Genomic DNA, 115343 nt, shown 5'->3' with positions numbered 1-115343 from the left:
GGGCTCAGGTACTGCTGTGTTCAGAGATTGGATCCGAAGGCCGTAACTTCCAGTTCGCCAGCCGTCTGGTGATGTTTGATTTACCTTTCAACCCCGACCTGCTGGAACAACGTATTGGTCGCCTTGATCGCATTGGTCAGCAGCATGATATTCAGATTCTGGTGCCATGGCTGGAAAATACTGCCCAGGCCGTATTATTACGCTGGTTCCACGAAGGTCTGGATGCATTTGAACACACCTGCCCTACCGGCCGTACCGTGTATGACCGCGTTCATCCGCAATTACTCAAGTATCTGGCTTCTCCGGAAGATACTGCCGGACTGGACGAATTTATTGCCGACAGCCGCCAGCAGCACGATGCCCTGAAATCACAGCTGGAACAAGGCCGTGATCGCCTGCTGGAACTGAACTCTAATGGCGGTGAACAAGCGACAGAGCTGGCCGATGCGATTGCCGCACAGGACAATGATACCGGGCTGGTGAATTTTGCCCTGAACCTGTTTGATATTGTCGGGATCAACCAGGACGACCGCAGCGATAACCTGATTGTCCTTACCCCGTCGGATCATATGCTGGTGCCGGATTTCCCGGGACTGCCGGAAGAAGGTTGTACCATCACTTTTAACCGCGAACAGGCGTTGTCCCGCGAAGATACCCAGTTTATTACCTGGGAACATCCGCTGATCCGCAACGGACTGGACCTGATCCTGTCAGGGGATACGGGCAGTAGTGCTATTTCTTTACTGAAGAATAAAGCATTACCGGTCGGTACCCTGCTGGTAGAGCTGATGTATGTGGTTGAAGCCCAGGCACCGAAACACCTGCAACTGACCCGCTTCCTGCCACCGACACCTGTCCGTTTACTGTTGGATAAAGCCGGTAATAACCTGGCGGCTAAAGTAGAATTTGAAAGCTTTAACCGTCAGTTAACTGCGGTTAACCGTCATACGGGCAGCAAACTGGTGAACGCGGTTCAGCAGGATGTGTATCAGATTCTGACCCGCGGTGAAGAAATGGTTGCCAGCGATGCCAGAGAGATCATTGAACAGGCTCGCCGCCAGGCAGATGAGACGCTGAGCGCCGAACTGGCGCGACTGCGGGCACTGCAGGCGGTTAACCCGAACATTCGCGATGACGAAGTCGAGGCTGTGGAAACAAATCGTCAGGAGGTGATGGACAACCTTGCTGAAGCAAACTGGCGGCTGGATGCATTACGACTGATCGTGGTCACACATCAGTAATCTGTCACCGGTAACGGGAGGCCTGCGGGTCTCCCGATGGATAGCTTATGGAACCTTATAATCCCCCTCTTGAGCCCTGGCTGCATATTCTGTACCAGGACAGCCATATTATCGTGGTCAATAAACCCAGCGGCCTGTTGTCAGTGCCCGGCCGCTTACCTGAGCATCATGACAGTGTCATGCTGAGAATACAGCGTGATTATCCGGACGCACAGTCAGTTCACCGGCTGGATATGGCCACCAGCGGCGTTATCGTCGTGGCCTTAACCAAAGCAGCAGAGCGAGAGCTGAAACGACAGTTTCGGGAACGGGAACCACAGAAAACCTATATTGCCCGTATCTGGGGACATCCGGCGACAGAAAAGGGGCTGGTCGACCTGCCATTGATCTGTGACTGGCCTAACCGGCCCAGGCAAAAAGTCTGCTTTGAAACGGGTAAAGCGGCCCGGACAGAATGGCGGGTAATGGAGTATTGTGATGCCGTCAGTTGCCGGGTCGAGTTAAAACCAATAACCGGGCGCTCGCATCAGCTTCGGGTGCATATGCTGGCACTGGGACATCCGATACTGGGGGATGGCTTTTATGCCCATCCGCAGGCAAAAGCGCTGGCCAGCCGTTTGTTACTGCATGCGGAGTCTCTGACCATCACACATCCGGCTTACGGAACCCCGATGACATTTCGTCAGCCGGCGGATTTCTGAAACGAATAACCGGCAAAACGGGCATGTCCGGTGATCCGGTAATGCCCGTCATTGTGGTTATTTAAAGCCTTTCTCTTTGCGGATAAGGTCATAGGCTGACTGGATTTTTTGCGTTTTCTGTTTTGCCATTTCCATCATTTCCGGCGGCAGACCTTTCGCTACCAGCTTATCGGGGTGATGTTCAGACATCAGTTTACGATAGGCACGTTTTATGGTGGTGCTGTCGTCATCGGGATTAACGCCCAGCACACTACAGGCATCGTCCAGGGTCGGCCCGCGCTGAGCCTGCTGATATCCGCCCTGATAAGAGTATCCACCACCGCTAAACTGTTCGCCGCCGGTCATCATCCGTAAAAACTGATCAAACTGCGGCCGGGAAATGCCCAGTTCTTCAGCTATCACATACAGGACCTGCCGTTCACTGGGATGCAATACTCCGTCGGCAAACGCTGCCTGCACCTGGATTTCCAGAAACATCCTGATTAAATCAAACCGGCCAAAACAGGCACTGCGGAATTCGCGTAATTTCTCCCGCAACGGATACTGGCTGTCTTTACCTTCGCGGAAGGCTTGCTGTGCCGAACGTCTTGAATCGCCATGCAGTTGCAGACGGTCCATAAATGCCGATGCCACCTGAATATCGGCCTCGGTCACCCTGCCTTTCGACTTAGTCAGATGCCCCATGACCTGAAAGGTTGTGCGAAAAAACAGGTTCTGTCGTGACTGGTTATCAGAAAAATAGCCACGGCCTTTACTCATCCGGACTTTATCGAATGCATGGCCGATCATCACCCCGAGGATAATTCCCCAGAAACCTGCACCGGAAAAAATCCCGATAATTAATCCAATTACTTTACCCCAATAGCGCATAAACTCCTCAATTCGCCATGCTTAAGGCCGAAATTTCCATTATCATACCTGTCATTTGGTTAACCGCCTATCGGCAAACAGAAGAGATCAGGATTAACACCAGTGCTATTATGCGGTAAGTTAGTCCCCGTCTGATTGTCGGCATGATGCCAGTTTTAACGGAATCCTTGATACTACGTATGAACAAAAGATTACCAACCCTGCTGGCCACGATGATTGGTGCAGCGCTCTACAGCCAGCATACCTTTGCAGATGACCTGATGTCACAGTGTATGCTGGGCGTACCTTCTTATAATCGTCCATTAACTACCGGTACGCCAAATCAGCAGCCTGTTACTATTCATTCTGATTCCGCCAAAGGGACCTACCCGAACGATTCTGTTTTTTCCGGGAAGGTCAGCGTAAATCAAGGTAACGGACAACTTCAGGCTGATGAAATACAACTTCACCAGCGTCAGCAGCCCGGGCAGAGTATACCGACACGCACCGTCGATGCATTGGGAAATGTGCATTATGATGATAATCAGGTAATTCTTAAGGGGCCTAAAGCCTGGTCTGATCTGAATACCAAAGATACCAACGTCTGGGACGGTGATTATCAGATGGTCGGCCGCCAGGGGCGCGGCAGTGCTGAGCAGATGAAACTGCGCGGTAATAACCGTTATACGATTCTGGAAAATGGTAACTTTACCTCCTGTCTGCCCGGCGACAACAGCTGGAGTGTGGCAGGATCTGAAATTATCGAAGACCGTCAGGAACAGGTTGCTGAAATCTGGAATGCCCGGTTTAAAGTCGGCCCGGTGCCGATTTTTTACAGCCCCTATTTACAACTGCCGATCGGTGATCGGCGTCGTTCAGGCTTTCTGATCCCGAATGCAAAATACGGTAATAATAATGGCTTCGAATTTATGCTGCCTTATTACTGGAATATTGCTCCGCAGATGGATGCCACCATCACCCCGCACTATATGAGCAAACGCGGGATGCAGCTGGAAAATGAATTCCGTTATCTGTCGGTGTTAGGCAGCGGTTTAATGGAACTGGACTACCTGCCCTCGGACCGTCAGTACAATAATGAAAAATCGGCACGCGGTATAGCGGACGGTACCAGCTCTAAACGCTGGCTGTTCTACTGGCGTCATGACGGTGTTTATGATCAGCACTGGCGTTTTAATGTTGATTATACCAAAGTCAGCGACAGCTATTATTTTAACGATCTGGATTCTAAATATTACAGCTCGACCGATGGCTATGCCGACCAGAAATTCAGTATCGGTTACGCGGATACTAACTGGGATGCCACCCTGTCGACCAAAGATTTCCAGACCTTTTCCCACAGCAGCAGCAATATTTATCGGACCCTGCCGCAGCTGGATGTAAACCTTTACCAGAATGATATCGGTCCGTTCGATACTCATGTCTATGGTCAGTTTGCCCGCTTCGTCAATACCAACCCGAATTATCCACGGGCGACACGGCTGCATATTGAACCGACCATCGACCTGCCTCTGTCCAATGGCTGGGCCAGCCTGAACACTGAAGCAAAATTACTGGCAACCCATTATCAGCAGGACAATATCGATGACTACAATGATAATGACAGTAACCTGTACCATCTGAAACATTCAGTCAACCGGACCCTGCCACAGTTTAAAGTGGACGGGAAGATGGTGTTTGACCGTGATATGGACTGGTCGCCGGGTTACACCCAGACACTGGAACCACGGGTACAGTACCTGTACACCCCTTATCGTGATCAGAGCAATATTTATCCTTACGACTCCACATTACTGCAGACGGATTATACCGGGCTGTTCCGTGACCGCACCTACAGTGGTCTGGATCGTATTTCATCTGCTAACCAGGTGGCGACCGGGGTGACTTCACGGATTTATGATAACAATCTGGTTGAACGTTTTAACGTTTCTGTGGGTCAGATATATTCGTTTACCCCTGCACGTACAGGAATTGCGCAAATTGATGACAACGACAGCCGTGGCAGTCTGACGTGGGCCGGAGATACATACTGGAAAATCAGTGACCGCTGGGGTGTCCGCGGGGGTCTGCAATATGACACCAAACTGGATAATATTTCCCAGGGAAATGCGGTTCTGGAATACCGCCGTGATACAGACCGTATGGTACAGCTGAACTATCGCTACAGCAGCCCGGAATACGTCGCACAGGCGCTGGATAATGCATCACTGCTGACTAACCCGATTTATAAAAACGGGATATCACAGGCAGGAGTCACCGCAAGCTGGCCGATCGCCGATGCATGGTCAGTGGTGGGTGCATACTATTACGATACCCGTAATAGAAAGCCGGCAGAACAGCTGTTAGGTCTTCAGTACAGTTCTTGTTGCTACGCGATCCGTGTCGGATATGAGCGTAAAATCAATGGCTGGGAAAATAACACAAGTAAATATGACAACCAGATTTCATTCAACATTGAATTCCGTGGCCTGAGTTCAAACTACGGCCTGGGAACCGACCAGATGCTGCATCAGGGAATTATCCCTTATCAGCCCGCGTTTTGATGTTGTAATGTATGGCCGGTAAACTCCGCAACGCGGTAACAACGATGGATAAAGTATGAAGAACTGGAGAATGCTGATTCTGGGTGCAGCAATGACTGCAACAACTGCGACTGCGATTGCGGCACCACAGATGATTGATAAAGTCGCAGCTGTAGTAAATAACGGTGTTGTTTTAGAAAGCGACATCGACAATATGATGAGTACCGTGAAAACTCAGGCAAAAGAAGCCGGCCAGCAATTACCCGATGATCAGACACTGCATCATCAGATCCTTGAACGGGAAATTATGGACAGCATAATTTCCCAGATGGGACAGCGTGCCGGTATTCAAATCAGCGATCAGGAGCTTGACCAGGCTATCGGCAATATTGCGGCACAGAACCATATGACCCTCGATCAGCTGCGCAGCCGACTGAGCTACGACGGTGTTGATTACAATACCTACCGCAGCCAGATCCGTAAAGAAATGCTGATTTCTACGGTACGCAACAATGAGGTCAGAAGCCGTATCACTATTCTTCCTCAGGAAGTTGATAATCTGGCAAAACAGATTGCTGACCAGAACGTGCCGGGGACTGAACTTAATCTGAGCATGATCCTGCTGCCTCTGCCGGAAAATCCGACTCAGCAACAGGTCGACGATGAAGAAGCACTGGCGAAAAAACTGGTCGGTGAACTGAAGAAAGGGGCTGACTTCGGTAAGATGGCGGTCACCTACTCTGCCGATCCTCAGGCGCTGAAAGGCGGAAATATGGGCTGGGGTAAAATTGAAGAATTGCCAAATCTGTTCAGCCAGGCGCTGAGTACCGCCCGCAAAGGCGATATCGTCGGTCCTATCCGTTCCGGTGTCGGCTTCCATATTCTGAAAGTGAACGACATGCGTGGCGAAACACAAAATGTTTCTGTCACCGAAGTGCATGCCCGCCATATTCTGATCAAAGTATCACCGATCATGAGTGATCAGCAGGCACGTGCAAAAATCCAGCAGCTTTCTGATGAGATCAACAGCGGAAAAATCAGTTTTGCCGATGCCGCGAAACGCTTTTCTGACGATCCCGGTTCAGCGAACCAGGGCGGTGACCTCGGCTGGGCATCACCTAATATTTACGATCCTGCCTTCCGCGATGCGGTAATGAACCTGAAAAAAGGTCAGCTCAGTGCACCGGTCCGTTCTTCTTTTGGCTGGCATCTGATTCAGTTGCTGGATACCCGCAAGGTAGACCGTACTCAGGATGCGGACAAAGACCGCGCCTACCGGATGCTGTTTAACCGTAAATTCGCCGAAGAAGCACAGACCTGGATGCAGGAACAACGTGCTGAAGCGTATGTGAAAGTTCTGGATAACAATGGCTGATATCCCGCGGATAGTGATCACACCCGGTGAACCTGCCGGGATTGGTCCTGATTTAACCGTACAGCTGGCCGCATATGACTGGCCGGCCGAGCTGGTGGTCTGTGCCGACAGACAACTGCTACTGGATCGGGCCGCACAACCTGGTCTGCCTCTGACCCTGTCTGAGTACCGGCCGGATGAACCAGCCCGCCCGCAGAAAGCCGGCAGCTTAACGCTGCTGCAGGTGCCCCTTAATGCTCCGGTAACGGCAGGACATCTGTCGGTGGCTAACAGCGACTATGTGTTACGCAGTTTATCAGCCGCCAGCGATGGCTGCCTGAAGGGAAATTTTTCTGCCCTGGTCACCGGGCCGGTTCATAAAGGGGTTATCAACGATGCCGGTATTCCTTTTACCGGGCATACGGAATTTTTCGCCGACCGCGCAGGTTGCCAGAAAGTAGTGATGATGCTGGCAACCACCGGGTTACGTGTTGCTCTGGCAACCACCCACCTGCCACTGAAAGAGGTGTCGGCGGCGATTACCCGCGATAACCTGCATCAGGTTATTACGATCCTCCATCATGACCTGCAACATAAATTCCATATTCCGCAGCCGCGGATCCTGGTGTGCGGACTGAATCCCCATGCCGGAGAGGGAGGCCATATGGGGCATGAAGAGATCGATGTGATTGAACCAGCCCTCAATGAGCTCCGTCAGCAGGGAATTATGCTGACCGGTCCGCTACCTGCCGATACTCTGTTCCAGCCTAAATATCTGCAAAATGCGGATGCAGTGCTGGCAATGTATCACGATCAGGGATTACCGGTGTTAAAATACCAGGGTTTTGGCCGTGCGGTAAATATTACCCTTGGCCTGCCATTTATCCGGACCTCTGTTGACCATGGCACCGCGCTTGAATTAGCCGGTACCGGGCAGGCAGATCCGGGAAGCTTTATCACGGCGATCAAACTCGCCACTACTATGATTAAGAGCAGTAATGAATAATCGCGTCCACCAGGGGCACTACGCCCGTAAACGTTTCGGGCAAAACTTCCTTAACGACCAGTACATTATCGATAGTATTGTTTCTGCTATCCATCCGCAAAAAAGTGATGCGCTGGTAGAAATCGGCCCGGGTCTCGGGGCACTGACTGAACCTGTCGGTGAAAAACTGGATGCCCTGACCGTGATCGAACTCGATCGTGATCTGGCAGCCCGTTTGCAGACTCATCCGTTCCTCGGTCCGAAGCTGACCCTGTTCCAGCAGGATGCCATGACATTCAACTTCGCAGAACTGGCAGCTGAACGCGGGCAGCCACTGCGGGTGTTTGGTAACCTGCCCTATAATATTTCAACCCCACTGATGTTCCATCTGTTCAGCTACCCGGGTGCTATTAAAGATATGCACTTTATGCTGCAGAAAGAAGTGGTTAACCGACTGGTTGCCGGACCGGGCAGCAAAGCTTACGGACGTCTTACCGTGATGGCGCAATACTATTGTCAGGTGATCCCGGTACTGGAAGTGCCCCCTCATTCCTTTACCCCGCCACCCAAAGTCGACTCCGCGGTGGTGCGTTTGATCCCGCATACGGATTCGCCTTATCCGGCCGTCGATGTGAAAGTCTTAAGCCGTATTACTACCGAAGCCTTTGGCAAGCGCCGTAAAACACTGCGTAACAGCCTCGGCCATTTATTCCCTGAAAGCGTACTGACTGAGCTGGGCATTGATAATAATCTGCGTGCAGAAAACATCAGTATTGCGCAATACTGCCAGCTGGCACACTGGCTGACAGAACATCCGGAACATCCCCGGGAGAGCTGAACCATGAGTGCATCCAGACGCGTTTACGTTAATGTGCAGACATTTTATGTGGCTTCACAGTCACAACCGGAAGCCGGCCGCTATGTTTTTGCCTATACGATTACCATCCGTAATTTAGGCCACAATACGGTCTGTCTGCGTGAGCGCTACTGGCTGATCACCAATGGAGATGGTAACGAAACAGAGGTACGGGGTGAGGGCGTGGTCGGTGAACAACCGGTTATTGCGCCGGGCGAAGAGTACCAGTACACCAGTGGTGCAGTTCTGGAAACCCCGATTGGCACCATGCAAGGGCACTATGTCATGCAGGACGAACAGGGTGAGGAGTTCCATACGCCTGTGCCTGTGTTCCGACTGGCGGTTGCCACCCTCCTCCATTAAACATTTCTGCCGGCCTGTGCTACAGGTCAAATGTTATATGCTGACAGGATTTTCATGAGTACGTATCTGATAGGCGATATTCACGGTTGTTACGCAGAATTCTGCGCGTTACTCGACCAGGTCAGTTTTGACCCGTCTGCCGATGAACTTTGGCTGACCGGGGATCTGGTGGCCCGCGGGCCGGATTCACTGGCGGTGTTACGCAAAGTAAAATCGCTGGGTGATTCTGTTCGTCTGGTGCTCGGTAACCATGATTTGCATATTCTGGCGGTTTACGCCGGAATCAGCCGTAATAAACCCAAAGATAATCTTGCCCCGCTACTGGCGGCGGCTGACTGTGATGAGCTGATTAACTGGCTGCGTCGTCAGCCAGTATTGCAGGTTGATGAAGACAAAAAACTGGTGATGGCTCATGCCGGTATTACCCCTCAATGGGATATCGAGACCGCCAGCAACTGTGCCAGAGAACTGGAAGCCGTTTTAGCCAGCGATACTTATCCGCTATTTCTGGATGCCATGTACGGCGATATGCCAAATAACTGGTCTGAAGAACTGAGCGGTTTGTCTAAGCTCAGGTTCAGCGCCAATGCCCTGACCCGTATGCGCTATTGCTTCCCTAACGGGCAGCTGGATATGATCTGTAAAGATACGCCGGAAAAAGCGATACCGCCGCTCAGGCCCTGGTTTCAGCTGAGCAGTCCGGTACGTGAGAATTACACGATTGTTTTCGGCCACTGGGCATCGCTGGAAGGGAAAGGGACCCCGCAAGGGGTTATTGCACTGGATACCGGCTGCTGCTGGGGCGGCAGCCTGACAATGCTGCGCTGGGAAGATAATCACTATTTCCACCAGCCATCATTCCAGCGTAAAAAGGACTGATGTTTTGTGCTATTGCCCCTTTCCCGTAAAGGGGCAATCAGCACCGGATTTATTTCAATATCGCTCCGCGGCTGGCAATAACTGACTGATACCACCCAAAGCTCTTTTTGCGGTAACGCTGTAAGCTGCCACTGCCATCATCATGGCGATCCACATAAATAAAGCCATAGCGTTTTGACAGTTCACCTTTCGAGGCACTGACTAAATCAATCGGCCCCCAGCTGGTATAACCGAGTATATTCACACCGTCCTCCAGGGCTTCCCTGACCTGCTGTAAATGATCATTCAGGTAGCTTATCCGGTAATCATCGATAACCTGATGATCTTCTGTCAGCTGATCTCTGGCCCCCAACCCGTTTTCAACAATAAACAACGGTTTGTGATAACGATCCCAGAGTAGATTCAGTAATACACGCAGCCCGAGGGGATCGATCTGCCAGCCCCATTCCGATGCAGTCAAATGCGGGTTCGGGATCATATTCAGAATATTTGCCGGACAGGACTGATGCCGGGCAGCATCTGCGCTGGCACACCCGGACATGTAATAGCTGAATGAGACAAAATCCACACTGTGTTTCAGGGCTGTATCATCTTCTTCAGTAATATACAGCCGGATATTATTCTCCCTGAAATAGCGCAGCATATAGCCCGGGTACTCTCCCCTGACCTGAATATCACCAAAAAACAGCCAGTGACGATTTTCCTGCATTGCTACCCACACGTCTGCAGGGCGGCTGGTTAACGGATAGACCAGCCCCCCCAGCAGCATATTACCGATTTTCGCTGCCGGGATAATTTCATGACAGGCTTGTACCGCCAGACCACTGGCCACCAGCTGATGATGAATTGCCTAGTAAATATTGCTCAGGGAGCTGTCTGAAGCAATACCAATACCCGTCACCGGTGCATGAAGTGACATATTGATTTCGTTAAATGTCAGCCATAACTTCACCTGCTCACGGTAGCGTGTAAAAACTACTCTGGCATAATTCATAAAGAAACCAATAAGCTGGCGGTTACCCCATCCCCCGTATTCAGAGACCAGTGCCCAGGGCATCTCGTAATGGGATAAAGTAACCATCGGCTGGATACCGTGCTGCTCTAACTCGGCAAAAATCTTATCGTAATAGGCCAGTCCGGCTTCATTGGGTGTGGTTTCATCGCCACGCGGAAATATACGCGTCCAGGCAATCGACAGGCGCAGACAGCTAAACCCCATTTCGGCAAACAGAGCAATATCCTGCGGATAACGATGATAGAAATCGATCGCAATATCTTTCAGCTGACCGCTGGCCGGCTGGCGCTGATCAATACCGCCAAAAATCCCCTGAGGGTGGACATCCGACGTTGAAAGCCCTTTGCCGTCTTCCTGCCATGCGCCCTCCACCTGGTTTGCCGCAATGGCCCCTCCCCATAAAAATGTTTCCGGAAACAGTTTCATTTATCTCTCCTTAGATAGTCGGTAATCTTTTTCGGGCGCGTTTACTGTCAGGTCAGAGTTATCGCCGCTGCGGGGGCTATTCTGTCACCGGCTTTTCCGTCCCGGACACTGCGAAATCTGTCTGGTATATTATTCCGCAGCACGGATCGCTGAACGTGGGATACCAAACAAAAATGTCAACAGACAGGAAAGGATCAACGCGATCAGGGATCCGGCAATCGCTCCCCATACTGTAAGATCAACCCCTTGCGCCGGGATCATCTGTGCAAAAGAAAATACACTGACTAAACCAAATGACCAGACCTTCACCTGAAACAGGCCGACAATGCCCCCGCCGATACCTCCGGCAATACAGCCAAACAAAAAAGGACGTTTCAGAGGTAAAGTGACACCATAAATAGCAGGTTCGGTGATACCGAAAATCCCCGCAGTCACTGAGGTGCCAGCCAGCATTTTCAGCTGCTTGTCACGGCAGGCAAAGAAAACCCCCAGCGCAGCCCCCGCCTGTCCCAGTACTGCCGGCAGTAATAAAGGGATAATCGTATCGAAGCCCAGAACACTCAGGTTATTAATCGCCACTGGCACCAGCCCCCAGTGCAAACCGAAAATAACGCATACCTGCCAGACTGCACCAAGAAACATTCCTGCAATCCAGGGCGCAATGTCATAGATCCACTGATATCCGCCTGCCAGCAACTGACTGAGCCATGTGGATAATGGGCCAATCACCAGAAATGTCAGCGGAACTATCGCCAGCAAACAAAAAAAAGGCGTGGCAAAATTACGGATGGCGATGGGTAAACGCCGGTGCAGGTGTTTTTCCAGCCAGCAGCAAATCCAGGCTGCAAAAATTATCGGGATCACCGAAGAGCTGTAATTAATAAAGGTCAGCGGGATACCAAAAAAGGTGGCAGCTTCCGTTGATGCACCCGCCTCATTCAGACTCAGGATCAACGGATGTACCAGCGTTCCGCCTGCTGCCATTGTCAGAAACGGTGAACCACCAAACTTTTTACCTGCCGTATAACCTAATACCAGTGGGAAGAAATAAAACAATGCATCACTGGCAGCAAACCATATCTGATAGGTTCCGCTGGCAGGTGATAATATTTCCGTCGCCACGGCCAGCGCCAGAAATCCTTTAAGAATGCCGGAAGCCGCCATAACACTTAATACCGGAGTAAAAATGCCCGAGACCAGATCAATAAATCGTGCCAGCAGATTACCCGCAGGCGGTGTTTTTTCCGTGGCTAATGGTGCCTGTAATACGGGCTCTGCTCTGAGATACTCTTCAATGCACCGGAATACATCACCGACCTGCTGGCCAATTACTACCTGAAACTGACCACCGCTCTCCACCACGGCAATCACCTGCTCAAGGGATTTAATTTTTTCCGCTGCCCCCTGAGGCGGAGTATACAGTTTAAACCGAAGCCGGGTTGCACAATGGACCACTGTATTTATATTTCCCACACCGCCAACAGCTTCAATTATCTGTTCCGCTAATTTCACATATACCGCCATCCTGCTCTCCCTTATTTACTCCGTTATTCCCTTATAAAGCACCTTAATCTGTAATATTCTTATCACTGCATATCGGGTATCCGGCGATGTTTCCCTCCTGAGTTTTGTTTTTTAACTATGAGCTTCCAGTGAATTAATAACCGGAGGTTAATCATAAAAATTAAAATAAATAATAAATAATAAATAATAAATAATAAATAATAAATAATAAATAATAAATAATAATACCAGCAGGGAAAATAAGAACACCTTGCATAATTTTTATGACAAGACTAATTTAACCGCAGGGGAAGTAAACAATTCAGTTTTTTTAATGAAATTATCTTAATCATTGCATGATATTCTGTGGAATGAAAAATAACACTGGTTAAAACTTATTCCACTATTATTTTCAACAGCAATAATTTTTGTGAAGATGATCAAGATATAAAGGCTACAGAGGAGACAACAGCAAACAATAACGACGGGATAACACAGAACTGAACCGGCCGCCTGCGACGCTGATTATCACGGGCGGCCTGATGTGCACAGACTAACGACGGCGCTCGAGGATTTCGAAACAGAAACTGTGGCTATTACTGCTGTCAGCATCATGAAATTCACTGAACACAGATTGCCAGTCGTCCGGGGCATAGTCGGGAAACTGGGTATCTCCCTCAACTTCTGCATCAATATGGGTCAGATACAACCGGTCGGCTTTTTCCAGCATCTGGGCATAAATATTTCCGCCACCAATGATCATGATCTCTGGCACATCCCCCGCCAGTTGTAGCGCTTCATCAGGAGACGCTGCCAGGGTGACCCCCTGTATCTCATCTGCTGAGCGGCTGATCACAATATTCAGTCGTCCGGGTAATGGGCGGCCGATTGACTCAAACGTCCGCCGCCCCATAATTACCGGCTTGTTCAGGGTCTGTTTTTTGAACCAGGCCAGATCTGCCGGCAGGCTCCATGGCATGGTATTGTCCATCCCGATAATACGATCCGCCGCCATGGCAGCAATCAGACTAATCATTACGTTAACCCGCTGGAAAAATTGGCGCCATCATACGGAAAGGTATTCACTTCGTCGATAGGCATCTGAGACTATTTCACTCTGCGCGGTGCGGAGTCGTGATAGCTTATCCATTAATCGCGGAGTCACTTTCGAAAAAGAATGATTAAACAGCAGATTAAGAGAAAATACTCTGCCGCATTGTACTGTGCGGCAGCAGCAGATCAGAAATTATAATAGATACGGACGACGTTCATATTACCCAGATGATCGGTACTGGAGGTTAATACATACTCATAATCGACACGGAATCCATAGTCGAGGTTAAAGGCGACCCCTAAACCATTATCTGTGCGCTGATAGTTGCGGCCGGTGACGAATTGCATCCGGTCGCCCATAAAGTAAGGCTGAACCGACTGTAAGGCATAGCGCTGCACCGGAATATTGTAACCGGCATAATATTCAACGCCCCAGGCATCACCGGCAAAATACCTTTTAACATCAATATTCTGGCTTGGTTCAAAATTCTGATACCAGCCACCTCCCGCTGCCAGCACCCAGTGGCCGGGATGCCAGCTGAACGCTGTACCCAGCAAATTCTGATTATAGTTCTTACTCTGATGTGGCTGCGGATTACGCATTTGTGCTTTGGTATAGTTCCAGGCCATCGCCCAGCTCAGGTCCGGGGTTAACTGATAGTTAAATCCGAGTGACCCACCGCCACGCCGTTTATAACGCAGTCCGTTACCGGGCAGGTAACTGCTGTCTGCAAAAAGATACGCTGCATACAATTCAACGTTACCGATACGGTTTTGATAGCGTAGCTGTTTCCTTGGCCGGTAAGATCCATCATAGTCACCGTTGATACCATTACCCGGCGCCTGACCCAGCATATCGTAATCCCAGATATCTGTTTTTGACCCAATAACATCGTAGTAGATACTGTTGCGCTGGCCGAAAGTCAGTTCGCCCCACTCTTTACTGCGGATCCCTGTGTACATCATTCTGCGGGTAGTGTTTTTATCGTTTTCGGCATAGTGACCACTCCAGTCAAGCAATGCCGGAATATTCACTCCCAGCTCATAGTAGTTAGTCCAGGTCAGATCATTTGTCAGCCGGTAATCTGCGGTAAAACGAAAACGGGTACCGCCATCAAACACATTACGTTTATAGTTTTTTCCTTTACCACTGGTCATATGGTTTAATTGCGGACGGATACTCCCCCCGACCTGAAAGTTTAACCGGCTGAGTAAATCATCTTTCTGCGGATCCGCTTTTAACAGCGTGATTTCGGCATAACTGGTCACAGGCAATGCAGAGGCCAGTACCAGCAGCGTGCCCGGCAGTATAAAATACCAACTGTTATTCATAATTAATCCCGATAATATAAAATATTCTAATTATAAAAATGACGGTTTTTAATAAGTTATCGGGCAGAATGTAGCATGGTTAAATTTTGAGTAATCAGGCAGATAAAACGCATATTTCATCGTTAAATAAGGTAATCGCCGGATAAAAAACAGTAAATCTGTCACAGACCGCAGGATAAAAAAGTGATAGCGGGTAACGTTTCGGAGGGGACGGAGGGAAAGGCCTGTCCGCAGGACAACAGTAAATCTGTTTTACGGACTGGCCATAATACTCAGAAATCGTAACGCAGCCGCACCAGGTTCAGATCACCGATATTATCAGTACTTGAAGTAAAGATATGCTCTGCATCAATACGGAAACCATAAGCCATCTGGAAAGAAATTCCCAGGCCATTATCAATCCGCTGATAATGACGTCCGCTGACAAATTGCAGACGATCCCCCATCACATAAGGCTGGATCGTTTTTATCCCATAGTGTTTGATATGGAATTTATAGCCGGCAAAATATTCAGTGCCCCAGCTACTACCGGCAAAGTAATTCTCGATAGTCACTTTTTTGGTCGGTGCAAAGTTCTGATACCAGCCTCCGCCCATCGCAAATATCCAGTTATCAGGCTTCCAGCTTAAGGCGGTGCCCAGCAGGTTCTGATTGTAGTCGCGACTTTGGCCGGTGGCAGGATTGCGCATCGCCGCTTTGGTATAACTCCAGGCAACCCCCCAGCTCAGCTGCGGGGTAATATGATAGTCAGCCCCTAAAGATCCGCCGCCCTGGCGCTTATAAGCCAGCCCGTTGCCCGGATAATAATTATTGTCGGTAAACAGATAACCTGCATAAACATCCACAGGGCCAACCGATTTTTCATATTTCAACAGCTTACGGGCCCGATGGGTACCATCATAGTCACCATTGATCCCAACCCCCGGTCCCTGGGCCAGCATATCGTCATCCCAGATATCCGTTTTTGCTCCGACCACATCGTAGTAAATGCTGTTTTGCTGCCCGAAAGTCAGACGGCCCCATGTTTTACTTTCCAGCCCCGTATACATCTGTCGGCGGGTGGTATTATGCGCGCCGGGCTGATAATGGTGGTCCCATTTTAATACTGCCGGAATATTAACGCCCGGTTCGTAATAGTTAATCCAGCTCAGATCCGGGTTAATACGGTAACGGGCCCCGAAACGGAACCGGCTGCCGCCATCAAAACCATTGCGCTTATATGACTTATCATCCACCCCTGTCGAGTGATTAAACTGTGGCCGGATACTGCCGCCCACGGTTAAATCGAGCCGGCTCAAAGGATTATCTGCCGGTAGCGGTGGAATTACATGAATATCTGCCTGACCGGCAACCGGTATCATTGAAATAAGTACCAGGCCGCCGCGAACAGACTGACTCAGCCAGTTTTTTCTCATCTGGATTATCCATAAATATAAATAATAATTTAAACGAATTGTTCTCACGGAGATTATCGGGGTAAAGATAAATACCAGATAACTCAATGCTATTTATTGAATATAAAAAACAGGAAAGCAGAAAATGACAGATGATCCTGTCAGAAAGTTAAATTTTTTTAAATGGTATAACGTGCGTTTTGATGATTTTTACTGAAATGATAAGCGACCCTGCAATCAGGGCCGCTTATTTAAGGCAGGTCAGGCATTAATTTCGGCGTGCATTTCCTGAACAGAAATCACCCGTTCGGTCGGATCGGCATTCAGTGCCATTGCTGTGGCAAAACCACCATTCAGGGTCGTGTCGTAATGCACTTTATACTGCAGTGCACTGCGTCTGATCAGGCGTGAATCTTCTATCGCCTGGCGTCCGGCCGTGGTATTAACAATATAGCTGTATTCACCATTTTTCAGACGGTCCTGAATATGCGGTCGCCCTTCATGTACTTTATTCACCAGCCGCGGGTTAATCCCTGCTTCACCCAGGACCACTGCCGTACCGTGTGTCGCATCCAGTTCATAACCATATTTCATTAATTTGGCTGCCAGGTCGACAACCCGCTTTTTGTCGCCTTCACGCACGGATAACAGTGCACGTCCTGACTTTTTCATCATCGACTGTGAACCCAGCATAGCCTTAGAGAAAGCTTCTGCAAAGGTACGACCGACGCCCATAACCTCACCGGTAGAACGCATTTCCGGACCGAGGATCGGGTCAACTCCCGGGAATTTGTTAAACGGTAATACCACTTCTTTTACCGAATAATAAGGAGGGATTATCTCTTTGGTGACACCCTGCGCCGCCAGTGTTTTACCGGCCATAACACGTGCTGCAACTTTGGCTAATGGCACACCGGTGGCTTTAGAAACAAAAGGTACTGTACGGGCTGCACGCGGGTTAACTTCAATCAGATAGACTTCGTTATCCTTAACGGCAAACTGCACATTCATCAGACCGCGAACATTCAGTTCAAATGCCAGATTTTTTACCTGCTCACGCATTACGTCCTGAATCTGCTGGCTTAAGGTATACGCCGGCAGTGAACAGGCTGAGTCACCGGAGTGAACACCGGCCTGCTCAATGTGTTCCATAATTCCGCCAATCAGTACCTGTTCACCATCGCAGATAGCATCGACATCGACTTCGACAGCATCATCCAGGAAGCGATCCAGTAACACAGGCGCATCATTTGACACAGACACGGCGGTCATAAAATAGCGTTTCAGGTCGATTTCGTCATACACAATTTCCATTGCCCGGCCGCCCAGTACATAAGAAGGGCGAACCACTAACGGATAACCAATCGAAACGGCTTTCTCAACGGCCTGTTCCAGGGCTGTGACGGTTGCATTTGCCGGTTGTTTTAATGCCAGACGCTCAACGGCATGCTGGAAACGTTCACGGTCTTCGGCACGGTCGATAGCATCAGGGCTGGTGCCAATGACCGGGACACCGGCGGCTTCCAGAGCACGGGCCAGTTTAAGTGGTGTCTGGCCGCCGTACTGAACAATCACCCCTTTGGGCTGTTCAATACGAACAATCTCCAGCACATCTTCCAGGGTCACAGGCTCAAAGTACAGACGGTCAGAGGTATCGTAATCGGTAGAGACCGTTTCAGGGTTACAGTTAACCATAATGGTTTCGTAACCATCTTCACGTAATGCCAGTGAAGCGTGGACGCAGCAATAGTCGAATTCAATACCCTGACCAATACGGTTCGGACCACCGCCAAGGATCATGATTTTTTCACGATCAGTATTCGGGCTGGCTTCGCACTCTTCTTCATAAGTTGAGTACATGTAAGCCGTGTCCGTCGCGAACTCTGCCGCACAGGTATCCACCCGCTTATAGACCGGATACAGATTATATTGCTGACGAAGTTTACGGACTTCATGTTCCGCTACTCCCGCCAGTTGTGCCAGCCGGAGGTCAGCAAAACCTTTACGCTTCAGCTGACGCAGGAAGTCGTAGTTCAGGCCATTCAGTCCCTGACGGGCAACCTGCTCTTCCAGACGAACCAGTTCTTCAATCTGCACCAGGAACCAGCGGTCGATATTGGTCAGATTAAACACACCATCAACTGACATCCCCAGACGGAACGCATCAGCGATATACCAGATACGGTCACTGCCGGCATCTTTCAGTTCACGGCGAATGCGGGTCAGTGCATCAGCCTCTTCCGGATCCACTTTCGGGTCAAATCCACAGGCACCGACTTCCAGGCCACGTAATGCCTTTTGCATGGATTCCTGGAAGGTACGGCCAATCGCCATGACTTCACCCACTGACTTCATTTGCGTGGTCAGACGGTCATTACTGCCGGCAAATTTTTCGAAGTTAAAGCGAGGGATTTTGGTCACGACATAGTCGATAGAAGGTTCGAATGACGCCGGTGTCAGCCCCCCGGTAATATCATTCATCAGTTCATCGAGGGTATAGCCAACCGCCAGCTTAGCGGCAATTTTAGCAATCGGGAAGCCGGTGGCTTTTGACGCCAGCGCCGAAGAACGTGACACCCTTGGGTTCATTTCGATAACAATCAAACGACCATTTTCCGGGTTTACCGAGAACTGGACGTTAGAACCACCGGTTTCCACACCAATCTCACGCAGTACGGCCATCGAGGCATTACGCATGATCTGATACTCTTTATCGGTCAGGGTCTGAGCCGGCGCAACGGTGATTGAGTCACCCGTATGGATCCCCATGGCATCGAAGTTTTCAATCGAGCAGACAATGATACAGTTATCATTTTTGTCACGAACAACTTCCATTTCATACTCTTTCCAGCCAATCAGCGACTCATCAATCAGCAGCTCATTGGTCGGAGACAGATCCAGTCCGCGTTCACAGATTTCTTCAAACTCTTCGCGGTTATACGCGATACCGCCACCGGTGCCCCCCATCGTAAAGGAAGGACGAATAATGCACGGAAAACCAACCTCAGCAGCCACTTTTAAGGCTTCGTCCATGGTATGGGCAATCCCGGAACGGGCAGTATCCAGTCCGATGCTTTTCATCGCTTTATCAAAACGGCGGCGATCTTCTGCTTTATCAATCGCATCGGCGGTTGCACCAATCATGGTAACGCCAAATTCTTCCAGAACCCCCTGTCTTTCTAGCTCCAGCGCACAGTTCAGTGCGGTCTGGCCACCCATGGTCGGCAGCACAGCATCAGGACGTTCTTTTTCTATGATTTTACGTACCACTTCCCAGTGGATTGGCTCAATATAGGTCGCATCCGCCATTTCCGGGTCAGTCATTATGGTTGCCGGATTCGAGTTCACCAGCACCACACGGTAACCTTCTTCACGCAGGGCTTTACAGGCCTGGGCTCCGGAATAGTCGAACTCACAGGCTTGTCCGATAACAATAGGACCGGCACCAAGGATCAGGATCGATTTTATATCTGTACGTTTTGGCATTTATTAGCTCCTGGATTACCTGTTACCGGAACGGAAAGTATTAATTAATTCAATGAAGTGATCGAACAGCGGTGCCGCATCATGCGGTCCGGGGCTCGCTTCAGGGTGTCCCTGGAAACTGAAAGCTGGCTTATCCGTGCGATGGATACCTTGTACCGTGTGGTCAAACAGGGATTTATGGGTCACCCGTAAACATGACGGAAGATTCTGCTCATCAACGGCAAAACCGTGGTTCTGTGCGGTAATCATCACCACATCACGATCCAGGTCTTTGACCGGGTGGTTACCGCCATGGTGACCCAGTTTCATTTTTACGGTCGCGGCACCACTGGCCAGGGCTAATAACTGGTGTCCGAGGCAAATACCAAACAGCGGGATATCGGTTTCGAGGAATTGTTTAATCGCGCTGATAGCATAGTCACAAGGTTCCGGGTCACCGGGACCATTAGATAAGAAAATACCATCCGGATTCATTTTCAGCACTTCATCTGCCGGGGTCTGCGCCGGAACAACCGTCAGACGCACCCCGCGGTCAGCCAGCATACGCAGAATATTACGCTTAGCACCAAAATCGTAGGCGACTACATGGTAAGGCAGTTCACTGTCAGCCTTAGGGGCCGGTAGTCCATCGTTCAGTGTCCAGCTGCCCTGTGTCCACGGATATGCTTTATCGGTGGTTACTTCTTTCGCTAAATCCATGCCTTTCAGGCCCGGGAAGTTTTTCGCCTGCTGTAGTGCCGCAGCGACATCCGGGTTATCACCGGCAATAATGCAGCCATTCTGTGCGCCCTTTTCCCGCAGTAAACGGGTCAGTTTACGGGTATCAATATCAGCAATAGCGACAATGTTATGACGGGAAAGATAGGCTGAAAGGTCTTCGGTGCTGCGGTAGTTGCTGGCAATCAGGGGCAGGTCGCGAATAACTAATCCCTGCGCATGTACCCGGGATGACTCTTCGTCAGCGGGATTAGTACCAACATTACCGATATGGGGATAAGTAAGAGTGACGATCTGGCGGGAATAGGAAGGATCAGTAAGAATTTCTTGATAACCGGTCATTGACGTATTGAAAACGACCTCTCCCACTGCCGATCCGCTGGCCCCAATGGCCCGACCGTGGAACTCGGTTCCGTCTTCCAGAACCAGGATTGCTGACTTAATCAAAACTTCCTCCGGGGAATAAATAGTCACTATACCTGCATATTAATTCATTATTGATACCTGAATCAATCCAAAAAACACCTGAAAGGTCTAATTTTGGCAAATTGGGCGCATTCTAATGACCAGCCCTGCTTATGTCCAGTCTGAAAGGTAATATTATTAGTTTTTTTAACCCACTGATGGCAAAAATATACTGACAGGGTTAAAAACAGGGGATTGCTGGCCGTTTAAAACGATTGCCTGATAAGAAGCATAGCAGAAAGCGGGAAAACTGGTAATTTCAGACCAAATGGTCCGAAAAATCAGTTGGAGACAATATAAAAACAATAGAAAACAAATAAAAATAAAGGCTACGCAATAAAAACAAACAAAAACAATTATAAAAAAAATAAAGAGGAAGTAAAACAAACAACCTCTTTTACAATCAAATAGTTATCGACTGAAATTCACATCACAACACATTATAAATCATTCAAATAAAGCACATCACGCATATCATAAACACCATTTTCACGCTCAAAAACCCAGCCTGCCGCCTTAACTGCTCCCTTTGCAAAAGTCATCCGGCTGGAAGCTTTATGGGTGATTTCAACCCGCTCGCCTATATCAGCAAACATGGCTGTATGTTCACCGACAATATCGCCGGCACGTACCGTAGCAAAGCCGATAGCGTGTGGCTTGCGCTCTCCCGTATGGCCTTCACGGCTATACACCGCATGTTCTGATAAGTCCCAGTTCATCGCTTCAGCAATGGATTCCCCCATCGCTAATGCCGTACCGGAAGGTGCATCCACTTTATACCGGTGATGCGCTTCCGTGATCTCTATATCACTGTATTCACCCATGACTTTTGCTGCCTTTTCCAGCAGTTTAAGCACCAGGTTAACACCGACACTAAAGTTTGCGGCAAAAACAACCGGTATACTGATACCTGCCCTGCGGATAGCCTGCTTACCGGCCTCATCAAAGCCGGTGGTACCAATCACTATCGCTTTTTGATGAGTTTCACAAAATTTAAGGTACTCGAGGCTGGCTTCAGGACGGGTGAAGTCGATGAGCACATCAAAGTTATCCTTTACCGTCAGCAGGTTATCGGTAATCTGCACACCGGTCTTATGGATCCCCGCCAGTTCACCGGCATCACACCCCGTCAGCGAAGACCCGCGACGCACCACGACGGCACCCAGAGTCATATCTCCGGCCAGTGATACAGCCTCAATTAACTGGCGCCCCATTCTCCCGGAGGCTCCGACAATACCTATTCGGATATTTTTCATAACTATTCATTCCTGTGGGTGTGTATATCCTGCCAGCTCAGATTAACCAGCCACCAGAACAGTCACCAGTAAAATAAAAGCATCATTAAAATTTCAGGTTTGATCTGAGATATTATCAGTAAAATCAATGGGGGGTAAAAATTGTTATCCGCGGGAAAAGTCCGCAAGGGAAGCAATAGCCTGTACCATAAAAAGCCCGCAGTATATTGCATGCTGCGGGCTTCGGAGAATTACCGGACTTCTTTTACATCTACCCGTAACTCTTTAGGCACTTCGAAAACAATATTTTCTTCGCGGCCGATTAACTCGACTGCCGCTTCGCCACCAAACTCCCTCAGGCGGGTAATCACCTGCTGTACCAGAATATCAGGGGCCGATGCTCCGGCAGTCACGCCAACACAACTCACACCCTGCAGCCAGCTTTCACGAATATCCTCCGCAGAGTCAATCAACTGAGCATGCTTACCGGCTCTCCGGGCCAGTTCTGCCAGGCGATTAGAGTTTGACGAGTTTTTTGACCCTACCACCAGGATAACATCAGCACGCTCTGACAGATGGCGGACGGCTTCCTGGCGATTGGTGGTTGCATAGCAAATATCATCTTTCCTCGGACCGATGATTGCCGGGAAACGCTGACGCAGCGCATCAATAATCTCTGAAGTATCGTCAACCGACAATGTCGTCTGGGTCATAAAACTCAGATTCGATTCATCTTTAACATTGAGTCTGAAAACATCTTCAGGAGATTCGACAAGGTACATTCCCCCGGCAGGGTTACTGTACTGGCCCATCGTGCCTTCGACCTCAGGGTGGCCGGCATGACCAATCAATATAGCTTCAACACCTTTACGGCTGGCACGGGCGACTTCCATATGGACTTTGGTGACTAACGGACAGGTCGCATCAAATAACATCGTCAGTGAGCGTGCCCTGGCTTCAGCCCTCACTGCCTGAGACACACCGTGGGCAGAGAAAATCAGAATAGCACCATCCGGGACTTCGCTGATCTGTTCAATAAACACTGCCCCGCGGTCACGTAACCCCGCCACTACATAGCGGTTATGTACCACCTCATGGCGGACATAAATCGGGGCACCATACATCTCCAGCGCCCGCTCAACAATACTGATGGCACGGTCAACACCGGCACAAAAACCACGAGGGTTAGCGAGCAGAATTTGCATTTTCGGCCTCCTGTCGTGGATTAACTTCCAGCACTTCAACATTAAAGGTAATCATTTGCCCCGCCAGAGGGTGATTAAAGTCTACCGTGACAGAATCACCGGAAACATCACGGATCACGCCGGGCATTTCACTGCCATCCGGCGCGCTAAACAACATAATCGCCCCCTGTTCAGGCTCACCGGCCTCAGTAAAATCCCTGCGGGAGAAATACCGGATAAGATCCGGACTGGATACCCCGAACCCGTCTTCAGGTGCGAGAGTAAACTGCCGGGTTTCCCCGGCCGTCAGGCCGTGTAAGGCTGTCCCAAAGGCCGGTGAAAGACTGTCATCACCCAGCCGAAACAATGCCGGTTTACCATTAGCGCGTGTTGATTCGGCCAGGGTTCCATCTTCCAAGGTCAGAGTGAAATGGACCAGTAACGAACTATCATGCTGTACCGAGTTACTCATGCCTTACCCTTTATCCGCCTGTTTCGCTGCAGAAGGCAGAAACCCTTCCAGAATCACCAGTGCAGCTCCGATACAAATGGCGCAGTCTGCAAGATTAAAGGTTGCGAAATGCCAGTCTCCGACATAGAAGTCAATAAAATCGACAACAAAGCCGTGCCACATACGGTCCAGTAAGTTCCCCGCAGCACCGCCGATGATCATGGCATAGGCGATATTGGTCATTTTCTGGCTGGCACGGTTTCGGAACATCATCACCAGCAGCGCTATCACTATGGCCACCGCAATACCGGCAAAGAACCACCGTTGCCATCCCCCTTTGTCAGCGAGGAAGCTGAATGCAGCACCGTAGTTACGGGCGTAAAACAGATTCAGGGAAGGCATAAGTGCACGGCTTTCATGCAATTGCATATCAGCCATGACCCACTGTTTACTGACGAAGTCGACAACCATCACCAGTACCGTTACCCATATCCAGCGTAAGCCGGTAGAACTCAGAGATTTACTCATCAGGCAAACTTACGCTCTTCGCCGGCACCGGAGACATTGCTGTAACAACGGCCACAGATTTCAGCATGCTGCGGGTTCTTGCCAATGTCTTGCGTGTAGTGCCAGCAGCGCGGACATTTTTCGCCAGCCGCTTTTTGCAGGGTGATTTTCAGCCCTTTAAGCTGTTCACTGTGCACCGCTTCTGCCGGTGCAGACTGATAATCCTGAACCTGTACCTCTGAGGTCAGTAACACAAAACGCAGTTCGTCACCCAGTGCATTCAGCTTTTCTGCCAGCGAGTGATCAGCATACAGCACAACCGATGCTTCCAGCGCGCCGCCGATTTTTTTGTCAGCACGGGCCTGTTCAATCACTTTATTTACCTCACCGCGTACTTTCAGTAATTGCTCCCAGTAAGCATCATTCAGCGTTTCATTTTCTGGCAGATCAAACAGTCCCTGGTACCACTCACCGGTAAATACATACTGTTCACGTTGTCCTGCCAGGTGTCCCCAGATTTCGTCAGCCGTGAAGGACATGATCGGTGCCATCCAGCGAACCAGCGCTTCAGCAATATGCCAGAGTGCCGTCTGGCAGCTACGGCGTGCGATGCTGTCAGGTTTAGCCGTATACTGACGGTCTTTAATGATATCCAGATAGAACGAGCCCATTTCCACCGAGCAGAACTGCATCAGACGCTGTACAACTTCATGGAAATCATAACCTTCATATGACGCCAGGATATCCTGTTGTGCAGCCAGCGCACGGCTGACGGCCCAGCGATCCAGTACCACCATATCATCAGCAGCAACCAGGTCAGTTTGCGGGTTAAAACCGTTCAGGTTAGCCAGCAGGAAACGAGCGGTGTTACGGATACGACGGTATGCATCTGCAGAACGTTTCAGAATTTCGTCGGAAACCGCCATTTCACCAGAGTAGTCGGTTGACGCGACCCACAGACGTAAAATATCAGCACCCAGTTTGTTCATCACATCCTGCGGGCTGACCGTGTTACCAATCGACTTAGACATCTTACGGCCCTGACCATCAACGGTGAAACCATGGGTCAGTACCTGACGGTAAGGTGCTTTGCTTTTAATTGCGGTGGAAATCATCAGTGATGACATAAACCAGCCACGGTGCTGGTCAGAACCTTCCAGATAAATATCGGCACTGTGTCCGCCAAACTCAGGACGAACATCCACTACTGAGCAACTGGTAGAACCGGAGTCGAACCATACATCCAGAGTATCAGGAACTTTACTGTAGTGTTCTGCATCCGCACCCAGTAACTCTTTGCTATCCAGATCCCACCATGCCTGAATCCCATCCTGTTCAACACGCAGCGCGACCTGTTCCATCAGTTGCAGTGTGTCAGGGTGCAGCTCTTCCGTCTGATTATGGACAAACAGAGCCATTGGCACTCCCCAGGTACGCTGACGTGAAATACACCAGTCAGGGCGGTTAGCCACCATTGACTCAATACGTGCCTGGCCCCAGTCGGGGATCCACTGAACGTCTTTGATTTCTTTCAGCGACTGGGCGCGCAGTCCTTTTTGATCCATGCTGATAAACCACTGCGGGGTCGCGCGGAAGATGATCGGCGTTTTATGACGCCAGCAGTGCGGGTAGCTGTGATGCAGCTTTTCAACGTGCAGCAGTGCACCTTTGTCACGCAGCAACTCAACAATCAGGTCGTTAGCTTTAAATACGTTGACCCCGTCCAGCCCCGGATAGGTTCCCGGAAGGTAGCAGCCGTCCGGTCCTACCGGGTTCGCTACCTCAATACCGTATTTCTGGCCAATAACATAGTCCTCAGGACCATGACCCGGCGCCGTATGTACCGCTCCGGTACCGGCATCCAGCGTGACGTGATCACCCAGTAATACCGGGACATCAAAACCAAGGAACGGATGACGGAAACGCAATAACTCCAGCGCATCACCACGGCATTCACCCAGTACTGTCCATTCGGAAATACCGGCACGCTGCAGAACACTTTCCGTTAAATCTTTAGCCAGAATCAGGACATGCCCTTCGGCCTGCACCAGTTGATATTCAAACTCAGGGTTGACGGAGATGGCACGGTTAGAAGGCATCGTCCACGGGGTGGTGGTCCAGATAACCAGTGACACCGGTGCCTCAGGCACACTGACAGAAAATGCGGCAGCAACCGCTGCGCTATCCACCGCATTAAACATGACATCGATAGACGGAGAGGTCTTGTCGTAATATTCGACTTCTGCTTCGGCCAGTGCCGAACGACACTCTGTACACCAGTGTACCGGCTTTGCTCCTTTGTGCAGATGTCCGTTACCGATGATCCGTCCCAGTGCACGGATAATATTTGCTTCGGTATTGAAATCCATCGTCAGGTAAGGACGGTCCCAGTCGCCGAGCACGCCCAGCCGGATAAAGTCTTTTTTCTGTCCTTCGATTTGCTCTGCAGCATATTTGCGACAGGCAGCACGAAACTCCGCCGGAGTGACTTTCTCACCCGGTTTACCAATCATTTGTTCAACTTTATGTTCGATAGGTAATCCGTGGCAGTCCCAGCCAGGCACATAAGGCGCATCGAAGCCAGACAGACCTTTAGATTTAATAATAATATCTTTCAGAATCTTGTTAACTGAGTGACCGATATGAATGCTGCCGTTAGCGTAAGGAGGGCCATCGTGCAGAATAAATGTTTTTTTACCTTTTTTTGCTGCACGGATCGCACTGTACAGATTATCGTCGGTCCATCGCTGCAACATTGCAGGTTCCCGTTTGGCTAAATCGCCACGCATCGGGAACCCGGTTTCAGGTAAGTTCAGGGTAGCTTTATAGTCACTCATCAGATTCTCGGTTCCATATTTCGGCCATTATGCCGTTGTTTTTAGCCCAAAAAATTCGCGGGCCGTCACCACATCTTTGGCAATTTGCGCTTTCAGTTGATCAAGCGATGCAAATCGTTGCTCATTACGTATTTTATGCCGCAATACCACAGAGATATGGCGGCCATATAAATTGATATTTACATCCAGTAAATTAACTTCCAGCTGCTGACGCATCCCTTTTACCGTCGGCCGGGTACCAATATTTGCTACCCCGTAGAAAGACTGTTCAGATATTCCCTGAACTTCTACAGCATAAACTCCTGTTACCGGTGATACGGTCCGTCGCAGCGGTATGTTCGCGGTAGGAAAGCCCAGAGTCCTTCCCAGGGCATCACCGTGGATAACCCGTCCGCTAATCGCATAAGGCCGCCCCAGCAGATGTTCAGCCGTCAGAAAGTCATCGGCCGCCAGAGCTTCACGCACTTTAGTACTGCTGACCCGCTCTCCCTGGTGACAGAATGTCCGGGTATTCACCACATCGAAATGATAGCGGCGCGCCGCCTCCTGTAATAACAGGAAATTCCCTTCCCGGCCAGCGCCGAAACAGAAATCATCACCGACCGTCAGGAACCTGACATCCAGCTTTTCCGCCAGAATATCGCGGATGAAATCATCCGCTGTCAGGGCCGAAAATGCGCCGTCGAAACGTACACAAACAACCGTATCGACCCCGGCCTGTTCCAGATATTTTATTTTTTCACGCAGCCGTGTCAGTCTGGCAGGCACCTGCCCGCGGCAAAAAAACTCCTGAGGCTGTGGCTCGAACAGCATGACCACCACCGGCAGATTACGTTGCCGTCCTTCCTCACAAAGTTGCTTCAGCAGCGCCTGATGCCCGCGATGCACACCGTCAAAATTACCAATAGTCAAAACGCAGCCACCATGCTGCTTTGTGAGATTATGTAAACCGCGGATAAACTTCATGGCCGACTCAACTCGCTGGAAATCGCCGGATTATACCCTTTACGGCGTACAAATTTAACCCGTCAGTGAAGCCTTTCGTCGCTTCTTTACTGCTTTTCATCGTGTTTATTCAGGGCCGGGTAAATTCCCTGCAATTTTGTTGTGAAAAGCTGTATTCATAATCAGGAAGCTGGTAGAATCTTGCGCCATCAATTACGTAACCGGGTGTTGTTTTTTAAACGACGCTTATTTGCACAAATCCATTGACAAAAGAAGGCGCAAAAGGCATAGTCCTCGGCCTTTGATTTGTCCATATAGAACATATTTGGGAGTTGGACCTTGGCTAATATCAAATCAGCTAAGAAACGCGCTGTAACATCTGAGAAACGTCGCAAGCACAACGCAAGCCGTCGCTCAATGCTGCGTACTTTCATCAAAAAAGTATACGCTGCAATCGCTACTGGCGATAAAACAGCTGCGCAGAACGCATTTAACGAAATGCAACCAATCGTGGACCGTCAGGCTGCTAAAGGTCTGATCCACAAAAACAAAGCTGCACGTCATAAAGCTAACCTGACTGCACAGATCAACAAACTGGCTTAATCGTCAGCGCGTTGTCGCTTTGAAAAGAACCGGCTCAGGCCGGTTTTTTTATGTCCGCTGATCCTCTGAAAAAAATGCCAGCCCCCCGATGACAGAGTGCTGACATTCCCCGCAGCGGTGCTGACGGCCTTATCTTTGATGCGTAAAACGCCGGCGCAACAGTACATATCCCGCCACCGCAGACAGTACCGAACCACACAGGATCCCCAGCTTCGCCTCATTAATCAGCCGCGTACCGTCCTGACCAAAAGCCAGTGATGCAATAAATATCGACATCGTAAAGCCGATACCACAGAGGATGCCAATAGCAGCAATGTCTTTAATTCCGGTATTTTCCGGTAGCCTGGTCATGCCCAGCCGTGAGCTTATCCAGCATATCAGCGTAATTCCCAGCGGTTTGCCCAACAGTAAACCGGCGATAATACCCAGTGGCAGGGAGGAGATCACATCCTGCATGCTGAGGTTATTCATCACCACGCCGGCATTAGCAAAAGCAAATAACGGCAGGATCAGCCAGCGAACCCAGGGATGCAGGCTGTGTGCCAGTTTCAGGGCTGCAGAGTGCTTCCCCTGCCCTTTAACCGGCATCATCAGGCCCAGTATCACACCGGCAATGGTTGCATGAACACCGGAAGAGAGCACCGCATACCAGAGTGCCACACCGGCCAGCAGGTACAGACTCCGGTAACGCAGCCCGACCCTGTTCATCAGCGCCAGTACTGCCATCACAATAGCCGCTCCCCCTAAAGCAAACCATGACACCTGTCCGCTGTAGAACAGGGCAATAATAATAATTGCCCCGAGATCATCAATCACCGCCAGCGCCATCAGAAAGACTTTAAGTACCGGTGGCACCCGGTTACCGAGCAGCGCCAGAATCCCTAATGCAAAAGCAATATCAGTTGCAGTAGGTATCGCCCAGCCCTGACGAATTTCAGCTAAGCCACCGTTAAATAACAGGAAGATAGCCGCAGGGGCAATCATTCCGCCAATCGCTGCCAGCAGCGGAAATACGGCCTGCTGACGCGTGGCAAGCGCCCCGCTGACCAGCTCCTGTTTAACTTCCAGCCCGACCAGCAGGAAAAATAGTGCCATCAGGGCATCATTTATCCAGAACAGGGTATTCGGAGAGTGCCCGTCGATACTGACGCCAGTCAGCGGCGTAAACTGTAAAAACTGCTGATAGCCCTCAGCACTCCAGCCCATATTAGCCAGAATCAGTGCCAGGCCAGCAGCAACAATTAATACTACGCCTCCGGCTGCTTCACTCCTGAAGATCTTTATCGCTAATGACATCAGAGGATATCCTTTTAATTTGTCACAGGGTTACCGACTGATGATCTCAGTAATTGCTGGTTTTAACAAATATTGCCGGCGAAAGAGCAAAAAAAAACCAGCACCGCAAGGCACTGGTTTTTTCTTCAGCAGGGCACTAACGGGTCAGATCGTCAAAAAACTTCTTCACACCATCAAAGAACGTTTTTGAACGGGGACTGTTATCCTCGCCTGATGGCCCGCCCAGTGTGTCGCCCAGTTCACTGAGTAACGCTTTTTGTTTATCATTCAGATTCACCGGGGTTTCTACCACCACGCGACACAACAGGTCACCAATAGCGCCACCACGGACTGATTTCACGCCCTTGCCACGCACACGGAACAATTTATCAGTTTGCGTACCGGCAGGGACTTTCAGTTTTACCCGTCCGTCAAGGGTAGGTACTTCAATCTCCCCCCCCAGGGCCGCCAGAGTGAAGTTAATCGGAACTTCACAATACAGGTTATTCTCTTCACGCTCGAAGATAGGGTGTTTTTTCACCGAGACCTGTACATAAAGATCACCGGCCGGAGCACCCTGCTCACCCGCTTCACCTTCACCACTCAGGCGAATTCGGTCACCGGTATCCACACCGGCAGGAATTTTCACTGACAGTGTTTTAGTGGTTTCGACACGCCCGTGACCGTGACAGGCGTTACATGGATCTTTAATCACGGAACCACGTCCCTGACAGGTCGGACAGGGTTGCTGAACCGTAAAGAAGCCCTGTCGCATCTGTACCTGGCCTGCACCATGGCAGGTCGAACAGGTTTGTGGTTTTGAGCCGGCTTTAGCGCCGCTGCCATGGCAGGTATCACATTCCTGCAGGGTAGGAATACGAATTTCTTTGCTTACACCACGGACCGCTTCTTCCAGCGTCAGCTCCATGTTGTAACGCAGGTCGGAACCACGGGCTGCACGCTGGCGACGACCGCCACCGAAAATATCACCGAAAACATCACCGAAGATATCACCGAAATCCGCACCGCCGCCAAAGCCGCCGCCGAATCCGCCACCGCCCATACCGCCTTGTTCAAAAGCTGCATGACCGTACTGATCGTAAGCGGCACGCTTTTGATCATCGGTCAGAATTTCATAGGCTTCTTTGACTTCTTTAAACTGCTCTTCAGCCTTGGTATCGCCTGGGTTACGGTCAGGGTGATATTTCATTGCCAGCCGTTTATAGGCCTTTTTGATTTCACGCTCATCCGCTGTTTTGGATACGCCTAAAACCTCGTAGTAATCACTCTTCGCCATTTTTTATTGCCTTTAACATGATCGCACGGGCGTGGATATTCTCCTACGCCCGTGCTGGTTAGCAACGACAGCTTAGCTGCCGCTTAGCCCGGTCATGGGCAATTACTTTTTGTCTTTAACTTCTTCGAATTCAGCATCGACAACATCGTCATCTTTCTGAGCTGAAGCATCAGCACCTGCACCGGCTGCACCGTTTGCCTGAGCACTCTGCTGTGCCAGTTCCATCAGTTTCCCGGAGACTTCAACCAGGGCCTGAATTTTAACGTCAATATCTGCTTTATCTTCTGATTTCAGCGCAGTTTCCAGTGCTGTCAGTGCAGATTCGATTGGCGCTTTATCTTCAGCAGATAACTTATCACCGGCTTCTTCTAACTGCTTACGGGTGCTGTGAACAACCTGGTCACCCTGGTTACGTGCCTGAACCAGCTCTTCGAATTTACGGTCAGATTCTGCATTTTGCTCAGCATCACGGACCATTTTTTCGACTTCTTCTTCGTTCAGACCGGAAGAAGCTTTAATGGTGATCTTCTGCTCTTTACCACTGTTTTTGTCTTTTGCAGACACATGCAGGATACCATCCGCATCGATGTCGAAAGTGACTTCGATCTGTGGCATACCCCGTGGCGCAGCCTGAATACCGTCCAGGTTAAACTGACCCAGTGACTTGTTATCAGAAGAACGTTTACGCTCACCCTGCAGTACATGGATAGTTACCGCAGACTGGTTGTCTTCTGCTGTAGAGAACACCTGGCTGTGTTTGGTCGGGATAGTAGTATTTTTGCTGATCAGGCTGGTCATTACACCACCCATCGTTTCGATACCCAGTGACAGCGGAGTCACATCCAGCAGCAATACGTCTTTCACATCACCCGCCAGTACACCCCCCTGAACTGCCGCACCGACAGCTACAGCTTCGTCCGGGTTAACGTCTTTACGTGGTTCTTTACCAAAGAAATCTTTAACTTTGCTCTGAACCAGTGGCATACGGGTCTGACCACCCACCAGGATAACATCATTGATATCAGACACTGACAGACCGGCATCTTTCAGAGCAACTTTCAGTGGCTCGATAGAGCGTGCAACCAGATCTTCAACCAGTGCTTCCAGTTTCGCACGGGTTACTTTGATGTTCAGGTGCTTAGGACCAGTCGCATCTGCAGTCACGTACGGCAGGTTAACGTCAGTCTGCTGGGCAGAAGACAGTTCAATTTTCGCTTTCTCTGCCGCTTCTTTCAGACGCTGCATTGCCAGCGGGTCGTTACGCAGGTCAATACCCTGCTCTTTCTTGAATTCGTCAACCAGATAGTTAATCAGGCGGCTATCGAAGTCTTCACCACCGAGGTGAGTATCACCATTGGTTGCCAGAACTTCGAAGGTTTTTTCACCATCAACTTCATCGATTTCGATAATTGAGATATCGAAAGTACCACCACCCAGGTCGTATACCGCGATAGTACGGTTACCCTGGCCTTTATCCATACCGTAAGCCAGTGCTGCGGCAGTTGGTTCGTTGATGATACGTTTTACTTCCAGACCTGCGATACGGCCAGCATCTTTAGTCGCCTGACGCTGTGCATCGTTAAAGTAAGCAGGAACGGTGATCACAGCTTCGGTTACCGGCTCACCCAGGTAATCTTCGGCAGTCTTCTTCATTTTCTTCAGCACTTCTGCAGAAATCTGCGGAGGTGCCATTTTCTGGCCTTTCACGTCCAGCCATGCATCACCGTTATCAGAACCGATGATTTTGTATGGCATGATTTTCAGGTCACGCTGTACTTCTTCGTCCTGAAAACGACGACCAATCAGACGCTTAATAGCAAATAAAGTGTTTTGCGGGTTAGTCACGGCCTGGCGTTTAGCAGGCTGGCCTACCAGAGTCTCACCATCCTGAGTGTAAGCGATGATGGAAGGAGTGGTACGATCACCCTCAGCGTTTTCCAGAACGCGTGCTTTACCACCGTCCATAATTGCTACGCATGAATTGGTTGTACCCAGGTCAATACCAATAATTTTACCCATCTCTACACATCTCCCACGTAAATTCTGTTGTCGTTCGGATATGAACCATAAATGCGGTCGCTTGTGATTATTTCAAGTACCGGATTACAAATTTTTTTGATTCACAACTCGCTATGCAAACAAGATGGGGGCAGTTTACCGGCCATCAAGGGCCGGCGTAAAAAAAAGTAAAAAAAACACAGAAATCCCTGACAGTCTCAGCCGGCCGCCTGACCCGGGAGGCGGGCCTGTGAATGCAGATATCCGCCGATCATTGCCCCGGTGACACACAGCGCGGTGATATACCAGCAAGGTGCCAGTGGCGTCAGACGTAACGCCAGGGTCACAAAGACGGGTGTCAGACCGCCGAAAATAGCGTAAGAAAGGTTATAGGACAGGGAAATACCACTAAAGCGAACTGCCGGAGGAAATGCCCTGACCATAATAAAAGGCACAATCCCCACGGTCCCGACACAGAGACCGGTCAGGGCATAAGCAGCAATCAGGTATTGCGGATGGCTGGCTAAGATATGAAAAAACAGCCAGCTGCTGGCCGCCAGCAACAGGCATCCCACCGACAGACAACGTCCGGCGCCAAAGCGGTCAACCAGCCACCCGGCCAGCATACAGCCTGCCAGCAGCATAACTGTCGCAATACTGTTGGCCTGCAGGCTGAGCGCTGCCGGGATCTGATACATTTTTTGCATCAGTGCCGGTGCCATCAGGATAATCACCACGATAGCGGCAGAAAGCAGCCAGGTCAGGAGCACCGAAATCAGCAGGCTTTTACGATGAAAATTCACCACATTTTTCAGGGGCAGTGCTTCAGACAATGTTTTTTGCTGCTGCATTTTCCGGAATACCGGCGTTTCCTGCAGCCAGCGGCGCAGATATAACGCAATAAAACCAAAGACACCGCCCAGCAGAAACGCCACCCGCCAGCCAACCGCAGCGACTTCATCAGGGGTCATATGCCGGTTAATGGCACCGGCCACCAGAGAACCCAGCAGGATGCCGACCGTCAGTCCGGCTGTCAGCGTACCACAGGCAATTCCGGTACGGTTATCCGGCACATGTTCAGCGACAAATACCCAGGCACCCGGCACTTCACCACCGATTGCCGCCCCCTGTAATAATCGCATCAGCAATAATAATAGCGGAGCGGCCAGTCCCAGACTCTGATAAGAGGGCAATAGTCCCATCGCCAGAGTGGGGATAGCCATCAGCAGAATACTCAGACTAAACATTTTCTTACGCCCGAGAATATCGCCAAAATGAGCCATCACCAGCCCGCCTAATGGCCGTGCAAGATACCCCGCAGCAAAAATCCCGAAAGTCTGAAGTTGCCTCAGCCATTCGGGAATATCGGCAGGGAAAAACAGTTCGCCAATCACGGCCGCAAAAAAGACAAAGATAATAAAATCGTAGAATTCCAGCGCCCCGCCGAGCGCTGCCAGTATCAGGGTTTTATAGTCCTGCGCACTCAGGCGCTCCGCGGCATGGTTATCCATAAATTAAGTCTTTATCCCAGAGGTCAGTTAACAGCGTTAGCTGTAAATATTTCATTACTATATCGGCAATAAGCCGATACACCAGAACCTCTGAAGTTTATCCTTAAAAAATATTATCTTTAGTCGTTTATCTCACGCCTTGCACTTTTTGGACGAAAAGCTGCTACCACTTGCGGATCAGTCTCCACATAGGGCCCGTCGAGCAACTGTAAACAATAAGGTACACTTGCAAAGATACCCGCGACGTTTACCTGCCCTGATGGCGCTTTCAATCCTTCCAGTGTCTCTTTAATCGATTTCGGCTGTCCCGGCAAATTCAGGATCAGCGATTGCTTACGGATCACTGCGGTCTGCCGGGACAGAATAGCCGTAGGCACAAAATTAAGGCTGATTTGTCGCATCTGCTCGCCGAAACCAGGCATTACACGGTCAGCTACCGCCAGTGTGGCATCCGGAGTAACATCACGTAATGCCGGCCCAGTACCGCCGGTGGTAAGCACCAGATGGCAATGATGTTCATCGACCAGTTCAGTCAGTGTCTGCTCAATTAACAATTGTTCGTCGGGGATAACCCGGCTTTCGAGGGTAAAAGGACTGGTCAGGGCCAGTGATAACCATTCGGTCAGTGCAGGGATACCTTTATCCTGATAAACCCCCTGCGAGGCCCGGTCAGATACTGAGACCAGTCCGATACGTAAAGTAGTCATGATATTTCACTTCAGATGAGTGCTGTAGATACAGCCGGGACGGGGAACCACAAACAGTGAATTGACGTCCCGCAGCAGCCAGGCTACCGCGGGCGGGGATGATTACAGTAAATCTGCAATCATTTTTTCCAGTTTACCCTGGTCAATGGCAAAGTTACGGATACCCTGAGCCAGTTTATCAATCGCCATCGGATCCTGGTTATGTTCCCACAGGAATTCGGCTTCTGACATTTTTTCCGGACGGGCTTTTACTTCACCGGTAAAGTTCAGCTTACGCTCGACACTGCCTTCCGTTTCTTTCAGCTCTTTCAGCAGGCCCGGAGAGATGGTCAGGCGATCGCAGCCCGCCAGCTCCAGAATTTCGCCGGTATTACGGAAGCTCGCGCCCATGACAACGGTTTCATAACCATGCTGCTTGTAATAGTTATAAATTTCGGCCACAGAAACCACACCCGGATCTTCATGGGGTGCATATTCTTTTTTATCGGTATTCGCTTTGTACCAGTCCAGAATACGGCCAACAAACGGAGAAATCAGGTAAACACCGGCTTCTGCACAGGCACGGGCCTGGGCAAAAGAGAAAAGCAGTGTCAGGTTACAGTTGATACCTTCTTTTTCCAGACGCTCAGCCGCACGGATCCCCTGCCAGGTAGAGGCCAGCTTGATCAGAATACGATCATTGCTGATACCTGCATCGTTATACAGTTTGATCAGGCTGTGGGCTTTGGCGATACTGGCTTCTGTATCGTAGGAAAGTCTGGCATCAACTTCGGTAGAGATACGGCCCGGGACTAATTTCAGAATTTCCAGCCCGATATTTACCGCCAGTTTGTCAGAGGCGAAAGCAATTTGCTGCTGCTTATCATTACTCTGCTTACGCGCCCATTCGATGGCTTCATCAATCAGCTTACGGTATTCAGGGATTTGTGCCGCGTTGAGGATCAGTGAAGGGTTAGTGGTTGCATCCTGTGGCTGATACAGTTTCATTGCTTCAATATCACCGGTATCGGCAACGACTGTTGTTAACTTGCGCAGTGAGCTAAGTTTGTCCGTCATGTTTGCTTCTCTTCTGTTGAACTGTCAGGGGAAAAAAGCCTCTCCGGATAATATCACGCACTTGACGAGGTGCAAGGCCGCGCCGGGTAAACAATCGCGAAATCGCATTGCTGGTCACGTCGCGGGCCCGCGTAATCCGTGGTAATACACCATTAACCATCGTTGCCGGGTATAGCAACGATTGATCATTCCGTATCACTTTTTTGCTACACTGCGCCCTATCAGTGATCGCCTGCGGGCCTGTAATGAGGAATTAAATAATGTTAATGGTGATATCTCCGGCCAAAACCCTGGATTATGAAAGCCCGCTGGCGACCCGGAAGTACAGCCTGCCTGCACTGTTAAATCAGTCTCAGGAATTAATTGATATTGCCCGCCGGCTGACACCGGCACAGATTGCGACCCTGATGAGCATCAGTGATAAACTGGCACACCTTAACGCAGAACGGTTTAATGACTGGCAGCCGGATTTCACCCCGGAGAATGCCAGACAGGCCATTCTGGCGTTTAAAGGGGATGTTTATACCGGCCTGGCCGCAGAAACGCTGACTGACGATGATTTTGACTTCGCCCAGCAACACCTGCGGATGCTGTCCGGACTTTATGGTGTTCTCCGCCCGCTGGATCTCATGCAGCCTTATCGTCTGGAAATGGGCATAAAGCTTTCCAATCCACAAGGTAAAGATCTTTACAGCTTCTGGGGAGATCAGTTAACAACAGTACTGAATGAAGCGCTGGCCAGACAGGGCGATGATGTTCTGATCAATCTGGCGTCTGATGAATATTTTAAAGGGGTAAAACCCAAACTACTGGCGGGAAAAATCATTAAACCGGTGTTCCTTGATGAGAAAAATGGCAAATTCAAGGTGATCAGTTTTTATGCTAAAAAAGCCCGCGGTATGATGTGCCGTTATATTATCCGGCATCGCCTGACGACCCCGCAACAACTCACTGGTTTCAACAGTGACGGCTATTTTTTTGATGAACAAAGCAGTACTGATCAGGAACTGGTGTTTAAACGCCACCAGCAACAGGCCTGAAACAGCGGTCATCAGTTATGGCCCTGCAAAGGTTGTCCCCTGCAGGGCGGCAAAGATTAGCGGTTTGTCAGACCGTTTTTGTCAGCAGGTACTGTTTCAGTTCAGCAAAATCTGCCGGCAGAGTCTCCGACAGTAATGGCAGGTCTGCACGTTCTGCCAGTTCAGCAGGTAACGGCAGATCTGTCTGCAGGATGTCATCGACGCTGTCTTTAAATTTCGCCGGATGTGCAGTACCAAGGAACAGACCATACTCACCGTCACGTAACTGATCACGCAGCACACGCCAGGCAATTGCGGCATGAGGTTCGGAAATATATCCTTCCGCCGCCAGTTCACGCATCGCTGCACGGGTTTGTTCGTCGCTCAGTGCACCGCAACCAAGTTCATTCAGCTGCCAGGTCTTACGGCGGAATAACTCTTCAACCCGTGGCCAGTTATTCGGCTGGCTGACATCCATCGCATTAGACAGGGTAGCAACCGTCTTATGGGGAGTCCATTCGCCGCTGTGCAAAAACCGCGGCACCGTGTCGTTGGCATTAGTTGCAGCGATAAAACGTTTAACCGGCAGTCCCAGGCTTTTCGCCAGTAATCCTGCCGTCAGGTCACCGAAATTACCACTGGGGACAGAAATGACTAACTGATTACGTTTTTCCTGAGGCAGCTGTGCCACCGCTTCAAAGTAATAACATACCTGGGCCAGTAACCGGCTGATATTGATCGAGTTAGCGGAATTCAGACCAATCGCCTGTTTCAGTGCCTGATCATCAAATGCCTGCTTCACCAGTGCCTGACAGGCATCGAAATCGCCGTCCACCGCAATGGTCTGGATATTTCCGCCCAGCGTGCAGAACAGTTTTTCCTGTAACGAACTGATTTTTCCCTGCGGATAAAGGATCACCACACGGATATTTTCCATGCCATAAAACGCGTGGGCAACGGCGGCGCCTGTGTCACCGGATGTCGCAGTCAGAATAGTAATCTTTTCATCGTCGTCGCTGCTCAGAGCCAGCATCTGAGCCATAAAACGGCCGCCAAAGTCTTTAAATGCCAGGGTTGGTCCGTGGAATAATTCCAGACAGGCAACATCTTCAGAGACGGGTTGTACCGGGGCCGGAAAGGTAAATGCCGTTTTTACACGCGCTGTCATTTCCTGCTCAGAGATCTCATCACCGATAAAGGCCGACAGTATTTTGCTGCTGCGGCTGACAAAATCCATCTCCAGCAGGTGATCAATTTCTGTCAGTTCAAAAGCCGGCAATTCATTAGGGAAGAAAAGTCCCTGCTGCGAACCCAGTCCCTGCGTCACCGCCTGAGTAAAACTGACCTGCTCGTTATGGTCTTTCAGATTATATAATTTCATCGCTTACCCCAGTTTACGTGCGCCCGTCGTATCAAGACGGCAAATATGTACGAAGCCTTCATCGTTCTGCAGATAGTGCTGCTGTAACCATGCCCGGGTCTGCTCAGCCACTTCCGGCGTGTCACAGACGGCAAACAGTGTCGGTCCGGAACCGGAAATACCACAGGCCAGAGCCCCGAGTCCGGTCACAGCCTGTCGCGCTTCGGCAAACCCCGGCAGCAGTCCGGTACGGTACGGTTCAGCAATAACATCTTTCATCAGACTGGCCGCCAGCAATGGCTGACGGGTGTGGCAGGCATGAATAAATCCTGACAGCATTCGGCCATGGGTTATACAGTCTGCTTTACTGTAGGTGGCAGGCAGAATAGCCCTGGCTTCTGCGGTGGAAACTTTAATTCCCGGGTAGGCCATCACCCAATACCATTCATCAAACCCCGGTACCGGTTGACAGGTAATACCATGGGCTTCCAGCATTAGCTGGAGACCGCCTAAAAAACAGGGAGCCACGTTATCGAAGTGCACGCTGCCGGAAACCCGCCCTTCCAGTTCACCCATCAGCGCCAGTAACCGGTCGTCATCCAGCGGCTTATGACAGAATTCATTCATTGCCATCAGCCCGGCGACAACTGAACAGGCACTGGATCCCAGCCCTGAGCCGATGGGCATGTTTTTTTCCAGTACCATTCTGACCGGAATATCGCGGCCAACTTCCTGGCAAAAACGCTGCCAGCACTGATAGACTATATTCTCTTTTGGATCTGTCGGCAGTTTTGAGACAAAACGACCACGATTCTCCAGACTGAAGGTTTCTGCCGCTTCTACGGTGACACAATCCCCCAGCAGAGTTCCGTCGGCCGGTGACACTGCGGCCCCCAGCACATCAAACCCGACACTCACATTGCCGATAGAGGCAGGTGCATAAACTTTTACCATAATCAGACTCCCAGCTTCCATGTCAGAGTTCTCAATAAATCTGCAAACACCCCGGCTGCCGTTACATCGTTACCGGCACCATAGCCTCTGAGTACCAGCGGAATTGGCTGATAATAGCGGCTGTAAAAGGCCAGTGCGTTCTCACCATTTTTCACTTTAAATAACGGGTCATTACTGTCGACGGCGGCAATGTTTACACTGCACTGGCCCTGTTCATCAATCGCGCCAACAAAACGTAATACCTTACCTTCTTCACGCGCTTTAGCAGCCCGTACAGAAAATGCCTCATCCAGTTCCGGCAGGCGGCGCATAAACTCATCAGTATCTGCCAGTTCTGTCAGTTCTTTCGGTAAAACCGCTTCGATACTGATATCGCTTAATTCCAGGCTCATACCGGCTTCCCGCGCCAGAATAAGCAGCTTACGCGCTACATCCATCCCCGACAGGTCATCGCGGGGATCAGGTTCGGTAAAGCCCAGCTGGCGTGCCCTGGCCGTCGCTTCAGATAACGAAACACCGTCATCCAGCATGCCAAAAATACAGGACAATGAGCCGGACAGAATGCCATTAAACTTAATTAGCTCATCACCGGCATTTAACAGATTTTGCAGGTTCTCAATGACCGGCAACCCGGCACCTACATTGGTGTCATACAGGAACTTACGCCGTGCTTTCTCCGCCTCAGAACGGATCTGCCGGTAATATGCCATAGAAGACGTATTCGCTTTCTTATTTGGCGTAACGACATGAAAACCTTCGCGCAGAAAATCCGCATACTGATCGGCCAGAGCCTGGCTGGAAGTACAGTCAACAATAACCGGATTGAGTAAGTGGTACTCTTTCACTAGCCGGGTCAGATGGTCCAGGGAAAAAACATCCGTCGCTTCGGACAGCTGATCCTGCCAGTGATCAAGCCCGATTCCGTGAACATTGGTCAGTAATGCCCGTGAATTGGCAATACCACACACCCGCAGGTCAATATGCTTCTTCTTCAGCCATGCCTGCTGGCGGTGCAGCTGGTCGAGTAATGCGCTGCCGACTCCCCCGGTACCAACCACAAATACTTCGATCACCTGATCGGTCGCAAACAGCATCTGATGAACCACCCGCACACCGGTTGTCGCTTCCTGGTTACTGACCACCACCGAAATGGAGCGTTCTGACGAGCCCTGGGCAATGGCGATAATATTAATATTCGCCCGTGCCAGAGCTGAGAAGAATTTGGCCGAAATACCGCGCTGTGTACGCATACCGTCACCCACTACCGAGATAATCGCCAGCTTTTCGATCACTTCCAGCGGGTCCAGCAGGCCATCTTTCAGTTCCAGATAAAACTCCTCTTCCAGCGCACGGCGGGTAGAGAGAGCCTCACTCTGAGGAACGCAGAAGCTGATACTGTATTCAGAAGAAGACTGGGTAATTAACACCACCGAGATGCCTTTGCGTGACATTACGGCAAAGACCCGGGCAGCCATACCGACCATACCTTTCATGCCGGGGCCGGAGACATTAAACATCGCCATATTATTCAGGTTAGTGATGCCTTTCACCGGTGCTGAGTCATCTCCCTGCCCTGCAGAAATCAGAGTGCCGGGTGCTGACGGATTGGCGGTGTTCTTAATCAGGCAGGGGATTTGGAACCGTGCAATCGGGGTAATCGTCCGTGGATGGAGGACTTTGGCGCCAAAATAAGAAAGCTCCATCGCTTCCTGATAAGACATAGATTTCAGTAACCGTGCATCAGGGACCTGACGCGGATCGCAGGTATAAACACCGTCCACATCGGTCCAGATTTCACAACAGTCCGCACGTAAACAGGCGGCCAGCACCGCCGCAGAATAGTCAGAACCATTACGTCCCAGTGCCACTAATTCACCCTGTTCATTACCTGCGGTAAAACCCGCCATCAGGATGTAGTTTTGGGGCGGAATCTGGCTGGCACTGATCCGCCGGGTCGATTCGGTAATATCGACTGTCGATTCCAGATATCCGCCGATCGCCAGCAGCTTCTCTACCGGGTCGATGACCGTCACCCGGTGCCCTCTGGCTTGTAACAGCGCCTGCATAATCGCAATCGAGAGTTTTTCACCGGTACAGATAACGGATGCATTTACACTGTCCGGGCACTGACCGAGTAAATTAATACCGAGAATAACTTGCTGTAAACGTTTGAATTCACTGTCAACACAGGCTGTCATTGCCGCAGTATCAAACCCTGGCTGTGCTGCTGCAAGGCCACTCAGCAACTGGTCGAAAATCTGACGGGCATCGTCCAGGTTAGCGGATGCATCCTGACCTGAAATGGTTTTTTCGATTAAGGCAACTAAATGATTGGTAATTTTTGCCGGGGCTGAGAGGACAGTCGCAACCTGTTCCTGTCGTGCATTATTTTCCAGTATGTCGACAACACGCAGAAAACGCTCTGCATTTGCGACCGATGTTCCGCCAAATTTCAACACGCGCATGGTTCAATAACTCCTGAATTTATGCCGAAAAAAAAGCCCGCACCTGATAAGGGAGCGGGCTTTTTCGTTTTTTCCTGTTATGCGTCAGCCCGCACCGTTACCTGTGGTAATGGTGATGGTGGTAATAATTGTAATGTTCAGGCTGTGGATTCGCATTTATTAACTGTCTGTCTTGTATTTAATCTGTCTGCTTTCAGAAGTAAAACAAAGCGCCTGATAAGTCAATATATTTATCATTACACTCCTGAAAAAACAGATACGCATTGATACTGAAATAACCGCCAGCATCCCCATATCCCGGCAATAAGCGCCGCTTAAACCAAAATCAGACACTGAAATGTGCGGGTTTAACAGCAGATCACTCTGCCAGTTTTTTTTCAATATCATGTAACAGACGGTGCAACATTGCGCTGTCCCGTTGTTCAAGGAGTCCCAGCCGTTGATCCAGCCAGTCAGCCATTTTTACATCATCACTGACCGACAGCTTTTCCAGTAACTGGTGCGTTCTCTGGCGCAGTGCACTGAGTTGCTGTGGATCTGCACTTTTTACGACGTTTGCCTGCACCTGCATTAGTGAAGAAAACTGATAACAAAACACCATTACCGCCTGACCAAGATTCAGTGACGGATATTCAACTGCCATAGGGATCCCTGTCAGCACATCCACCAGCGCCAGTTCTTCGTTAGTCAGACCGCTTTCTTCACAGCCAAACACCAGCGCGAGTCTGTTCAGCCATTGCTGTTTTTCTTTTAGCAGGGATTCAGCCTGTTGCGGCGTCGCATAATAATGGTAACGAGCCCGGCTGCGGGCCGTGGTGGCAACGGAGAAGTCAACATCTGCCAGTGCCGACGCTAAATCAGCAAATTGCTGCACATTATCCAGAATGTCGGTCGCACCATGAGCAACCCGATAAGCCGCAGGATCCTGCCAGACAGTACTATTGACGATTCTCAGCTCACTGAATCCCATCGTTTTCATAGCACGGGCCGCCGCGCCAACATTTTCGGCGCGCGCCGGAGAAACTAAAATAATCGGGAATGACATCTCATCACCTTAAAAATGCGTAAAATCAGGTAAACCCATGGCAAAACTCCCCGATTTCTTTCGGGATTTTAACCGGTTACGCTCCACGGGAGCAGGTCAGGAATAGCTATTAATTACCTGAACAATTAACTTTCTTCTTATACTACATGCAGTTATCTATAAAACACAGTCTGCGGTGTACGGCCATATAACAACTAATAGGGAATAATTTAGCGATTTGTCCTCTGACAGGAATAAAAAAGAGATATTTTTCACACAAGTGTTAACGTGCTACACTCAGTTTTGATATAAGTCAACGAAGCGTTTTTATTTGCTTCCTGAATGTTGTTGGTGCTGTTAGCCCGCTGTTAAAGGGGTTAGGATAAAACGCATAAATTCCAGTTTAGGCGCATACAGACCGGCTGTAGTTACGCTGAATCCGTCAGTGACATAATCTGTGATGCATCAAGAACAAAACGTCGTAAATTGGCAATGCAGACTCATTATACGTCAACCGATATCTCAGACATCAGCACTGTATGCCTTGTATCAATTTTGATGGCAAATTTTAGGTAGCAAACCATGCAGACCCCGCAAATTCTTATCGTCGAAGACGAGCTAGTAACCCGAAATACCCTTAAAAGTATTTTCGAAGCTGAAGGATACGTTGTATTCGAAGCCTCCGATGGTGCTGAAATGCATCAGTTATTGACTGACAATGATGTCAACCTGGTGATTATGGATATCAATCTGCCAGGTAAAAATGGCCTGTTACTGGCACGTGAATTACGTGAGCAAGCCAGTGTTGCCCTGATGTTCCTGACTGGCCGCGATAATGAAGTCGATAAAATCCTCGGCCTGGAAATTGGTGCCGATGACTATATCACCAAGCCTTTTAACCCACGGGAACTGACTATCCGTGCCCGTAACCTGCTGTCACGGACCATGAATCTGGCCGCCAGCAGCGAAGAGCGTAAGCACGTCGAAAACTATCAGTTTAATGGCTGGACTCTGGATATTAACAGCCGTTCGCTGGTCAGCCCGCAGGGTGAACAGTATAAACTGCCACGCAGTGAATTTCGTGCCATGCTGCATTTCTGTGAAAACCCGGGCAAAATCCAGACCCGGGCAGACTTACTGAAAAAGATGACTGGCAGAGACCTGAAACCTCATGACCGTACTGTGGATGTCACTATCCGCCGTATTCGTAAGCATTTTGAGTCCAACAGCGATACACCGGAAATTATTGCCACCATTCATGGTGAAGGCTACCGTTTTTGTGGTGAGTTAGAAAACCACTAACTTTCCCTGCGGACTGTTATAATACAGCCCGTCGGTCTCCATGACCGGCGGGCTTTTTTTGCATTTTGTGCCAGATAATTAATGCCACGGCATTATGGGTACCGCACTTATCGCATTTTTTGGTGAGCCGTCCACCAGCTTGTCTGAATAGCTCAGATATACCAGAGTATTACGGGTTTTATCGTAAAAACGAACGACCTGAAGCTTCTTAAATATCAGAGAAGTACGCTTTTTAAATACCACACTGGCTTCACCCGGTTTCAGGTTATCCGGCACAGTTACCGGCCCGACCTGCTGGCAGGAAATCGCCGCATCAGCCGTATCTTCCGCCAGCCCTAATCCGCCTTTTATACCGCCCGTTTTTGCTCTGCTGATATAACATGTAACATTTTTAACATCCGGATCATCAAAGGCTTCGATTACAATCTTATGATCGGGGCCTAAAAATTTAAAAACCGTATCTACAGAGCCTATCTCTTCGGCATGTACTCCCCCCGAAAGCGTAAAGAATACGCAGCCTGCGGCTGCAAGTTTATTAATAAAATACTGTAGTTTTTTGATTTTCATTAAGTTACCGCTTATTAGGTGATTACTGAATAATCAATATAAGGTTATTATTGATAGCTTCAAGTATTCCTTAGTCGCATGGAATTATTGTAACAACCGGAAACGATACAGTTGTAACTTTCCGGTTATTTTTGCATTAAATGCTATTCTTATATTTATAAATAATGACTGTTCAATTGTGCCAACCAGGACTGTGAGGATGTAATATGGACCAAGCTGGTATCATTCGCGATTTGCTTGTCTGGCTGGAGAGCCACCTGGACCAACCTTTATCTCTGGATAATGTTGCGTTCAAAGCCGGTTACTCCAAATGGCATTTGCAGCGGATGTTTAAAAACGTTACAGGTCATGCTATCGGGGCTTATATCCGCGCCAGGCGTTTATCCAAAGCAGCTGTCGCTCTGAGACTTACCAGTCGTCCAATCCTGGACATTGCTCTGCAATACCGGTTTGATTCTCAGCAGACATTTACCCGCGCGTTTAAGAAACAATTTAATCAGACGCCTGCCGGTTACCGCCGCGCATCTGACTGGAACTCTTGCGGCCTGCGGCCGCCTATTCGTATGGGCGAGTTTTCTATGCCGCAACCGGTCTTTATCAGCTTGCCGGAAACAACGCTGATGGGACAGACGCAAAACTACAGCTGTACGCTGGAGCAGATTTCGGTTTACCGGGCAGAGATGCGCAGCCATTTCTGGCGTCAGTTTCTGCATGATACGGACTCAGCACCACAGATTCTGTATGGTCTGCATCAGGTACGTACCAGCGCCGATAAAGAAGATGAGCAGGACATCCTGTACACCACTGCGGTTGCTGAGAACGATGCCGGAGATAGCCTTCAGTCAGCGCAGAAGATTATTCTCGAAGGCGGAGATTATGTGCAGTTCAGCTATAAAGGGCCGAAGGAACAGCTGCAGGACTTTATTCTGGTCCTGTACAGCACCTGTATGCCGACTCTCGGTCTGACACGGCGTGCCGGTCAGGATATCGAACGTTTTTATACGCCAGGCGGTAAACTCACCAAAGAAAATACCGCCGAGCTGACCTGCGAATATCTGATCCCTATCCGTAACGAAAGCCGACGGGCTGCCTGACCCGTTTATAATTTCCCTGAGCCCCTCTGCGGGAACAGGGAAATTATACCTGGCGTTGCAGTTCATCCAGAGCATCTGCGGTCAGATGCGCAACATCACCGGCAGTTTCCACCACCCAGCCATTCGCCAGCCACTCACTGTTCTGATAATCGACCCGTGACAAAGAACAGTTTCGCAGACGTAAACGCCGTTCCGCCCACGCGGGTAAGCCCAGCAGCGTACTGATTAATACCCCCAGAGCCATTCCATGACTGACCAGTAAAGGCCTGCTGCCCGCAGGTAATTCCCGGCAGGCATCCAGAGCCTGTTGCATACGATCGGCCAGCGCAAACATGGTTTCGCCCCCCGGAATCTGCCCTTCTTCACTACCATCCACCAGCGACTTACGCCAGCCCTCTTCTTCTGCACTCAACTCTCTCAGTTGCCGGGTTTCCAGGACACCCATATCCAGCTCCCGTAAACGGCTGTCGGTCGACACCGGACAACAACAGTACTGTGCAATAATGTTGGCGGTCTGAAGAGTCCTGCCTAAATCACTGCTGATAATATGCGTGATCCCATAAGACTTGAGGCGTTCTCCCACCTGCTTTGCCTGCAACTCTCCCTGTGCAGTTAACGGACTATCACTTTGCCCCTGAAGGCGACGTTCCGTATTCCACAGGGTTTCACCATGACGAACCAGAAAGACTTGTAGCATATTATCTATCCATTATACTGGGCCGGCGTATCCCACCGACCTGAGTGAATTGACTATTATGTACCACGTTGTCGTCGCTACCAGCAACCCCGCAAAAATCAGTGCTATCTTACAGGCTTTTGAAGATGTCTTTGGTGTCAATCAGTGTCAGATTTCTGCGGCTGACACCGACAGCGGTGTACGTGCTCAGCCCATCAGCGATACAGAAACCCTGACCGGAGCCCGCCAACGGGTTGCCAATGCCCGTAACCGTCAGCCGGATGCCGACTTCTGGGTTGCAATAGAAGCCGGCATCGACGGAGCACATGCTTTTGCATGGATAGTTATAGAGAATACCAGCCAGCGGGGAGAATCCCGTTCTGCCAGCTTTTTGCTGCCGCCCGCCGTATCAGAACAACTTCAGCACGGCAGAGAACTGGGGGAAATAATGGCGGAGCTGACCGGTATTGAAAATATTAAACATAAAGGGGGGGCTCTCGGCGTATTAACCGAAGGTCGTCTGACCCGCACTTCGGTTTATCATCAGGCACTGTTACTGGCGTTATGTCCGCTACAGCACCCTTACTACCGCTGATCAGTATTCAGAGACAACTGAGATTCCAGCCATTGTCTGAATGCCGCCGGAGACTCTTTCAGACTGTTAGAGCCACGAGTGATGGTCGCGATGCCCACCCCCAGCTGGTCTTTTAACTGTCGCTGACTGATCTCCCCGCGCATCAGTTCTTCAATAATCCTCAGGCGGGTCGCCAGGGCCTCACGTTCATCCGGCGTCATCATTAATTGTAATAATGTTTCCGTCTGCTGATCCTCCACTGCCTGTTTCATTAAATTCACGAAACGTGACCAGTTAAATTCAAAATTTTCTTCTGCATTGACAGAGGGCAACATAGATGGCTTCCGTACTCATTGATGAGTACGGAAGCATAGCATACTCAATAGCGGCTCTTCCACTCTGCATCCTGTAACACCTGATCCGGCTGTCCCATGAAATAACGATAATAAGCATCATATGCCAGCACGTTCTTCACATAGTTACGGGTTTCTGCAAAGGGGATAGTTTCGATAAATCCGACAACATCCAGTTTACCGCCACTGATCGCCTGCCACTTACGTACCCTGGCCGGGCCGGCATTATAAGCCGCAGAGGAGTAAATACGGTTCTGATCAAACTGACGATAGACATAATCAAGGTACTGCATGCCGATCTGGATATTCATCAGCGGATCCAATAACTGGCTGCTGTTGTTATAACCGCTGACAGGAAACATTTTTACTGTATGGGCTGCGGTTGCAGGCATTACCTGCATCAGACCACTGGCACCGACCGGGGAGCGTATTTTCGGGTTCCAGGCACTTTCCTGCCGGGAAATGGCCATCGCATAACTTACCGGGATAGCTTTCCCAGCCGAATACTGCTGGTAATATTGCTGCCACGCCAGAGGAAAGCGTTCTTTCAGGCTGTCCCACATTTTAGCAGTGATTGTCGCCTGTACACTTAAGTCCCACCACTGCTGTTCGCTGGCATAGCGGGCCAGCATCCTCTGCTGAAGCTGCGGTTTGCTGTGAATCAGATTTGCCCATTCGCTGCGGGCCAGATTGTCCATCCCCCAGTACATAAGCTCCCTGACCCTGGCAATTTCCGCCCCCTGAGACAAACCGGCCACTGGTGCCGGTGCCGGGTCAATGGTCAGCTTATAAGGTACGCCCAGCTTCTGGGCTGCCACCATCGGATAAAAACCACGTTGTGTCATCAGAGTACGGAGGATCTGATCAGCCTGCTGTTTGTGGCCCTGCTCCAGCAGCAGGCAGGCCTGCCAGTATTGCCACTCATCTTTCTGTTTGGCTTCCACCGGTAACCGGGCAATCCAGGTATTCAGTCCGCGGTGATCATTGTCAGAAATTGCCTGACGGACCCGTCGTTCGATCAGTGCCGTCGAGTCACTGTCCATAACCACCGCATCACGCCAGCGCATCTGTTCAGAGGTAATATCTGCCCCCATAAACTGCCAGGCTACGGCTTCTTTCATCATCTGAGCCTGCGCGCCGGACATTTTTTGCGCAGAAACCAGCGACGGAATAAGTCCGCGGGCATTTTCTGCATCCTGCCTCGCCAGACGGTTGAAAGCGATCAGGGTGATCTGTCGGCTGAAATCGTCCGGTGATACGGCACTGGCGAAACTGCTGACCGCCTGCGGGGTTTTCTGTAACGCATCCAGCGCACTGCTCAGCGTAGTATAATCCGGCGGTAGCATGGTAAGCAGATGCCGTAGCAGGCCATTATTATCAGCGTTAAATGCCAGAACGACCCGCTGTAATACCGCCGTGGGGCTGAACTGTGCTGAGGACTGCCAGGCCGAAAATAATGCGTCACAACTTGCTGGCAGGTTAGTCCCTGTCAGCCATAATTTTTTGGCGCCTTCCCAGGCCAGTTGCTGTTTACCTGTCGCCCAGTTTGCATAGTACCAGTTACATTGCGCCTGTACCGGTGCTGGCCGGGCAGGACTAAAACTGAGTAATCCCTGCCAGTCCTGACGTCTCGCCAGTTCATTAATAAAACGGTTTTTCAGGCTGTAGGATGACGGTAGTGTCGGGTATTTTTTCACAAAATCAGAGATGGCCAGCGAGGTTTCCTGATTAAGATCCTGAGACAACAGACGATACTCAAGGTAAGGATACAAAGGATAGTCTTTCAGAGATGGCATCATTTGCGCCACCACATCCATTTGGTTGTTATCCCAGGCCTGTTTAATTTGCTGATAGCGCTGACGTTGCTGGTCTAATGAGTCAGCCTGACTCAACCCGGCAACCCCTGTCAGACAGATACCCAATACCCAATGCTTCCACCTAATCACTCGTTTCTCCTCTTATCGCCTGCTGCCGGTAAATATATCGCCCGCCACTGTCCATGCTAGCGGGTTAAATGCTCACTGACTATGATCTGTAAAAAATTTACTCAGCTTGACTTAAAGGCCGTCTCTCCCCGTCCGGCGGAAAACACTTTCCCGTCAGCATCGATCTGCACATCACGGATAGGTATACTGGTCTACCTACTTCACTATAGCGAATCAATAATCACATGACTCCGGACAATATATCCTCCGCCAGCGATAAATTACTTAAGGCTGCACAGGTACTGTTCTATAACTACGGCATTACCGCCACCGGCATTGATGCGCTGGTAAAACGGGCCGGGGTAGCGAAAAAAAGCCTGTATAACAATTTTAGTTCGAAAGACGCACTGATAGAGGCTTATATCACTGCCCGTCACCAGCAATGGCTGGATCTTTACCAGCGCAGAGCCGCAGAGATCATCTCGCCTCAGGAAGGAGTCATGGCGGTTTTCAGCGCCTATGCAGATCATGCCGGGTTTGACTATGAACACGCCTTTCGTGGCTGTGGCTTACTGAATGCCGCAGCCGAATTGCCGACCGGATCCGCGGGACGTCAGGCAATCAGCAGACATAAGCAGCAAGTGGAAGATATTCTTAAGCAACATCTCAGCCAGTTAACGCCCGACCATCAGCGCAGTGATTTACTGGCTCGCCACCTGTCATTTTTGCTGGAGGGAAGTATCTCACGGGCCGGACTGGAAGGTAACAGCCACTATGTTCAGCAGGCTGCTGAAATGGCCAGAATACTGACGGAGGCCCTGTGAGCCACAGCAAACCACACCCTGTGTCAGGCATTATCGCTGTCCTTATTGCCGCTATCTTATGGGGCACCACTGGTACCGCAGCCACCTTTGCCACCGGTGTCAGTCCGCTGGCGATTGGTTCAGTCGCTATGGGCAGTGGCGGCCTGTTGCAGGCACTGCTGGCCCTGCCGACGATCCTCGCCGGACGCAAAGAAATGGCTGCAAACCGCAATTTTCTGTTGGCCGGTGCCCTGGCTGTGGCTGTCTATCCGCTGGCATTCTATGCTGCCATGCATTATGCCGGTGTCGCCGCGGGCACGGTGATTTCCATCGGCTCTGCCCCGCTACTCTCGGCACTGATTGAATACTGGTTTGACGGTCATTCCCTCAGCCGGCAGTGGCTCACCGGTGCAGTGACCGGTGTCGCAGGGATAGTGCTGTTATGTATTGCCGAAGGCAATGCCGCTGCTGCGGGTGACAGTCTGCAAACAGCGGCCGGTATCCTGCTCGGCCTGCTTGCCGGGCTGACTTATGCACTGTATTCCTGGTCTGCACGACGGATGATGAATAACGGTGTCAGTGCCAGTGCGGCAATGGGATCGACCTTTGGTGCCGGTGGTTTACTGTTGATCCCTGTGCTGTTGCTTAGCGGGGCTCCGTTGCTGGCTTCAGTCACCAATACCTGTGTTGCCCTTTACATGGCACTGGTCCCCATGTTTATTGGCTACCTTTGCTATGGTTACGGACTGGCGCGTATCAAAGCCAGTACCGCCACCACCCTGACGCTGACAGAACCGGTGGTGGCAGCATTGCTGGCGGTCACACTGGTCGGCGAACGGTTGCCGGTAACTGGCTGGGCCGGTATCGGATTCATTATTCTCTGTCTGGTCATCATCAGTTTGCCCGGCAGAAAACCGTCCCGACGTACGGCGTCAGGCAATATCCCTCCCGCAACAGGCTAACCGCTGCCAATGCCGGTTCACGGCCCTGCCCGGAAAGCCGGGCAGTTTTCCGGGCCAACATCCGGCGGGGTGTCTGTGATTATAGGCAGAAACAGGCTACACTCCTCCCCTGAATTATTATGATCAATACGCATTAAAAGAGGCTCATTCTCGTGGCTCAATTCGTTTACAGCATGCATCGCGTGGGCAAGGTTGTCCCGCCAAAACGGCATATTCTGAAGAACATCTCCCTGAGTTTTTTCCCGGGCGCAAAAATCGGTGTTCTGGGACTTAACGGTGCCGGTAAATCCACCCTGCTGCGCATCATGGCCGGTATCGATACTGATATTGAAGGTGAAGCCCGTCCTCAGCCGGGCCTGAAAATTGGCTATCTTCCCCAGGAGCCTCAGCTGAACCCGGAACACAGTGTCCGTGAATCCGTCGAAGAAGCCATGTCTGAAGTCGTCGGTGCTCTGAAGCGTCTGGATGAAGTCTATGCATTGTACGCAGAGCCTGAAGCTGATTTTGATAAACTGGCGGCAGAACAGGGACGGCTGGAAGAAATTATCCAGGCGCATGACGGCCATAATCTGAACACCCATTTAGAACGTGCTGCGGATGCACTGCGTCTGCCAGACTGGGATGCCAGAATTGGCACACTGTCCGGAGGCGAACGCCGCCGTGTGGCCTTATGTCGTCTGCTGTTAGAGAAACCTGACATGCTGCTGCTCGACGAACCGACGAACCACCTGGATGCCGAGTCCGTTGCATGGCTGGAGCGCTTCCTGCACGATTTCGAAGGGACTGTTGTGGCTATCACCCACGACCGTTACTTCCTTGATAATGTTGCCGGGTGGATCCTCGAGCTTGACCGCGGTGAAGGTATTCCATGGGAAGGTAACTACTCATCCTGGCTGGAACAAAAAGATCAACGCCTGGCACAGGAAGCGTCTTCTGAAGCTGCCCGCCGTAAATCGATCGAAAAAGAGCTGGAATGGGTACGCCAGGGCGCCAAAGGACGCCAGTCTAAAGGTAAAGCCCGACTGGCGCGTTTTGATGAACTGAACAGTGTTGAGTACCAGAAACGTAACGAAACCAGTGAACTGTTTATCCCGCCGGGAGCACGTCTGGGCGATAAAGTCGTGGAAGTTTCCCATCTGACGAAAAGTTACGGCGATCGCTTACTGATCGATGATTTAAGCTTCTCCGTCCCTAAAGGGGCTATCGTCGGAATTATCGGTGCCAACGGCGCGGGTAAATCAACCCTGTTCCGCATGTTATCAGGTCAGGAACAGCCAGACTCAGGCAGCATTGAACTGGGTGAAACCGTTAAACTGGCGTCCGTTGACCAGTTCCGTGATGCCATGGACAACAGCAAAACCGTGTGGGAAGAAGTTTCAGGCGGCCAGGACATCATGAAAATTGGTAACTTTGAAATGCCAAGCCGTGCCTACGTCGGCCGTTTCAATTTCAAAGGCACTGACCAGGGGAAACGAGTCGGTGAATTATCCGGCGGTGAACGCGGGCGTTTACACCTGGCGAAGCTGCTGCAGGTCGGCGGTAACCTGTTATTACTGGATGAACCGACCAATGACCTGGACGTGGAAACACTGCGCGCCCTGGAAAATGCCCTGCTGGAGTTCCCCGGCTGCGCAATGGTCATTTCCCATGACCGCTGGTTTCTTGACCGAATTGCCACCCATATCCTCGACTACCAGGATGAGGGTAACGTCGCATTCTTCGAAGGTAACTTTACCGAATATGAAGAGTACAAAAAACGCACCCTCGGCGCTGAAGCTCTGGAACCAAAGCGTATCAAATACAAGCGTATGACTAAGTAATCTGACGCCTGAATCACAAGGCCTCCCTGCCGGGGAGGCCTTGTGATAGTCAGCCATAACGCGAGTATCAGGCCCTGTCTGCCGGCTGCTCTGCCGGATGTTCCAGCATATGTGTTACCAGTTCGATACAACGCAGAAAACGCGAATCATAGTCGTCTTCTTTTACCCGGATATAACGGATATCGTTCTCTTCCAGCATCTCCAGCAACATCGTCTGGAATTCACGCCGGTCGACAGAACTCCCCAGGCTACGCAGCCCGTCGGCTACCCAGGGCACATTATTCTCCAGCACAATCACCAGATCGAACCGGTATTCATCGATCATCGCCTGCACAAACGGATGTTCACGGCCTTCATATTTCACACAGAAAGCCTGAGTAGTCACAAAATCCGTATCAATAAAGGCGACTTTATTGGCATACTTTACTGCAAAATCAATATACTGCGCCTGGCCGAGGGCAATTTTATCGTAATCAGAATATTGCAGTGCTATTTCATCGCCCCCGAGATGAGAAAACACATAATCACGGCCATATTCCCAGGCACTGGTGGTATTAAAAATATTCGCCAGCTTGTTTACCAGGGTGGATTTCCCGCTTGACTCACCGCCCAGTAAGGCCACCTTGCGCACAAAAAAGGGTTTAACTTCAGTCGGTATATATTCCCAGTAACGGAACGGATCCTGACGGATTTGTTTACCGCTGATATTCATAAATGAGCGATCCGGATCGACCAGTACCGCGCGGATGGCGAGGTGCTTCTCAAACATCGGAGCATCGGCCGCTTCGCTGGTATACACCTTGTCAGGTGTAATATTATGTTCTGCCAGGAAATGCTTCATCCCCTGGCTCCAGACATCCCAGCCATGAGGATAAGGCTCCATGCCCTCTTCGTTAAATGAGTGAATACGAATATTTTTCTGATATTTGAAGGTCTGTAACAGCCAGCGCAGGCGGTCACTGGTCGTCGGCTGTTCAGACATAGCGCTGTTTTCAAACAGCAGACGATCGCGCGGATCATCATGACCCATAATAATATGCAGTTCATCGACCTGGCTGCAGGCACGCTGGATCAGGTAAATATGTCCGGTATGCAAAGGGTAAAACTTACCAAACACTACCCCGACGGTTTTTTCCCTGCGCGGGAACTCCAGCCCGAGAAACCGGTGCAGGGCTTCCAGTTTGCGGGCACTGGGGCTGTTAATTTTGGCATTAATCAACTGACTCAGGTAACCCTTGGTCATATCACAAGCATCAGCAACCTGCTGCAGGGTATGTCCTTGCTGACGAATTGCCTTTTTCAGATAGTCATAAGTCGACATCAGTAGCCTCTGGTCATCTGCCGGATAACAGCCCGGGCGCTGACTCTGCGGGGCTGCCGGTCATAAAGGACAGTGACCGGAAACACGCCCCGGACACTGTGCTGAATCAGCTACTACGCCAGATCTTCTAATATATCCAGCGCATCAGCCAGTTTTTTCACGGTATATACCGTCATACCTGCCGGTTTTTTTTTCGGGGCATTGGCTGACGGAACAATAGCACGACGAAACCCATGTTTTGCCGCCTCAGAAATACGCTCCTGACCACTGGGCACAGGGCGGATTTCTCCGGCCAGACCGACCTCACCAAAGATCACCAGGTCCTGAGGCAGTGGCCGGTCACGCAGACTGGATACCATTGCCAGCAAGAGTGCCAGGTCTGCACTGGTTTCGGTGACTTTTACGCCCCCAACCACGTTAACAAATACATCCTGGTCTGCCATCTGCAAACCACCGTGGCGATGCAGCACTGCCAACAGAATAGCTAACCGGTTTTGTTCCAGCCCGACAGCTACCCTGCGCGGATTACCCATCATCGAATGATCCACCAGCGCCTGAATCTCCACCAGCAATGGCCGGGTACCTTCCCAGACCACCACCACCGAACTGCCCGACGTCACTTCATCACCGCGTGACAGGAAAATCGCTGACGGATTGCTGACTTCACGCATTCCCTGTTCGGTCATGGCGAAGACCCCCAGCTCATTAACCGCACCGAAACGGTTTTTATGGCTGCGCAGCGTACGGAAACGGGAGTCCGCATCACCATCCAGTAAGACGGAACAATCGATACAGTGCTCCAGGACTTTTGGCCCGGCCAGTGACCCGTCTTTAGTGACATGCCCGACCATAATAATCGCCACATCATGCATCTTGGCGAAACGTGTCAGAAATGCCGCCGTTTCACGCACCTGAGATACACTGCCGGGTGATGACTGGATATCAGCCATATGCATAACCTGGATGGAGTCAATCACCATCAGGCGGGGTTTTTCCTCTGCGGCGATCTGACAAATTTGTTCAATGCTGGTTTCCGACAGCATATTCAGATTATCGGTCGGTAAACCTAACCGATGTGCCCGCATAGCGACCTGCTGTAACGACTCTTCACCGGTCACATACAGGGTTTTCATCTGTTGTCCCAGCTTACAGAGCGTCTGCAGTAACAGGGTTGATTTACCCGCGCCCGGATTACCGCCTATCAGAATTGCACTGCCTGGTACCACTCCGCCGCCCAGTACGCGGTCGAACTCTTTAAATCCGGTCGAAAAACGGGGCAACGCTTCCAGACTGATTTCTGAAAGTTTCTGAACCTTCGATACCCCGGCACTGCCTGCATAACCGGATAACCGCTCATTACGGGCAGCCGCAGGCGTGGAAGCGATGCGGACTTCGGTAATACTGTTCCAGGCCTGACAGGCACTGCATTGCCCCTGCCAGCGCGGGTAATCAGCACCGCATTCATTACAAACGTATGCACGTTTCGCCGCTTTGGCCAAAACAACTCCTCAGCTTATTAATGTTCACGGATCAGGCCACCGCTCAGAATACAGAGTACTCCGGTCAGAGAGGCATTATGGATAGTGACACTGGCTTTCTCATTAACCTTCGGTTTGGCATGGTAAGCAATCCCCAGCCCGGCAGCCTTCATCATCAGTAAATCGTTAGCACCGTCACCGATAGCCACAGTCTGCTGCTTAGGTATATCAAAGCGCGTGGCCAGTTTTTCCAGAGTTACCGCTTTATATTTAGCATCGACAACCGGGCCGGTTACATTGCCGGTCAGGCGACCATCAAAAATTTCCAGTTCATTGGCGGCCACTGCCACCAGGTCCAGCTGGTCACGCAGATAATCGGCAAAAAAAGTGAATCCCCCGGAAGCAATGGCGACTTTCCAGCCATAAGACTGTAATTCAGCCACCATCGAACGCAAACCCGCCATAAAGGGCAATTCATCACGGACCTGTTTCAGGATGGTTGCATCAGCGCCTTTCAGAGCGGCAACCCTCTGCCGCAGACTGGCTTCGAAGTCCAGCTCGCCGCGCATTGCCCGCTCTGTGACTTCAGCCACCTGTTCACCACAGCCTGCCAGTTTGGCAATTTCATCAATACATTCGATCTCGATCGCAGTCGAATCCATATCCATGACCAGCAAACCGGGGGTTTTCAGGTGCGGAAGTGATCCCAGCGGCACCACATCCAGACCAGACTCATGGGCCAGTTTACTGGCTCTTGGCGTCAGGGAGCCGGCAAGGCGTATCACCTGAAAATCATCAATGGTCCAGCCACTGACAATAACCATTGCAGCACCCAGCCGGTGCTGATAATCCGTCAGACGCTGTTTATCCAGCCCCTGTCCGTAAAGTAACCAGCCAGTGCTTCCGGCACGGTAATCCAGCGGCATAACTTCATCGCCACTGAGAGATAAAGGCAGACCCGGCCATTGCGCAACATCGGCAGGCAGATCACACCAGGTAAGACGGTTTGGCATCAGAGCTCCTGTAGGGGACAACAAAACCACGCAAGAGGCTACCCCGAGTGCGGCTATTCTGGCAACATAAACCATAAGTCATTACGATTATTCGCGTCAGGAATGAGACACGCCGCCCATGGCAAAACAGAAAATAAAGTTTACGCTGCACCGCACGCTGATCACTCTTGCCTGTCTGGCCTTGCTGGTATTACTGATGCAGGGGGCCTCATGGTTTAGCCTGAATCGCCAGAAAGTTCAGTCAACACAAGTTGAAGAACTGGCTAATACTCTGGCGCGGCAGGTGGCTTTTAGTCTGCAGCCTCTGCTGGGTGACAGTAATAATCGTCAAAACCAGATTGATGCTGTTTTACAGCAACTGACTACCGGCAGCAGGATACTCGATGCTTCGGTCTACGATCCCAGCGGAGCACTTATCGCCCATCGTGGGGAAACAATTCCGGTAAGAGACCGTCTGGCACTTGATGGCCAGCGGGCTGGCAGTTATTTCAATCACCAGATAGTACAACCGGTAGAGGGAAAAAATGGTCCGCAGGGATTTCTGAGAATGACGCTGGATACTCATGTACTGGCCACCGAGTCACGGCAGGTTGATAACACCACCAATATTCTGCGCCTGATGATGCTGCTTTCGCTGGCTATCGGGCTGGTGCTCAGCCGGACATTACTCAGAAACCGGCGCAGCCACTGGCAGCAGTCGCCATTCCTGCTCACAGCCAGCCAGCCGGTCGCGGCTGAGCCGGAAGACGATGACAACCCGCCGGCAAAAAAAACCGCCGGCAAACCACGGCGTGCGGCGAAAAACAAAAAAAGACGACGGGCTTCACGTTAATCCTGCCGTCATTATCTGTACTGTGATATCCGGCGGGTCAGGTTATCGGACAGCCGGCGCTGACTGAAACCAGTAATCTGCACCTGACCAGCCACTGCCGCAAAACAGTGGCTGTATGTTAGCCGGCGGCCAGAAGCGCCTGCAGCGCCGCCAGATCCCTGACCTGCCAGTCAGGCCGCAGGGTCGCAGGCAGGCTGCGGGTGCCATGATCCAGCCAGCAGGTTTTCAGACCGGCATTAATCCCTCCGAGAATATCAGACTCGGGGGTATCTCCCACCATCAGCACTCTGTCGGCGGGCGGATTTCCCAGTTGTTGCAGGGTGTAATCAAAAATAGCCCGATCAGGTTTGGCAATCCCCAGTTGTTCGGAAATGACCAGTGCATCAAAGTAATCACTGAAGCCGGTTCGCTCCAGCCTGAGTTGCTGTAACCGGGTAAAACCGTTGGTAATAATCGCCAGCCGGACTTTGCCTTTCAGGCTATCCAGCAACTGTTCTGCGCCGGGTAACGGCCTGCAGATATCGGCCATCGCCAGCAGAAAACTATCATTCAGCTGTTCCGGTCTGACATTCAGTCGTGCAGCCAGAGGGATAAAGCGCTGCACCTGTAATTGTGCCGCAGTAATTTTACCTTCCTGGTAATCAACCCATAGTGGCTTATTCAGGGCCTGATATTCAGCATAATCCTCAGCTGAAAATTCCGCACCACAGGCAGTGAACACTTGCTGTAAACCGTGAAAAGCGTCAAAAGAAAAGAGGGTTTCATCAGCATCAAAAATAATGCAATCCAGTGTATCCAGCATCGGGGCTCCGCCAGCAATAGAATCAGGTTACAGTACCAGTGCCATCAGGAGTGCATCCTCACGGCCGGTCGCTGTCGGGTAGTAACGTGGTCTGCGTGAGACCTGATTGAAGCCCAGCTGTTCATAGAGTGCTATCGCCGACAGGTTCGATTCTCTGACTTCAAGCCAGAGGGTCAGAACACCGCGGGCCGCTAACTCATTGATCAGATGTTCCAGCAATTGCCGCGCATAACCACGCCGCTGGAAGTCAGGATCAACCGCAATATTAAACAATGAAGCTTCATCCAGTACGATCTGGGTAATGGCAAAACCGGCCATTTTACCGTCAGCATCGATACGATAGTTCAGGTAGCGTTCACCCTGATTACCGGCAAAGGTTGCCGCCGACCAGGGAAAAGCATGACAGCGCTGCTCAATTGCCAGCGCCAGCACCTGGTCTTCAGGCGCGAGGGAAGAAATGACTGTCATAAGTTGTTATCTGTTGCCACAGGGTGCGTTTAGCCGCACTGTTATTAATAAGTTCACTCAGCGGGGGGGTGGCTAATTGTACCGCTGCATACTGTCGGTCCGCCGGAATCCCCAGCAGCCATACCGGGCAGTTCAATGGCTCCGGCAGCATCGATAACTGTCGTTCGCTGACCGTCACTGACTGATGTTGCCGTAGCCCCAGGCTGCGAAGCACATCCTGCAGAAAACCCGTCGCCGATGGCTGCGGGTCGGCGGTAACGATCACCAGCCGGGTATCAGGGGATAAGCGCACAGCGACTTCTCCCTGTAATGCCCTCGGGTGATGGAGCCGGTACTGGGTAATACCCATCTGCTGTAACAGCCAGTCACGCCTGTTTGCCATAAATGATGTCCGCCGGTAAGAAGATTACGCGCCTATGCTAGCAAACCCATCGTACATGCGCCAACAAACCACTATAATCACCGGGCTTAAGAATAAGGAGTTAATATGTCCGCGTATACACCGGCGAGTGAAGTCATACTGCGCCACAGTGAAGAGTTCGAAACCCGCCATGTTTTATTTGCCGGGGACCTGCAGGACGACCTGCCGTCACAGTTACTGACCGCATCCCGCAAAGTACATACCCAGCAATATCATCACTGGCAAAATCTGCACCCGCGGATGGGTGACGATGCCAGTTTCAGCCTGGTAGCTGATACCCGTATGGTCAGCGGCTGTGACACTCTGGTGTATTACTGGCCAAAAAACAAACCGGAAGCCCAGTTTCAGCTGCAAAACCTGTTATCCCTGCTACCCGTGGGCAGCGATATTTTTATCATCGGTGAAAACCGCAGCGGAGTGCGCAGCGCCGAAGCCATGCTGGCTCCCTGGGCTGCGGTCACGAAAATAGACAGCGCCCGCCGTTGCGGCTTATATCACGGTCGCCTCGAAAAACAGCCGGAATTCGATGCCGACCGTTTTATTAACCACTACCAGAGCAATGGGCTGACCATTACCACATTGCCCGGAGTATTCAGTCGTGATGGTCTGGATGCAGGCAGTGCGTTATTACTGTCCACACTCAGCGCCCATACCAAAGGCAAAGTACTGGATGTCGGCTGCGGTGCAGGCGTACTATCCGTGACCCTGGCCAAACATTCACCGAAAGCCCGTCTCTGGCTGACCGATGTTAATGCCGCAGCATTAGCGGCCAGCAAATTAACCCTGGCCGCCAATGACGTGGAAGGGGAAGTCTTTGCCAGCAACGTCTTTTCTGATGTTACCGGTCGCTTCGATATGATTATTTCGAACCCGCCGTTTCATGAAGGACTGCAAACCAGCCTTGATGCCGCAAACGCATTAATCCGGGGTGCGGCCAGGCATCTGAATACCGGTGGCGAATTACGGATCGTGGCAAATGCCTTTTTACCTTACCCTCAGGTACTGGATGAAACGTTCGGCAACCATGAAGTACTGGCCCAGACCGGCCGTTTCCGCGTTTACCGCAGTGTTTACGGGCGTGGCAGCCGGGCAAAGTAACCGCTGATTACGGTTAATGGTGCTGACGCCGGCTCACTGCCCGGCAACTTCCTGCCGGTTTTTACAGCAAATGCACCCCCGCCAACGAAATATCAGTTGACGCGGGGTGGAAAATCTCTAAAATGCGCCTCCGTGGTGACAATACAGTTTAGCTGTGTTGACGGTATGCGAAGGTGGCGGAATTGGTAGACGCGCTAGCTTCAGGTGTTAGTGTCTTAACGGACGTGAGGGTTCAAGTCCCTCTCTTCGCACCACGTTGTCTTCATATTTCTCTCCGGTGATTAATCTTCCTTAGTGCTTTGTCTCTGAATACAGTCCCCTTTAGCGGTTGTTCTGCAAGTGATGCTCCCTGAATTATTTTTTCATCATTCAGCCTATGTCAGTTGAAAATTTACCATCATGGCCGCCAGACCGCCGGATAAAACCAGGCAGGAAGGTAACAGTAAATAATGGCGTAAACGATGATGGAACAGCATCACCAGTGTAAGTAACAATGCAGCCAGCATAATCGTTCGCCATTGATCAAACCCCGGCTGCCACAGAGCAAACACCGGTAAGGCAATACAAGGCAGTAAAATTCCCCACCCGCTGTCCAGCCGTTTTCCCATCATCCAGCTGAACATCCATAACGACCCTGAAGCCAGCATTGCAACTTCCATTGAACCGCCCTCAAATGATAATGATTTTCACTATCATATGTTAACTATTGTCATTTTCCAGTTTTTTTACGCCTTCCGGATAAAAAATCCTTTTTTTTATTGTCCTCGGTCTGAATTTTTCCTGTCACCGTTTACAGTGTTAGCGGCTTATGGCAATTTTTAATACTGTAAAATTCCCGGAGAAAAACATGAGTCTGCAGTCGGTACAGGCGTTCTTTGCTGAACACGCCCCTGATATTGAGGTGATTGAAGCCACGGAAAGCACCGCAACCGTCGATATGGCAGCACAGGTTCACGGAGTCAGTGCCGGCCAGATAGCCAAAACCCTGTCGCTGAAAGTAAAACAGAATATCGTCTTAATTGTGATGCGCGGAGATGCTCGGCTGGATAATAAAAAACTGAAAGATGCGCTCGGTGCTAAAGCGCGCATGCTGAGTGTTGACGAAGTGATTAATGCCACCGGCCATCCGGTGGGGGGCGTGTGTCCTTTCGGACTGGAAAACCCATTAACTGTCTACTGTGATGTCTCGTTGCAGGCATTTGATGAAGTCATGCCTGCCGCCGGGGCCACCCACAGCGCCGTCAGAATTTCACCGCAGCGTATGGCAGAACTGACTAATGCGCGCTGGATTGATGTCTGTCAGTAACCCGTCAGCTGGCAGATAGTCCGGCAATATGATCAGCCGGTACCACGGTTTAGTGCCTGAGTCAGAAGATCCAGTAAACGCTGATTATTCACCGATGTCAGTATCGATACCGCTGCACCGGCATTCTCTGCAATCCCGACCGGGACCCTGAGCGGCGGCTGGTAACGCCAGCTCATTCCGCGGGTAATACCGGGCCGTAATTCGATACCGGCCCGAAAATCAGCAACAGTTGCCACCTGAGGGTCCAGCAGCCATGCCACCACCAGTGCATCATGGATCCAGCACCCCGGCAGCTGGCGGGTAATCATCGAATACTCAATCCACGGTGCCATCGTATCGCGAATAAATACAGCCAGAGGTGTTCCGCTCGCCGTCATCTGTATAAGATCTTCCGGTGTCAGCAGGGTATTTACAGTGACATCCATAGGGACCAGCGTCACTTTGGCCCCGCAGTTAATCACCACGGATGCCGCTTCAGGATCAAGGCCAAAATTAGTGTCCTTGATATAGTCATCCAGACAAAATACGCCGCCCATCACCACAATTTCGGCAACATCCTCAGCCAGTTGCGGATAACGGAGTAACGCTTCAGCAATATTGGTCAGGGGACCAAGTGCCAGCAGGGTAATACTGCCGGGATTTGCACAAATCAGCTCTGCCATCTGCTGTACAGCATGTCCTTCACTGTCAGACATGACGGCCGGCTGGCGGGTATTTTCCCATAAGTGCCCAAGAGACAGGCTGTTCACCCGTTCATCCAGTTGCTGTCGCCACGCTGCGGCCGGTTCATACAAGGCACAACCGGCTCCGTGATAAACAGGCACAGACAATCCGCAACGATCCAGCAAGTCCCTGACGACCCGCGCCCCTGTTTTGCAAGGCGTGTTGCCACTGACCGTAGTAATCATCTCAACCTGCAATGCCGGAGATCCCAGAGCCAGCGCCAGCGCCAGCCCGTCATCAGTATTCGCTCCGGCAATCCCATTACCGGGGTCACAATCGATAATAATACGTTTCATTTATGCTTTTTTTTATACCGGTTAACTAACAGACCAGGGTGAATTTTACAGGACACAGCCGCAGGAGCGGCCTGTTTGCAGAAAGTACTGACTCTCCGTCAGCCCTCCTCCTCCCTGCCATTCTCTGAGTATTTTTAACGCCGAACTCGCGATACTGGCTATCGGTTGCCGGACACAAGTCAGTGAAGGCTGATGATAAGCCGCCTGATCTGTACCATTAAAACAGACCAGTGCCAGATCATCCGGCACATTAATCCCCTGCTCAGCCAGAGCCCGCAGGCAGCCTATCGCCATGGGTTCATTACAGACAAACAACGCATCCGGATACTGCTTTTCTGCCAGTAACTGACGTGCGGCCAGGTAACCACCTTCACGGGTATAATCGGCAGGCACTATCCAGGAATCGTTAACCGGTAACCGGTAACTGTCCATCGCGTCCCGCCAGCCAGCCAGCCGGTCGCGGGTATTCAGCATCGACAGGGGGCCGCTGATAACACCGACCCGCTGATAGCCATGGCTCAGCAGGTGCAGGGTAACATCCTTTGCGGCGCGGCGTTCATCTACCCGTAATACAGCTATCCCCGCGGCCGGACTGACCCCATCCAGCATCACTACCGGTGTGCCATGCTGGCGAATCAGATCACTGTACGGGTGGCGGTCGACGCTGATATAAATCAGTCCGTCTGTCTGCCGGTTCAGTAAACTCAGTACCACTTCTCGCTCCTGCTGGCTGCTGTCACCTGAGTCACCGAGCAGCATCACATGACCATATTTCATCGACTCTTGTAATAACTCATGGGCCAGCGCGGCAACGAACGGATTCGCGATATTCGGTACTATCGCCCCAAAGGTCCGGGTGGTCCCTGAAGCCAGTGCCCGGGCAATCCCGTTCGGTTGATAACCGGTGTCCTTAATCGCCTGCAGTACCCGCTGTCGGGTTGCTTCAGCGACCGGACGCGGACCATCATTAACAACATAGCTGACCACCGCCACTGAGGTGCCTGCCAGGCGTGCCACCTCTTCGCGGGTAACTCTTCGGTTTGCGCGCGGTTGCATCGGTTTATTTCCTGTGGTGATTCCGGCAGCAGCTCGCCGCCGGAGATCGTTATTCCCTGAGAGAAGCGGGTTAAATGGCGTCTTCAGGTAAGTTCAAATCCCTGCCACGGGTTTCCGGTGCGATAAAAGTGGTAAAGAAACCGATGGCAGCCATCAGCGAGAAGTAGACGGCAATCGCCCACCAGTTTCCGTAATAAGATAATAATGCTGCTGCGACCAGCGGGGCGGTTCCTCCGGAGATAATCGACCCCAGCTCTTTAGCTACCGCCATTTTGCTATAGCGATGCGCCACCCCGAATAACTCTACCCCCCAGGCCGCCTGCACACCAAAAATCCCCAGTGAGGCCAGCCCCATACCGGTCACTATGGTAGCAATCACTATCCACGGCTGATGAGTGTCCAGCAGAGTAAACGCCGGCCAGGCATAAACCATCAGTAACAGACAAAATACACGATAAACGTTACGACGCCCATAACGGTCAGATAGCCAGCCCGCCAGTGGGATCACCAGAAAACCGAGCAATGAGGCAATAAAAACTGCCGTCGTCGGTACCGATTTATCCATCATCAGAACTTTAGCCACATAGCCGACCATAAACCCCTGGGCCAGATAAGAAGGGCCATTCTCGCCAATCCTCAGCCCGACCATCACCCAGAACGCCTTGCCCGGACGACAGAGAGAGCTGCTGCCGGCTTCTGCATCCTGACGCCCCTGCTGACGTTCTGCCTGCAGTTGTTTCATCCGTTTTTCAAATACCGGGGTTTCACGTACCGAACGCCGCATCCAGAGGGCCCCCAGGGCTATCACAACGCTGGACAGAAAAGGAATACGCCATCCCCAGCTTAGCAGGCTTTGGTGATCAAGCTGCACCACCAGTAACCAGACCAGAGAAGCCAGTAACGTTCCGCTGTTAGAACCCAGCGCGATTACCGATGATACCAGCCCGCGTCGTTTTACCGGGGCATATTCTCCCAGCATAACCGTGCCTCCGGATAACTCTGCTCCGGCGCCAAAACCCTGAGTAAAACGCAGTATGACCAGAAAGGCCGGAGCCCATAGACCGATGGTATGGTAGTCAGGGATCAGCCCAATCAGCGTCGTGGATAATCCCATCAGCACAATAGTTATCACCATCACATACTTACGGCCGCGCCTGTCACCGAGCCAGCCGAAAAACAGGGCACCAATCGGTCTGGCAATAAAGCCGACCGACCAGGTAGCAAAACTGGATAACAGTGCCAGCGCCGGGGTCACTTCCGGAAAGAAAACATCACCGAAAATAATCCCTGCGGCCAGCCCATATAAGGCAAAATCGGCGTATTCCATCGCGGTGCCAAGCCAGCAGGAAAAGGTGGCACGCCAGAAGTCCTGACGTTGTCCGGGGGTTTCAAACTCAGACTGAGGGTGGGTATTACCCGATTGAGGTTTTATCATGGAAAAATCACTTCCTGTAAGGGGTTTCAGGTACCGCCATTCCGTGGCGCTGAAAAGCAGGAGACACCTGCAGCAAAACAGCTGCATCTGGTGGCTGATGCATCAGAAGACATTCCCTGGTATTGGAATATTCACTTGTTAAATTTCGTCTTAACTGACTGATTTTTAATATTACAAGTGCAACTGAACTACCGGTAACAGCCGCTTCATGCAGGTATTCCCCCGCCGCAAAGTGTATCTACGCGCGTAGATAAAGCAATAAAAAAACCACATTACACAAATTGTGTTTTATAATGTCTGCCGGTAACCATAATTTACAATATACAAATTAATCAGTTAGTTACAGTCATCACTTCGCGGAAAAAGTTACCGGGCAATCATATTGTCACCGGTGATCGCATCAGAAACATATCGTAAAGATATGTCATGAATATGACAGTATTGCAGGTGATTGCACAGGGATTAACTGTCAGCTTCGCGAGCTGCTTCGCAAAATTAGCCGGTTAATACCACGGATACGGAAAACAGAGCCGTGCTGTTACGCCAGCAACTGATTTATTTTTCTGGAGAATACCCTGGTGTCAGTCATTGTCTCATGCGGGCTGTTTATCAGCTCGGTACTGTTATATGCACGTAAAGCCGGACGACATCGCCTGTGGCTTGTCATTATGCTGGCACTGCTGATCAGCTTTCTGTTGCTAAACGCAGTATTATTCGCCAGCGATTATTTCACCGGCAATGGCATTACTGACGCGGTGGTCTATACGCTGACCAGTAATCTGACCGGTGCCGGAACCGCAAAATATATGCTGCCCGCAGCCGGACTACTTACCCTGATGGTTGCATTTTTTGTCGCCCTCGGCTGGTTCCTGCGAAAAAAAGATCATCAGCACCATCTGGGCTGGACCCTTGCGGCCTGCCTGCTGGCGACCTTTTCGATTAAGACCAGCCCTGCCTACCATCAGGTAAAAGCACTGATATCTTCACATTCGGCACAGGACACCTCAGACTTTGATGATTATTTTAAAGTCCCTGCAGCGAAGATAGACAACCCCTCACTTAACCTGGTGTATATCTACGCCGAGAGTCTGGAGCGAACTTATTTCGATACACAGGCATTTCCCGGCCTGGCCCCCGACCTTGAACAACAAATGCATTCCGCGATTGATTTTACCCGTACCGAACAATTACCCGGCACCGATTACACTATTGCCGGGATGGTCGCTTCACAGTGCGGCATTCCGTTATTCGCGCCCTTTGAAGGGAATGCCGCCGCATCATTATCCAGTTTTTACCCTCAGAACCTTTGCCTCGGGGATATCCTGAAAAACTCAGGGTATCAGAACTGGTTTATCCAGGGGGCTGATCTGCGCTTTGGCGGAAAAGATGTTTTCCTGAAGTCTCATGGTTTCGATGCTCAGCACCTTCAGGGATCTGAAGAATTAGCCCCGCAGGTTGCCGACCCTCAGTACCGTAATAACTGGGGATTTTATGACGATACGGTGCTGGATAAAGTATTTGATAAATACCAGCAATTATCACAGCAAAAACAACCCTTTGCTTTATTCGCACTGACCGTAGATACCCATCATCCCGACGGTTTCATTTCTGCAACCTGCCGGAATAAAAGCTACTCTTACGAGGGGAAAAATAACCTTTCGTTCAGCGCCGTTGCCTGTTCTCAGGAACATATTGCCCGGCTTATTGACCGGATAAAAAGCTCTCCGTGGTTTAAAAATACGCTGATTGTGGTCGGTTCAGATCACCTGGCAATGAATAACACCGCGTACCGCTATCTGATCAAACATCCGCGTCACGATACCTTTTTTATCATCCGCGGCGATCAGCCACAGCCTGTGACCATTAACCGTAAACGTAATACGATGGATAATGGCGCAACCGTTCTGGATATTCTGGGTGGCGATAATTTTATCGGTCTGGGCCGCAGCAGCCTGTCAGGGACCTCGTTATCAGAAATTTTCAGCCATCTGACGGATAAAATTACCCAGTGGAAACCGGATATTATCCGCTTGTGGAATTTTCCACGGCGTATTGAGCAGTTCAGTGTCGATCAGCAAAAAAACACCCTGAGCTTTTCCGGCTCAGTCTTCCGCCTGCCGGTATTAGTGAAAGTCGATAACGATAAAGTGGAACCTATTCCGGAAGGAGTTTATGCGGAAACCTTAACCGCCCGGCTGAGAAAGTTTGCGGCCGATGACAAATTCGTCTGGATAGATAAATGTTATAAAGCCGGCCGGCTGTGGGCGCCTGAACTGGCACTGTCAGACTCACTCTGTTACACCCTCGGACAGCCCGGGGGCCAGCCAAAAATTACCCGCATAGACACTCTGAAGTATCAGGGGAATGTCGTCTTTCCTCCGGAGGTTATCTCACAGGAGAATTACCGCCAGATACAACAACGTCTGAAGATTGCGGATAATGATATTCGTTACCCGTCAGACAGTTTCCTGTTTTACCTGCCCGGAGCGCCCCGCACAGTGGAAGGCTTTAGCGGATTATCCCGTAACGAAAACTGGGGACGCTGGTCGAATGCTAATCTGGCCCCGGTAGTGACGATAACCTACAACTCGCCCCTGCCTGATAAATTTACGCTGAATATTGTCGCGAAGGCCTATGGCCCGAACATCGGTAAACCGGTTTCTGTACAGGCCGGTGATGAACAGCACTCTTTTATACCGACGGCCACACTGGCTGATTATCAGCTGCGCTTTGAACGGCAGAAAGGAAGCCGGACACTGATCATCACCCCGCCCCGGCCGACGGAAAGTATGCTGGATAATATTATTGGTCAGGACCCAAGAAAACTGGGAACGGGATTGCAGTCACTGCAAATTATCCCTGATGAAGATCAGGTTGCCGCAGCACCACACTGAGCTGGCACAGAGGACACTGACTGCAGGCCTGTACGGCCTGTCAGTATCCTCCGCAGCCGGCGTTAGCGGTAAATAATATCGCCAGAGAAAATCCGCAAAATTTTTCCATCGGCATCCGCAATCAGCACATAATCGCCACCAAAATAGGTCCAGTGGCTGTCAGCTGCAGGTGCCGGTATCTTTCTTAGCTGCCATTTGCTGATATTGTAGTTCTGTGTGCGGTACAGCGGAGGAATAATATCCCCGATCTTGTAATGGCGGAAATCACCAAATACTGAACTTCTCTCCAGCGGATCAGCAAATTTCTTCACCGGAGCTTCCGTCTGCACCGGCGCTTCGACGGGAGCCGCTGCCGGTTCATTGGCTGCAACCGTCGTCACAGGTGCCTGAGATGTTTCCTTCGGCGCCGTCTGACACCCGCTTAATAAACTCACTGACATCAGGATGGCTGATGAGGCCAAAACTAACGGCTTACGCATAATTACTCCCTAACAAAGATTCCCCGTCACCGACAGGACAGGAAAAAATAATTGTGCTGCGATTGAGCACTGTTTTATCAGCCAGTCAGCAGAACAGCATCAATATACCTTTTCTGCTACTGGTCTGTGAAAGCATTTCCCGAAGGACGATTAATCCTGCCTTCGCGATGGAAAATACACCATACTGCCCCTGAATTACAGAGCAGTAACCGGAAACAGAGTTCTCTGTGGCTGGCAGAGCAGGCGCTGTGGGCCGGTCACTGAGCTATTTACGCCTTTCAGCCAGCTTGCGATAGTGACTGCCTGTATAAAATAGCATAACTGATCATGCATCACTTGCTTAATAATTACGGACAGTTTTACTTTAGCGTAAAAAATTATTACCCTGTCAGAGTCAGTTATAATTCTTCCGTTAATATTTACACTGATAAAAAACTTAAATGAATTATTCTCACCACTCTGCACCCTTACCACTTTTTAATGTGACTCAAATCACAAACACCTTACAGGCTCATTAATGGTTCCATTACTAATGTGTATATTCTTGCCCGTGCCCCGGCAGAATTATTTATTTTTACTTTAAGTCAGAAATAAAATCGTCAGATTAATGGCCGGAACACTGAAGGGAAATCATGTCACTTACGATATAAACAGGGAGTCAGAAAATGAAAGAACTGAGCGTGATTGAAACTGCGAACGTCTCCGGTGCCGGAGGAATTGTCGATGGTGATATGACCGGCGCATTCTGGGGTTCTATCCTTGGTGCGATTGACGGTTTTGGTACCGGTGCAGCAGTGGGTGGTAAATACGGTGGTGCCGGCGGCTGGATCGTTGGCGGTATCGCACAGCTGGTTGGACTGACAGCCTCTGCCGTGGGTGCCGGTATCGGTGGTTATATGTATGGTGGGTTATTGGGCTACGAAAAAGCACAGGCTTATATTGAAACCTATAGAAGAATGTAATCACTGACCATCGTGTTTAAAAGAGAGTAATTATTTTTACTCTCTTTTAAATTATGCATACTAAAAAAACCGTCAATAACACCTCAGAGTAAACATCAAATAAAATATCAAAACCAGTGCCGGGCACGCATAAAAATATTATTTACCTTACACGCAATCCCCGGGGTATCATTTATTTATGACTTAAATGAAATATATTAAGGATATTGTTATAGAATATATAATATTCTTAAAAATACCCGCTATTAACATCATTCTGGTCGGTCAGCAGCAGTGGCAAGGTAATGGCTGCTGACAGGGCGTGGCTCTCAGACCACCACGCCCCTGTGAACACTCGCTCTTAAACTACCGGTAATCCGAGGTTTTCACGCAGGGTGGCAAACTCATAATCTTCATGGAATAAACCACGGCGACGCAGTTCCGGGATCACCAGCTCGATAAACAGGTCCAGCTGCTCAGGCATAATGGCCGGCATAACATTAAAGCCATCTGCCCCGCCCTGCTCCAGCCACCGCTGGAAGTCATCGGCAATATCTTCTGCCGTTCCGACAATCACCCGATGCCCGCGCGATCCGGCAGCAATGGCCGCCAGCTCACGCAGAGTCAGATTTTCGCGTTTCGCCATATCGGTCATCAGTCTGACGCGGCTCTGATTACCCTCTCCCAGCGGAACCTCTGGTACCGGCCCGTCCAGCGGGTAATCCGACAGGTCGATCCCGAAACGCAGTGAAAGCTGACGTAACCCGTTATCAATATCCACCAGGGTATTCAGTTCTTTCCACAGGGCTTTCGCCTGTTCACGGGTACGGCCAACAATTGGCATCACCCCTGGCATAATCACCACATGATCGGGATTACGTCCGGCGGCAATGACCTGATCTTTCTGAGAGCGATAAAAAGTCTGCGCTTCTTCCAGGCTGGCTGCCGCAGTAAATACAACCTCGGCTGTTTCCGCGGCCAGTTTCTGACCATCTGCCGATGATCCGGCTTCGATAATCACCGGACGCCCCTGAGGAGAACGGGTAATATTTAAAGGACCCTGTACCTGGAAATGTTCGCCCTGATGGTTAATCGGCTGGATCTTATCATCCACAAAATAACGGCCGCTGACCGGATCCGGTTGTACAGCACCCTCTTCCCAGCCCGCCCATAATTTATCAGCAACTTCCAGGAATTCACGGGCACGGCCATAACGTTCCGCATGGTTTGGCATATCTTCCCGGCTGAAGTTACGCGCGACATCCGCAGAGAAAGATGTCACCACATTCCATGCGGCGCGGCCACGACTGATATGGTCCAGAGAAGAAAAACTACGGGCCAGAGTAAAGGGATCACTGAATGTTGTGGATGCTGTCGCCGCCAGGCCAATACGCCGGGTATTTACCGCCAGCGCAGATAACATCGTCAGGGGTTCAAGACGCGCCATGGTTGATGGTAAACGGTACATACTGGTTGCCAGCGCATCACCGACAAAAAACAGATCAAAAGTGCCGGCTTCCGCTTTTTTAGCCAGGCTGATTAACCAGTCAATGTCCGTCGGTGAGCCGAGGTTTTCGGTCAATCGCCAGCCACTGACATGATGTCCCACCGGCTGGACAAAAAGGCCAAGACGGAGGCGACGCTGATTCTTTGAACTGTCCATTTATTATTCCTGTTTGTTGCAAAATCACCGTACAACGGTGTTAAAAAAGAGTATCGGCAAGGGTAAATGCTTTTTCCAGTGCGGCAGGCGAAATATCGAACGGCAGCATTGCCGCACTCTGTGGCGGGAAGCGAACCGCACCGGCAATCGCCCGTATGACCTCAGCCCGTTCACCAGCCAGATTAGGTAATCTGAGAGGTGAATCATAACGTTGTAATAATGCCAGCAGCCCGCTATCGGCTTTGCCGTTATTTTCCATCAGAGATTGTATCAGCAGGCAGAATCCGACTTTTTCCCCGTGCAGCCAGTGGTGCAGTTCAGGCTGATGGGTAAGCCGGTTGTGAATCGCATGGGCAAAGCCCGGAGTCGCCAGGGTATCGCGGACACTGTTAGACAATCCGGCAAACACAATATTTGCTTCAATCACTTTAATCAGTGCCGGGGTGACTTTACCGGCCTGATTATCTGCAATTGCCTGGTCAGCATATTCCGTGAAAATATCCAGTGCCTGTCGGGCCGGCAGCATTTTTAATTGCAAAGATAAATTATCAGGGTTATTACGCTGATAGGGACGAAATTCAAACAGCTTCGCCAGTGCATCCACCATCCCTGCTTTCAGATAACGCACATCAGAGCGGGCAATAACCTCGCTGTCTACCAGTACCATTTCCGGCATGGCCGGTAACAGCTGGCTGCGCAGGTGTCCGCCCTGTGCATCATAAATAATACTGACCGGCGACCATGCGGCACAGGTCGCTGCCAGGGTTGGCATATTTACCACCTTCACCGCCGGTAGTTGCGCTCCGGCAGCTTTAGCCGCATCCATCACCCGTCCGCCGCCAATCGCCAGTAACAGCCCGGCCCCCTGAGCAACGATATTTTGTTGCAGGGTCTCTATTGCCTGCTGTGTACACTCACCCGCCAGGTATTCCAGCTGCCAGCGAATACCATGCTGCTCAAGACTCTGGCTAAGCTGTGGATTCACCGCCTGCCAGGCGGTCGGAGAGGTAAAGATACGAATATCCGCAGCAAAAGGCTGCAAATAACTTCCGGTCCGGGCACACAGGCCGGGCTGTTGAAAATAGCCATTCGGAGACTTGATCGCTAGCACAAAATCACCCTGATCAATAAAATGCAGACCATAATAATATGATGGTTAATACGCTGAAATATCCCTGACAGGGACCGAGCGGAGATGCAATATATACTACGACAACTGACTTTTTACGCAATGAAAAGCCGTTACCTGAAGCTGCCAAATTGGAATTAGCATATATTTTTTTTATATATAGACGGTTATTACTTTACTGATAATCTTTATCCGGCACACTTTATTATTATTTCACAACGCCGGAAAATATCATGAGCCTTACTTTCCGTCAGGTCAGAGACGATGAGGTGGATAACTATCTGACACTGGTACTGGCGGCATATGCCCCGACAAAATCCATGGGTATTCATTTTGATGCCGCCACTACCACCCGCGAAAAAGCCCTGCTGCATCTGAAAAATCATGGCGTTTACGGCCTGTATAATCAGGATACGATGGTCGCTTCCGTCACCATCCGTTATCCATGGGGTCCTTTGCCGGGCCCTTTTGGCTTGCCTCATATTGGCTGGTTCGCCGCACATCCTGATTACCCCGGACAACAATATGGCCGCAAAATACAGCAGTTACTGGAGCAGGAGATACTGATCGGCCAATTGCGGGCTCCGGCCGTTTCATTAGGAACAGCAATCAATCATCCGTGGCTGAAAGAGATGTATCAGAAACGCGGTTTTGTGCCAATACACACTGCCGATTTAGGCAAAGGCCATATCACGCTCTATATGAAAAAAATCCTTGATGAGACGGCCCATCAACGCTGGCTGGCACGTCAGTCACCTGCTGAAGGCAACCAATAACAGGAAAAAAATATGACAGAGATCACTGATACTCCTTTTGCTGAACGTCTTATTGCTTTTCGCCATGAATTGCATCGTTTTCCTGAACTTTCTCACCAGGAATTTGAAACCACCGCACGCATCAGAGCCCAGCTGGAGCAATACCAGATCCGTATTCTGGATTTACCACTGAATACCGGGCTGGTTGCCGAAGTCGGCCAGCCGGACGGTCCGTTGGTGGTATTGCGATCTGATATTGATGCACTGCCTATCGAAGAACAGTCGGGGGTAGAGTATCGCTCACAGAACCCGGGGGTGATGCATGCCTGTGGCCACGATTTTCACAGTACTGCAGCGCTGGGAGCGGCAATACTGTTAAAAAATAATGAATCACATCTTAAAGGACGGGTCAGAATCCTGTTTCAGGCCGCCGAAGAAACCGGCCTCGGCGCGCCGGATGTGATTAACACAGGGGCACTGAAACAGGCATTTGCAATTTTTGGCCTGCATAATGATCCGACCCTGCCAGCAGGCGTGATTGGCAGTAAAGCAGGAGCGCTGACCGCCTCAGTGGATCGTTTCAGTATCACCATTAAAGGTACCGGCAGCCATGCAGCCCGCCCCCACGAAGGTAATGACCCGATAATCATCGCCGGTCAGCTGGTCGGGGCCCTGCAGACACTGATCAGCCGGAACGCACCTTCAGCAGATAACGCTGTCGTTTCAATTACCCAGATACACAGCGGCAGCACCTGGAATGTGATCCCTGATAATGCCTGGCTGGAAGGAACCGTCCGTACCTTCTCACCGGCAACACGCCAGCTCATCGAAAACCGTTTCCGCACTCTGCTCGCCGGGTTTGGTCATGCTTTTGACGCCGACATTACCCTCGACTGGCAGGCCGGTCCGCCTTCGGTCATAAATGATGCCCGCTGGGCTGATTTTGCGCTGCAACAGGCTTCAGACAGTGGTTTTGAGGCAAGGGTCGTCGAAGCCAGCCCGATAGGTGAAGACTTTGCTTTTTACCAGCAACAGCTGCCCGGAGCATTTGTCATGGTCGGTACCGGACAGCAATATGCTCTGCATCATCCGGCATTTCGGATTAACGATGATGTACTGCTGCCAACCTCCCGTTATCTGGCCAGCCTGGCAGAAAATGCCCTGAAACAGCAGGAAACGGCCTGATGGACGTCACCCGACAACTGGCCGATTTGATAGTAAACAGCCAGCCCGATGAGCAGGCGCGGCAGAATGCCCGCCGCGGAGTGGCTGATTTTATCGCTGTCAGCTGGCCATTATTACGCCATCAGGTGCCAGACTCCGGCCTGCCGGTCCTGAAACAGTTGTTCCCGGAACAGACCATCGCCCACCGCGCCTTATTGCTCGGATATGCCGGTCATGCGCTGGATTTTGATGATTTCCATGCGGATTTTCGCGGGCATCCGACCACAGTGATCCTGCCAGCATTACTGGCATGGTGCAGTTTTCATCCCTGTGATGATATCGGACATTTTCTGGATGCTTATATCATCGGTACAGAAACCGCAGGGCGGATCGGCCTGGCAGCAACACAACAACATTACACCCGCGGTTACCATAATACGGCGACGCTGGGTACTCTCGCTGCCGCTGCGGCACTGGCGCGGCTGACCCGTGCCAGTGTGTCTGAAACGGCTGTTTTGCTGGGTATGGCCGCCACCCAGGCCAGTGGTTTAAGAGCTCAGTTTGGTTCAGCGGTTAAACCCCTGCATGCCGGGTTGGCCGCAGAGCGGGCAGTACAGGCCGTCCGGCTGGCTCTGGCTGGATTTTCCGGACAACCACAAGGCGTTATCGAGGCTTTTCTGGCCGCCAGCAACGATGGCCCGTCAGCCACCGAAAAACTGACCGCACACTGGGGGACACCGTGGCGAATCACAGAGCCAGGACTGGAGTTTAAACCCTTCGCCACCTGTAGCGGTACACACAGCGCCGCCGAAGCCACCCGCCTGCTGCGCCGTCGATGGCAGGCAGAACATGGTGCTGTCGACGGGCTGCTGAACGCGATTGACCATATACAGGTTTCTTTCCCTCCGGGGGGCGACATTGCTGCATCGGTACGCCATCCGCAAACAGGGATCGAAGCCCGTTTCAGCCTCGAATATGTTATCGCCGCGATGTTGCTGTATGACGATTTGCGGATGGCCGACTTTGCTGAAGGTCCGGTAAACCCGGAGATTATGCCATTAGCCAGTAAAGTCAGCCGTGTTGCCGATGAACATGCGCCTGCAGATGCCCTGAATCCGGCACTGCGTTTCCATGAAGTCAGCCTGTTGCTGCGTGATGGCCGCCGGCTCAGTCAGCGCAGAACCCGGCAACAGTCACTGGCCGCCCCGGTGGATGTGCGGGAAAAGCTTCTGCGTGCCCTGCAGCCGGAACAGAAACAACTCCGCGAAAGGCTGGCCGGCGATTGCCAGCTGACAGACAGCGGGCAACTGCAACGACTGACTGAAGCCCTGTTTTCAGCGACCTAAACCGCGATCGCCTGAGTTAATACTCAGGCGCCTGTCAGGCATCCGCTTCCGGCGGAATAAACGCCTGTACTGGCGGTAAATCACCCCTGAATTTCTTTATTTTCACCACGGTGATTTGCCCGGTGCAGCCCTGTGCCAGCGAAGATGTTCCGGCATCCCGGGTCAGTACATTCGGGTTACCATGCCGGCACAGCGGCCTTTCTGCCAGAGGATCTTCAGGATCATACCAGGCACCGGTCGGCAGTTGTATCACCCCCTGACGGATCTGACGGCTGAGACTGACGCTGGCCAGCGCCCTGCCCCGATCATTGTACAGCTCAATAATATCGCCCTCACCAATACCGGCAGCCTGTGCATCCTCCGGATGCAGGCAACACACCTCACGATCCTGCCGTTTACTGCGCTGGCTGTAATTGCCAAAATCCAGCTGGCTATGTAACCGGGTGGCTGGCTGATTAGCAATCAGCCAGTATGACTCTCCCGCCACAGCCTGTTCTGTCGGAGGTAGCCATACCGGATGGCCCGGGCAATCTGCATAGCCGAAACCGGCAATCGTTTCCGAGAAGATCTCGATTCTGCCACTCGGGGTCGGTAACGGTGATCGCCGGGGATCCTGACGAAATGCTTTCATCATCAGGCCACTTTCCGTGTGCTGAGGCAGCTGCAGCACTCCCTGACGGCGGAATGTGTCGTAATCCGGCAGACTAGCCTGTAACTCAGCCAGCTTCCCCTGTAACTGCCGGTACATGGACAATCAGTGTATCCGGCTGACAAAATGCACGCCGTAACCGTGCCAAATCCTGATGATGGTGGAAAGGATTGCCGCCCGCCCAGTACACCAGCCGGATATGCGGATACCTCAGGCGGCGGCCATTGTAATCAAAATGCTCTCCCGGCTGCAGCAGCATATCGGCAATTTTTGCCACCGGGATAAAACGGTCAATACCGTTACGTCCCTGGGGCAACGAAGGAAAACTGACGCGGTTAAACAATTTACCATAGTGCCCGAGCGCCCCCAGTGCATAAGTAAATCCGCCGCCCGGTAATCCGGGTTGCCCCAGCGCCGCCGCCAGCACCAATGCGAGCCAGACAGGTTGTTCTCCGTGTTCAGAACGCTGCAAGGCATGAGCCACAGTCACCAGCACCCGCCGGTGAGGTAACGCCTCCGCCAGGGTCCTGATTTGTGCGGCACTGACACCACAGATCTCTGCCGCCCAGCAGGCATCACGTACCACGCCATCTTCATCGCCACGGAGATAGGCAACCATCTGTGGCCAGCCAGTACAGTAGCTGGCCAGAAAATCTTCATCCGTCAGTTGTCGTTCAATCAATACCGACAGTAAACCAAGGATAAAAGCCGCATCAGTACCGGGAATAATCGACAGCCACTCACCGGCCGCTTCAGCCGGTAAATCACTGGCCAGCGGGCTGACGGAAATAAAACGCGTCCCCCGGGCAGCCGCCTGCTGCATAAAACTACGTTCCGTGTGTTCACTGATACCGCCGCTGGCAACCTGTGAATTTTTCAGAGCCAGGCCGCCGAAAGCCAGCACAATATCGCTGTTTGCCGAAATTTCCTGCCAGCTGACACCCCGGCGGGCAATTTCATCCATCGGCCCGACAATATGGGGCAACAAAACGGCAGCAGATCCGGAACTGTAACTGTTTACCGAACGGACATAACCGCCGAGCGTCGTATTCAGAAAACGATGCACCTGGCTCTGGGCATGGTGAAAACGACCGGCACTCGACCAGCCGTAAGAGCCGCCGAATACTGCCTCCGGCCCGTATGCTGAATTTACCCGCCGCAGTTCACCACTGACCAGTGCAATCGCCTCTGGCCAGCTGACGGGCAGATATTCATCATTCCCCCGTCGGGTATCTGCCCCCGGCCCTTGCTCCAGCCAGCCGCGGCGTATCATCGGCCGGGTGACACGCACCGGATGAGTTAACGCATTGGTAAAATTGCCCAGTAACGGGCTGGGATCGGGATCACCGGCAAACGGGGTTATACTGACGTTGTCTTGCTGAAGTTCTGCCTGAAAAGCACCCCAGTGGGCACTGTGCATTTTTTGGGATGAGGACATTATTCCGCCACTAAAAAAAACGGTGCTTAAAGCACCGTTGCAACAAACTCACGTACCCGTCCGTTTTGCGGATCATCCAGTACCTGCTGAACAGGCCCGGCTGCCACAATATTGCCTGATTCCATAAACACAATGTTATCAGCAACCTCACGGGCAAATCCGATTTCATGGGTCACGATAACCATAGTGATCCCTGAATGGGCCAGTTGTTTAATCACCTGTAAAACTTCACCTACCAGCTCAGGATCCAGCGCCGAAGTGGGTTCGTCAAACAGCATAACCCCGGGATTCATCGCCAGTGCTCTGGCAATCGCTACCCGCTGTTGCTGCCCGCCGGACAGGTTTTGCGGCCACTCGTTTTCACGACCAGCCAGCCCTACCTGTTTCAGCAGTTCCCGTGCACGGGTAATACTTTCCTGACGGCCCTGTTTTCTGACCCGCATCGGTGCATCAATGATGTTTTGCAATACCGTCCGGTGAGGGAACAGATTAAACTGCTGGAACACCATCCCGATATCACGTCGTTGTCTGGCGACCTCACGGCTCCCCAATTCATACAATGCATGACCTTTCTGATGGTATCCCACCAGCTCATCGCCCACACGGATAGTACCGCCATCCAGTTTTTCCAGATGATTAATGCACCGCAGCAGTGTCGACTTACCTGACCCGGAAGGACCAAGGATCACTGTCACTGACCCGGCCGGAATATCCAGGTCCACCTGATCCAGAATAGTATTTCCGGAGAAACGTTTGGTGACTTTACGTAAATAAATCGCTTCAGCCATGGGACTCTCCTGCAGATCCTTTACCCGTCAGACGTGATAATACCCTGAACAGCGCTGGCGGCTCACGCCGTCCCACCCCGCGGGAAAAATAACGTTCAACATAGTACTGACCAACAGATAACACAGAAGTCATCAGTAAGTACCACAGCGTTGCGACCAGCAATAGCGGGATGACTTCATAGGTCCGCTGATAAATAATCTGAGCAGAAAATAGTACATCCTGCAGAGAAATCACCGATACCACAGCCGTAGTTTTCAGCTGACCAATTACTTCATTACCGGCCGGAGGCAGAATAGCGCGCATCGCCTGTGGCAGCACCGTATAACGAAAGATTTGTGCCGGACGATAGCCCAGTGCACGTGCGGCTTCAATTTGCCCGTTACTGACACTCTGGATCCCCGCACGTACAATCTCAGCTGCATAGGCGGACTGATGCATCACCAGCGCAATCACTGCAGCGGTGAACGGACTGATCAGGGTGTTGGACTGTACGCTCCACAGTTCGCCCACTCCCGGCAGGGAAAACGACAGTGTCGGATACAGGGCTGCAATGTTATACCAGAGGAATAACTGAACCAGCATCGGCACCCCGCGGAAAAACCAGGTATAAGCCCAGCTCACCGTCGACAACACGGGATTAGACGATAAACGCATCAGTGCCAGCAGAGTACCGAAGAAGAAGCCCAGCACCACTGAAATCACCGTCAGATGCAGGGTCATTAACACCCCCTGCAAAATCGATGCTTCAGTGAAGTTATCGGCGATTACCTGCCATTCAAAGCGCGGGTTATTAACCATTGACTGGACAATACCCGCCACACATAGCAACACCACCAGTGCACTCAGCCAGCGGCCATAATAACGTTTACCGACAATTCTCAATTCATCTGTCGGTGCAGTGACGGGTTTCATTTAAAGATCTCGTCATTACGAAGTGACTGTTTCACTGCACCAAAGCCAATCCCCCAGTGGTCGAGGATTTTCTGGTAAGAACCATCTTTGATCAGGGAGTTAAGCGCTGCCTGTACCGCAGGCTCTAAAGGTGAGTCTTTCGGGAATGCGACCGATACCGGCGCATCATTTACCGTCAGTACGCCACTGATGGTCGCCGGTTTAATTTGTTTCACCTGCCAGATCAGACCTTCATACGGGCCAAGGAACATTGGCACCCGCCCGCTGACTACCGCCTGTACACCTGCCGGGCGATCAGGGAATACGGCGACCTGAATCGGTTTTTTACCCGCGGCCTGACAGGCTTTACTGGCGTCTTCCAGTCGCGTTACCTGGGTCGTTCCGGCGCCGGCTCCGACCTGACTGCCACACAGGGCATCAAATGAGGTAAACGGGGTAATACCGGAAGACTTGAGAGAAATAACGCCTAATTTACTGGCATCATAATAGCTGACAAAATCGACCAGTTTCAGTCGTATTTTTGTCGCATTGATATTTGATAAGGCGACATCATAACGACCGGTTTTCAGCCCCGGGATAATGTTGTCGAATCCGCCACTGTCACGCCACTGTACTTTAATACCAAGGCGCTCACCGACGGCATTCATCACGTCGATTTCACGGCCAGCCAGTGTTTTATTATCCGTTTCAAAAAAAGTGGTTGGCGGCGTATTAGGGTTGGTTGCCGCCACAATATAACCACGCTTCGCAATATCTGCCGGTAACAGTTTACTGAGCGCCGGATCAGCCTGTACCTGTAATGAACTATGAGTAGGGACAGACAGATCGGCGGCACTGACACTGGTGACACTCAGTGCTGAAACAACCAAAGCTATGCCTTTTAAAAATACGTTCACCGGAATTGTTCTCCTGGTTAGCTGCAAAAATTTCCCGAACGGGAATAAAAGAAAAACGCCAGGCACCAGGCTTCGCGTTAGATAACATGGGTTATATACCCTGTGTAGCTTTAAAAACTCACAAGGTTGTGATCAGGATCATTGTCATTTAATACCCATTGAATCGCAAATTCCAAAAATGGCTATTCTAATTCCATTAGATAATAAGCAGCAACCATCACCTGCCGAGGCGGCTCCGCAGGGGAACGGCCACGCAACCGACAGAAAAAACTACCGCGGGCATCGGGCCCGCGGTAGTTCATCTCGCTGTGGTGCCGGCCGGGTAAAATTACGCGCCGCTGCGCCGTGTTTCCGTAAACCGGCGGCTGCTGCGCTGCCGGTGATGTAACGCCAGCCCGGTCAGTACCACCAGCAATGCCAGAATACCGGTAGCAATGATTTCGATACGGTGATTAGGCATAAACAACATAGAACCCAGAATCCCTGCAATCACCACTATCACAAACCAGGTCAGTCCCGGGAATAACCACATTTTAAAATCCGGGACTTCACCGCGGGCCTCCATTCGTTTACGCATTACCAGTTGTGAGCAGGCGATCACCAGATACACCAGCAAAGCAATGGCGCCTGAGCTGGCAAGCAGGAAGTTAAACACTTCTGCCGGAGCAACATAGTTGGCGAATACCGCCAGAAAAGCCATGGCCGTTGATAACAATACCGCTACCCGCGGTGTACCACTGCGGCTGGTTTTTGCCGCTGCCGCGGGTGCATCTTTACGGGTCGCCAGTGAATACAGCATGCGTGATGAGGTATAAAGTGCAGAATTCAGGCAACTGCATACCGCAGTCAGTACCACAATATCGACAATCAGACGGGCATGGGGAATATTCATCATTTCCAGTACCGTCTGGTAAGAACCTTTCGTTGCCAGATCCGGGGTATTCCAGGGAACCAGAGAAACAATAAACAGAATCGACAGCAGGTAAAACAGCGCAATTCGCCAGATGACTGAGTTAGTGGCTTTTGAAATCTCTTTGCCGGGGTTTTTCGACTCTGCCGCAGCAATGGTTACAATCTCAGTGCCCATAAAGGAGAACATCGTAGTCAGAATAGCCGCCAGTACCGCCCCGAAACCATGAGGCATAAAGCCGCCGCTGTCGTAGAGGTGAGACATACCACTGACTTCGCTGTCCGGCATCAGGCCAAAAATAGCCACACACCCCAGTACCAGAAACGCCACTATCGCTGCCACCTTCACCAGTGCCAGCCAGAATTCAAATTCACCGTAGTTTTTGACACTGAACAGGTTCGAGATAGTCAGCACCAGGGTAATTGCCAGAGTGAATTGCCAGATAGCCACCTGCGGGAACCAGCTATTGAGGATCGTCGCCGCCGCATTCGCCTCCAGCGGGATCACCAGTACCCAGAACCACCAGTACAGCCAGCCAATCGTGAAACCGGCCCAGCGCCCCAGTGCGCTATGGGCATAGGTAGAAAAAGACCCGGAATCCGGTGAGCTGACAGCCATTTCTGCCAGCATACGCATAATCAGCACCACCAGTGCACCGGCAATCAGATAAGCAATTAGCACTGCCGGGCCGGCTTCGGCAATCGCATGACCGGAGCCGACAAACAGTCCGGCACCGATAACGCCGCCAATAGACAGCATACGAATATGCCGCGATTTAAGTCCCGGTGAAAGTGTGTCTGTGTTTGAAGAAATTGTACTCATGATTTCCCTCATCATAATTTTATTTGCCGGGTACAGACAGGATGCTGCAACACGGTCGCTGGTCGGGAAGAGAGGTAACGGTGATCCCGGAGGGAACGGTCTCCGGGATAACACCTGTACTGCGACTGTTTACCTGTCAGACGGCATACTGCTGTAAGGCACGGGTCAGAATAGTCAGTCCCTGACGGAACTGTTCGGTCGGAATCGTCAGCGGATACAGGAAACGAATAACATTGCCTTTTTGTCCGCAGGTCAGCAGTAACAGGCCTTCGTCCATCGCCGCCGTCTGTACTTTTTTCGCAATCGCAGCATCCTTCAGCTCTGCCGCAACCATTGATCCCAGACCACGGACTTGTTTGATCGCCGGACAACGGCTTTGCAGTTCCTGCAGGCTGCTGACCAGTTCACTGCCAAGTTGCTGAGAGCGCTGACAGAGTTGTTCTTCGTCAATCACATCCAGTACCGCATGGGCCGCCGCGATCGATAACGGGTTACCGGCGTAGGTGCCGCCCAGCCCGCCCGGGTTAGGTGCATCCATCACTTCTGCGCGACCGGAAACCGCAGACAGAGGGAAACCGCCCGCCAGGCTTTTCGCCATGGTGATGATATCCGGTTTAACCTCGAAATTTTCCATCGCGAACAGAGTACCGGTACGGGCAAAACCGCTCTGTACTTCATCAGCAATCAGCAGGATGCCATGCTGGTCTGCCAGTTTACGCAGTGCCGTCATAAACTCAGAGGGTGCCACACGGAAACCGCCTTCACCCTGTACCGGCTCCAGTACGATAGCTGCCACATTGTGCGGGGCAATATCGTAATGGAAGATATCTTCGAGGCTGTCCAGAGCCTGCTCCACGGTCACTTCGTTCTCCACCGGGAAACGGGCATGGAATACGGAAGGTACCATCGGACCAAAATCTTGTTTGTAAGGTGCCACTTTACCGGTCATTGCCATGGTCATCATGGTACGTCCATGGAAAGAGCCGCCAAAGGTGATGACGCCATGACGGCCGGTATAAGCGCGGGCAATTTTCACTGCATTCTCAACCGCTTCTGCGCCGGTAGAGAAAAAAGCGGTTTTTGCCGGGCCTTCGACCGGCACCCGCTGATTAATACGCTCAGCCAGAGAGATATAGCTCTCATAGGGCACAATCTGGAAAGCAGTATGAGTGAACTTTTGCAGTTGCTCAGCCACGGCTGCCACAACTTTCGGGTGACGGTGCCCGGTATTCAGTACCGCAATTCCTCCGGCAAAATCGATAACTTCGCGACCTTCGGTATCGCGCAGGGTGGCATTTTCGGCACTGCTGACAAACCAGTCACACATTACCGCGTTGCCACGTGGCAGAGCATCTTGTTTGCGCTGGTTTAATGTTTCTTTAGAATCACTCATCTCTTTCTGCCTCGTTCACTTAACTTTTTTTTGTAATAAAACTGTATTTATTTATCCTTTCCGGTAGGGTATTTTTCCAGAGCCATTTACCAGCAAAATGAAGGTACCAATTGCGAACTCTTTACGCCGATCACCTGCTGGAACGTTTGCAGTTTGACCAGCAAGGCAGGCTCCACCAGCGGTTACTGCGGGTCTTACAGCAGGCTATTATCGACGGTGTATTTCCCCCTGAAACACGTTTACCGGCTACCCGTGATCTGGCTAAAGAGCTGGGAATATCCCGTAATACAGTACTGAATGCTTACGATAGTTTGCTGGCTGAAGGATATGTTACTTCGCGCACCGGTAGCGGTACCCGGGTGGCGAAAACCTTACCGGAATTCTGTCTGAACAGCGCCCGCCAGCAGATTCCTGAGGCCGCCGGGCAAGCCTTACCTGCAGGCCTGTCGTCCCGCGGCGCCGCATTACTCGGCCATGCCACCGCATCGCCTTTTCAGTGGGGAGCTTTTGTACCGGGTGCCCCGGATGTCACTGCATTTCCGCATAAAACCCTGGGTAAAATTCAGGCCAGACTGAACCAGCAACCGGAAATTAATCAGTTGATCTACAGCAATGACGGTGGCTGCGCCAGCCTGCGTCAGGCCCTGGCTGACTATCTGCGGGTAGCCCGTTCTATCCGTGCCGATGCCGACCAGATTATTATTACCGAGGGTATTCATCAGGCAGTGGACCTGGTGTCGCGGGTACTCTGCGACCAGGGCGAGACAGTGTGGATTGAAGAACCAGGCTACTGGGGAACCCGTAATTTATTACGTATTAATGGTCTGAATGTCCATGCGGTCCCGGTTGACGAAGAGGGGATGCTGCCGGAAATCACCGCGCGGCGACCGGCACCAAAAATGGTCTTTGTCACCCCCTCCCATCAGTACCCGCTGGGGGTACATCTCAGCCTGAGCCGACGTAAAACTCTGCTGGCAATGGCACGGCGTCATAAATTCTGGATCATTGAAGACGACTACGACAGTGAATTCCGTTTTTCCGGCAGCCCGTATCCGTCATTACAAGGGCTGGAAGAGGACGCACCGGTGATCTATATGGGAACCTTCAGTAAAACACTGTATCCGGCATTACGTATCGGTTACCTGGTGGTGCCTAAAAACCTGAAAACCGAATTACGTACCGCGGCCGCAGAACTGTACCGGGGGGGGCATTTAATTATTCAGCGGGCTATCTCTGAATTTATCAGCCAGGGGCATTATGTGGCCCATATCCGCCGTATGCGCCTGCTGTACAACCAGCGACGTAAATTTTTACTCAGTCTGATACAACGTTATCTCGGAGAAATGTTTATGCCCCGTTATACCCATGATGCAGGGCTGCATCTGGTTATGACTCTGCCGGATAAAAGTGATGATGTGGCGATTGCCCGCGATGCGTTATATAAAGGCGTCAGTGTCCGGCCATTATCGCAATATTATATGCAACGGCAGAAAAGACGAGGGTTACTGCTGGGCTATGCCTGCGTTAATGAACAGCAAATTTTTACCGCGTTTAACCTGTTACGTCAGTGTCTGATTAACGCCGGTCTTTGCCGTCTGCGGCCAGCCGCACAGAATGAGGAATAAACGTGCCCTGCCGGCAGGCAGGGCACGCAGAAATTAGCGACGGTTACGCCATACGGTCTGAATATTACAGAACTCATGCAAACCAAAATGGTTTAATTCACGACCGTAGCCGCTTTTCTTCACCCCGCCGATGGTCACACGCGGATCGGAAGCTCCGTAGCCATTAATAAACACTGCACCGGTTTCGAGGCTATCAGCAAAGTGATCGGCCAGTGCTTCATCGGCTGTCCATACCGTCGCACTTAGACCAAACTCGCTGTTATTTGCCAGCGCCAGCGCATGCTTTGCGTCCCGGGCCACGGTCAGGGCAGCCACCGGGCCAAAAATTTCTTCCCGGAACGCGGTCATCTGTTCACTGACATCAGCCAGAATAGTTGGCGCATAGTAATTGCCTGTTCCGGCAATTTTTTCACCGCCACACACCAGCCGGGCCCCCTGTTTCAAAGTATCCTGCACCTGCTGGTGTAACTCATCACGCAGGTCAAAGCGTGCCATCGGCCCCAGATAGGTTGTTTCATCCAGAGGGTCTCCGATTTTCAGTGCCTGTACTGCCGCGGTAAACCGGGTTTCGAACTCTTCAGCTACCGGCGCTTCAATAATGAAGCGTTTGGCAGCCATACATACTTGTCCGGTATTCTGATAACGGCCGGCGACCGCCGCTTTTACTGCTTCATCCAGGTCCGCATCGGCCAGTACGATAAAGGGATCGGAACCCCCCAGCTCCAGGACACTCTTCTTCAGTGCAGCCCCCGCCTGAGTGGCAATCGCCGCCCCCGCTCTGACACTGCCGGTCACGGCAACCGCAGCGACACGAGGGTCTTTAATCAACTGAGAAACACCGTCGTTATCCACATTCAGCAGCTCAAACGTACCTTGCGGAAAGCCGACCGAATTCATGACTTCCTGCAGTAAGGTGGCACATCCCATCACATTCGGTGCATGCTTAAGCACATAAGTATTACCGGCCAGCAGCATACCGGCGGCCCCCCGCAATACCTGCCAGTAAGGGAAGTTCCACGGCATTACCGCCAGAATAGTTCCCAGGGGACGAAACTCCTGCCAGGCTTGCTGGTTTTCGACCTGAGTTGGCTGTGCTGCCAGTACCGCCGGGCCATTATCCGCATACCATTCGCAAACCTGAGCACATTTATTCACTTCCGCCCGCGCCTGAACAACAGGCTTACCCATTTCCAGAGTCATCATCTGCGCCAGGGCTTCACAGCGTTCACGCAGCCGTGTCGCCAGAGTGCGTAATACTGTCACCCTGGTTTCCATCGGCGTGACTCGCCACACTTTTAAAGCATCTGCACTGCGTTGTAGGCTGCTTTCGATATCAGCGCTGCCCTGAAACGGGTAACGGGCCAGCTCTTCGCCGGTAGCAGGGTTAACAGAGATCGCATAATCGGTCATAAAACATCCTTACAACGGGTTAAAGAAGTATACTGACTACCATACGCCCTGTGATTAATGAATTAAAATGAATATTCATAACGAAGTTGATTATAAAAAATGAATAACCTGGCTACAGTTTCTATCACTCTGTCAGCCGTAAAACAGCTCCCGGTGAGTGACTGCCACACCAAAAGACCATAAAAGTATTGTGCTTTAATTATAATTACGCTCGGAAATCATAAACTGAACGAACCCGAAACAATGATAAAAATAACTGTTTGTCTGTTAACCTTTAACTCTGCACGTACCCTGAAGCAGGTTATACCTCCGGCGTTAACCATCGCCGATCAAATCGTGGTACTTGATTCCGGCAGCAGTGATGAAACCACCGACATCTGCAGTCACTATGGTATTGAAGCGCACTATAGTCCGTATGAAATGCATGGCCAGCAGATGAATAAGGCCATTGCCCTGGCAGAACATGACTGGGTATTTTGCCTCGACAGTGATGAGGTCCTCGACCGGCAGACTCTGGATTTTATTATGCGACTGAAAGCGGCCCCGGCAGAGCCGGCAGCCGATCAGGCATGGCGAATTTCCCGTTACTGGTACGTATTAGGCAAACAGGTAAAAACTATCTATCCGGTCGCGTCTCCCGACTATCCGGTACGCCTGTTTAACCGGCGTGTGGCAAAGTTTAATCACCGGCCGGTAGACGATGAAGTTACCGGGGAAAGCCACAGTGAGATTATCCCCGGACATGTCCGCCATGATACGTTCTATTCGCTTCATGAAATGTTCGCCAAGATGAACAGCTATACCACCCGGCTGATTAAATATCAGCGGATCCGCCCTTCACTGGCCCGCGGTGTTATCAGTGCCATCGGCGCTTTTTTTAAATGGTATCTGCTGAATGGCAGCTGGCGGCTGGGTAAAGTCGGGTTGGCTACCGGGATCTATGCCACCCTGTACAGCTTTATGAAATATTTTAAAGCCTGGTATCAGCACGGTAATAAATAATTCTGTCACAGCCCGTCCGCAACAATACCGGACGGGCTGTTTACCCGGAAAAATTAATGCGGATCCCGGGGAGGGTTTTCGCCGTTATCCGGCTCCGCAGGATGTTCTCCGTCAGCAGCCTCTTCCTCCGGTAGATTTACCATCGTATTCTGAATATCCTGTTCATCAATCACCGGGTTAAGTGCAGCCGCCAGTGGTGAACTCACCAGACCATCGGTTAATGGCACATGGGGCACCTGATTTTCCTGATCCGCTGCCAAATGCGGTTCCCGGACACGGGTTAACACAATAATGACCGCACAGCAGACCGCAAAAAACAGGTACAACATATTGCCGCCCAGTGGCTGCATCACCGCCCCGGTCAGTAGCGGCCCGATACTGGCGCCGATACCGTACGACATCAGCAGACAGGCCGTCAGCGATACCCGACGTTCGGCAATGATCCGGTCATTTGCCAGCGCAACCGCCAGCGGATATAACGCAAACTGCATCATGCTGGCAATAAAAGCGATGCCCAGCACCATGCTAAAACTGACATGTTTCAGCACTGCCAGCGGTAATGAGGCCAGCAGAAATAAAATGGCAGTAAAGAACAGTAACCGCTGCCGGTCATAACGGTCAGATAACCAGCTTAACGGGAACTGAACCACCAGCCCGGCAAAAATGGTTGCCGCCATAAATACGCCGATCTGTGAAGTCGAAAAGCCCATCTGACTGGCATACACTGGCGCCATACCATAGAAGGCCCCGGTCGCCATACCGGTCAGTAGGGTGATCACCAGGATCTTAGGAATCGCTTTCAGAAAATACCCCAGTTCAAGGGGAGCAGGCGACATGGGATGGACTTTAGTGCGGGTCGTCAGGGAGATAGGTACCAGGCATAATGCGAAACACAGAGCCACAATCAACAGAGGCAGGATACCAAACCCTGATTGCAGGGTAAGTATGATCTGTCCTGCGGACAACCCCAGGTAGGTGGCAACCATATACAGCCCGAAAATAACACCACGTTGTTCTGATTCAGCCTGATCATTCAGCCAGCTTTCCAGCACCATATACTGGCTCATCATGCACAGACCAATAATAAACCGCAGCACGATCCAAACGGGGATGTAATCATTGAGGCAGTGACCGATCACTGATGCAGTAATAATCCCTGCACAAGCCACATAGGCCCGGATGTGCCCTACCCTGGCAATCAGGTTATGGCCGACTTTTCCGCCGACCACCAGACCAATATAGTGGGCAGCGGTAATCAGACCAATCACGGTGCCACTGACATTCTGATGTGCCAGCCGTAATGAGACATAGGTTGTCAGTAAGCCGGAGCCCAGTAGCATCAGAAGTGTGGTGGTATATAGCGGCAGAAAGGTATTCAGAATTCTTTGCATTACATCTCCCTGAGAATAAAACCTCACCGGGTAAATGAATAACGTCCGAAAAACATGCGGTCCGGCCTGACCCGTTGTACTGCGGGGCAGGCCGGTGCAGGGGTGCCCCCCTGCGCTTCAATCATCCTTACAGATGTGGAAAATTGATATGATTGCCGGGCGCTTCCCGATGTAAATGAATAAAGTTCAGGTGGCGTTCATATTGATCAAGGATATCAATGATCACCTGTTCTTTACTGTAGTCCATCAAATCGTTCCCCTGGCTACCTTCAAGTAAAAAAGTTTCCAGTCGATAGTAGGTGGACTTACCACTTCTGGCACGGTAAGTGAAGCCGGGGACAGAGTATTTTTGTGGCCAGATTTGATACATAAAGTTCTGCTCTTCGCCCAGATTCACCGTCAGTGCCAGATGCCCCAGGTCTTCACCTTCTTCCGCAGGCAGATTTTCCAGCGTTACCTGAGCACCACGATACTCCAGCTCCTTCGCCACTTCCTGCATTGCGGGGTAACAGGTTTTATCCAGCATTTCACGTGTATAGGCCGTGCCGGGGTAGTTCATCAGCCGCGACAAGCGTTTTTTCCAGCTGCGGCGATCATTGGCTGCCGCCAGATACGGAGCCGTATCCCGGCTGGCACTGACTCTGCGGTAGTCTTCAACTTTCAGTGATTTATATAAGCCAGCCATCACAAAGAACATCACAAAACTGAACGGCAGCCCCATAATCACCGTCGTGCTTTGTAACGCAGAAATACCATTCGTCATCAGCATTCCCAGCGTCAGTACTCCGATAACTACCGACCAGAAGATACGGATCCAGTTGGGTGCATCGCTGTTAATATCTTTCAGGCGTGAAGTAAAGTTCCCCAGCACCAGTGCCCCGGAATCAGCCGAAGTTACATAGAACAGCAGACCAGTGATGGTTGCCACCGAAGCACTGAGCGTAAAGGCCGGGTACTGAGCCAGCAGGTTATAGAAACCACGTTCCGGATGGGCCATAACATCCATAGCGAACTGAACATTGCCATGAATAATCTGATACAAGGCAGCATTACCAAACACCGATAGCCACAGCAGGGTAAAAGCGAACGGGATAATCAGAGTCCCCAGAACAAACTCCCGGATAGTACGGCCACGTGAAATTCGCGCCAGAAACAGGCCGACAAACGGTGACCAGGCAACCCACCAGGCCCAGAAAAACAGGGTCCAGGTATTCATCCACTGGGTCGGGCGATCAAAGGCAAAGGTGTTCAGCGTCATGCCCATAAAGCGATTAATGTAATCACCGACATTCAGTACCAGTGCATTCAGCAGGAATTCCGTATTTCCAAAAAACAGCACGAAGATAATCAGACCTAATGCCAGCAACACATTCAGTTCCGACAGCATCCTGATGCCTTTATCCACCCCGGAGGTGACTGAAATCGTCGCAATAACTACCGATAATACAATCAGAGCCGCTTTTGCGCCCAGGCTGTCGGGAATATGGAACAGAACATTCAGGCCGTAGTTCAGCTGAACCACACCGATCCCCAGCGTCGTGGCGATACCGAAAATTGTCCCGATCACCGCAGCAATATCTACCGTATGACCAATAGGCCCGTTAATTCTTTTACCAAAAATCGGGTACAGCGCCGAGCGGATCGTCAACGGCAGATTATAACGATAACTAAAGTAGCCGAGGGCTATCCCCATCAGGGCATACATCGACCAGCCAGTCATCCCGTAGTGGAATAATGTCCAGACCATCGCCTGGCGTGCAGCTTCCAGGGTTTGTCCTGAGCCTTCCGGCGGCTGCATATATTGTGTGACTGGTTCAGCAACCGAGAAAAACATCAGGTCGATACCAATCCCTGCCGCAAACAGCATCGCAGCCCAGCTGGGCAGACTGAATTCAGGTTTTGACTGCTCAGGCCCCAGTTTAATCGTCCCGAAACGGGACACAGCCATAAACAACACAAACACAATATACAGTGTCGCCGCCAGCATGTAATACCAGCCAAAAGTTGCTGATACCCAGTCTACGGCTGACTGGATAATTTTCGCGGAGGTGTCACTGTAGAAAAACGTCATCAGAGAAAACAACAAAATCAGCCCCGCGGAGGTATAGAACACCACAGGGTTGATTTTGTCTTTTTCGCTGGCAGGTGGGTTACCCATTAGTTACCTCTGTTTAACTTCACGATGAGATTAACAACAATATCACGGCACCTCCCTGCCCCGTGTCAATCTTTACAGGCGGTCTGGCTGTATCGCCTCACGCTGTATCTGACCAATTATTTATTTTAAATAACAATAACTTATATAATTTCAGTGCGGTAATCCCTGGCTGAAAAGCCGTACCGCATGACCACAAGCATAACAATTTCTGTTTTTATATTGAACATTCAATCAAAAAAAGTTTTAATGGTTCATATCAAAGTGTCGGGGAGTAAAGGGGATGCCTAAAGTCGGTATGCAGCCCATTCGTCGGCGTCAGCTTATTGACGCCACACTGGAAACCATTAATGAAGTCGGGTTGCATTATGCCACTATCGCGCAGATAGCCAGACGTGCAGGCGTATCTACCGGGATCATCAGCCACTACTTCGGAGACAAAAACGGACTGCTGGAAGCAGCCATGCGGGATATTACCACCCAGTTGCGTACTGCTATCCTCCGCCGCCTGCGGGGATTGCCAGAGACAGACACCCGCGCCCGGCTGTCCGCCATCGTCGATGGCAATTTTGACGATACCCAGGTACACAGTGCGGCAATGAAAGCCTGGCTGGATTTTTGGGCCAGCAGCATGCATCAGCCAATGCTGAACCGGCTGCAGGTTGCCAGCAGCCGCCGTCTCCTGTCGACACTGACCGCTGAATTCCGCCGCGAACTGCCAGCTGAGCAGGCAAGAATTGCCGGTTATGGATTATCAGCACTTATTGACGGGCTCTGGTTACGTGCTGCCCTGAGCGGTCAGCCTTTTGATCTGGCTGTCGCTAAAAAGCTTACGACCGACTTTATTTGTCAGCAACTGGCAAAGACTCAATCAACTGACGGAGAATAAACTATGTCCCGATTCGAAGAACAGTTCCTGTACATTAACGGAGCCCGCGTGCCCGCACAGAGCGGTTCCAAGTTTCAGACAGTGAACCCCGCCAATGGTGAAATTCTGGCTGACGTCCATGAAGCGGGTCAGCAGGATGTTGATCTGGCCGTTGCCTCTGCCCGTAAAGGTCAGAAAATATGGGCCGCAATGACCGCAATGGAACGTTCGCGGATCCTGCGCAAAGCAGTGGATCTGTTACGCGAACGTAACGACGAGCTGGCGGCTCTCGAAACGCTGGATACCGGAAAGCCCCTGAGCGAAACGCTGGCTGTGGATATTGTTACAGGTGCCGATGTACTGGAATATTACGCCGGACTGGCACCGAGCCTGGAAGGCCAGCAAATTCCGCTGCGCGACACCTCTTTTGTCTATACCCGCCGTGAGCCGCTGGGTGTGGTCGCCGGTATCGGTGCCTGGAATTACCCGATTCAGATAGCATTATGGAAATCAGCACCTGCCCTGGCGGCCGGTAATGCAATGATTTTTAAGCCCAGCGAAGTCACTCCCCTGACTGCACTGAAACTGGCAGAAATCTATACGGAAGCCGGTGTTCCTGACGGGGTATTTAACGTACTGCCGGGTACCGGTGCTGTCACCGGTCAGGCCCTGACCGAACATACCGGCATCGACAAAGTGTCATTTACCGGCGGCGTAGTCAGCGGCCGTAAAGTGATGGCTAATGCCGCAGGCTCAACCCTGAAAGAAGTGACCATGGAACTCGGCGGCAAATCGCCGCTGGTGATCTGTGATGATGCCGATCTGGACCTGGCGGCCGATATCGCCATGATGGCTAACTTCTATAGTTCAGGCCAGGTCTGTACTAACGGTACCCGGGTTTTTGTGCCCGCTACGCTGAAAACCGCGTTTGAAGAAAAAATTCTGGTCCGTGTTGCACGTATCCGAGCCGGATCACCTGATGATCCACAGACTAACTTTGGCCCGCTGGTCAGCTTTGCTCACCGCGATAATGTCATGCGTTTTATCCGTTCCGGTATTGAGAGCGGCGCACGTTTACTGGCCGGTGGCCAGCAAATGACGGCTGCGGGCTTTGAAAACGGTGCCTGGGTCGAACCTACTGTCTTTACCGACTGCCACGATGACATGGAAATCGTCCGCGAAGAAATTTTTGGCCCGGTGATGTCAATTCTCAGTTATGAGAGTGAAGAAGAGGTTATCCGCCGCGCCAATGATACAGACTTTGGCCTGGCGGCAGGTGTGGTTACTCCGTCTCTGAACCGTGCCCACCGCATTATCCACCAGCTGGAAGCCGGTATTTGCTGGATAAATAGCTGGGGAGAATCTCCTGCCGAGATGCCTGTCGGGGGTTATAAGCATTCAGGGATCGGCCGCGAAAACGGTCAAATGACACTGCAAAGTTACACCCGGGTGAAATCTGTTCAGGTCGAACTGGAAACCTTCCAGTCCGTATTTTAAACATCTAACCTGAGGAATAATGATGGAATTTGATTATATTATTATCGGAGCCGGCTCTGCCGGCAACGTCCTGGCGACCCGCCTGACCGAAGACAGTAACGTCAGCGTATTACTGCTGGAAGCCGGCGGTCCTGATTACCGTGCCGATTTCCGCACCCAGATGCCTGCGGCCCTGGCTTACCCTCTGCAGGGGAAACGCTATAACTGGGCCTACGAGACCGAACCAGAGCCACATATGAACAACCGCCGTATGGAATGCGGACGCGGTAAAGGACTGGGCGGTTCGTCGCTGATCAACGGTATGTGTTATATCCGTGGTAATGCCATGGATCTGGATAACTGGGCCAAAGCGCCGGGGCTGGAAAACTGGACCTATGCCGATTGCCTGCCTTATTACCGTAAAGCAGAAACCCGTGATATCGGACCTAATGATTACCATGGCGGTGAGGGTCCGGTCAGTGTCAGCACCCCGAAAGCCGATAAAAACCCGCTGTTTGATGCAATGGTGGAGGCCGGTGTACAGGCAGGTTACCCGCGTACTGATGATCTGAACGGCTACCAGCAGGAAGGCTTCGGCCCGATGGACCGGACCGTCACCAAGAACGGCCGCCGTTCCAGTACCGCACGTGGTTATCTGGACCAGGCAAAATCACGCAGTAACCTGACAATTGTTACTCATGCCACCACCGACCGGATTGTGTTCGAAGGCAAACGGGCTGTCGGTGTCGAGTATTTACAGGGCAACAACAGTACGCCGGTCAAAGCCACTGCCCGTAAAGAAGTGCTGCTGTCAGCAGGTGCTATTGCTTCACCGCAGATTTTACAGCGTTCCGGGGTTGGCCCGGCATCCTTATTGCAGAAATTTTCAATCCCGCTGGTACATGATTTACCGGGAGTCGGTGAGAATTTACAGGATCACCTGGAAATGTATCTGCAATACGAATGTAAAGAACCGGTCTCACTTTATCCGGCGCTGAAATGGTGGAACCAGCCGAAAATTGGTGCTGAATGGATGTTTAATGGTACAGGTATCGGTGCCAGTAACCAGTTTGAGGCCGGTGGTTTTATCCGAAGCCGCAAAGAATTTGACTGGCCGAATATTCAGTATCACTTTCTGCCGGTAGCGATTAATTATAATGGTACCAATGCGATTGAAGCACACGGGTTCCAGTGCCATGTCGGGTCAATGCGTTCCCCAAGTCGTGGCCGTGTACAGCTGAAATCACGCGACCCGCATCAGCACCCGTCAATTCTGTTTAACTATATGGCCCATAAACAGGACTGGCAGGAATTCCGTGACTGTATCCGCCTGACGCGGGAGATTATCAATCAGCCGGCGCTGGATAAATATCGCGGGAAAGAACTGAGTCCGGGCATGGACTGCCAGAGTGATGAACAGCTGGATGAATTTGTCCGTAATCATGCAGAAACGGCTTATCACCCTTGCGGTACCTGTAAAATGGGTAACGACGAGATGGCAGTTGTCGACGCTGAAGGGCGGGTTCACGGACTGCAGGGACTTCGGGTCGTGGATGCCTCTATTATGCCGGAAATTATCACCGGTAACCTGAATGCCACCACCATCATGATTGGCGAAAAAATGGCCGACATTATTCGTGGTCGCCAGCCATTAGCCCGCAGCACCGCGCCTTATTATGTTGCCGGTGATGCACCGGTTCGTACCGAGCCGCTTCGCAAATAACTCCATGTTTTAAAATGGATTACTGCCTGTAATACTCAGACCCGCGGGCCGGAAATAATTTATCCGGCCCGCACCTTTCAGATTTTACCGTTATCCTGCGCTCTGTCCCCTGACAGCTCTCCGGAACCTGCCCATGATGTTGTTCAGGCTGGTAGTAACTTTGTAACAAAACAATAATACGAATGAACATGATAACAATTGTCATTACAATAACTGGCTAGCCAGCGGCCTGATGATGGTTCAGACATCAGCCTGCTGCCCTGCTCACACCGCAGCTATTCTGCGGCCTTCTCTCTGGGATATATCACTATGATGCAAAAAATTACCGGTCTGCTGAGCAAGCAGGAAGTCGCACTGATGCAGGAAAAATTATCCGCCTGTCACTGGATAGATGGCCGGGTAACGACCGGGGCTCAGGGTTCGCAGGTGAAAGCCAATCAGCAGGTGGATACGGGCAGTGCCGAGTGGCAGGAGCTGCAACAGTATTTACTGACCAGACTGAACAGCCACCCGCAATTTTTTTCGGCAACGCTGCCGGTCAATATCTCCAGCCCGCTGTTTAACCGTTATACTGACGGCGGCACCTACGGTTTTCATGTGGATGGTGCTGTCAGGCGTGAAGGTAACGACTGGCTGAGAACTGATATTTCCGCCACCCTGTTTTTGTCTGAACCGGACAGCTATCAGGGCGGAGAGCTGATTATCCGTGATACTTATGGGCAGCACAGCGTGAAACTGCCCGCCGGTGATATGATCCTCTACCCTTCCAGTAGCCTGCATTGCGTTACACCGGTCACTGAGGGCGAGCGACTGGCGTCATTCATGTGGATCCAGTCAATGATCCGTGACGATAAAAAGCGCGCAATGCTGATTTCTCTGGACGAAAATATCCAGACCCTGAATCAACAACCACAGTCTGCTGATGTCAGTATGTCACTGCTTAACCTCTACCATAATCTGCTGCGGGAATGGAGTGGCCAGTAAACAGCCACCCGCAACGGATAAAGGCCGTTAACTGCCGGTCCGGCAGTGGCGGAGGCTGTTGTCACTATCCTCTGCATGTTATGTTGTTACTTTGTTCCAGGTGATCAGGCAGACCAGAATGACAAAACAACGGGTAGGAATTATTTTTGGCGGCAAATCCGCCGAGCATCAGGTATCTCTGCAATCCGCGAAGAATATTATTGATGCAATTGATAAAACAAAATTTGAAGTTGTGCTTCTGGGAATAGATAAGCAGGGACACTGGCAGATTAATCAGCAGTCTGATTTTCTGCTTAATGCCCATGATCCGCAGCATATTGCGCTGAATAAGTCGGCTCAGCAGATAGCTCTGATCCCCGGTCAGGCGCAACAGCAACTGATAGAACACCGTCAGGCGACACCGGTGCCGCAGGTCGATGTTATCTTCCCTATTGTCCACGGCACGCTCGGTGAAGACGGTTCATTACAGGGACTGTTGCGTATGGCAAACCTGCCATTCGTCGGCTCCGGAGTCCTCGGTTCTGCCGTCAGTATGGATAAAGACGTCACGAAGCGTCTGTTACGCGATGCCGGCCTGCAGGTAGCACCTTTTATCAGTCTGGCCTCTTCAGAACTGGAAAAATTCAGCCCGGCGCAAGCCATCGGGACACTCGGACTGCCGCTGTTTGTCAAACCGGCAAACCAGGGCTCATCAGTCGGCGTCAGTAAAGTACATACGGCTGATGAACTGCTGCCCGCATTGCATGACGCTTTCCGCTATGACCGTAAGGTGCTTATCGAAACGGCGATTACCGGCCGTGAGATTGAATGTGCTGTATTAGGTAATGATCATCCGCAAGCCAGTCACTGCGGCGAAATCGTTCTCAGCGATGAGTTCTATTCCTATCAGACCAAATACATTAACGAAAAGGGCGCACAGGTGGTCGTGCCAGCAGAGCTGGACCCAGGCACAGAACAACATATCCGCCAGGTGGCATTACAGGCTTTCCGGGCACTGGAATGTTGCGGTATGGCGCGGGTCGATGTCTTCCTGACCGCGGATAATCAGGTCATTATTAACGAAGTTAATACACTGCCGGGCTTTACCAATATCAGTATGTATCCAAAACTCTGGCATGCCAGTGGTCTGGGATACAGTGAACTGATCACCCGACTGATCGGGCTGGCCTGCGAACGCCATCAGCAAGACCAGCAGATGATGGCTGCCTTCGATCACTAAACGCCGTGTAGCACCCGCCCGCCACTATACCGTCCGGGCGGGTGATATCCGGTTGCGGCCATTGCGTTTTGAAACATACAAATTGCGGTCAGCAATACTTAGCAGCCGGTTCATTACCGGTATCCAGCTTTGATCATCCGCGCCGGCTATGTCGCGGGCAACCCCGATACTGACGGATACCGGCACGGCTTTTCCCTGAATAATACAGGGCGTATCCGCCACAGTACGGCGGATATTTTCGGCGAAACCGTATAATTGCTCAGTATCAGCGTCAAATAATACGATAGCAAACTCTTCTCCGCCAAAACGGGAAACCCTGTGCCGGGAACCGGTCAATACCACCAGCCGCTGGCTTATTTCCTGTAATACACGGTCACCTTCATCATGGCCATAGGTGTCATTAATAGATTTAAAAAAATCGATATCCAGCAGAATCAGTCCCATAGCTCTGTCTGCCGACAAAGGCTCACGACTGAGGCTGTCAAATAACCCGGCACGGGACAGTAACCGGGTCAGGAAATCGTAATTCGCCCGCACAGATAGCTGCTGATTCAGCGACCGGACAGACTCCATCCCCACAGCAACCATATACGGTGTTAATGCCAGTGCAGCAATTCCCAGCCTGACGGAAATCAATGCGGGTATTTCTGACGGCAAAAATCCGGAACCGGTACTGATGAGATCCGTATAAATTAATACGATTTCGGTCATCCCGATAATGCAGGTAATCAGACAGGTAGCCGTTACCGGCAGTACCAACGCGCACCAGATCAAACCGGGCAGAGGCAACGGCAGGCTGCCCGGGCCTCCGGAGATCACCGCAAAGAGCAGCAGGACGGTAACAGCAATTACCGGAAAAACAGACGTCAGACGTAACCGGGCGGTGCTTTTGCTGCCGATACTTAAAAATAGCGGCAGTAATAATAATCCGGTCGAGAACTGTTCACTGCTCCATTCTCCGATGACGTTTAACAGACCGGCAGTGCTGTCACAGGACGGAGAAATAAATGCCCACCAGCTGCCGGAGAGTATTGCCGACAGCAGACAGACGGGAAAAATAAGCATCACACTGCGGATATTCTCTTTACCGGCCTCAGGTGTCATCAGCCTGCTCAGCAGAATACTGGTCACACTAATAAAAATAAGATTAGCCAGATTAATTGCGAATGCCTGCACACCCTGGCCGGACATATACAGGTCATAAACCACCATTCCGCTGTAACAAAACAGGTAATTCAGCGGAGTATTCAAAAATGGCTTACGAATAAATAACCCGGTGATTACCGCATTTGTCACCCAGAACAGAGAAAGTGCCTGCGGCAAGCGCAGATAACTGTTTATGACCGCCAGTACCGCACTTAAGCACAGCAGCAAAATGCCATTGCGGATAATTGTGTTTTCGCTAAAAATCCGGACCACCATTACTTAATACTCCGCACTGCTTGTTCAGGCGTCAGTCACATAAGTGAACGTTATCATTCCGTATCAGGACAGGTCAGACAGGTACCATACCGGAAGGCTGAAATATAGCGGGTAGCTCAGAAAAAATGACTTTCCTGAGTGAATTATTTATTCCTGAATGTTGATTTCGCGGGTAATCACGGCCTGTGATTATTTCCGGTAATTACGCGCTGATATTTCAGCGCGTACAGATGGTCCTTATTCATAACCGCGCGTATTCTGACAAAATAGCGGCAAATAACAAACAACAATTAATAAAATTAATGTCATTAAATGCGATAGCCGGTCAGTGAGCGCGGATTACTGGCCGTTCCAGGCCCGTAAATTCTGTTCTCTGACCTGTATTTTCTGCTGAGCAGATAACTGGTTGTAGCCGTCGGCCAGACCACTCTCCCAGTCGCCGTATTGCGGATTCGGCAGAATAATGAACTTCGTTCCGAACAGGGCATGATTATTGCTGACAAATTCACGGCGCTGAGCGTTATCTTTATGCCAGCTGGCTCCGCCAAAATCATTCAGGTTATCACCAATATACAAAACAACATTGGCCCCTGATTGCCGAATCTCATCAAAACGCGCCTGCTTATTAGAGGTGGTCGTACTCAGACGAAGGGTATTGTTACTGACCCCGGGGAAACCTAATGCGGTCAGGTTATCCACAGTGGCCTGATAATCTTTCTGATCCCGGTTCGATACGTAGAACACCGTACCGCCGTGACTGTCAACATAACGGGCAAATTCGACTGCCCCCGGTACTGCCCGTGCCTGCCGCGCCCGTGTCCAGGCAGACCAGCTGGCATCTGTGAAGGGCTGATCATTCTTTGCCTGCCAGGCCTGGTAGGCGCTATTATCCAGCATTGTTTCATCCAGATCGACAATCACCGCGCCGGGTTTTCCGCTTTCAGAGACTGCATTATCAAACGCCTGAGTCGCGACATTAAATGCCTGCCATGTCAGCGCCTGATATTCCCCGGACTGCTGAGTCCAGTTGATGGCTGCCACTGTCTGGTCATTGAGCCGCTGTTGCGCATTTTCGGCACAACCGGTCAGACCAAGAATGAAGACGGCAGGTAATGTCATAAGCCAGCGTTTTTGCATCATATATCCTCTGGTTAAATCAGATTTATCAGTAGTTGACCTCAGGATAACTATCGCAGTATCGTCATCCTGAATGCAACTCCGGAAGCCACTTCGACACAGGAAACAGCAATGTCCCGTTCTGCTGCTGCCGTTACCCGCTCGCCTTTACTTGACTCACTCGGCTGGGTCAGCCACCAGTTTCTGCCGGCAGGTATCCGCCCCCCGGCAGATGCTGCTTACGGGATTCAGCGCCATAGCGCCACCGTACTCTGTGCAGAAGATAATTTCCCGCCACAGCAAGTGGTCTCAGACGGTCTGATCAGTCGTGGCCGGCAGCCGGCAGCCGTATATACCGCAGACTGCTTACCGGTACTGATTGCCTCACCGCAGACCCGTCAGGTAGCGGCAGTGCATGCTGGTCTGAAAGGCACGCTGGCCGGTATACTGCAACAAGCTGTCCGGCGGCTGTGCGATAAAGGGGCCAGTAGCAGCAGCCTGTATATAGCCATCGGTCCGGCAATCGGCCCCTGTTGCTATCAGCTTGGACGGCCGGTGTTAACAGAGATAGAACAATGCTGCGGGTTTTCCGGCCCCTGTTATGACTATCCCGGGGATAACCCGCGGGCCGTCCGGCCCTGTGCCCCGCAAAGCTACCCCGCTGTCTGGCTGGATTTACCGGCACTGGCCAGCCAGATACTGGCCTGCGAAGGTGTCCCGCCGGAACAGATCGATAATCTGCACTGTTGTACTTATTGTATGGCAGAAGACGGTGCCAGTTTCCGGCGAAATACTCACACCGGCGAAGGCTACCAGCTGCGTTTTTCATGGATAGCCAATAATACAGCTCCGCAGGCCGCGGAGACTCAAGGCCAATAGTCTGATTGACGGAGGGTAAACACAGGATAAACATCATTGCGCGGGAGCGGTTGGCCGGTCATCATCCGGCCGGAGGACCGACCGTGTTGGGTCCGGCATTATCTGAGCGCCCTGCACCGCCTGTGGACTTCTGCAGCGATACCCACTGGCGATGCAGGGGCGCGGAAATAACAGCTTAGCGCAGCTTAACAGACCTCAATACCACAAATTTACTGTTGGAAGCCACCAGCTGGCAGTTGCCGAACAGCTTTTTCAGTTTACGCTGATGGTCGAGGTGACGGTTAGCCACTACCCGGAACTCCCCTCCGTGTTGCAGACAACGGAAAGCGTCGCGGAACATTTGCCATGCCACGTGATCTGTCACCGCATTCTGCTGATGAAACGGCGGGTTACAGAGTACAGCCGCATAACTGTCAGCAGAGAATCCGCTCAGAGCATTATTGACCGTGAAATGGCAGCGAGACAAATCTTCAGGCAGATTCTGTTCGATGGTTAACCGGGCAGAAGCTACCGCCATCATTGATTCATCCACAAAATGGATAGCCGCATCAGGGTTATGGGTCAGTGCTGTCAGCCCGATGACTCCGTTACCGCAACCAAGGTCAATAATATCCCCTTCCAGATTACGTGGTAAGTGGCGCATAAAAAAGCGCGCACCAATATCCAGAGACTGGCGGGAGAATACATTGGCATGGTTATGGATAGTGTAAGGGGTCCCCTCCAGCGGCCAGCGCTCAATCAAATCGCGTGCGGTCAGTGTATCAACCGTACGCTGGCTGAAAATTAAACGTGCTTTCTTTTTCGCCAGTGACGTTTTGGTCTCGCCGATGATCCGTTCGAATAATCCGAGGGTTGAGTTATGGATATCTTTAACTTTCGCGCCCCCGATAATCACTGTTTCAGCCGTCAACACCGGACGTAAGGACACCAGCTGGTATTCGAGCAACGCCAGAGTTTTAGGCACCTTAATCAGTACCGCAGCCGGTGTTTCTGTCAGCGCCGTCATGCTGCCGAGAAACGTGACCTGACTCTCATCAAGCTGGTTTTCGGCAAGGTTGATTTGCGTCGCCTGCTGACTGTTCAGAGAATCACTGATATGCCATACCCGGCGTCCTGACTGTAACAGGGCGCAGGTCAGCGCACCGAAGTTATCGTTGAATACCGCCACCGGGCCCGGCGGTAATTCCTGCTGTAACAGATATTCATCTGCCGCATCCCAGGCCTGTAAAGCATTATCGTCGCCGGTTCTCGGAAAACGATGCAGGGTAAGTGAAAAATCACTCAGTTCGAATTGGCTCATGATATCTCCGGCACAGGTCTGGGGGTAACGCAGAAAAAGGGCGCAGTATACTGGCTTTACCGGATAAACCCAACCGCAAACACCGTGTTATCGCCACCGTATACCGGCAGCTAGCCTGACCTTTATCAGATAAAAGCGCCAGCTTTACGGATCAGGCTAGTTTTCGTCAGCGCACCAAGAAAGTAACGCTCAGAGTCATCACTCAGCACCGGCAGACGCTCGAGGGTTACCTGTGAGAATGCCTCCCAGCCCTCGCGCAGACTTTTATCCTGACAAATTGTCGGGAAATCGTTATCCATCACAGCCCGGACTGGCGAATCCGTCGTTATTTTCTGGGACAATACGCTGGCGGCAATCTCATGTACCGAAACAACGCCCAGAAAACGTCCGCTTTCGTTAATCACGTAAACATAGCGCTCACGCTTCAGAGAACTGATAGCCAGAGCATCACCGACCGAAGCATCTGGCAATAAAGCGGCCCCCGGAATAATCAGTTCAGCAATGGTGGTGTTATCAAAATCATAACGGGCTTCAGCACGGTTAAAATGGGTAGAGATTAACGGATAAGTCACTGCCGACTGTAACCGGTACGCCACCATCGTCGCCAGTACCGTGGAGATCATCAACGGGAATAGCAAGCTGCTGTTCAGGGTCATTTCCAGTACCATCAGCATCGCCATCAGCGGCGCCTGGCTGATGGCGGCAAGTACCGCGGCCATGCCCATGGCCGCATACAGCCAGCCCTGCTGACTGGCGATGCCCCAGTGTGTGGCCAACAGACTGAACATGGCACCGACTAACGCCCCGATCAGCAAGGAAGGGGTAAACATGCCCCCCACCGCCGAAGATCCCGCTGAACAACAGGTGGCCAGCAGTTTCAGAACCAGTAACATTAATAGCCCCGGAAACAGGTAATGACCACTGAAAATATTGATAATCACTTCATAGCCATTGCCCAGAATATCCGTGGAGCAGATAGCCAGCAGCCCGACAGCGACGCCGCCGGCACCAAGCCGTAATGGCAGACTGCGGATACGGGAAAATTGTTTTTTACTGTAACCCGCAAGAGTAATAAAACCGGCGCCGGTCAGCCCGCACACCAGGCCGATAACAATCACCATCAGGATACTGCTTACACTGACATCAAACCTGACATCTGCCAGCGGGTAGAGCGCAGAGCGATAGCCAAGCAACCACATGGTCATCACCGATGTACCGGAGGCTATCACCAGCGGAATCAGTCGCTGTAATGCCGAAATGCCAAAAGCAACCTCGGCCACAAAAATAGCCGATGCCAGCGGCGCATGATATACGGAGGCCAGTCCGGCAGCCGCAGCCATAGCAACAACATCCCCATTTTTCAGGTAAATACGCACCGGCAGGCAACGGGCTATGATACTGCCGCATAACGCTGATAGCTGTACCATCGGCCCCTCTTTTCCGATGGAAGCACCACTGGCAATACTGGCTATTGAAGAAAAGGCGCGAAATAATGAAGTCCGGGTCGGTACCGCGTCCAGCCTGGCATTGAGAACCGCCAGGTAATCGGTACTGACTCTTTGTTTTTTTTCCAGAGCCACCGCATAGCGCAGGAAAAAACCGGCAACCACCCCGCCAGCGCCGACAATCACCGGCCAGAGAAACCATGGCCAGACATGCATTGCCTGCGTGATATCGTCAGTGGTACCAAACAGTAAGCGGTTCAGCCACTCAATGGTATGGCGAAACCCCAGAGTCACCATCGCACCGGCGCATCCGACGGGTATCGCAATCAGCAACGTTGTCCAGCTAAGGACGAATTTACCTTCCTTCACTACAAATCCTGCACACAGGGGGAGAGGCAGTCATCATAAAACTGTCAGCCTCTGCTGGCAATTAATCGCCTTTCCTGTACAGCGCGCGCGCACCATCATATTTCAAAATATGTCATACCCTGTATTGCATTTATTACCATTCCGTTTCAGGATAGCGGCAGCAAAGGGGAGTAACTTATAAGCCGGATGATCGTCATTACGTTGTGTATACAACCGGTCACCGGGCAACCAGAAAACATTCTGCGTTGTAAGTGAGACCTTGCCGGAAGGTAAGGTTTGCTTGCAGCGAAAAGGCGGCTGATATCTTCTGATCTCAGCCGTTTTTTTGTAAGGGCAGAATGATGCATAGTATAGGTAATCCGTTTCTCTGGAGTTGTTTCACCGTCATCGTCGTTATTATGCTGATTATCGACCTTCGGCTGCAGGGCAGCCGTGGCAGTGCAGGGATGTCATTTAAACAGGCCGCATGCTGGTCTGTCGTATGGGTACTGGTTTCCCTGCTGTTCAGTGCCGTACTCTGGGGATACTTACGTACGACTGTCAGTCCTGATATTGCCTCTTCTCAAACGCTGGCCTTTATCACTGGTTATCTGCTGGAAAAAGCACTGGCCGTCGATAATGTTTTCGTCTGGCTGATGTTATTCAGTTATTTTTCTATACCGGCCAGCCTCCGGCAGCGGGTGCTGGTATACGGAGTACTGGGTGCGATAGTACTGCGGACCGCCATGATTTTTGCCGGCAGCTGGCTGGTGAATGAATTCAGCTGGATCCTCTGCCTGTTCGGTGCTTTTCTGGTATTCACCGGCATAAAAATGGCCATCCCGGAAAAAAGTGCCGCCGGCAGTTCAGCTGAAAAACCGCTGGTTAGCTGGCTGAGCCGCCATCTGCGGGTTACCGAAACACTTCAGGGAGAACGCTTTTTTGTGCGCAGGCAGGGTGTGCTGCGGGCTACCCCTTTATTGTTAGTGTTGATCATGGTCGAATTAAGTGATGTGATCTTTGCCGTTGACAGTATTCCGGCCATCTTTGCCGTGACAACTGATCCGTTTATCGTTCTGACATCAAATCTGTTTGCCATACTGGGCCTGCGGGCGATGTATTTTATGCTGTCCGGTATTGCCGAGCGATTTTCATTACTCAAATACGGACTGGCTCTGATCCTGTTATTTATCGGCGTAAAAATGCTGCTGATGGAAATCGTTCATATTCCCGTCACAGTATCCCTGACCGTGATAGCCACCATTCTGCTGCTGACGCTGCTACTCAACCATTGGGTCAATTGCCGGACATCACAAAAGCCATAACAGGACAATATCCCGCAGGGGGGCAGCCATTCCCCTGCAAAAATTATAACTTTCGTCGCCATGCGATATATTAATAAAAATAATGACACTATTCGCGTATTTTACGCTGCCGGGTATTCAGACACCGTGAATTTGTGCTTTATTCTGCAGATCTTTTACTTATACTTGCGCGGGCAAACGTCATTTATTCCGAATTAACAAACCACGGAAAAATGATAACATCCTGATAACTAAGTAAATATTATATGACTACAAAAAAGAATAGTTTTTTCAACTGGCTGAAGTCCGGTAATCTTATCGGCCAGATTATTGCGGGTCTGTTAGCCGGTATTTTGCTGGCGATGGTCTCTAAAGATGCCGCTAATGCTGTCGGACTGTTAGGAGAGCTCTTCGTTCATGCTCTGAAAGCGGTTGCCCCTGTGCTGGTGCTGGTGCTGGTGGTCTCCTCGATTGCCAGCCATCGTCATGGTCAGCAGTCAAGTCTCCGGCCGATTATCGTTATGTATCTGCTCAGCGTTTTTTGTGCCTCAGTTGTCGCCGTTGTCGCCAGCTACCACTTCCCGCAATTTATTACCTTGTCACATGCTCATCAGGGAGCCATTCCGCCACGGGGCATTTCCGCCATTTTGCATAGCCTGCTGCTCAGTATGGTGGTTAACCCGCTGGATGCACTGCTGAATGCAAATTATATTGGTATCCTGGTGTGGGGAATTGGTCTGGGGCTGGCGTTTCGCCATAGTAGCGATACCACCCGTCTGATGCTCACTGATTTGTCGTCAGCCATTGGCTGGCTGGTACGCAAAGTCATCCGCTGTGCGCCATTAGGTATTTTTGGTCTGGTGGCATCAATTCTTGCCAGCAGCGGATTCTCAGCCCTGTGGAATTACGCCTCGCTACTGTCATTACTGCTCGGCTGTATGCTGATGATGGCGCTGGTAGTTAACCCGGTGCTGGTCTTCTGGAAAATCCGTCGCAACCCTTACCCGCTGGTCTTTTTGTGCCTGCGGGAAAGCGGAGTAACCGCCTTCTTTACCCGCAGTTCGGCGGCAAATATTCCGGTCAATATGGGCATAGCAAAACGCCTCGGCCTGGATGAAGATACCTACTCCGTATCCATTCCCCTCGGCGCCAATATCAGTATGGCAGGTGCATCAATCACCATTACGGTACTGACGCTTGCCGCCGTACATACCCTGAATATTCCGGTCGATTTTCCGACCGCCATTATGCTGAGCCTGGTCGCATCACTCTGTGCCTGCGGAGCTTCCGGCGTGGCAGGAGGGTCGCTGCTGTTGATCCCGGTCGCATGTAATATGTTTGGTATACCGAATGATACAGCAATGCAGGTAGTGGCTGTCGGCTTCCTGATCAGTGTCCTGCAGGATTCCGCCGAAACGGCCCTGAACTCATCGACTGATATATTATTTACGGCCGCCGTCTGCCAGTCTGAAGCACAAAAAAAAATATTACTGGCTGAACACACCAGATAATATCAGACAGCAGTACAATGATCTCTGACGCGGGGAGAACTTACTGTCATTTTCCCCGCGCCAGAGATGATAAAAAAATGCTATTCCCCGTTCCCTGCCTTCCCTGCTGTCACTTCATGGCCGGTGTGCTTTCCGAAAACCTTATTATGTCAGTCCGTGTAAATATCCTTTTGCAACGGTACCTGCCGGGTAAAACTCTGCGTCAGCATCGTGTTAGCTGTATTGTGAAAACTTATTATTTGTTACACTTACTCTTCCTTTTTTACCCTTCAGCAGGGTAATCACAGGTCGCTGATCAGAAGTTTTAAAGACATTCCGGCAGTTTCTGCGGAATGTATTATCTTTAAGGCTTCTTCCGGGAATGTTAATGATGGTCAGGAACACTTAATGGATACCCTACAAGCCTTACTCCACGCTCTGTGGCAGCAGGATTTTGAAACACTCGCCGATCCTTCCCTGGTCTGGGCTATTTACGGCATTTTGTTTATTATTTTGTTTCTGGAAAACGGTTTGTTACCTGCTGCGTTTTTACCCGGAGACAGTCTGCTGATTCTGGTCGGCGTATTGATTGCTAAAGGTACCATGGACTTTCCTCTGACCCTGTTTATCCTCACCACTGCCGCCAGTCTGGGCTGCTGGGTCAGCTACATTCAGGGCCGATGGCTGGGGAATACGCCGCTGGTACAGAAATGGTTAGCTCATTTACCGGCCCAGTACCATCAACGGGCCCATCGTCTTTTCCACCGCCACGGTTTATCGGCGCTACTGGCCGGACGGTTTATTGCTTTTGTCCGCACTCTGTTACCCACCATTGCCGGTATTTCCGGGCTTAAAAGCGCCCGCTTTCAGTTCTTTAACTGGATAAGTGCATTTCTCTGGGTGCTTATTTTGACAGTCGCCGGCTTCGCTTTAGGTAAAACGCCGCTGTTCCGGAAATACGAAGATCAACTGATGTTCTGTCTGATGCTTCTGCCACTGGTATTACTGGTCTTCGGCCTATTCGGCTCCTTATATATTTTGTGGCGTAAACGTACACAACAAGACCGGAATCCCCGGTAATGCATTCACGTAATGTATTTATCCGTTACCGTCTTGCGGCCTTGCTGGCGATCAGCTGCATCCTGGTTATTACCGGCGTTATTCTTACTTCAGATTTTTTGCAGGAAACACCACAGGTCAGAATTGGCGTTACCTATAAAGGTACCAATCTTCCTGATGGCTTTTTTATTTACCAGCAACTGTCAGCCCGCGGGATCATTATAAAAAGTATTACACCGGAACAGGATATGCTGGTCATTCGTCTCGAAAGCGAAGACCAGCGTCTTGAGGCACAAAAACTCCTCAGGCAGATACTTTCTGATGCCTACACCAGTGTATGAACGGCCGGTCCGGCAACAGATGATTCCGGATCGGCTATTTCATCACCTCCACAACTTTGAACTTTCCAGCAGCTGTATCTATAATCAGATAAAAACAGCCAGATAACTGTCTGTATGCAGGTATTCAGCGCTACTGTCACGGGTGAGGGTAGCACTGAGAAAAACAGTGATGCTGTTATTCCGGGAGCTGCTGAGACTGGCAATCCCGGACGCAGAATAACACCAAACACACAAAAAAAGGTTCAGGGCGACTGGTATTATCGGTTCACAGTGAACAAGGTTACTGAGTCTGTTTTCCCCGCATCTGCGGATTTAACTACTATCTTTCAGAAGGAGTTTCAAATGGCTAATATTCCATCGTCCGAGGATCTGCGTGCTGAACTGGCAACTCTGGCTGATACCCTGGAGGAAGTCCTGAGTGGTGCCAGCGATAAATCAAAAGTTGAAATTGAAAAGCTGCATAAAAAAGCCCGCGCCGCACTCCACAATACCCGTGAAAGCCTCGGTGAGTCCGGACAACATATTGCCAAAACAACCCGCGAGGCGGCACACAAAGCCGATAATTACGTCCACGAAAAACCGTGGCACGGCGTGGGTATCGGTGCTGCTATCGGGGTAGTGTTCGGCATTCTGATTTCACGCCGTTAATTATGGCTACTCACTCGCAGAACGAAGGACCGGCAAAAAGCATTATTACTATCGGTCAGCGAATGGTGACAACCCTTGCCAGTATTGTGGAAACCAGGGTTCGTCTGGCAATTGTCGAGTTAGAGGAGGAAAAAGCTAACCTGATCCAAATGCTGCTGATGGTCGGTTTAACTATGCTTTTTACGGCATTTGGACTGATGAGTCTGATGATCCTCATCATCGTCGCAGTAGGTGCAGAATACCGGCTGATGGCTATCGGTATTACCACCGGGGTACTGTTTGCCCTGGCGCTGATTTTCGGGATCCGGGTATTAGTTAAATCCCGGCAATCAACGTTGTTACGCCATACCCGTAAAGAACTTTCAACTGATCGGGAGCTGCTGGAGGACAGACAGTAATGAGCCGCCGTGATATTGAACGTCGCAGAGACGAATTGCTGGCAGTGATTCAGCAACAACGACTGGACCTTCAGGCCTGTCAACGTGACTGGTGCCAGGCAACCCGCCGCTATGATCAGCTCTGGGTCAGGCTAACGGGCCTGCGTCGTTATATTGCCATTGGCGGCGGACTGGCTACCCTCTGGTCTTTACGACATCCCGGCTTTGTTGCCCGCTGGGCTAAACGCGGCTTCGGTTTATGGAGCAGTTGGCGAATGATACGTAACAACCTGCCGGGTAAATGATAGCCTGTTTCTCAGCCAGCCTCAGGGCTGGCTGAGCCTTTCACCGGCAACGGTGCGTTATTTATCTCTTTTCTCTCGCAGTTTCCCGCGACACAATAACAGTCTGTTTTACTCTCCGGAGAACATAATGGGAATGCTTACTCAGGGCCAATGGCAGGATGTCTGGTACGACACCAAAGCCAGCGGAGGTAACTTTGTTCGTTCACAATCTCAGTGGCGTCACTGGATCACCCCGCAGGGCGAACCCGGCCCGAGCGGTGACGGCGGATTTCCAGCCGCGAAAAATCGTTACCACCTGTATGTCTCTCTGGCCTGCCCGTGGGCACACCGCACACTGGTTATGCGTCAGCTTAAAGCACTGACGCAGGTTATTTCAGTTTCCGCCGTACATCCTCTGATGCTGGAAAATGGCTGGACCTTCGACCGCAACTTTCCCCATGCAGACGGCGATCCGTTATACGGACTGGAATATTTGTACCAGCTGTACCTGAAAGCTGACCCGCAAGCCACTACCCGAGTGACCGTGCCGGTACTCTGGGATAAATATCGCCAGACCATTGTCAGTAATGAATCTGCCGATATTATGCGAATGCTGAATTCTGCATTCACCGCCTGCGGGGCCAGTGACACGGACTATTATCCGCTATCGCAGCAGAAGCAGATTGATCAGTTAAATGACTGGATTTATTCGCAAATTAATAATGGCGTATACCGTGCCGGGTTTGCCACCACACAGCAGGCCTACGATGATGCAGTCAGTGCTGTATTCGACGGACTGGAGCGTGCTGAGGCAATCCTCGCTGAACGCCGCTACCTGACCGGTAACCAGCTCAGCGAAGCAGACATTCGTCTGTGGACGACACTGATACGGTTTGATGATGTTTATGTCACCCATTTCAAATGTAACCGGAAACGCATCAGTGACTACCCGAACCTCTATGGCTTTCTGCGGGATATTTACCAGCTGCCGGGCATTGCCGACACGGTTAATCTGCCCCATATCTGCCATCATTACTACGCCAGCCACCGGCAGATAAATCCCTCCGGGATCATCCCCGTCGGGCCGGATCATAACTGGTGGTCAGCCCACCATCGGGTTAACCGCTGATCAGGGTTCCCGGCCACAGGCTGTCTGTGGCCGGACTACCATAATGAAGGGGTCTGATATTTTGCCAGCAGCCGCGGGATTTCACGCAATGCCCACGCCTTCGCTTCTCCCATACTGTCACGCCGCCAGGCCATAATAATATTGATCTCATTCCGGTATTCCGGGCTGACCACTTTTAACCGCCCTTCTGCCACATCTTTTTCTATCCATGGCCAGGGCATAGTCGCTACCCCTAGTCCTGCCAGCAATGCTTTACGTTTATCTTCTAATGAACTGACAGTCAGGCGCTGCTGTTTATCCAGTAACTGTACGGTAATGACAGGCCGTTCACGGGCAGTATCCGCTACCGCGATCCCGCGGTATTTTACCCGCGTGACTTCCGAAAGGGGCTCCGGTTCCTGATGAATCGGATGATCAGGACTGGCTACATAGACGCCTGTCATACTGTATAACTTACGGGTATTAATTTCGCTGGAGGTCCGGAAATGCATGGCCGGAGCAATAACAATATCGGCTCTCCCCTGATCCAGCCTTTCCCAGGATCCGGCCAGTACCTCTGTCAGAAGCGAGACCCGGGTATTAGCCTTCTCTGCCAGCCGGTCAACCAGCGGAAACAGATGCTCACAGGGTACCAGTGCTTCGGTAACAATCGTCAGATGAGTTTCCCAGCCACGAGCCAGAGCTTCTGCATCGGTAGTGAGTTTTTCGGCGGCTTCCAGCAGGGCCCGGCCCCGTTCGAGTAACAGTCTGCCGACATTGGTAAATTTGGTGCGATGGCCGGAACGATCAAACAGCACGACATCCAGTTCTTCTTCAAGCTTTTGCATGGTGTAACTGAGAGCCGACGGAACACGGCCCAGTTCATCAGCGGCCGCCGCAAAACTGCCACGACGGTCAATCGCATCCATAACCCGCAGCGCTTCCAGTGTCAGTGCCCGTTCTCTTACCATCAGATTCTCTTTCAGTAAATTTGAATATAGCAGGCAGATTAACTGGCTAACATTCAGCCGTCCAGCCCTTTAAGATAAAAGCACACCATGATTTACAGGAAGAAATATGTTAACTCTCCGGTCAGCAAAAAAATGCGGCACTGCCGATTATGGCTGGCTGAAAGCCAGATACAGTTTCTCCTTCGGCCATTACTTTGACCCGGCGCTGATGGGATTCAGCTACCTGCAGGTACTCAACCAGGAGAGCCTGGCGCCGGGAAGCTCTTTCCAGCCACGCAGCTTTCCGAAAATTGATGTGCTGAATATTATTCTGCAGGGAGAGGCCGAATACCGCAGCAGCGACGGACAAATATCACGGGCCGGGGCAGGAGATGCACTGTTACTTTCTGCCAACGACAACAGTATTTATCAGGAATCTAATCCCTGTCAGCAGCATGCTTTACTCCGCCTGCAACTGTGGCTGAATGCCTGCCCGCAACAAACCGCTCCGCCAGTACAACATCGCTCTCTGGCTTCAGATAAACAGTGGGTTCTGATTGCCTCACCGGAAGGCAGTGATGGCAGCCTGCAACTGCGGCAGAACATCTGGGTACACCAGTTGAATTACCGCCAGGGAGAAAGCCTGCCATTCCGCTTGCAGGGTACCCATTGCTATCTGCAATCCGTATCCGGTGAATTATCACTGCAAGGCAGTAAGCAATCGTTATCCATGGCCTGCGGAGACGGGGCCTTGATCAATGATGAGTCAGAAATTTATATCTCCGCCGTGAGTGACGGAAAATTACTGATTATTGATTGTCTGGAAGAAGCTCAGGCAGCCTGACAGACTGCCTGAGAACCCCTTATTTCAGCAGAGTGAAGGCTGTAGTGACATGTTTAACACCACTCACACGGCTGGCTATATCTGCAGCAGCCTGCCCCTCTTCAGCAGTGACTAATCCCATCAGGAAAACTTCTCCCTGTTCTGTGGTGACTTTTACATTTGAAGATTTCACTTTATCGCTTCCCAGTAACCGGGAACGAATTTTGGTGGTGATCCAGGTATCTTCCGAAGAAGTTCCGAGAGAGGCATTCGGCCCGATACGAATTTCGTTATACACTTCCGATGCACCGTCCACGCCGGCAGTAATCTGTTTCGCTTTGTCTGCCAGCGCCTGTGACGGAGCTTCGCCGGTCAGTAATACTTTGCCCTGATAGGCCATGGCATTAATGTGGGTGTCTGATTTTATCTGTTTATCATTTGACAATGCATTGGCAACGCGGAGTTCTAAGGTGCCGTCATCAACCTGAGTACCCACTGTCCGTGGATCTGTTGCTGATTTAGTCGCTACCGCAGCGCTGCCTATGACGACTGCCGCACAGCCCTGTAACATCAGGGCCGGGATAAAAATCGCGAATACCGGAAGTATTTTCATTAATGCTCCTTCAGTCATTCCTGATGGGGAAATAATGTGTAATCAATAAGTTCACACAGACAGTTCACCGTCAGCATATGCATTTCCTGGATCCTTGCACTACGGTGCGAAGGAATGCGTATTTCAACGTCATGGGGGCCAAGCAATCCGGCCAGTTCTCCCCCGTCATATCCGGTCAGGGCGACGATGGTCATATCGCGGGTCACCGCAGCTTCGACAGCTCTCACAATATCCCGGCTGTTGCCACGGGTCGATATTGCAAGCAGCACATCTCCTGCCTGCCCGAGTGCTCTGACTTGTTTGGCATAAATTTCATCATGCTGTCGATCATTACCGATCGCGGTCAGCATAATATTATCTGCACTTAATGAGACTGCGGGTAAGCTGGGTCGTTCATTTTCAAAGTGATTTATCATCGTAGCGGTAAAATGCTGAGCATTGGCGGCGGATGCGCCATTGCCACAACTCAGAATTTTATGGCCATTGAGCAACGACTGAACCAGCGTCATCGCTGCACGGGAGATTGCATCCGGCAACGCTTCGGCGGCAGCTATCTGCGTCTGGATACTTTCGGTAAAACAAGCTTTAATTCTTTCCTGCACAAGACCACCTGGTGATTACATATCGGTATCAAACGCGTTTTTTAACCATTGCAGTTCCTTTCCGGTCACCGCAATAATATCAAAGCGACAGTCCGTGGTAGCAAAACTTTGCTGCCTGCCGGCCAGCCATAGGGCGGCAGCTTTCCGTAACCGCTGCCGCTTCTGCCGGGTGATGCTGGCCAGTGCCCCGCCGAAGCGATCATTGCTTCTGAAACGCACTTCTGTGAACACCCATATCATGCCATCGCGCATGATAAGGTCTATTTCGCCACAGGGATAGCGAACATTACTGGCCACCCATTTCAGCCCGGCACGTTGCAGAAAGCGACGCGCACGCCGCTCATACAACTGTCCGTTAATAATACGGTTTAATGTACCGGTATAATTTGCCCCTGAGAATATTGGTTCCATGATAACGTCCTGTTAATCACGCAATTCTGACCGGCATTCAGCATACCTGTATCTCCGCTGATCTGGTAACCGGGTTGCTGGCGGAGCTGACTGAAGTGATTCGCCAGAGTCCAGGCATCGATCCCCATTGCGTACAAACGTGCCAGCGAATAATCATTACTGAAGTTTTTCACTGTCTGTTGCATCAGCGCCGGATTAGCCCCGGACAGTAACGGAATATCACTGAACTGAAGGCCATCCATTTCCAGACGGAAATCCGGACCAGAGCCTGCCTGCGAGCTGAGTGAGCTGGCGTACAAGGCGATATTGCTACGGCTTCCGGTGCGCATAGTGATCATCGGTTTAATCAGCGCCAGTTCGCTTTGGCTGGCGACAATGTAAACAGAATCAATATTGCCCGGCGCAGCGTTATCTGCCACAGGTGCCGGTTGTTCAGGGGCAGCAAAGGTCAGTCCGGCAACCGAAACCGAAGAGGATGCCGGTGCTGAATTATTTTGTACCACAACCGGTGTACCGGTCATTGCGATACCGGAATTACTGTTAATCCGTTGTTTAAGATCAGCGACTGAACCAAACGTCTGCTGTTCGACCACTGAGCCCCCCAGTTTTTGCCACTCAAGCGCAAAAGCATTTGCCACACGGTTGCCAAAGTTATTCGCCGGAATAAGCAACAGGGGCATACGTTTGTTTTGCTGCCAGATATGACGGGCCGCATCGCGGGCTTCATTTTCCGGCGACAGGGCGAAATAACACATATTGGGGTGGTTCTGTAAGCTGCCGGGTTCATTCAGCGCCAGGATATTCAGCGGCGTGGACAGGGAAGCAACTTTGCTGACATCGTCCTTCAGTAAGGGACCGACGACCAGGGTCGCACCATC

At 51.2% G+C, this 115343-nt stretch carries 96 protein-coding genes, 1 tRNA gene, 4 pseudogenes and 1 other annotated feature (2 of these 102 only partly in view); of the genes and pseudogenes, 42 read left to right on the top strand and 59 right to left on the bottom strand.

What is annotated here, in order from left to right:
* Positions 1 to 1241: the 3' portion of an RNA polymerase-associated protein RapA gene (rapA, locus tag JK198_RS03620; RefSeq protein ID WP_212706992.1), read on the top strand. 1666 nt of this gene lie to the left of the window's left edge; 1241 of the gene's 2907 nt are visible here — the last part of the coding sequence; its start codon lies beyond the left edge, outside the window; its stop codon occupies positions 1239 to 1241.
* Between the two features lie 47 nt (positions 1242 to 1288).
* Positions 1289 to 1942 carry a bifunctional tRNA pseudouridine(32) synthase/23S rRNA pseudouridine(746) synthase RluA gene (gene rluA / locus JK198_RS03615; protein WP_212706993.1) on the top strand — a complete coding sequence of 218 codons (654 nt, stop codon included), beginning with the start codon at positions 1289 to 1291 and terminating at the stop codon, positions 1940 to 1942.
* 57 nt (positions 1943 to 1999) lie between these two features.
* Here the strand turns inward: rluA and djlA are convergent, their stop codons facing one another.
* Positions 2000 to 2812, bottom strand: coding sequence for a co-chaperone DjlA (djlA, locus tag JK198_RS03610; RefSeq protein WP_212706994.1), 813 nt, complete (start codon positions 2810 to 2812; stop codon positions 2000 to 2002).
* A gap of 179 nt (positions 2813 to 2991) precedes the next feature.
* Between djlA and lptD the strand changes: the two genes are divergently transcribed.
* Genes lptD through apaH form a run of 6 tightly spaced genes read left to right on the top strand, consistent with a single transcriptional unit; the run spans position 2992 to position 9768 of the window.
* Positions 2992 to 5352, top strand: coding sequence for an LPS assembly protein LptD (gene lptD / locus JK198_RS03605; protein ID WP_212710213.1), 2361 nt, complete (start codon positions 2992 to 2994; stop codon positions 5350 to 5352).
* 55 nt (positions 5353 to 5407) lie between these two features.
* Entirely contained in the window at positions 5408 to 6706 is a 1299-nt protein-coding gene (gene surA / locus JK198_RS03600) for a peptidylprolyl isomerase SurA (RefSeq protein WP_212706996.1), read from the top strand.
* Positions 6699 to 7691 (top strand): 4-hydroxythreonine-4-phosphate dehydrogenase PdxA, encoded by a 993-nt coding sequence (pdxA, locus tag JK198_RS03595; protein WP_212706997.1) that lies wholly within the window; start codon positions 6699 to 6701, stop codon positions 7689 to 7691. The genes surA and pdxA overlap by 8 nt, the downstream gene beginning before the upstream one ends.
* Positions 7684 to 8508, top strand: coding sequence for a 16S rRNA (adenine(1518)-N(6)/adenine(1519)-N(6))-dimethyltransferase RsmA (rsmA, locus tag JK198_RS03590; RefSeq protein WP_212706998.1), 825 nt, complete (start codon positions 7684 to 7686; stop codon positions 8506 to 8508). The genes pdxA and rsmA overlap by 8 nt, the downstream gene beginning before the upstream one ends.
* A gap of 3 nt (positions 8509 to 8511) precedes the next feature.
* On the top strand, positions 8512 to 8889 hold the full coding sequence (gene apaG, locus JK198_RS03585) for a Co2+/Mg2+ efflux protein ApaG (RefSeq protein ID WP_212706999.1): 378 nt from the start codon (positions 8512 to 8514) through the stop codon (positions 8887 to 8889).
* Between the two features lie 54 nt (positions 8890 to 8943).
* Positions 8944 to 9768 carry a bis(5'-nucleosyl)-tetraphosphatase (symmetrical) ApaH gene (apaH, locus tag JK198_RS03580; protein WP_212707000.1) on the top strand — a complete coding sequence of 275 codons (825 nt, stop codon included), beginning with the start codon at positions 8944 to 8946 and terminating at the stop codon, positions 9766 to 9768.
* A gap of 49 nt (positions 9769 to 9817) precedes the next feature.
* Here the strand turns inward: apaH and JK198_RS03575 are convergent.
* The 13 genes and pseudogenes from JK198_RS03575 to ribF all read right to left on the bottom strand — a co-directional run bounded on the left by JK198_RS03575 (position 9818) and on the right by ribF (position 28339).
* Positions 9818 to 11209: pseudogene (locus JK198_RS03575) on the bottom strand (family 1 glycosylhydrolase).
* Positions 11210 to 11356: 147 nt separating this feature from the next.
* Positions 11357 to 12733 (bottom strand): annotated as a pseudogene (locus tag JK198_RS03570) (PTS transporter subunit EIIC); the annotation flags it as partial.
* Positions 12734 to 13265: 532 nt separating this feature from the next.
* Positions 13266 to 13748 (bottom strand): type 3 dihydrofolate reductase, encoded by a 483-nt coding sequence (folA, locus tag JK198_RS03565; RefSeq protein WP_212707003.1) that lies wholly within the window; start codon positions 13746 to 13748, stop codon positions 13266 to 13268.
* A gap of 203 nt (positions 13749 to 13951) precedes the next feature.
* Positions 13952 to 15028, bottom strand: a pseudogene (locus JK198_RS03560) (porin); the annotation flags it as partial.
* 341 nt (positions 15029 to 15369) lie between these two features.
* Positions 15370 to 16458: a porin gene (locus tag JK198_RS03555; RefSeq protein WP_249213248.1), complete on the bottom strand. Its 1089-nt coding sequence runs from the start codon at positions 16456 to 16458 to the stop codon at positions 15370 to 15372.
* Between the two features lie 294 nt (positions 16459 to 16752).
* Positions 16753 to 19977, bottom strand: coding sequence for a carbamoyl-phosphate synthase large subunit (gene carB / locus JK198_RS03550; RefSeq protein ID WP_212707006.1), 3225 nt, complete (start codon positions 19975 to 19977; stop codon positions 16753 to 16755).
* A gap of 15 nt (positions 19978 to 19992) precedes the next feature.
* Entirely contained in the window at positions 19993 to 21141 is a 1149-nt protein-coding gene (gene carA, locus JK198_RS03545) for a glutamine-hydrolyzing carbamoyl-phosphate synthase small subunit (RefSeq protein ID WP_212707007.1), read from the bottom strand.
* A 458-nt stretch (positions 21142 to 21599) separates the two neighbouring features.
* Positions 21600 to 22415: a 4-hydroxy-tetrahydrodipicolinate reductase gene (gene dapB, locus JK198_RS03540; RefSeq protein ID WP_212710212.1), complete on the bottom strand. Its 816-nt coding sequence runs from the start codon at positions 22413 to 22415 to the stop codon at positions 21600 to 21602.
* A gap of 230 nt (positions 22416 to 22645) precedes the next feature.
* Positions 22646 to 23599, bottom strand: a complete 954-nt coding sequence (gene ispH / locus JK198_RS03535; RefSeq protein WP_212707009.1) for a 4-hydroxy-3-methylbut-2-enyl diphosphate reductase — start codon at positions 23597 to 23599, stop codon at positions 22646 to 22648.
* Positions 23580 to 24050: an FKBP-type peptidyl-prolyl cis-trans isomerase gene (fkpB, locus tag JK198_RS03530; protein WP_212707010.1), complete on the bottom strand. Its 471-nt coding sequence runs from the start codon at positions 24048 to 24050 to the stop codon at positions 23580 to 23582. Before fkpB ends, ispH begins: the two co-directional genes overlap by 20 nt.
* Positions 24051 to 24053: 3 nt before the next feature.
* Positions 24054 to 24557 carry a signal peptidase II gene (gene lspA / locus JK198_RS03525; protein ID WP_212707011.1) on the bottom strand — a complete coding sequence of 168 codons (504 nt, stop codon included), beginning with the start codon at positions 24555 to 24557 and terminating at the stop codon, positions 24054 to 24056.
* Positions 24557 to 27373, bottom strand: coding sequence for an isoleucine--tRNA ligase (ileS, locus tag JK198_RS03520; RefSeq protein WP_212710211.1), 2817 nt, complete (start codon positions 27371 to 27373; stop codon positions 24557 to 24559). Before ileS ends, lspA begins: the two co-directional genes overlap by 1 nt.
* A gap of 27 nt (positions 27374 to 27400) precedes the next feature.
* Positions 27401 to 28339 (bottom strand): bifunctional riboflavin kinase/FAD synthetase, encoded by a 939-nt coding sequence (ribF, locus tag JK198_RS03515; RefSeq protein ID WP_212707013.1) that lies wholly within the window; start codon positions 28337 to 28339, stop codon positions 27401 to 27403.
* 318 nt (positions 28340 to 28657) lie between these two features.
* Here ribF and rpsT point away from each other — a divergent pair, with 318 nt between their 5' ends.
* Complete coding sequence (rpsT, locus tag JK198_RS03510) at positions 28658 to 28921, top strand: 30S ribosomal protein S20 (RefSeq protein ID WP_212707014.1); 264 nt, start codon at positions 28658 to 28660, stop codon at positions 28919 to 28921.
* Between the two features lie 129 nt (positions 28922 to 29050).
* Here rpsT and nhaA read toward each other — a convergent pair whose 3' ends face one another.
* The 6 genes from nhaA to tal all read right to left on the bottom strand — a co-directional run bounded on the left by nhaA (position 29051) and on the right by tal (position 36765).
* Entirely contained in the window at positions 29051 to 30217 is a 1167-nt protein-coding gene (nhaA, locus tag JK198_RS03505; protein ID WP_212707015.1) for a Na+/H+ antiporter NhaA, read from the bottom strand.
* A gap of 136 nt (positions 30218 to 30353) precedes the next feature.
* Positions 30354 to 31493 carry a molecular chaperone DnaJ gene (dnaJ, locus tag JK198_RS03500; RefSeq protein ID WP_212707016.1) on the bottom strand — a complete coding sequence of 380 codons (1140 nt, stop codon included), beginning with the start codon at positions 31491 to 31493 and terminating at the stop codon, positions 30354 to 30356.
* Positions 31494 to 31595: 102 nt separating this feature from the next.
* Positions 31596 to 33512, bottom strand: coding sequence for a molecular chaperone DnaK (dnaK, locus tag JK198_RS03495; RefSeq protein ID WP_212710210.1), 1917 nt, complete (start codon positions 33510 to 33512; stop codon positions 31596 to 31598).
* Between the two features lie 197 nt (positions 33513 to 33709).
* Positions 33710 to 35002 carry an MFS transporter gene (locus tag JK198_RS03490; RefSeq protein WP_212710209.1) on the bottom strand — a complete coding sequence of 431 codons (1293 nt, stop codon included), beginning with the start codon at positions 35000 to 35002 and terminating at the stop codon, positions 33710 to 33712.
* 119 nt (positions 35003 to 35121) lie between these two features.
* A complete protein-coding gene (mog, locus tag JK198_RS03485; protein ID WP_212707019.1) occupies positions 35122 to 35709 on the bottom strand; it encodes a molybdopterin adenylyltransferase in 588 nt (195 codons plus the stop codon).
* A 102-nt stretch (positions 35710 to 35811) separates the two neighbouring features.
* Positions 35812 to 36765 carry a transaldolase gene (tal, locus tag JK198_RS03480; protein WP_212707020.1) on the bottom strand — a complete coding sequence of 318 codons (954 nt, stop codon included), beginning with the start codon at positions 36763 to 36765 and terminating at the stop codon, positions 35812 to 35814.
* 260 nt (positions 36766 to 37025) lie between these two features.
* Here tal and yaaA point away from each other — a divergent pair, with 260 nt between their 5' ends.
* Positions 37026 to 37805, top strand: a complete 780-nt coding sequence (gene yaaA, locus JK198_RS03475; protein WP_212710208.1) for a peroxide stress protein YaaA — start codon at positions 37026 to 37028, stop codon at positions 37803 to 37805.
* A gap of 67 nt (positions 37806 to 37872) precedes the next feature.
* Here the strand turns inward: yaaA and thrC are convergent, their stop codons facing one another.
* From thrC to JK198_RS03450, 4 genes are all read right to left on the bottom strand, one after another.
* Positions 37873 to 39165 carry a threonine synthase gene (gene thrC, locus JK198_RS03470; protein ID WP_212707022.1) on the bottom strand — a complete coding sequence of 431 codons (1293 nt, stop codon included), beginning with the start codon at positions 39163 to 39165 and terminating at the stop codon, positions 37873 to 37875.
* 3 nt (positions 39166 to 39168) lie between these two features.
* Positions 39169 to 40098: a homoserine kinase gene (gene thrB / locus JK198_RS03465; RefSeq protein WP_212710207.1), complete on the bottom strand. Its 930-nt coding sequence runs from the start codon at positions 40096 to 40098 to the stop codon at positions 39169 to 39171.
* A 2-nt stretch (positions 40099 to 40100) separates the two neighbouring features.
* Positions 40101 to 42563, bottom strand: a complete 2463-nt coding sequence (gene thrA / locus JK198_RS03460; protein WP_212710205.1) for a bifunctional aspartate kinase/homoserine dehydrogenase I — start codon at positions 42561 to 42563, stop codon at positions 40101 to 40103.
* A gap of 26 nt (positions 42564 to 42589) precedes the next feature.
* Positions 42590 to 42712, bottom strand: a sequence feature (Thr leader region).
* A gap of 209 nt (positions 42713 to 42921) precedes the next feature.
* Positions 42922 to 43608, bottom strand: a complete 687-nt coding sequence (locus JK198_RS03450; RefSeq protein ID WP_212707025.1) for a tRNA/rRNA methyltransferase — start codon at positions 43606 to 43608, stop codon at positions 42922 to 42924.
* Positions 43609 to 44169: 561 nt separating this feature from the next.
* On the opposite strand from JK198_RS03450, the gene arcA reads away from it, so the two are divergent.
* Positions 44170 to 44889, top strand: coding sequence for a two-component system response regulator ArcA (gene arcA / locus JK198_RS03445; RefSeq protein ID WP_212707026.1), 720 nt, complete (start codon positions 44170 to 44172; stop codon positions 44887 to 44889).
* Between the two features lie 78 nt (positions 44890 to 44967).
* Here the strand turns inward: arcA and creA are convergent, their stop codons facing one another.
* Positions 44968 to 45456 carry a protein CreA gene (gene creA / locus JK198_RS03440; protein ID WP_212707027.1) on the bottom strand — a complete coding sequence of 163 codons (489 nt, stop codon included), beginning with the start codon at positions 45454 to 45456 and terminating at the stop codon, positions 44968 to 44970.
* Between the two features lie 206 nt (positions 45457 to 45662).
* Here creA and robA point away from each other — a divergent pair, with 206 nt between their 5' ends.
* Positions 45663 to 46550, top strand: a complete 888-nt coding sequence (gene robA, locus JK198_RS03435; protein ID WP_212710203.1) for an MDR efflux pump AcrAB transcriptional activator RobA — start codon at positions 45663 to 45665, stop codon at positions 46548 to 46550.
* A 43-nt stretch (positions 46551 to 46593) separates the two neighbouring features.
* On the opposite strand, the gene gpmB is transcribed toward robA, so the two are convergent.
* Complete coding sequence (gene gpmB, locus JK198_RS03430; protein WP_212707029.1) at positions 46594 to 47247, bottom strand: 2,3-diphosphoglycerate-dependent phosphoglycerate mutase GpmB; 654 nt, start codon at positions 47245 to 47247, stop codon at positions 46594 to 46596.
* A 58-nt stretch (positions 47248 to 47305) separates the two neighbouring features.
* Here gpmB and yjjX point away from each other — a divergent pair, with 58 nt between their 5' ends.
* Positions 47306 to 47821 carry an inosine/xanthosine triphosphatase gene (yjjX, locus tag JK198_RS03425; protein WP_212707030.1) on the top strand — a complete coding sequence of 172 codons (516 nt, stop codon included), beginning with the start codon at positions 47306 to 47308 and terminating at the stop codon, positions 47819 to 47821.
* On the opposite strand, the gene trpR is transcribed toward yjjX, so the two are convergent.
* Entirely contained in the window at positions 47812 to 48135 is a 324-nt protein-coding gene (gene trpR, locus JK198_RS03420) for a trp operon repressor (protein WP_212707031.1), read from the bottom strand. The two genes, yjjX and trpR, sit on opposite strands and share 10 nt — an antisense overlap.
* Before the next feature lie 44 nt (positions 48136 to 48179).
* Positions 48180 to 50099, bottom strand: a complete 1920-nt coding sequence (sltY, locus tag JK198_RS03415) for a murein transglycosylase (RefSeq protein WP_212707032.1) — start codon at positions 50097 to 50099, stop codon at positions 48180 to 48182.
* A 224-nt stretch (positions 50100 to 50323) separates the two neighbouring features.
* On the opposite strand from sltY, the gene JK198_RS03410 reads away from it, so the two are divergent.
* The 3 genes from JK198_RS03410 (at position 50324) to ettA (ending at position 53663) form a co-directional block, all read left to right on the top strand.
* Entirely contained in the window at positions 50324 to 50902 is a 579-nt protein-coding gene (locus JK198_RS03410; protein ID WP_212707033.1) for a TetR/AcrR family transcriptional regulator, read from the top strand.
* Positions 50899 to 51843 carry an EamA family transporter gene (locus JK198_RS03405; RefSeq protein ID WP_349290184.1) on the top strand — a complete coding sequence of 315 codons (945 nt, stop codon included), beginning with the start codon at positions 50899 to 50901 and terminating at the stop codon, positions 51841 to 51843. The genes JK198_RS03410 and JK198_RS03405 overlap by 4 nt, the downstream gene beginning before the upstream one ends.
* Positions 51844 to 51995: 152 nt before the next feature.
* On the top strand, positions 51996 to 53663 hold the full coding sequence (gene ettA, locus JK198_RS03400) for an energy-dependent translational throttle protein EttA (RefSeq protein WP_212707034.1): 1668 nt from the start codon (positions 51996 to 51998) through the stop codon (positions 53661 to 53663).
* Positions 53664 to 53730: 67 nt separating this feature from the next.
* On the opposite strand, the gene nadR is transcribed toward ettA, so the two are convergent.
* The 3 genes from nadR to serB all read right to left on the bottom strand — a co-directional run bounded on the left by nadR (position 53731) and on the right by serB (position 57475).
* Positions 53731 to 54984 (bottom strand): multifunctional transcriptional regulator/nicotinamide-nucleotide adenylyltransferase/ribosylnicotinamide kinase NadR, encoded by a 1254-nt coding sequence (gene nadR, locus JK198_RS03395; protein WP_212707035.1) that lies wholly within the window; start codon positions 54982 to 54984, stop codon positions 53731 to 53733.
* A gap of 113 nt (positions 54985 to 55097) precedes the next feature.
* Positions 55098 to 56483 (bottom strand): DNA repair protein RadA, encoded by a 1386-nt coding sequence (gene radA / locus JK198_RS03390; RefSeq protein ID WP_212707036.1) that lies wholly within the window; start codon positions 56481 to 56483, stop codon positions 55098 to 55100.
* Between the two features lie 17 nt (positions 56484 to 56500).
* Positions 56501 to 57475, bottom strand: a complete 975-nt coding sequence (serB, locus tag JK198_RS03385; protein ID WP_212707037.1) for a phosphoserine phosphatase — start codon at positions 57473 to 57475, stop codon at positions 56501 to 56503.
* A gap of 118 nt (positions 57476 to 57593) precedes the next feature.
* On the opposite strand from serB, the gene JK198_RS03380 reads away from it, so the two are divergent.
* Positions 57594 to 58307: a YtjB family periplasmic protein gene (locus tag JK198_RS03380; RefSeq protein ID WP_212707038.1), complete on the top strand. Its 714-nt coding sequence runs from the start codon at positions 57594 to 57596 to the stop codon at positions 58305 to 58307.
* Between the two features lie 118 nt (positions 58308 to 58425).
* On the opposite strand, the gene yjjG is transcribed toward JK198_RS03380, so the two are convergent.
* Genes yjjG through JK198_RS03365 form a run of 3 tightly spaced genes read right to left on the bottom strand, consistent with a single transcriptional unit; the run spans position 58426 to position 59959 of the window.
* Positions 58426 to 59109, bottom strand: a complete 684-nt coding sequence (gene yjjG / locus JK198_RS03375) for a pyrimidine 5'-nucleotidase (RefSeq protein ID WP_212707039.1) — start codon at positions 59107 to 59109, stop codon at positions 58426 to 58428.
* A 27-nt stretch (positions 59110 to 59136) separates the two neighbouring features.
* Positions 59137 to 59577, bottom strand: coding sequence for a ribosomal protein S18-alanine N-acetyltransferase (gene rimI, locus JK198_RS03370; protein WP_212710200.1), 441 nt, complete (start codon positions 59575 to 59577; stop codon positions 59137 to 59139).
* Positions 59549 to 59959 carry a DNA polymerase III subunit psi gene (locus JK198_RS03365; RefSeq protein WP_212707041.1) on the bottom strand — a complete coding sequence of 137 codons (411 nt, stop codon included), beginning with the start codon at positions 59957 to 59959 and terminating at the stop codon, positions 59549 to 59551. The genes rimI and JK198_RS03365 overlap by 29 nt, the downstream gene beginning before the upstream one ends.
* 105 nt (positions 59960 to 60064) lie before the next feature.
* Between JK198_RS03365 and rsmC the strand changes: the two genes are divergently transcribed.
* Together rsmC and JK198_RS03355 are read left to right on the top strand one after the other, a co-directional pair.
* Entirely contained in the window at positions 60065 to 61096 is a 1032-nt protein-coding gene (gene rsmC / locus JK198_RS03360; protein WP_212707042.1) for a 16S rRNA (guanine(1207)-N(2))-methyltransferase RsmC, read from the top strand.
* A 167-nt stretch (positions 61097 to 61263) separates the two neighbouring features.
* Positions 61264 to 61350: transfer RNA gene (locus tag JK198_RS03355), tRNA-Leu, on the top strand.
* A 120-nt stretch (positions 61351 to 61470) separates the two neighbouring features.
* Here the strand turns inward: JK198_RS03355 and JK198_RS03350 are convergent.
* On the bottom strand, positions 61471 to 61755 hold the full coding sequence (locus tag JK198_RS03350; RefSeq protein ID WP_212710198.1) for a DUF1435 domain-containing protein: 285 nt from the start codon (positions 61753 to 61755) through the stop codon (positions 61471 to 61473).
* Between the two features lie 188 nt (positions 61756 to 61943).
* On the opposite strand from JK198_RS03350, the gene JK198_RS03345 reads away from it, so the two are divergent.
* A complete protein-coding gene (locus JK198_RS03345; protein WP_212707044.1) occupies positions 61944 to 62402 on the top strand; it encodes a YbaK/EbsC family protein in 459 nt (152 codons plus the stop codon).
* Between the two features lie 32 nt (positions 62403 to 62434).
* Here the strand turns inward: JK198_RS03345 and JK198_RS03340 are convergent, their stop codons facing one another.
* The 3 genes from JK198_RS03340 to JK198_RS03330 all read right to left on the bottom strand — a co-directional run bounded on the left by JK198_RS03340 (position 62435) and on the right by JK198_RS03330 (position 65912).
* Entirely contained in the window at positions 62435 to 63421 is a 987-nt protein-coding gene (locus tag JK198_RS03340; RefSeq protein ID WP_212707045.1) for a nucleoside hydrolase, read from the bottom strand.
* A gap of 45 nt (positions 63422 to 63466) precedes the next feature.
* Positions 63467 to 64477: a LacI family DNA-binding transcriptional regulator gene (locus tag JK198_RS03335; RefSeq protein WP_212707046.1), complete on the bottom strand. Its 1011-nt coding sequence runs from the start codon at positions 64475 to 64477 to the stop codon at positions 63467 to 63469.
* A gap of 70 nt (positions 64478 to 64547) precedes the next feature.
* Entirely contained in the window at positions 64548 to 65912 is a 1365-nt protein-coding gene (locus JK198_RS03330; RefSeq protein WP_212710196.1) for an MFS transporter, read from the bottom strand.
* 578 nt (positions 65913 to 66490) lie between these two features.
* Between JK198_RS03330 and opgB the strand changes: the two genes are divergently transcribed.
* Positions 66491 to 68806 (top strand): phosphatidylglycerol--membrane-oligosaccharide glycerophosphotransferase, encoded by a 2316-nt coding sequence (gene opgB, locus JK198_RS03325; protein ID WP_212710195.1) that lies wholly within the window; start codon positions 66491 to 66493, stop codon positions 68804 to 68806.
* A gap of 62 nt (positions 68807 to 68868) precedes the next feature.
* Here the strand turns inward: opgB and JK198_RS03320 are convergent, their stop codons facing one another.
* Complete coding sequence (locus tag JK198_RS03320; RefSeq protein WP_249213013.1) at positions 68869 to 69285, bottom strand: RcnB family protein; 417 nt, start codon at positions 69283 to 69285, stop codon at positions 68869 to 68871.
* 665 nt (positions 69286 to 69950) lie between these two features.
* Here JK198_RS03320 and JK198_RS03315 point away from each other — a divergent pair.
* Positions 69951 to 70247: a hypothetical protein gene (locus tag JK198_RS03315; protein ID WP_212707049.1), complete on the top strand. Its 297-nt coding sequence runs from the start codon at positions 69951 to 69953 to the stop codon at positions 70245 to 70247.
* 340 nt (positions 70248 to 70587) lie between these two features.
* On the opposite strand, the gene JK198_RS03310 is transcribed toward JK198_RS03315, so the two are convergent.
* Together JK198_RS03310 and JK198_RS03305 are read right to left on the bottom strand one after the other, a co-directional pair.
* On the bottom strand, positions 70588 to 71889 hold the full coding sequence (locus tag JK198_RS03310; RefSeq protein WP_212707050.1) for an LLM class flavin-dependent oxidoreductase: 1302 nt from the start codon (positions 71887 to 71889) through the stop codon (positions 70588 to 70590).
* A gap of 40 nt (positions 71890 to 71929) precedes the next feature.
* Positions 71930 to 73000, bottom strand: coding sequence for an iron-containing alcohol dehydrogenase family protein (locus JK198_RS03305; RefSeq protein WP_212707051.1), 1071 nt, complete (start codon positions 72998 to 73000; stop codon positions 71930 to 71932).
* Positions 73001 to 73251: 251 nt separating this feature from the next.
* Between JK198_RS03305 and JK198_RS03300 the strand changes: the two genes are divergently transcribed.
* The 3 genes from JK198_RS03300 to JK198_RS03290 are packed head-to-tail and all read left to right on the top strand — an operon-like array spanning position 73252 to position 76283.
* On the top strand, positions 73252 to 73794 hold the full coding sequence (locus tag JK198_RS03300) for a GNAT family N-acetyltransferase (RefSeq protein WP_212707052.1): 543 nt from the start codon (positions 73252 to 73254) through the stop codon (positions 73792 to 73794).
* A gap of 12 nt (positions 73795 to 73806) precedes the next feature.
* Positions 73807 to 74958 (top strand): amidohydrolase, encoded by a 1152-nt coding sequence (locus JK198_RS03295; protein WP_212707053.1) that lies wholly within the window; start codon positions 73807 to 73809, stop codon positions 74956 to 74958.
* Entirely contained in the window at positions 74958 to 76283 is a 1326-nt protein-coding gene (locus JK198_RS03290) for an MmgE/PrpD family protein (protein ID WP_212710194.1), read from the top strand. The genes JK198_RS03295 and JK198_RS03290 overlap by 1 nt, the downstream gene beginning before the upstream one ends.
* A 34-nt stretch (positions 76284 to 76317) precedes the next feature.
* Here the strand turns inward: JK198_RS03290 and JK198_RS03285 are convergent.
* The 6 genes and pseudogenes from JK198_RS03285 to gabT all read right to left on the bottom strand — a co-directional run bounded on the left by JK198_RS03285 (position 76318) and on the right by gabT (position 84092).
* A pseudogene (locus JK198_RS03285) lies at positions 76318 to 78370 on the bottom strand (molybdopterin-dependent oxidoreductase).
* Positions 78371 to 78396: 26 nt separating this feature from the next.
* Positions 78397 to 79158: an amino acid ABC transporter ATP-binding protein gene (locus JK198_RS03280; RefSeq protein WP_212707056.1), complete on the bottom strand. Its 762-nt coding sequence runs from the start codon at positions 79156 to 79158 to the stop codon at positions 78397 to 78399.
* On the bottom strand, positions 79151 to 80071 hold the full coding sequence (locus tag JK198_RS03275; RefSeq protein WP_212707057.1) for an amino acid ABC transporter permease: 921 nt from the start codon (positions 80069 to 80071) through the stop codon (positions 79151 to 79153). The genes JK198_RS03280 and JK198_RS03275 overlap by 8 nt, the downstream gene beginning before the upstream one ends.
* Positions 80068 to 80946, bottom strand: a complete 879-nt coding sequence (locus tag JK198_RS03270; protein ID WP_343876918.1) for an ABC transporter substrate-binding protein — start codon at positions 80944 to 80946, stop codon at positions 80068 to 80070. Before JK198_RS03270 ends, JK198_RS03275 begins: the two co-directional genes overlap by 4 nt.
* Positions 80947 to 81295: 349 nt before the next feature.
* Entirely contained in the window at positions 81296 to 82699 is a 1404-nt protein-coding gene (gene gabP, locus JK198_RS03265) for a GABA permease (RefSeq protein WP_212710193.1), read from the bottom strand.
* Between the two features lie 136 nt (positions 82700 to 82835).
* Positions 82836 to 84092, bottom strand: coding sequence for a 4-aminobutyrate--2-oxoglutarate transaminase (gene gabT, locus JK198_RS03260; RefSeq protein WP_212710192.1), 1257 nt, complete (start codon positions 84090 to 84092; stop codon positions 82836 to 82838).
* A 110-nt stretch (positions 84093 to 84202) separates the two neighbouring features.
* Between gabT and JK198_RS03255 the strand changes: the two genes are divergently transcribed.
* The gene (locus tag JK198_RS03255; RefSeq protein WP_212710190.1) at positions 84203 to 85717 is read left to right on the top strand and encodes a PLP-dependent aminotransferase family protein; all 1515 of its coding nucleotides are present in this window, start codon (positions 84203 to 84205) and stop codon (positions 85715 to 85717) included.
* Positions 85718 to 85750: 33 nt separating this feature from the next.
* Here the strand turns inward: JK198_RS03255 and JK198_RS03250 are convergent, their stop codons facing one another.
* On the bottom strand, positions 85751 to 87127 hold the full coding sequence (locus JK198_RS03250) for an aldehyde dehydrogenase family protein (protein WP_212710188.1): 1377 nt from the start codon (positions 87125 to 87127) through the stop codon (positions 85751 to 85753).
* Positions 87128 to 87370: 243 nt separating this feature from the next.
* Between JK198_RS03250 and JK198_RS03245 the strand changes: the two genes are divergently transcribed.
* Positions 87371 to 88129 (top strand): glycosyltransferase family 2 protein, encoded by a 759-nt coding sequence (locus tag JK198_RS03245; protein ID WP_212710186.1) that lies wholly within the window; start codon positions 87371 to 87373, stop codon positions 88127 to 88129.
* A gap of 53 nt (positions 88130 to 88182) precedes the next feature.
* On the opposite strand, the gene JK198_RS03240 is transcribed toward JK198_RS03245, so the two are convergent.
* A complete protein-coding gene (locus JK198_RS03240) occupies positions 88183 to 89520 on the bottom strand; it encodes an MFS transporter (RefSeq protein WP_212707064.1) in 1338 nt (445 codons plus the stop codon).
* A 127-nt stretch (positions 89521 to 89647) separates the two neighbouring features.
* A complete protein-coding gene (locus tag JK198_RS03235) occupies positions 89648 to 91678 on the bottom strand; it encodes a choline transporter (protein WP_212710185.1) in 2031 nt (676 codons plus the stop codon).
* Positions 91679 to 91958: 280 nt separating this feature from the next.
* On the opposite strand from JK198_RS03235, the gene betI reads away from it, so the two are divergent.
* From betI to ddlA, 5 genes are all read left to right on the top strand, one after another.
* Positions 91959 to 92564 (top strand): transcriptional regulator BetI, encoded by a 606-nt coding sequence (gene betI, locus JK198_RS03230; protein ID WP_212707066.1) that lies wholly within the window; start codon positions 91959 to 91961, stop codon positions 92562 to 92564.
* Between the two features lie 3 nt (positions 92565 to 92567).
* A complete protein-coding gene (betB, locus tag JK198_RS03225) occupies positions 92568 to 94040 on the top strand; it encodes a betaine-aldehyde dehydrogenase (protein ID WP_212707067.1) in 1473 nt (490 codons plus the stop codon).
* 22 nt (positions 94041 to 94062) lie between these two features.
* Positions 94063 to 95742 (top strand): choline dehydrogenase, encoded by a 1680-nt coding sequence (gene betA, locus JK198_RS03220; protein ID WP_212707132.1) that lies wholly within the window; start codon positions 94063 to 94065, stop codon positions 95740 to 95742.
* A 309-nt stretch (positions 95743 to 96051) separates the two neighbouring features.
* Positions 96052 to 96726, top strand: coding sequence for a Fe2+-dependent dioxygenase (locus tag JK198_RS03215; protein ID WP_212710182.1), 675 nt, complete (start codon positions 96052 to 96054; stop codon positions 96724 to 96726).
* Positions 96727 to 96844: 118 nt separating this feature from the next.
* Positions 96845 to 97945 carry a D-alanine--D-alanine ligase gene (gene ddlA / locus JK198_RS03210; protein WP_212707069.1) on the top strand — a complete coding sequence of 367 codons (1101 nt, stop codon included), beginning with the start codon at positions 96845 to 96847 and terminating at the stop codon, positions 97943 to 97945.
* A 24-nt stretch (positions 97946 to 97969) separates the two neighbouring features.
* Here ddlA and JK198_RS03205 read toward each other — a convergent pair whose 3' ends face one another.
* Positions 97970 to 99367 (bottom strand): GGDEF domain-containing protein, encoded by a 1398-nt coding sequence (locus JK198_RS03205; protein ID WP_212710180.1) that lies wholly within the window; start codon positions 99365 to 99367, stop codon positions 97970 to 97972.
* Positions 99368 to 99706: 339 nt separating this feature from the next.
* Positions 99707 to 100504, bottom strand: a complete 798-nt coding sequence (locus tag JK198_RS03200; RefSeq protein WP_212710218.1) for a 5'-nucleotidase, lipoprotein e(P4) family — start codon at positions 100502 to 100504, stop codon at positions 99707 to 99709.
* A 111-nt stretch (positions 100505 to 100615) separates the two neighbouring features.
* On the opposite strand from JK198_RS03200, the gene JK198_RS03195 reads away from it, so the two are divergent.
* Positions 100616 to 101362, top strand: coding sequence for a polyphenol oxidase family protein (locus tag JK198_RS03195; protein ID WP_212710178.1), 747 nt, complete (start codon positions 100616 to 100618; stop codon positions 101360 to 101362).
* Between the two features lie 175 nt (positions 101363 to 101537).
* Here the strand turns inward: JK198_RS03195 and rlmG are convergent, their stop codons facing one another.
* Together rlmG and JK198_RS03185 are read right to left on the bottom strand one after the other, a co-directional pair.
* The gene (gene rlmG / locus JK198_RS03190; protein ID WP_212707072.1) at positions 101538 to 102662 is read right to left on the bottom strand and encodes a 23S rRNA (guanine(1835)-N(2))-methyltransferase RlmG; all 1125 of its coding nucleotides are present in this window, start codon (positions 102660 to 102662) and stop codon (positions 101538 to 101540) included.
* A gap of 125 nt (positions 102663 to 102787) precedes the next feature.
* Positions 102788 to 104476, bottom strand: a complete 1689-nt coding sequence (locus JK198_RS03185) for a chloride channel protein (protein ID WP_343876899.1) — start codon at positions 104474 to 104476, stop codon at positions 102788 to 102790.
* A 341-nt stretch (positions 104477 to 104817) separates the two neighbouring features.
* On the opposite strand from JK198_RS03185, the gene JK198_RS03180 reads away from it, so the two are divergent.
* From JK198_RS03180 to JK198_RS03145, 8 genes are all read left to right on the top strand, one after another.
* On the top strand, positions 104818 to 105780 hold the full coding sequence (locus JK198_RS03180) for a TerC family protein (RefSeq protein WP_212710217.1): 963 nt from the start codon (positions 104818 to 104820) through the stop codon (positions 105778 to 105780).
* A gap of 245 nt (positions 105781 to 106025) precedes the next feature.
* Positions 106026 to 107270, top strand: coding sequence for a serine/threonine transporter SstT (gene sstT, locus JK198_RS03175; RefSeq protein ID WP_212707073.1), 1245 nt, complete (start codon positions 106026 to 106028; stop codon positions 107268 to 107270).
* Positions 107271 to 107657: 387 nt separating this feature from the next.
* On the top strand, positions 107658 to 108329 hold the full coding sequence (locus JK198_RS03170) for a DedA family protein (protein ID WP_212707074.1): 672 nt from the start codon (positions 107658 to 107660) through the stop codon (positions 108327 to 108329).
* On the top strand, positions 108329 to 108649 hold the full coding sequence (mzrA, locus tag JK198_RS03165; protein ID WP_212707075.1) for an EnvZ/OmpR regulon moderator MzrA: 321 nt from the start codon (positions 108329 to 108331) through the stop codon (positions 108647 to 108649). The genes JK198_RS03170 and mzrA overlap by 1 nt, the downstream gene beginning before the upstream one ends.
* Before the next feature lie 342 nt (positions 108650 to 108991).
* The gene (locus JK198_RS03160; protein ID WP_212707076.1) at positions 108992 to 109297 is read left to right on the top strand and encodes a YqjD family protein; all 306 of its coding nucleotides are present in this window, start codon (positions 108992 to 108994) and stop codon (positions 109295 to 109297) included.
* Between the two features lie 2 nt (positions 109298 to 109299).
* Complete coding sequence (locus tag JK198_RS03155) at positions 109300 to 109695, top strand: phage holin family protein (protein ID WP_212707077.1); 396 nt, start codon at positions 109300 to 109302, stop codon at positions 109693 to 109695.
* Positions 109695 to 109979: a YqjK-like family protein gene (locus tag JK198_RS03150; protein WP_212707078.1), complete on the top strand. Its 285-nt coding sequence runs from the start codon at positions 109695 to 109697 to the stop codon at positions 109977 to 109979. The genes JK198_RS03155 and JK198_RS03150 overlap by 1 nt, the downstream gene beginning before the upstream one ends.
* Positions 109980 to 110106: 127 nt before the next feature.
* Entirely contained in the window at positions 110107 to 111087 is a 981-nt protein-coding gene (locus tag JK198_RS03145; RefSeq protein WP_212707079.1) for a glutathione S-transferase family protein, read from the top strand.
* Positions 111088 to 111122: 35 nt separating this feature from the next.
* Here the strand turns inward: JK198_RS03145 and JK198_RS03140 are convergent, their stop codons facing one another.
* Positions 111123 to 112037 (bottom strand): LysR family transcriptional regulator, encoded by a 915-nt coding sequence (locus JK198_RS03140; protein WP_212707080.1) that lies wholly within the window; start codon positions 112035 to 112037, stop codon positions 111123 to 111125.
* 106 nt (positions 112038 to 112143) lie between these two features.
* Here JK198_RS03140 and JK198_RS03135 point away from each other — a divergent pair, with 106 nt between their 5' ends.
* Positions 112144 to 112860 carry a pirin family protein gene (locus tag JK198_RS03135; RefSeq protein ID WP_212707081.1) on the top strand — a complete coding sequence of 239 codons (717 nt, stop codon included), beginning with the start codon at positions 112144 to 112146 and terminating at the stop codon, positions 112858 to 112860.
* A gap of 19 nt (positions 112861 to 112879) precedes the next feature.
* On the opposite strand, the gene dolP is transcribed toward JK198_RS03135, so the two are convergent.
* The 4 genes in view from dolP to JK198_RS03115 are tightly spaced (at most 15 nt apart) and all read right to left on the bottom strand, a layout consistent with a single transcriptional unit that may run on beyond the window.
* Positions 112880 to 113452, bottom strand: a complete 573-nt coding sequence (dolP, locus tag JK198_RS03130; RefSeq protein ID WP_212707082.1) for a division/outer membrane stress-associated lipid-binding lipoprotein — start codon at positions 113450 to 113452, stop codon at positions 112880 to 112882.
* Between the two features lie 14 nt (positions 113453 to 113466).
* The gene (gene diaA / locus JK198_RS03125) at positions 113467 to 114054 is read right to left on the bottom strand and encodes a DnaA initiator-associating protein DiaA (protein ID WP_212707083.1); all 588 of its coding nucleotides are present in this window, start codon (positions 114052 to 114054) and stop codon (positions 113467 to 113469) included.
* A gap of 15 nt (positions 114055 to 114069) precedes the next feature.
* Entirely contained in the window at positions 114070 to 114465 is a 396-nt protein-coding gene (locus JK198_RS03120) for a YraN family protein (RefSeq protein WP_212707084.1), read from the bottom strand.
* Positions 114423 to 115343, bottom strand: partial view of a penicillin-binding protein activator gene (locus JK198_RS03115; protein ID WP_212707085.1) — the 3' portion only. The gene runs 1191 nt beyond the window's last position; the window shows 921 of its 2112 coding nt (coding positions 1192-2112); the start codon falls outside the window, past its right edge; the stop codon is at positions 114423 to 114425. The genes JK198_RS03120 and JK198_RS03115 overlap by 43 nt, the downstream gene beginning before the upstream one ends.

This window comes from Tatumella sp. JGM91, assembly GCF_018257575.1.
Taxonomy (GTDB): Bacteria; Pseudomonadota; Gammaproteobacteria; order Enterobacterales; family Enterobacteriaceae; genus Tatumella; species Tatumella punctata.
This window is presented reverse-complemented; position numbering and strand designations above follow the sequence as displayed.

What these genes read in the sequence shown, in the direction of transcription:
- rluA (WP_212706993.1), top strand. Translation starts at nt 1,289, where the DNA reads ATGGAACCTTATAATCCCCCTCTTGAGCCCTGGCTGCATATTCTGTAC.
- djlA (WP_212706994.1), bottom strand. Translation starts at nt 2,812, where the DNA reads ATGCGCTATTGGGGTAAAGTAATTGGATTAATTATCGGGATTTTTTCC.
- lptD (WP_212710213.1), top strand. Translation starts at nt 2,992, where the DNA reads ATGAACAAAAGATTACCAACCCTGCTGGCCACGATGATTGGTGCAGCG.
- surA (WP_212706996.1), top strand. Translation starts at nt 5,408, where the DNA reads ATGAAGAACTGGAGAATGCTGATTCTGGGTGCAGCAATGACTGCAACA.
- pdxA (WP_212706997.1), top strand. Translation starts at nt 6,699, where the DNA reads ATGGCTGATATCCCGCGGATAGTGATCACACCCGGTGAACCTGCCGGG.
- rsmA (WP_212706998.1), top strand. Translation starts at nt 7,684, where the DNA reads ATGAATAATCGCGTCCACCAGGGGCACTACGCCCGTAAACGTTTCGGG.
- apaG (WP_212706999.1), top strand. Translation starts at nt 8,512, where the DNA reads ATGAGTGCATCCAGACGCGTTTACGTTAATGTGCAGACATTTTATGTG.
- apaH (WP_212707000.1), top strand. Translation starts at nt 8,944, where the DNA reads ATGAGTACGTATCTGATAGGCGATATTCACGGTTGTTACGCAGAATTC.
- folA (WP_212707003.1), bottom strand. Translation starts at nt 13,748, where the DNA reads ATGATTAGTCTGATTGCTGCCATGGCGGCGGATCGTATTATCGGGATG.
- JK198_RS03555 (WP_249213248.1), bottom strand. Translation starts at nt 16,458, where the DNA reads ATGATACCGGTTGCCGGTCAGGCAGATATTCATGTAATTCCACCGCTA.
- carB (WP_212707006.1), bottom strand. Translation starts at nt 19,977, where the DNA reads ATGCCAAAACGTACAGATATAAAATCGATCCTGATCCTTGGTGCCGGT.
- dapB (WP_212710212.1), bottom strand. Translation starts at nt 22,415, where the DNA reads ATGAAAAATATCCGAATAGGTATTGTCGGAGCCTCCGGGAGAATGGGG.
- ispH (WP_212707009.1), bottom strand. Translation starts at nt 23,599, where the DNA reads ATGCAAATTCTGCTCGCTAACCCTCGTGGTTTTTGTGCCGGTGTTGAC.
- fkpB (WP_212707010.1), bottom strand. Translation starts at nt 24,050, where the DNA reads ATGAGTAACTCGGTACAGCATGATAGTTCGTTACTGGTCCATTTCACT.
- lspA (WP_212707011.1), bottom strand. Translation starts at nt 24,557, where the DNA reads ATGAGTAAATCTCTGAGTTCTACCGGCTTACGCTGGATATGGGTAACG.
- ileS (WP_212710211.1), bottom strand. Translation starts at nt 27,373, where the DNA reads ATGAGTGACTATAAAGCTACCCTGAACTTACCTGAAACCGGGTTCCCG.
- ribF (WP_212707013.1), bottom strand. Translation starts at nt 28,339, where the DNA reads ATGAAGTTTATCCGCGGTTTACATAATCTCACAAAGCAGCATGGTGGC.
- nhaA (WP_212707015.1), bottom strand. Translation starts at nt 30,217, where the DNA reads ATGTCATTAGCGATAAAGATCTTCAGGAGTGAAGCAGCCGGAGGCGTA.
- dnaJ (WP_212707016.1), bottom strand. Translation starts at nt 31,493, where the DNA reads ATGGCGAAGAGTGATTACTACGAGGTTTTAGGCGTATCCAAAACAGCG.
- dnaK (WP_212710210.1), bottom strand. Translation starts at nt 33,512, where the DNA reads ATGGGTAAAATTATTGGTATTGACCTGGGTACAACCAATTCATGCGTA.
- JK198_RS03490 (WP_212710209.1), bottom strand. Translation starts at nt 35,002, where the DNA reads ATGGATAACCATGCCGCGGAGCGCCTGAGTGCGCAGGACTATAAAACC.
- mog (WP_212707019.1), bottom strand. Translation starts at nt 35,709, where the DNA reads ATGACTACTTTACGTATCGGACTGGTCTCAGTATCTGACCGGGCCTCG.
- tal (WP_212707020.1), bottom strand. Translation starts at nt 36,765, where the DNA reads ATGACGGACAAACTTAGCTCACTGCGCAAGTTAACAACAGTCGTTGCC.
- yaaA (WP_212710208.1), top strand. Translation starts at nt 37,026, where the DNA reads ATGTTAATGGTGATATCTCCGGCCAAAACCCTGGATTATGAAAGCCCG.
- thrC (WP_212707022.1), bottom strand. Translation starts at nt 39,165, where the DNA reads ATGAAATTATATAATCTGAAAGACCATAACGAGCAGGTCAGTTTTACT.
- thrB (WP_212710207.1), bottom strand. Translation starts at nt 40,098, where the DNA reads ATGGTAAAAGTTTATGCACCTGCCTCTATCGGCAATGTGAGTGTCGGG.
- thrA (WP_212710205.1), bottom strand. Translation starts at nt 42,563, where the DNA reads ATGCGCGTGTTGAAATTTGGCGGAACATCGGTCGCAAATGCAGAGCGT.
- JK198_RS03450 (WP_212707025.1), bottom strand. Translation starts at nt 43,608, where the DNA reads ATGTCATTCCCGATTATTTTAGTTTCTCCGGCGCGCGCCGAAAATGTT.
- arcA (WP_212707026.1), top strand. Translation starts at nt 44,170, where the DNA reads ATGCAGACCCCGCAAATTCTTATCGTCGAAGACGAGCTAGTAACCCGA.
- creA (WP_212707027.1), bottom strand. Translation starts at nt 45,456, where the DNA reads ATGAAAATCAAAAAACTACAGTATTTTATTAATAAACTTGCAGCCGCA.
- robA (WP_212710203.1), top strand. Translation starts at nt 45,663, where the DNA reads ATGGACCAAGCTGGTATCATTCGCGATTTGCTTGTCTGGCTGGAGAGC.
- gpmB (WP_212707029.1), bottom strand. Translation starts at nt 47,247, where the DNA reads ATGCTACAAGTCTTTCTGGTTCGTCATGGTGAAACCCTGTGGAATACG.
- yjjX (WP_212707030.1), top strand. Translation starts at nt 47,306, where the DNA reads ATGTACCACGTTGTCGTCGCTACCAGCAACCCCGCAAAAATCAGTGCT.
- trpR (WP_212707031.1), bottom strand. Translation starts at nt 48,135, where the DNA reads ATGTTGCCCTCTGTCAATGCAGAAGAAAATTTTGAATTTAACTGGTCA.
- JK198_RS03410 (WP_212707033.1), top strand. Translation starts at nt 50,324, where the DNA reads ATGACTCCGGACAATATATCCTCCGCCAGCGATAAATTACTTAAGGCT.
- nadR (WP_212707035.1), bottom strand. Translation starts at nt 54,984, where the DNA reads ATGTCGACTTATGACTATCTGAAAAAGGCAATTCGTCAGCAAGGACAT.
- serB (WP_212707037.1), bottom strand. Translation starts at nt 57,475, where the DNA reads ATGCCAAACCGTCTTACCTGGTGTGATCTGCCTGCCGATGTTGCGCAA.
- JK198_RS03380 (WP_212707038.1), top strand. Translation starts at nt 57,594, where the DNA reads ATGGCAAAACAGAAAATAAAGTTTACGCTGCACCGCACGCTGATCACT.
- yjjG (WP_212707039.1), bottom strand. Translation starts at nt 59,109, where the DNA reads ATGCTGGATACACTGGATTGCATTATTTTTGATGCTGATGAAACCCTC.
- rimI (WP_212710200.1), bottom strand. Translation starts at nt 59,577, where the DNA reads ATGACAGTCATTTCTTCCCTCGCGCCTGAAGACCAGGTGCTGGCGCTG.
- JK198_RS03365 (WP_212707041.1), bottom strand. Translation starts at nt 59,959, where the DNA reads ATGGCAAACAGGCGTGACTGGCTGTTACAGCAGATGGGTATTACCCAG.
- rsmC (WP_212707042.1), top strand. Translation starts at nt 60,065, where the DNA reads ATGTCCGCGTATACACCGGCGAGTGAAGTCATACTGCGCCACAGTGAA.
- JK198_RS03350 (WP_212710198.1), bottom strand. Translation starts at nt 61,755, where the DNA reads ATGGAAGTTGCAATGCTGGCTTCAGGGTCGTTATGGATGTTCAGCTGG.
- JK198_RS03345 (WP_212707044.1), top strand. Translation starts at nt 61,944, where the DNA reads ATGAGTCTGCAGTCGGTACAGGCGTTCTTTGCTGAACACGCCCCTGAT.
- JK198_RS03340 (WP_212707045.1), bottom strand. Translation starts at nt 63,421, where the DNA reads ATGAAACGTATTATTATCGATTGTGACCCCGGTAATGGGATTGCCGGA.
- JK198_RS03335 (WP_212707046.1), bottom strand. Translation starts at nt 64,477, where the DNA reads ATGCAACCGCGCGCAAACCGAAGAGTTACCCGCGAAGAGGTGGCACGC.
- JK198_RS03330 (WP_212710196.1), bottom strand. Translation starts at nt 65,912, where the DNA reads ATGATAAAACCTCAATCGGGTAATACCCACCCTCAGTCTGAGTTTGAA.
- JK198_RS03320 (WP_249213013.1), bottom strand. Translation starts at nt 69,285, where the DNA reads ATGCGTAAGCCGTTAGTTTTGGCCTCATCAGCCATCCTGATGTCAGTG.
- JK198_RS03315 (WP_212707049.1), top strand. Translation starts at nt 69,951, where the DNA reads ATGAAAGAACTGAGCGTGATTGAAACTGCGAACGTCTCCGGTGCCGGA.
- JK198_RS03310 (WP_212707050.1), bottom strand. Translation starts at nt 71,889, where the DNA reads ATGGACAGTTCAAAGAATCAGCGTCGCCTCCGTCTTGGCCTTTTTGTC.
- JK198_RS03300 (WP_212707052.1), top strand. Translation starts at nt 73,252, where the DNA reads ATGAGCCTTACTTTCCGTCAGGTCAGAGACGATGAGGTGGATAACTAT.
- JK198_RS03295 (WP_212707053.1), top strand. Translation starts at nt 73,807, where the DNA reads ATGACAGAGATCACTGATACTCCTTTTGCTGAACGTCTTATTGCTTTT.
- JK198_RS03290 (WP_212710194.1), top strand. Translation starts at nt 74,958, where the DNA reads ATGGACGTCACCCGACAACTGGCCGATTTGATAGTAAACAGCCAGCCC.
- JK198_RS03280 (WP_212707056.1), bottom strand. Translation starts at nt 79,158, where the DNA reads ATGGCTGAAGCGATTTATTTACGTAAAGTCACCAAACGTTTCTCCGGA.
- JK198_RS03275 (WP_212707057.1), bottom strand. Translation starts at nt 80,071, where the DNA reads ATGAAACCCGTCACTGCACCGACAGATGAATTGAGAATTGTCGGTAAA.
- gabP (WP_212710193.1), bottom strand. Translation starts at nt 82,699, where the DNA reads ATGAGTACAATTTCTTCAAACACAGACACACTTTCACCGGGACTTAAA.
- gabT (WP_212710192.1), bottom strand. Translation starts at nt 84,092, where the DNA reads ATGAGTGATTCTAAAGAAACATTAAACCAGCGCAAACAAGATGCTCTG.
- JK198_RS03250 (WP_212710188.1), bottom strand. Translation starts at nt 87,127, where the DNA reads ATGACCGATTATGCGATCTCTGTTAACCCTGCTACCGGCGAAGAGCTG.
- JK198_RS03245 (WP_212710186.1), top strand. Translation starts at nt 87,371, where the DNA reads ATGATAAAAATAACTGTTTGTCTGTTAACCTTTAACTCTGCACGTACC.
- JK198_RS03240 (WP_212707064.1), bottom strand. Translation starts at nt 89,520, where the DNA reads ATGCAAAGAATTCTGAATACCTTTCTGCCGCTATATACCACCACACTT.
- JK198_RS03235 (WP_212710185.1), bottom strand. Translation starts at nt 91,678, where the DNA reads ATGGGTAACCCACCTGCCAGCGAAAAAGACAAAATCAACCCTGTGGTG.
- betI (WP_212707066.1), top strand. Translation starts at nt 91,959, where the DNA reads ATGCCTAAAGTCGGTATGCAGCCCATTCGTCGGCGTCAGCTTATTGAC.
- betB (WP_212707067.1), top strand. Translation starts at nt 92,568, where the DNA reads ATGTCCCGATTCGAAGAACAGTTCCTGTACATTAACGGAGCCCGCGTG.
- betA (WP_212707132.1), top strand. Translation starts at nt 94,063, where the DNA reads ATGGAATTTGATTATATTATTATCGGAGCCGGCTCTGCCGGCAACGTC.
- JK198_RS03215 (WP_212710182.1), top strand. Translation starts at nt 96,052, where the DNA reads ATGATGCAAAAAATTACCGGTCTGCTGAGCAAGCAGGAAGTCGCACTG.
- ddlA (WP_212707069.1), top strand. Translation starts at nt 96,845, where the DNA reads ATGACAAAACAACGGGTAGGAATTATTTTTGGCGGCAAATCCGCCGAG.
- JK198_RS03205 (WP_212710180.1), bottom strand. Translation starts at nt 99,367, where the DNA reads ATGGTGGTCCGGATTTTTAGCGAAAACACAATTATCCGCAATGGCATT.
- JK198_RS03200 (WP_212710218.1), bottom strand. Translation starts at nt 100,504, where the DNA reads ATGCAAAAACGCTGGCTTATGACATTACCTGCCGTCTTCATTCTTGGT.
- JK198_RS03195 (WP_212710178.1), top strand. Translation starts at nt 100,616, where the DNA reads ATGTCCCGTTCTGCTGCTGCCGTTACCCGCTCGCCTTTACTTGACTCA.
- rlmG (WP_212707072.1), bottom strand. Translation starts at nt 102,662, where the DNA reads ATGAGCCAATTCGAACTGAGTGATTTTTCACTTACCCTGCATCGTTTT.
- JK198_RS03180 (WP_212710217.1), top strand. Translation starts at nt 104,818, where the DNA reads ATGCATAGTATAGGTAATCCGTTTCTCTGGAGTTGTTTCACCGTCATC.
- sstT (WP_212707073.1), top strand. Translation starts at nt 106,026, where the DNA reads ATGACTACAAAAAAGAATAGTTTTTTCAACTGGCTGAAGTCCGGTAAT.
- JK198_RS03170 (WP_212707074.1), top strand. Translation starts at nt 107,658, where the DNA reads ATGGATACCCTACAAGCCTTACTCCACGCTCTGTGGCAGCAGGATTTT.
- mzrA (WP_212707075.1), top strand. Translation starts at nt 108,329, where the DNA reads ATGCATTCACGTAATGTATTTATCCGTTACCGTCTTGCGGCCTTGCTG.
- JK198_RS03160 (WP_212707076.1), top strand. Translation starts at nt 108,992, where the DNA reads ATGGCTAATATTCCATCGTCCGAGGATCTGCGTGCTGAACTGGCAACT.
- JK198_RS03155 (WP_212707077.1), top strand. Translation starts at nt 109,300, where the DNA reads ATGGCTACTCACTCGCAGAACGAAGGACCGGCAAAAAGCATTATTACT.
- JK198_RS03150 (WP_212707078.1), top strand. Translation starts at nt 109,695, where the DNA reads ATGAGCCGCCGTGATATTGAACGTCGCAGAGACGAATTGCTGGCAGTG.
- JK198_RS03145 (WP_212707079.1), top strand. Translation starts at nt 110,107, where the DNA reads ATGGGAATGCTTACTCAGGGCCAATGGCAGGATGTCTGGTACGACACC.
- JK198_RS03140 (WP_212707080.1), bottom strand. Translation starts at nt 112,037, where the DNA reads ATGGTAAGAGAACGGGCACTGACACTGGAAGCGCTGCGGGTTATGGAT.
- JK198_RS03135 (WP_212707081.1), top strand. Translation starts at nt 112,144, where the DNA reads ATGTTAACTCTCCGGTCAGCAAAAAAATGCGGCACTGCCGATTATGGC.
- dolP (WP_212707082.1), bottom strand. Translation starts at nt 113,452, where the DNA reads ATGAAAATACTTCCGGTATTCGCGATTTTTATCCCGGCCCTGATGTTA.
- JK198_RS03120 (WP_212707084.1), bottom strand. Translation starts at nt 114,465, where the DNA reads ATGGAACCAATATTCTCAGGGGCAAATTATACCGGTACATTAAACCGT.